Annotated in this window: 100 protein-coding genes, 1 tRNA gene and 1 pseudogene (1 of these 102 only partly in view); 42 read left to right on the top strand and 60 right to left on the bottom strand. The window is 70.9% G+C overall.

Going from position 1 to position 115,343, the window contains the following annotated elements; translation table 11 throughout:
* Window positions 1-552: the 5' end (the start) of a PucR family transcriptional regulator gene (locus OHA19_RS30110; RefSeq protein WP_405721341.1), read on the bottom strand. It extends 660 nt beyond the left edge of the window; the window shows 552 of its 1,212 coding nt (coding positions 1-552); its start codon is at window positions 550-552; its stop codon lies off the left edge, out of view.
* A 193-nt stretch (window positions 553-745) separates the two neighbouring features.
* Here OHA19_RS30110 and OHA19_RS30105 point away from each other — a divergent pair, with 193 nt between their 5' ends.
* Genes OHA19_RS30105 through OHA19_RS30095 form a run of 3 tightly spaced genes read left to right on the top strand, consistent with a single transcriptional unit; the run spans window position 746 to window position 4,777 of the window.
* Window positions 746-1,642 carry an SGNH/GDSL hydrolase family protein gene (locus OHA19_RS30105; protein WP_405711586.1) on the top strand — a complete coding sequence of 299 codons (897 nt, stop codon included), beginning with the start codon at window positions 746-748 and terminating at the stop codon, window positions 1,640-1,642.
* Window positions 1,643-1,648: 6 nt separating this feature from the next.
* Window positions 1,649-3,640 carry a hypothetical protein gene (locus OHA19_RS30100; RefSeq protein ID WP_405711587.1) on the top strand — a complete coding sequence of 664 codons (1,992 nt, stop codon included), beginning with the start codon at window positions 1,649-1,651 and terminating at the stop codon, window positions 3,638-3,640.
* A gap of 39 nt (window positions 3,641-3,679) precedes the next feature.
* Window positions 3,680-4,777, top strand: coding sequence for a tyrosine-protein phosphatase (locus tag OHA19_RS30095; RefSeq protein ID WP_405752260.1), 1,098 nt, complete (start codon window positions 3,680-3,682; stop codon window positions 4,775-4,777).
* 66 nt (window positions 4,778-4,843) lie between these two features.
* Here OHA19_RS30095 and OHA19_RS30090 read toward each other — a convergent pair whose 3' ends face one another.
* Complete coding sequence (locus OHA19_RS30090; protein ID WP_405711591.1) at window positions 4,844-5,962, bottom strand: ADP-ribosylglycohydrolase family protein; 1,119 nt, start codon at window positions 5,960-5,962, stop codon at window positions 4,844-4,846.
* A gap of 77 nt (window positions 5,963-6,039) precedes the next feature.
* Here OHA19_RS30090 and OHA19_RS30085 point away from each other — a divergent pair, with 77 nt between their 5' ends.
* A complete protein-coding gene (locus tag OHA19_RS30085) occupies window positions 6,040-6,318 on the top strand; it encodes a DUF6343 family protein (RefSeq protein WP_405711593.1) in 279 nt (92 codons plus the stop codon).
* A gap of 35 nt (window positions 6,319-6,353) precedes the next feature.
* On the opposite strand, the gene OHA19_RS30080 is transcribed toward OHA19_RS30085, so the two are convergent.
* The 3 genes from OHA19_RS30080 to OHA19_RS30070 all read right to left on the bottom strand — a co-directional run bounded on the left by OHA19_RS30080 (window position 6,354) and on the right by OHA19_RS30070 (window position 8,403).
* On the bottom strand, window positions 6,354-6,722 hold the full coding sequence (locus OHA19_RS30080) for a tetratricopeptide repeat protein (RefSeq protein WP_405721344.1): 369 nt from the start codon (window positions 6,720-6,722) through the stop codon (window positions 6,354-6,356).
* Between the two features lie 97 nt (window positions 6,723-6,819).
* On the bottom strand, window positions 6,820-7,425 hold the full coding sequence (coaE, locus tag OHA19_RS30075; RefSeq protein WP_405711594.1) for a dephospho-CoA kinase: 606 nt from the start codon (window positions 7,423-7,425) through the stop codon (window positions 6,820-6,822).
* A gap of 39 nt (window positions 7,426-7,464) precedes the next feature.
* Window positions 7,465-8,403, bottom strand: coding sequence for a PAC2 family protein (locus tag OHA19_RS30070; protein WP_405711596.1), 939 nt, complete (start codon window positions 8,401-8,403; stop codon window positions 7,465-7,467).
* 476 nt (window positions 8,404-8,879) lie between these two features.
* Between OHA19_RS30070 and OHA19_RS30065 the strand changes: the two genes are divergently transcribed.
* Window positions 8,880-9,842 carry a right-handed parallel beta-helix repeat-containing protein gene (locus OHA19_RS30065; RefSeq protein WP_405752257.1) on the top strand — a complete coding sequence of 321 codons (963 nt, stop codon included), beginning with the start codon at window positions 8,880-8,882 and terminating at the stop codon, window positions 9,840-9,842.
* A 98-nt stretch (window positions 9,843-9,940) separates the two neighbouring features.
* Here OHA19_RS30065 and rpsA read toward each other — a convergent pair whose 3' ends face one another.
* Window positions 9,941-11,452 (bottom strand): 30S ribosomal protein S1, encoded by a 1,512-nt coding sequence (gene rpsA, locus OHA19_RS30060; protein ID WP_072483117.1) that lies wholly within the window; start codon window positions 11,450-11,452, stop codon window positions 9,941-9,943.
* A gap of 399 nt (window positions 11,453-11,851) precedes the next feature.
* On the opposite strand from rpsA, the gene OHA19_RS30055 reads away from it, so the two are divergent.
* Complete coding sequence (locus tag OHA19_RS30055; protein WP_405711598.1) at window positions 11,852-12,676, top strand: class I SAM-dependent methyltransferase; 825 nt, start codon at window positions 11,852-11,854, stop codon at window positions 12,674-12,676.
* Window positions 12,677-12,731: 55 nt separating this feature from the next.
* Entirely contained in the window at window positions 12,732-15,239 is a 2,508-nt protein-coding gene (gene hrpB, locus OHA19_RS30050) for an ATP-dependent helicase HrpB (protein ID WP_405752254.1), read from the top strand.
* A gap of 175 nt (window positions 15,240-15,414) precedes the next feature.
* On the opposite strand, the gene OHA19_RS30045 is transcribed toward hrpB, so the two are convergent.
* The 3 genes from OHA19_RS30045 to OHA19_RS30035 form a co-directional block, all read right to left on the bottom strand.
* A complete protein-coding gene (locus tag OHA19_RS30045; RefSeq protein WP_405752251.1) occupies window positions 15,415-16,398 on the bottom strand; it encodes a DUF3068 domain-containing protein in 984 nt (327 codons plus the stop codon).
* Between the two features lie 55 nt (window positions 16,399-16,453).
* Window positions 16,454-16,591, bottom strand: coding sequence for an SPW_0924 family protein (locus tag OHA19_RS30040; protein ID WP_405711604.1), 138 nt, complete (start codon window positions 16,589-16,591; stop codon window positions 16,454-16,456).
* A gap of 143 nt (window positions 16,592-16,734) precedes the next feature.
* Window positions 16,735-18,480 carry a lytic murein transglycosylase gene (locus tag OHA19_RS30035; protein ID WP_405752248.1) on the bottom strand — a complete coding sequence of 582 codons (1,746 nt, stop codon included), beginning with the start codon at window positions 18,478-18,480 and terminating at the stop codon, window positions 16,735-16,737.
* Window positions 18,481-18,675: 195 nt separating this feature from the next.
* On the opposite strand from OHA19_RS30035, the gene OHA19_RS30030 reads away from it, so the two are divergent.
* Window positions 18,676-19,506 (top strand): DUF4184 family protein, encoded by an 831-nt coding sequence (locus OHA19_RS30030; RefSeq protein ID WP_405711608.1) that lies wholly within the window; start codon window positions 18,676-18,678, stop codon window positions 19,504-19,506.
* Window positions 19,507-19,590: 84 nt separating this feature from the next.
* Here OHA19_RS30030 and polA read toward each other — a convergent pair whose 3' ends face one another.
* Entirely contained in the window at window positions 19,591-22,302 is a 2,712-nt protein-coding gene (gene polA, locus OHA19_RS30025; protein ID WP_405711610.1) for a DNA polymerase I, read from the bottom strand.
* Between the two features lie 132 nt (window positions 22,303-22,434).
* Between polA and OHA19_RS30020 the strand changes: the two genes are divergently transcribed.
* The 7 genes from OHA19_RS30020 to OHA19_RS29990 all read left to right on the top strand — a co-directional run bounded on the left by OHA19_RS30020 (window position 22,435) and on the right by OHA19_RS29990 (window position 31,592).
* Window positions 22,435-24,711 (top strand): FdhF/YdeP family oxidoreductase, encoded by a 2,277-nt coding sequence (locus OHA19_RS30020; protein ID WP_405711612.1) that lies wholly within the window; start codon window positions 22,435-22,437, stop codon window positions 24,709-24,711.
* A 112-nt stretch (window positions 24,712-24,823) separates the two neighbouring features.
* Window positions 24,824-25,294: a PaaI family thioesterase gene (locus OHA19_RS30015; protein WP_405711614.1), complete on the top strand. Its 471-nt coding sequence runs from the start codon at window positions 24,824-24,826 to the stop codon at window positions 25,292-25,294.
* A 649-nt stretch (window positions 25,295-25,943) separates the two neighbouring features.
* The gene (locus OHA19_RS30010; protein WP_405721350.1) at window positions 25,944-27,161 is read left to right on the top strand and encodes a branched-chain amino acid ABC transporter substrate-binding protein; all 1,218 of its coding nucleotides are present in this window, start codon (window positions 25,944-25,946) and stop codon (window positions 27,159-27,161) included.
* A 99-nt stretch (window positions 27,162-27,260) separates the two neighbouring features.
* Window positions 27,261-28,190: a branched-chain amino acid ABC transporter permease gene (locus OHA19_RS30005; protein ID WP_124718262.1), complete on the top strand. Its 930-nt coding sequence runs from the start codon at window positions 27,261-27,263 to the stop codon at window positions 28,188-28,190.
* Between the two features lie 5 nt (window positions 28,191-28,195).
* The gene (locus OHA19_RS30000) at window positions 28,196-29,989 is read left to right on the top strand and encodes a branched-chain amino acid ABC transporter permease (RefSeq protein ID WP_405711617.1); all 1,794 of its coding nucleotides are present in this window, start codon (window positions 28,196-28,198) and stop codon (window positions 29,987-29,989) included.
* Window positions 29,986-30,879 carry an ABC transporter ATP-binding protein gene (locus OHA19_RS29995; protein ID WP_405711619.1) on the top strand — a complete coding sequence of 298 codons (894 nt, stop codon included), beginning with the start codon at window positions 29,986-29,988 and terminating at the stop codon, window positions 30,877-30,879. The genes OHA19_RS30000 and OHA19_RS29995 overlap by 4 nt, the downstream gene beginning before the upstream one ends.
* Entirely contained in the window at window positions 30,876-31,592 is a 717-nt protein-coding gene (locus OHA19_RS29990; protein WP_405711621.1) for an ABC transporter ATP-binding protein, read from the top strand. The genes OHA19_RS29995 and OHA19_RS29990 overlap by 4 nt, the downstream gene beginning before the upstream one ends.
* 73 nt (window positions 31,593-31,665) lie before the next feature.
* Here the strand turns inward: OHA19_RS29990 and OHA19_RS29985 are convergent, their stop codons facing one another.
* Window positions 31,666-32,316: an ANTAR domain-containing response regulator gene (locus OHA19_RS29985; RefSeq protein ID WP_266420680.1), complete on the bottom strand. Its 651-nt coding sequence runs from the start codon at window positions 32,314-32,316 to the stop codon at window positions 31,666-31,668.
* A 99-nt stretch (window positions 32,317-32,415) separates the two neighbouring features.
* Here OHA19_RS29985 and OHA19_RS29980 point away from each other — a divergent pair.
* Together OHA19_RS29980 and OHA19_RS29975 are read left to right on the top strand one after the other, a co-directional pair.
* Window positions 32,416-32,490: transfer RNA gene (locus tag OHA19_RS29980), tRNA-Leu, on the top strand.
* Between the two features lie 109 nt (window positions 32,491-32,599).
* Entirely contained in the window at window positions 32,600-33,358 is a 759-nt protein-coding gene (locus OHA19_RS29975) for a transcriptional regulator (protein ID WP_405711623.1), read from the top strand.
* 8 nt (window positions 33,359-33,366) lie between these two features.
* On the opposite strand, the gene pyk is transcribed toward OHA19_RS29975, so the two are convergent.
* Both pyk and OHA19_RS29965 read right to left on the bottom strand, forming a co-directional pair.
* Window positions 33,367-34,797, bottom strand: a complete 1,431-nt coding sequence (pyk, locus tag OHA19_RS29970) for a pyruvate kinase (RefSeq protein WP_405711625.1) — start codon at window positions 34,795-34,797, stop codon at window positions 33,367-33,369.
* Window positions 34,798-34,923: 126 nt separating this feature from the next.
* Window positions 34,924-35,643 (bottom strand): SIMPL domain-containing protein, encoded by a 720-nt coding sequence (locus tag OHA19_RS29965; RefSeq protein ID WP_405711627.1) that lies wholly within the window; start codon window positions 35,641-35,643, stop codon window positions 34,924-34,926.
* 181 nt (window positions 35,644-35,824) lie between these two features.
* Here OHA19_RS29965 and OHA19_RS29960 point away from each other — a divergent pair, with 181 nt between their 5' ends.
* Window positions 35,825-37,630, top strand: coding sequence for a bifunctional metallophosphatase/5'-nucleotidase (locus OHA19_RS29960; RefSeq protein ID WP_405711629.1), 1,806 nt, complete (start codon window positions 35,825-35,827; stop codon window positions 37,628-37,630).
* 70 nt (window positions 37,631-37,700) lie between these two features.
* Here the strand turns inward: OHA19_RS29960 and OHA19_RS29955 are convergent, their stop codons facing one another.
* The 4 genes from OHA19_RS29955 to OHA19_RS29940 form a co-directional block, all read right to left on the bottom strand.
* Complete coding sequence (locus tag OHA19_RS29955) at window positions 37,701-39,119, bottom strand: lysine N(6)-hydroxylase/L-ornithine N(5)-oxygenase family protein (protein ID WP_405711631.1); 1,419 nt, start codon at window positions 39,117-39,119, stop codon at window positions 37,701-37,703.
* A complete protein-coding gene (locus OHA19_RS29950) occupies window positions 39,116-40,531 on the bottom strand; it encodes a pyridoxal phosphate-dependent decarboxylase family protein (protein WP_405711633.1) in 1,416 nt (471 codons plus the stop codon). The genes OHA19_RS29955 and OHA19_RS29950 overlap by 4 nt, the downstream gene beginning before the upstream one ends.
* 313 nt (window positions 40,532-40,844) lie before the next feature.
* Window positions 40,845-43,349 carry an aminopeptidase N gene (pepN, locus tag OHA19_RS29945; protein ID WP_405711635.1) on the bottom strand — a complete coding sequence of 835 codons (2,505 nt, stop codon included), beginning with the start codon at window positions 43,347-43,349 and terminating at the stop codon, window positions 40,845-40,847.
* Window positions 43,350-43,433: 84 nt separating this feature from the next.
* Window positions 43,434-43,865, bottom strand: a complete 432-nt coding sequence (locus tag OHA19_RS29940; protein ID WP_405753327.1) for a hypothetical protein — start codon at window positions 43,863-43,865, stop codon at window positions 43,434-43,436.
* Between the two features lie 264 nt (window positions 43,866-44,129).
* Here OHA19_RS29940 and OHA19_RS29935 point away from each other — a divergent pair, with 264 nt between their 5' ends.
* Window positions 44,130-44,987, top strand: a complete 858-nt coding sequence (locus OHA19_RS29935) for a hypothetical protein (protein ID WP_405711637.1) — start codon at window positions 44,130-44,132, stop codon at window positions 44,985-44,987.
* Here the strand turns inward: OHA19_RS29935 and OHA19_RS29930 are convergent.
* Together OHA19_RS29930 and OHA19_RS29925 are read right to left on the bottom strand one after the other, a co-directional pair.
* Window positions 44,932-45,258, bottom strand: coding sequence for a chorismate mutase (locus tag OHA19_RS29930; protein ID WP_405711639.1), 327 nt, complete (start codon window positions 45,256-45,258; stop codon window positions 44,932-44,934). The two genes, OHA19_RS29935 and OHA19_RS29930, sit on opposite strands and share 56 nt — an antisense overlap.
* Window positions 45,259-45,269: 11 nt before the next feature.
* On the bottom strand, window positions 45,270-46,163 hold the full coding sequence (locus OHA19_RS29925; protein ID WP_405711641.1) for a helix-turn-helix domain-containing protein: 894 nt from the start codon (window positions 46,161-46,163) through the stop codon (window positions 45,270-45,272).
* A gap of 259 nt (window positions 46,164-46,422) precedes the next feature.
* Here OHA19_RS29925 and OHA19_RS29920 point away from each other — a divergent pair, with 259 nt between their 5' ends.
* Window positions 46,423-48,228: a glycoside hydrolase family 35 protein gene (locus tag OHA19_RS29920; protein WP_405711643.1), complete on the top strand. Its 1,806-nt coding sequence runs from the start codon at window positions 46,423-46,425 to the stop codon at window positions 48,226-48,228.
* A 25-nt stretch (window positions 48,229-48,253) separates the two neighbouring features.
* On the opposite strand, the gene OHA19_RS29915 is transcribed toward OHA19_RS29920, so the two are convergent.
* Complete coding sequence (locus tag OHA19_RS29915) at window positions 48,254-49,030, bottom strand: S1 family peptidase (protein ID WP_405711645.1); 777 nt, start codon at window positions 49,028-49,030, stop codon at window positions 48,254-48,256.
* Between the two features lie 247 nt (window positions 49,031-49,277).
* On the opposite strand from OHA19_RS29915, the gene OHA19_RS29910 reads away from it, so the two are divergent.
* Complete coding sequence (locus OHA19_RS29910; protein ID WP_405711647.1) at window positions 49,278-50,186, top strand: hypothetical protein; 909 nt, start codon at window positions 49,278-49,280, stop codon at window positions 50,184-50,186.
* Window positions 50,187-50,247: 61 nt separating this feature from the next.
* Here OHA19_RS29910 and OHA19_RS29905 read toward each other — a convergent pair whose 3' ends face one another.
* Both OHA19_RS29905 and OHA19_RS29900 read right to left on the bottom strand, forming a co-directional pair.
* The gene (locus OHA19_RS29905; RefSeq protein ID WP_405711649.1) at window positions 50,248-51,507 is read right to left on the bottom strand and encodes an NADH:flavin oxidoreductase; all 1,260 of its coding nucleotides are present in this window, start codon (window positions 51,505-51,507) and stop codon (window positions 50,248-50,250) included.
* Between the two features lie 261 nt (window positions 51,508-51,768).
* Window positions 51,769-52,680, bottom strand: coding sequence for an SDR family oxidoreductase (locus tag OHA19_RS29900; RefSeq protein ID WP_405711651.1), 912 nt, complete (start codon window positions 52,678-52,680; stop codon window positions 51,769-51,771).
* A 98-nt stretch (window positions 52,681-52,778) separates the two neighbouring features.
* On the opposite strand from OHA19_RS29900, the gene OHA19_RS29895 reads away from it, so the two are divergent.
* From OHA19_RS29895 to OHA19_RS29880, 4 genes are read left to right on the top strand one after another with little or no spacing between them, the layout of a single operon-like run.
* Entirely contained in the window at window positions 52,779-53,522 is a 744-nt protein-coding gene (locus OHA19_RS29895; RefSeq protein WP_405711653.1) for an enoyl-CoA hydratase family protein, read from the top strand.
* A 2-nt stretch (window positions 53,523-53,524) separates the two neighbouring features.
* Window positions 53,525-54,394 (top strand): CoA transferase subunit A, encoded by an 870-nt coding sequence (locus OHA19_RS29890; RefSeq protein ID WP_405711655.1) that lies wholly within the window; start codon window positions 53,525-53,527, stop codon window positions 54,392-54,394.
* Window positions 54,391-55,158, top strand: coding sequence for a CoA-transferase subunit beta (locus OHA19_RS29885; RefSeq protein ID WP_405711657.1), 768 nt, complete (start codon window positions 54,391-54,393; stop codon window positions 55,156-55,158). Before OHA19_RS29890 ends, OHA19_RS29885 begins: the two co-directional genes overlap by 4 nt.
* Window positions 55,158-56,219 carry an NAD(P)H-dependent flavin oxidoreductase gene (locus OHA19_RS29880; protein WP_405711659.1) on the top strand — a complete coding sequence of 354 codons (1,062 nt, stop codon included), beginning with the start codon at window positions 55,158-55,160 and terminating at the stop codon, window positions 56,217-56,219. Before OHA19_RS29885 ends, OHA19_RS29880 begins: the two co-directional genes overlap by 1 nt.
* A gap of 164 nt (window positions 56,220-56,383) precedes the next feature.
* Here OHA19_RS29880 and OHA19_RS29875 read toward each other — a convergent pair whose 3' ends face one another.
* From OHA19_RS29875 to OHA19_RS29855, 5 genes are all read right to left on the bottom strand, one after another.
* Window positions 56,384-58,051 (bottom strand): DEAD/DEAH box helicase, encoded by a 1,668-nt coding sequence (locus OHA19_RS29875; protein ID WP_405752244.1) that lies wholly within the window; start codon window positions 58,049-58,051, stop codon window positions 56,384-56,386.
* 196 nt (window positions 58,052-58,247) lie between these two features.
* Window positions 58,248-58,451: a cold-shock protein gene (locus tag OHA19_RS29870; protein ID WP_003969786.1), complete on the bottom strand. Its 204-nt coding sequence runs from the start codon at window positions 58,449-58,451 to the stop codon at window positions 58,248-58,250.
* A gap of 337 nt (window positions 58,452-58,788) precedes the next feature.
* Window positions 58,789-59,946 carry an acetyl-CoA C-acetyltransferase gene (locus OHA19_RS29865; protein ID WP_405711663.1) on the bottom strand — a complete coding sequence of 386 codons (1,158 nt, stop codon included), beginning with the start codon at window positions 59,944-59,946 and terminating at the stop codon, window positions 58,789-58,791.
* A 31-nt stretch (window positions 59,947-59,977) separates the two neighbouring features.
* Window positions 59,978-60,589 (bottom strand): TetR/AcrR family transcriptional regulator, encoded by a 612-nt coding sequence (locus OHA19_RS29860; protein WP_405711665.1) that lies wholly within the window; start codon window positions 60,587-60,589, stop codon window positions 59,978-59,980.
* 55 nt (window positions 60,590-60,644) lie between these two features.
* On the bottom strand, window positions 60,645-61,427 hold the full coding sequence (locus OHA19_RS29855) for an SDR family oxidoreductase (protein WP_405711667.1): 783 nt from the start codon (window positions 61,425-61,427) through the stop codon (window positions 60,645-60,647).
* Window positions 61,428-61,521: 94 nt separating this feature from the next.
* On the opposite strand from OHA19_RS29855, the gene OHA19_RS29850 reads away from it, so the two are divergent.
* From OHA19_RS29850 to OHA19_RS29840, 3 genes are read left to right on the top strand one after another with little or no spacing between them, the layout of a single operon-like run.
* Entirely contained in the window at window positions 61,522-62,397 is an 876-nt protein-coding gene (locus OHA19_RS29850) for an enoyl-CoA hydratase (protein WP_405711669.1), read from the top strand.
* The gene (locus tag OHA19_RS29845) at window positions 62,397-63,542 is read left to right on the top strand and encodes an acyl-CoA dehydrogenase family protein (protein WP_405711671.1); all 1,146 of its coding nucleotides are present in this window, start codon (window positions 62,397-62,399) and stop codon (window positions 63,540-63,542) included. The genes OHA19_RS29850 and OHA19_RS29845 overlap by 1 nt, the downstream gene beginning before the upstream one ends.
* Window positions 63,542-64,561, top strand: coding sequence for an acyl-CoA dehydrogenase family protein (locus tag OHA19_RS29840; protein ID WP_405711673.1), 1,020 nt, complete (start codon window positions 63,542-63,544; stop codon window positions 64,559-64,561). Before OHA19_RS29845 ends, OHA19_RS29840 begins: the two co-directional genes overlap by 1 nt.
* A 12-nt stretch (window positions 64,562-64,573) precedes the next feature.
* Here OHA19_RS29840 and OHA19_RS29835 read toward each other — a convergent pair whose 3' ends face one another.
* From OHA19_RS29835 to OHA19_RS29825, 3 genes are all read right to left on the bottom strand, one after another.
* Window positions 64,574-65,080, bottom strand: coding sequence for a pyridoxamine 5'-phosphate oxidase family protein (locus OHA19_RS29835; protein ID WP_405711674.1), 507 nt, complete (start codon window positions 65,078-65,080; stop codon window positions 64,574-64,576).
* 94 nt (window positions 65,081-65,174) lie between these two features.
* The gene (locus OHA19_RS29830) at window positions 65,175-65,747 is read right to left on the bottom strand and encodes a HutD family protein (protein WP_405711676.1); all 573 of its coding nucleotides are present in this window, start codon (window positions 65,745-65,747) and stop codon (window positions 65,175-65,177) included.
* Window positions 65,744-66,490 carry a vWA domain-containing protein gene (locus OHA19_RS29825; RefSeq protein ID WP_405711678.1) on the bottom strand — a complete coding sequence of 249 codons (747 nt, stop codon included), beginning with the start codon at window positions 66,488-66,490 and terminating at the stop codon, window positions 65,744-65,746. The genes OHA19_RS29830 and OHA19_RS29825 overlap by 4 nt, the downstream gene beginning before the upstream one ends.
* 149 nt (window positions 66,491-66,639) lie before the next feature.
* Between OHA19_RS29825 and OHA19_RS29820 the strand changes: the two genes are divergently transcribed.
* Entirely contained in the window at window positions 66,640-67,563 is a 924-nt protein-coding gene (locus OHA19_RS29820) for a rhomboid family intramembrane serine protease (protein WP_405752242.1), read from the top strand.
* Window positions 67,564-67,686: 123 nt separating this feature from the next.
* On the opposite strand, the gene OHA19_RS29815 is transcribed toward OHA19_RS29820, so the two are convergent.
* From OHA19_RS29815 to OHA19_RS29805, 3 genes are all read right to left on the bottom strand, one after another.
* Window positions 67,687-69,147, bottom strand: coding sequence for a glutamate synthase subunit beta (locus tag OHA19_RS29815; RefSeq protein ID WP_405711682.1), 1,461 nt, complete (start codon window positions 69,145-69,147; stop codon window positions 67,687-67,689).
* Entirely contained in the window at window positions 69,140-73,699 is a 4,560-nt protein-coding gene (gltB, locus tag OHA19_RS29810; RefSeq protein ID WP_405711684.1) for a glutamate synthase large subunit, read from the bottom strand. The genes OHA19_RS29815 and gltB overlap by 8 nt, the downstream gene beginning before the upstream one ends.
* Window positions 73,700-74,231: 532 nt before the next feature.
* Window positions 74,232-74,966: a VIT1/CCC1 transporter family protein gene (locus OHA19_RS29805; RefSeq protein WP_405711686.1), complete on the bottom strand. Its 735-nt coding sequence runs from the start codon at window positions 74,964-74,966 to the stop codon at window positions 74,232-74,234.
* A 262-nt stretch (window positions 74,967-75,228) separates the two neighbouring features.
* Here OHA19_RS29805 and OHA19_RS29800 point away from each other — a divergent pair.
* From OHA19_RS29800 to OHA19_RS29770, 7 genes and pseudogenes are all read left to right on the top strand, one after another.
* Window positions 75,229-76,404: pseudogene (locus OHA19_RS29800) on the top strand (ADP-ribosylglycohydrolase family protein); the annotation flags it as partial.
* A 234-nt stretch (window positions 76,405-76,638) separates the two neighbouring features.
* Window positions 76,639-77,853 (top strand): ADP-ribosylglycohydrolase family protein, encoded by a 1,215-nt coding sequence (locus OHA19_RS29795; protein ID WP_405753325.1) that lies wholly within the window; start codon window positions 76,639-76,641, stop codon window positions 77,851-77,853.
* Window positions 77,795-78,982, top strand: coding sequence for an ADP-ribosylglycohydrolase family protein (locus tag OHA19_RS29790; protein WP_405752239.1), 1,188 nt, complete (start codon window positions 77,795-77,797; stop codon window positions 78,980-78,982). Before OHA19_RS29795 ends, OHA19_RS29790 begins: the two co-directional genes overlap by 59 nt.
* Window positions 78,979-80,352 (top strand): ADP-ribosylglycohydrolase family protein, encoded by a 1,374-nt coding sequence (locus OHA19_RS29785; protein ID WP_405752237.1) that lies wholly within the window; start codon window positions 78,979-78,981, stop codon window positions 80,350-80,352. The genes OHA19_RS29790 and OHA19_RS29785 overlap by 4 nt, the downstream gene beginning before the upstream one ends.
* Window positions 80,349-81,233, top strand: coding sequence for a ribokinase (rbsK, locus tag OHA19_RS29780; RefSeq protein WP_405752234.1), 885 nt, complete (start codon window positions 80,349-80,351; stop codon window positions 81,231-81,233). Before OHA19_RS29785 ends, rbsK begins: the two co-directional genes overlap by 4 nt.
* On the top strand, window positions 81,230-82,429 hold the full coding sequence (locus OHA19_RS29775; RefSeq protein WP_405711693.1) for a CaiB/BaiF CoA transferase family protein: 1,200 nt from the start codon (window positions 81,230-81,232) through the stop codon (window positions 82,427-82,429). Before rbsK ends, OHA19_RS29775 begins: the two co-directional genes overlap by 4 nt.
* On the top strand, window positions 82,426-83,232 hold the full coding sequence (locus OHA19_RS29770; protein ID WP_405711695.1) for an HpcH/HpaI aldolase/citrate lyase family protein: 807 nt from the start codon (window positions 82,426-82,428) through the stop codon (window positions 83,230-83,232). Before OHA19_RS29775 ends, OHA19_RS29770 begins: the two co-directional genes overlap by 4 nt.
* A gap of 59 nt (window positions 83,233-83,291) precedes the next feature.
* Here the strand turns inward: OHA19_RS29770 and lgt are convergent, their stop codons facing one another.
* The 11 genes from lgt to hisI all read right to left on the bottom strand — a co-directional run bounded on the left by lgt (window position 83,292) and on the right by hisI (window position 92,245).
* Window positions 83,292-84,329: a prolipoprotein diacylglyceryl transferase gene (lgt, locus tag OHA19_RS29765; protein ID WP_405711697.1), complete on the bottom strand. Its 1,038-nt coding sequence runs from the start codon at window positions 84,327-84,329 to the stop codon at window positions 83,292-83,294.
* Between the two features lie 110 nt (window positions 84,330-84,439).
* Window positions 84,440-85,264 carry a DsbA family protein gene (locus OHA19_RS29760; RefSeq protein WP_405752232.1) on the bottom strand — a complete coding sequence of 275 codons (825 nt, stop codon included), beginning with the start codon at window positions 85,262-85,264 and terminating at the stop codon, window positions 84,440-84,442.
* Between the two features lie 74 nt (window positions 85,265-85,338).
* Window positions 85,339-86,151 (bottom strand): tryptophan synthase subunit alpha, encoded by an 813-nt coding sequence (gene trpA / locus OHA19_RS29755; protein ID WP_405711701.1) that lies wholly within the window; start codon window positions 86,149-86,151, stop codon window positions 85,339-85,341.
* The gene (gene trpB, locus OHA19_RS29750; RefSeq protein WP_405711703.1) at window positions 86,148-87,428 is read right to left on the bottom strand and encodes a tryptophan synthase subunit beta; all 1,281 of its coding nucleotides are present in this window, start codon (window positions 87,426-87,428) and stop codon (window positions 86,148-86,150) included. The genes trpA and trpB overlap by 4 nt, the downstream gene beginning before the upstream one ends.
* A 138-nt stretch (window positions 87,429-87,566) precedes the next feature.
* A complete protein-coding gene (gene trpM, locus OHA19_RS29745) occupies window positions 87,567-87,782 on the bottom strand; it encodes a tryptophan biosynthesis modulator TrpM (protein WP_405711705.1) in 216 nt (71 codons plus the stop codon).
* Between the two features lie 8 nt (window positions 87,783-87,790).
* Entirely contained in the window at window positions 87,791-88,600 is an 810-nt protein-coding gene (gene trpC / locus OHA19_RS29740; protein ID WP_405711707.1) for an indole-3-glycerol phosphate synthase TrpC, read from the bottom strand.
* 124 nt (window positions 88,601-88,724) lie between these two features.
* A complete protein-coding gene (locus OHA19_RS29735; protein ID WP_405711709.1) occupies window positions 88,725-89,225 on the bottom strand; it encodes a DUF2752 domain-containing protein in 501 nt (166 codons plus the stop codon).
* Between the two features lie 79 nt (window positions 89,226-89,304).
* Entirely contained in the window at window positions 89,305-89,553 is a 249-nt protein-coding gene (locus OHA19_RS29730) for an HGxxPAAW family protein (RefSeq protein ID WP_405711711.1), read from the bottom strand.
* A gap of 127 nt (window positions 89,554-89,680) precedes the next feature.
* Window positions 89,681-90,340, bottom strand: coding sequence for a TIGR02234 family membrane protein (locus tag OHA19_RS29725; protein ID WP_405752229.1), 660 nt, complete (start codon window positions 90,338-90,340; stop codon window positions 89,681-89,683).
* Between the two features lie 14 nt (window positions 90,341-90,354).
* Entirely contained in the window at window positions 90,355-91,848 is a 1,494-nt protein-coding gene (locus tag OHA19_RS29720) for an anthranilate synthase component I (RefSeq protein WP_405711715.1), read from the bottom strand.
* A gap of 13 nt (window positions 91,849-91,861) precedes the next feature.
* Window positions 91,862-92,245, bottom strand: coding sequence for a phosphoribosyl-AMP cyclohydrolase (gene hisI, locus OHA19_RS29715; RefSeq protein ID WP_405711717.1), 384 nt, complete (start codon window positions 92,243-92,245; stop codon window positions 91,862-91,864).
* Window positions 92,246-92,329: 84 nt separating this feature from the next.
* Here hisI and OHA19_RS29710 point away from each other — a divergent pair, with 84 nt between their 5' ends.
* Complete coding sequence (locus OHA19_RS29710) at window positions 92,330-92,962, top strand: TIGR03085 family metal-binding protein (protein ID WP_405711718.1); 633 nt, start codon at window positions 92,330-92,332, stop codon at window positions 92,960-92,962.
* 27 nt (window positions 92,963-92,989) lie between these two features.
* Here the strand turns inward: OHA19_RS29710 and OHA19_RS29705 are convergent, their stop codons facing one another.
* The 10 genes from OHA19_RS29705 to hisD all read right to left on the bottom strand — a co-directional run bounded on the left by OHA19_RS29705 (window position 92,990) and on the right by hisD (window position 100,742).
* Window positions 92,990-94,231: an MFS transporter gene (locus OHA19_RS29705; protein ID WP_405711720.1), complete on the bottom strand. Its 1,242-nt coding sequence runs from the start codon at window positions 94,229-94,231 to the stop codon at window positions 92,990-92,992.
* A gap of 25 nt (window positions 94,232-94,256) precedes the next feature.
* On the bottom strand, window positions 94,257-94,844 hold the full coding sequence (locus tag OHA19_RS29700; protein WP_405711722.1) for an ArsR/SmtB family transcription factor: 588 nt from the start codon (window positions 94,842-94,844) through the stop codon (window positions 94,257-94,259).
* A gap of 158 nt (window positions 94,845-95,002) precedes the next feature.
* Window positions 95,003-95,758, bottom strand: coding sequence for an imidazole glycerol phosphate synthase subunit HisF (gene hisF, locus OHA19_RS29695; RefSeq protein WP_405711724.1), 756 nt, complete (start codon window positions 95,756-95,758; stop codon window positions 95,003-95,005).
* Window positions 95,755-96,153: a RidA family protein gene (locus tag OHA19_RS29690; RefSeq protein ID WP_405752225.1), complete on the bottom strand. Its 399-nt coding sequence runs from the start codon at window positions 96,151-96,153 to the stop codon at window positions 95,755-95,757. The genes hisF and OHA19_RS29690 overlap by 4 nt, the downstream gene beginning before the upstream one ends.
* Window positions 96,150-96,875 carry a bifunctional 1-(5-phosphoribosyl)-5-((5-phosphoribosylamino)methylideneamino)imidazole-4-carboxamide isomerase/phosphoribosylanthranilate isomerase PriA gene (gene priA / locus OHA19_RS29685; protein WP_093543489.1) on the bottom strand — a complete coding sequence of 242 codons (726 nt, stop codon included), beginning with the start codon at window positions 96,873-96,875 and terminating at the stop codon, window positions 96,150-96,152. The genes OHA19_RS29690 and priA overlap by 4 nt, the downstream gene beginning before the upstream one ends.
* Entirely contained in the window at window positions 96,875-97,516 is a 642-nt protein-coding gene (gene hisH, locus OHA19_RS29680; protein WP_405711727.1) for an imidazole glycerol phosphate synthase subunit HisH, read from the bottom strand. The genes priA and hisH overlap by 1 nt, the downstream gene beginning before the upstream one ends.
* 10 nt (window positions 97,517-97,526) lie before the next feature.
* On the bottom strand, window positions 97,527-97,694 hold the full coding sequence (locus tag OHA19_RS29675) for a hypothetical protein (protein ID WP_164493121.1): 168 nt from the start codon (window positions 97,692-97,694) through the stop codon (window positions 97,527-97,529).
* A complete protein-coding gene (hisB, locus tag OHA19_RS29670) occupies window positions 97,691-98,293 on the bottom strand; it encodes an imidazoleglycerol-phosphate dehydratase HisB (RefSeq protein ID WP_405711729.1) in 603 nt (200 codons plus the stop codon). Before hisB ends, OHA19_RS29675 begins: the two co-directional genes overlap by 4 nt.
* Window positions 98,290-99,423 carry a histidinol-phosphate transaminase gene (locus OHA19_RS29665; RefSeq protein ID WP_405752223.1) on the bottom strand — a complete coding sequence of 378 codons (1,134 nt, stop codon included), beginning with the start codon at window positions 99,421-99,423 and terminating at the stop codon, window positions 98,290-98,292. Before OHA19_RS29665 ends, hisB begins: the two co-directional genes overlap by 4 nt.
* Window positions 99,420-100,742, bottom strand: a complete 1,323-nt coding sequence (gene hisD / locus OHA19_RS29660; protein WP_405711733.1) for a histidinol dehydrogenase — start codon at window positions 100,740-100,742, stop codon at window positions 99,420-99,422. The genes OHA19_RS29665 and hisD overlap by 4 nt, the downstream gene beginning before the upstream one ends.
* 138 nt (window positions 100,743-100,880) lie before the next feature.
* Here hisD and OHA19_RS29655 point away from each other — a divergent pair, with 138 nt between their 5' ends.
* From OHA19_RS29655 to ybaK, 4 genes are all read left to right on the top strand, one after another.
* A complete protein-coding gene (locus tag OHA19_RS29655; protein WP_405752220.1) occupies window positions 100,881-102,482 on the top strand; it encodes an oxidoreductase in 1,602 nt (533 codons plus the stop codon).
* A gap of 267 nt (window positions 102,483-102,749) precedes the next feature.
* Entirely contained in the window at window positions 102,750-103,787 is a 1,038-nt protein-coding gene (locus OHA19_RS29650) for a hypothetical protein (protein ID WP_405711737.1), read from the top strand.
* A gap of 5 nt (window positions 103,788-103,792) precedes the next feature.
* Window positions 103,793-104,536 (top strand): LON peptidase substrate-binding domain-containing protein, encoded by a 744-nt coding sequence (locus tag OHA19_RS29645; protein ID WP_405752217.1) that lies wholly within the window; start codon window positions 103,793-103,795, stop codon window positions 104,534-104,536.
* A 30-nt stretch (window positions 104,537-104,566) separates the two neighbouring features.
* On the top strand, window positions 104,567-105,070 hold the full coding sequence (gene ybaK / locus OHA19_RS29640; protein ID WP_405711741.1) for a Cys-tRNA(Pro) deacylase: 504 nt from the start codon (window positions 104,567-104,569) through the stop codon (window positions 105,068-105,070).
* 403 nt (window positions 105,071-105,473) lie between these two features.
* Here the strand turns inward: ybaK and OHA19_RS29635 are convergent, their stop codons facing one another.
* From OHA19_RS29635 to OHA19_RS29620, 4 genes are all read right to left on the bottom strand, one after another.
* Window positions 105,474-106,205, bottom strand: a complete 732-nt coding sequence (locus OHA19_RS29635) for an ABC transporter permease (protein WP_405711743.1) — start codon at window positions 106,203-106,205, stop codon at window positions 105,474-105,476.
* A gap of 34 nt (window positions 106,206-106,239) precedes the next feature.
* Window positions 106,240-107,100, bottom strand: a complete 861-nt coding sequence (locus tag OHA19_RS29630; protein WP_405711744.1) for an ABC transporter permease — start codon at window positions 107,098-107,100, stop codon at window positions 106,240-106,242.
* 103 nt (window positions 107,101-107,203) lie between these two features.
* Window positions 107,204-108,178 (bottom strand): ABC transporter ATP-binding protein, encoded by a 975-nt coding sequence (locus OHA19_RS29625; RefSeq protein ID WP_405721358.1) that lies wholly within the window; start codon window positions 108,176-108,178, stop codon window positions 107,204-107,206.
* A 154-nt stretch (window positions 108,179-108,332) separates the two neighbouring features.
* Window positions 108,333-109,616, bottom strand: coding sequence for an NYN domain-containing protein (locus OHA19_RS29620; protein WP_405711746.1), 1,284 nt, complete (start codon window positions 109,614-109,616; stop codon window positions 108,333-108,335).
* Between the two features lie 224 nt (window positions 109,617-109,840).
* On the opposite strand from OHA19_RS29620, the gene OHA19_RS29615 reads away from it, so the two are divergent.
* The gene (locus OHA19_RS29615) at window positions 109,841-110,020 is read left to right on the top strand and encodes a hypothetical protein (protein WP_405711749.1); all 180 of its coding nucleotides are present in this window, start codon (window positions 109,841-109,843) and stop codon (window positions 110,018-110,020) included.
* Window positions 110,021-110,113: 93 nt separating this feature from the next.
* Here OHA19_RS29615 and dnaE read toward each other — a convergent pair whose 3' ends face one another.
* Both dnaE and OHA19_RS29605 read right to left on the bottom strand, forming a co-directional pair.
* On the bottom strand, window positions 110,114-113,656 hold the full coding sequence (dnaE, locus tag OHA19_RS29610; RefSeq protein WP_405711751.1) for a DNA polymerase III subunit alpha: 3,543 nt from the start codon (window positions 113,654-113,656) through the stop codon (window positions 110,114-110,116).
* An 82-nt stretch (window positions 113,657-113,738) separates the two neighbouring features.
* Window positions 113,739-115,211, bottom strand: coding sequence for a recombinase family protein (locus OHA19_RS29605; protein ID WP_405752215.1), 1,473 nt, complete (start codon window positions 115,209-115,211; stop codon window positions 113,739-113,741).
* Window positions 115,212-115,343: the final 132 nt, after the last annotated feature.

Here is a 115,343-nt window from a genome sequence, read left to right as displayed (position 1 = left end):
GTAGCGGGCGGCCGGGCGCAGCCCGGTGCGATGGGTGAAGCGGTCCAGGGGTTCACCGGTCAGCAGCGCGGCCATCAGGGCGTGCCGGCCGCCGTGTTCCTGGCTGTCGAGGATCTGCCGGGCCTCCAGGTATGCGCTGCTGACGGCGGAGGTCAGCTGCTGCTGGAGGACCATGATGCGGTCCATGATCTCCAGAATGGTGGCGAGATCGCCGGGCAGCGCCCCCTTCGAGGCCTCCTGCCAGCACATCGCCGTGCCCACCTGATAGGCGGTCAGGATCGCGTCCAGCGGCACGCCCTCCTCCGCGCGCTGGGCCGCCGAGTCCCGCTGCTGGGCGAGTTCGGCGTCCGTGGCGGGGCGGCGGTGCTCGACGACGTCGGCGAAGAGCCGCAGATTGTGCTGGACGATATCGGCGATGTCGCCGGAGATCTCCTCGTGCGGCAGATCGGCGTAGACCGGCAGATCGGCCAGCAGCCGGGCGACGACACGGCCGGTCAGGGCCGGGACCCGGGCGCGCAGCTGCGCGGCCACCGGACGCCCGGCGATGGACAGCGGCCGGCCCTCCGGCCCGCCCGGGACACCCCGCTCCCCCGTGATCACGAGCGGACGATTGTCACGCGTCACAAGTTCCCCCGCAGAAGTCTGCGTTACCCACCAGTTAAACGACGGCAGTTGAGTCTGCATGATGACCGGCGTCACACGCCATGCCACGTTCCGCCCCCCACCGTCGGAGGATTCCGTGAACATGCCGCAGAACAAGGGCATCTGTCGCCCCGTCAGGAACATCATGGGCGCGCTCGCCCTGGCCGGTCTGGCCGTGGGGACCGGTGCGGTCCCGGCATCCGCCGCCGGTGCGGACGACGCCACGTCCTATGTCGCGCTCGGCGACTCCATGGCTTCGGGACCGCTCATCCCGGACATCACGGGGCCGCTGGCCTGTGGCCGTTCCACGCACAACTACCCGCACGAACTCGCCGATCGCCTCGGTGCCTCGCTGACCGACGTCACGTGCAGCGGCGCCGCCTCCAAGCACATGACCGAGAAGCAGTCGCTGTCGCTGCTCGACATCCCGATGGGTTCGGCGCCGCCCCAGTTCGACGCGCTGCGCCCCGACACCGACCTGGTGACGCTGACCATCGGCGGCAACGACGCCGGTCTGGTCGGCATCGCGCAGAAGTGCACCACCCTGGACCCGAACGCCACCCCGTGCAAGGAGAAGTACAACGAGGGCGGCGTGGACCAGGTGGGGCAGCGCATCGCTGAGTTCGCGCCGAAGCTGGGCGTCGTACTGGACTCGATCCATCAGCGTTCACCGCAGGCCCGGGTGGTCGTCACGGGGTACGGCCTGTACATCAAGCCCGGCGGCTGCTGGCCGCTGCAGCCGGTCCTCCCGGTGGACGCGGACTTCCTCCAGGGCAGTGTCGACCGGATGAACGCGGTGATCGCCGAGCAGAGCGCCGCGCACGGGGCCGAGTACATCGATCTGGCCGCGCCCAGCAAGGGCCACGACTCCTGCCAGGCACCGTCGGACAAGTGGGTCGAGGGCTACGTGCCGACCGCGGCCGCCGCCCCGCTGCACCCCAACCGGAACGGTGAGGCGAACTACGCCGCCATCATCGGCGCGCGCCTCCAGGGGAGCTGACCGGCGTTGCTCCATCGCCTGCTGCGCGGGCTGCTGGCGGCGGCGCTCGGCGCCGCCGCCCTGCTCGTCCCGGACACCCACCCGGCAGGGGCCGCCGGGCGGTCCGGGCCGGGCTGCGACCCGCTGGCGCCCGTCGAGTGCCTGCTGCCGTTCCCGAACGACTGGTACACCCGGCCCGACCCGGCCACCGACACCGGCCGCCGGGTGGCCTTCGGTACGGCCATGCTGCCGCGCGCCACGGCCGGCCGGCCCATCGACCCGACGGCCTGGAACCGGTCCGACGGCTTCTCCCCCGGCTCGACGCTGATCGCGCACGTCCCCGGCCTCGACCCGGCGGCGACCGGCGCGGCCCCGATCACCGACATCGGCCGCTCGCTGGCCCCGGACGCCCCCGTCGTGCTGCTGGACACCCGGACCGGCGAGCGGTGGCCGTACTGGGCGGAGCCGGACTCCAACGCCACCGACCCCACACGCCGGGCCCTGCTGATCCACCCCGCACGCAACTTCCGCGACGGTCACCACTACGCCGTCGCCCTGCGGAACCTCAAGGACGGGGTGGGACGGACCCTCCCCGCCGCCGAGCCGTTCGCCGCCGTCGCCGGGGGGCCGCTGCCCGCCGGGCATCCCCTGCGCGCCCGGCAGCGTCAGCTCCGCCCGGCCCTGAAGGCTCTGCGCGGGGCCGGGGTCCGGTCCGAAGGTCTGTATCTGGCCTGGGACTTCACCGTCGCGAGCGCCCGAAGTCTCACCGGTGACCTCTTCACCGTCCGCGACGACGCGTTCCGCCGGCTGGGCAGCCGCTCCCCCGCGTTCACCATCACCGAGGTCACCGACTTCACGGCCGAGCAGGACCCCCGGATCGCCCGGGAGGTGACCGGCCGGATCAGCGTGCCCAGCTATCTGAACCTGCCCGGCGGCCCGCCCGGCTCCGTACTGCACCGCGGCCGTGACGGCCTGCCGCGACGGCTCCCGTCGAACACCCAGACCGCCACGTTCCGCTGCGAGATTCCGCGTGCCGCCTTCCGCACCCCCTCGCACCCCGCCCTCTACGGGCACGGCCTCCTCGGCCGCCGCTCCGAGGTCGGCGCCGGCAATGTCAAGGCGATGGCGGCGGAGCACGATTTCACGTTCTGCGCGACGGACTGGATCGGGATGGCCGAGGAGGACATACCCGTGGTGCTCGGCGCGCTCGCCGACCCGAACCTCTTCCCCGCCGTCCCCGAACGCAGCGAACAGGGCATGCTGAACGCCCTCTTCCTCGCCCGTGCCCTGATCCACACCGACGGCCTGACCACCGACGCGGCCTTCCGCGACACGGACGGCCGCCCACTCGTCGACATCCGGCACGGCATCGGGTACGACGGGAACAGCCAGGGCGGAATCCTCGGCGGCGCGCTGGTGGCCGCCTCGCCCGACATCCGGCGCGGGGTCCTCGGCGTCACCGGCATGAACTACGGCCTGCTCCTCAACCGCAGCGCCGACTTCGCACCGTTCCAGCAGGTCCTGGACCTCTCCTACCCGGACAAGCTGCGCCAGCAGCTCGTCCTCCAGCTGTTCCAGATGGTGTGGGACCGCGGCGAGACGAACGCGTACGCGGGCCACCTCACCGACCGCCATCAGGTACTGATGCACATCGCGTACGGCGACCACCAGGTCGCGAACGCGGCGGCCGACGTGGAGGCGCGCACCATCGGCGCCCGGCTGATCACACCCGCGCTGGCGGAAGGCCGCAGCCCGGATACCGTCCCGTACTGGGGCATCGGGACCGTTACCCGCGATCAACTGCCCTACCGGGGCTCCGCGATGACGGTCTGGGACAGCGGCACGCCCAGCCCGCCGCTCACCAACACCCCGCCCGCCGGGCCGCAGTACGGGCACGACCCGCACTCGGACCCCCGCAACTCGTCGGCCGCGCGTCAGCAGAAGGCCACCTTCCTGACCACCGGCCGTGTCATCAATGTCTGCGGCACCACGCCGTGCACAGCCGTCCCCGCCTCCTGACACCCCCCACCCCCGACAGGGATGCAGACAAGGAGCACCATGCGCACGCACCGCATCACCCAGGCAGCCGTCGCGGCCGTCCTGCTCGCCGGTACGGTCCTCGTACCGCCCGCCCTCGCCGCCACGCCCGCCGGCGCACCCGCGGCGAGCGCCGAGGCCAGCACGCGGGCCGCCGCCGTGCCGTTCACCGCGGCCACCGCCCGGCGCACCGCGGACGGCGGCTACACGCTCTCCTGGTCCTCCGCCGCCGGATCGGTGACCGTCACCGCCGTTACCTCCCCCGACGCCACCACCGGCACCCCGGTGGGCACCGCCCCCGGCACCGGTTCGCTGACCGTCCCCGCCGCAGCCCTCGCCGAGGCGGGTCGCTGGTACTTCCGGCTGGTGCCGGACAGCGGCTCCCCGCTCGTCGTCGCCGACCGTTCGCTCGGGATCGAGTCCGCCCGCAACTTCCGGGACATCGGCGGGTACCGCACCACCGACGGCCGCTGGGTGCGCCCGGGTCTGGTCTACCGCTCCAACAAGATCAACAAGCTCACCGACGCCGAGCAGCAGCGCCTGCTCTCCCAGCGCCTCACCCTCGACGTGGACCTGCGCAACGCGATAGAGCGGCACGACGACCCGGACCGGCTGCCCGCCGGTGTGAAGTACCAGGTCGCCGATGTGGTGTCGCTCAGCCACGGCATCCGCTTCCACGACTCGGCCCTGATGACGCTGGCCGAGGCCATCGCGGCCGGGCTGTTCTCCGGCTCGTCCGACCTCGGCCAGTCCATCGGCTACCCGTTCATGGTCAACTTCGTCGGCGCCGACTACGCCTTCCGCGACCTGCTCACGGCTGTCGCCACGAACGACTCCGGCGCGACGGTCTTCCACTGCAGCTCGGGCAAGGACCGCACCGGCTGGAGCACCGCCGTCCTGCTCACCCTGCTCGGCGTCCCGCGCGAGACCGTCGAGGCGGACTTCCTCGCCAGCAACGACTACCTGGGCAACCCGAAGGCGGTCGAACTGAGCTGGCTGCGCGCGGCGTTCGACGAGGCGGACGACCTGTACGGCGACTTCGACACCTATGTACGCGAGGGTCTGAAGATCGACGACGCGATGGTGGCCGCGCTGCGCAACAAGCTGCTGACGGACTGACGCGCCGCCGGTCCCCGGTGTGCCGACGAGAGGTGTCCCAGCCGTCCAGCGGCGGACGGCCACCCGTCAGCACATCGGGTACCGTCCGTCCGGCCAGGCCACCGCGTGCTCGAACTCCAGGCACAGGTCGTCGGCCAGCTCGGTGATCACCGCGCGGCCCTCGGTCGACACCAGCCAGGACGGCGGAAGGTGTACGTCCCCGTGGCGTGCGCCGAGCAGATTGCCGCAGATCGCTCCCGTGGAGTCGCTGTCGCCCGAGTGGTTGACCGAGAGCAGCAGTGCCCCGGCCACCTGATCGGCGCCGGGCAGCACCAGAGCGCAGTACACCGCGATGGCGAGGGCCTCCTCGGCGACCCAGCCCGCGCCCAGCGTCTCCACCTTCTCGCCCGTCGGCGCGCCCTCCGCGGCCAGGTCGACGGCGGCCCGCAGCGCCTTCGTCGTCTCCTCGTTCCCCGGGTGGTGGCGCAGCAGCTCCATCGCCCTCAGCACGGCACCCGCCATCGAGTCGCCCTCCAGGAGATGCGCGACGATCGCGGCGAGGGCCCCGGCAGCGTACGCACCGGTCGGATGGCCGTGGGTGATCTGCGCGCACCAGTACGCGAGCCGGAAGCTCTCCCCGGCATCCTGGCCCACCAGCCCGAAGGGGGCGGACCGCATCACCGTGCCGCACCCCTTGGACCCGGTGTTGACGGGGCCGGGCTCACCGAGCCGGTGCGTCGGTTCCGGGACGTGGCCGGTGGCGAGCCCGGTCAGACAGGCGTTACCGGGCGCCCGGCGCGCGTAGAGCCAGGGCTGCTGCCGGAGCCAGCCGGTCCGTATCGGGCTGTCACCGCCCGCGACGGGCGGCGCGGGGTGGTTCTGGGTGTCCAGCCAGCGCAGGTAGGCGTTCCGCACCAGAGCGGTCTCGGCACCGCCGATCCCCTTCGACGCCGCCCGGGCGTGGGCCCTGATCAGCGCTTCGGCCGTGAACAGGGTCATCTGCGTATCGTCCGTGACCCGCCCGACGACCCCTTCCTCGTCCGGGAGGAGCCCGGGTACGCCGTGCTCACCGTGCGCGCGACGGATACCGGCCAGGGAGAGGAACTCCACCGGGTTTCCCAGCGCGTCCCCGATCGCCCCGCCCAGCAGACAGCCCCGGACCCTCGCCCTGCGGCCGGTACGGTCCTCCCACGATGTGCCGTTCACGCACGATCTCCTCAATCCGACGTCGACATGCCCCAAAACGCCGTCGCGGGTCCATCCTGGTAGGAGAGGCGATCGCCATGCGTACCGGCAATGAACCGACGACTGCCCGCAGTCCACTGCGGCTGCGGCTCTGGCTGAGTCTATGGGGGCTGGCCTGGGCCGTCTTCGGCCTGGCCGCCTTCACCCTGACCGGCCGGCCGGGCTGGGCCGCCGCCTGCGGCCTGCTGCTCCTGCTGGTCCTGGTGGATCTGACGGTGATCGTCCACCACATCCACCAGGGCCCGCACTACCAGCCCGGCCGCGACATCCCGCCGTACGAACCCGACCACGGCGGGCGCGGCAGGTACGGACACTGAACCGGGCCGGGGGTGCGCCCGCCCGGCTCCGGGCGTCAGTCCTGGACCGGGAAGCGGGCCGCCTTCAGATACTCCGGGTTCGGGTCGAGCGCGGCGGCCAGCCGGAAGTGGCGGGCCGCCCGGTCCGGGCGGTTGGAGCGCTCGAAGGTACGGGCCAGCGCGAAGTGCGCGAAGGCGTTGTCCGGTTCGCGCTCCAGGACGAGTTCGAATTCGAGCTCGGCGGGGCGCAGCTGGGCGGCGGCGAAGAACGCGCGGGCGCGCAGCAGCCGGGCCGCGGTGTTCTCCGGATGGGCCGCGATCACCGAATCCAGCAGTTTCACCGCGCCACGGGGGTCGCGCGCGGCCAGCAGTTGTTCGGCCGCGCGGAAGTCGATGACGTCGGTCTCCGGGGTCCTCTCGGGCACGGTCTCGTCCATCCCTTCGTCACCGAGTTCTCGACTCGTCATCGGGTCCTCAACGTCCGGGCGCGGTCCGGTATTCCGGATCCCGGCCGGTGCCGGGTCAGCCTGCCGCGGCAACCCGCCCGGTCAGCTCCGACCAGACCTTGCGGACCTGCGGCTCCAGGTTCTCCAGCGGTCCGTCGTTGTCGATGATCAGATCCGCCACGGCCCGTCGCTGCTCCCGGGTGGCCTGGGCGGCCATCCGGGAGCGGGCCTCGGCCTCGGTCATGCCGCGCAGCCGTACGAGCCGGTCGAGCTGGGTTCCGGGGCTCGCGTCCACGACGACGACCAGGTCGTAGAGCGGCGCCAGGCCGTTCTCGGTGAGGAGGGGAACGTCGTGGACGACGACCGAGTCGGGGCCCGCGGCCCGCTCCAGCTCGGCGGAACGGGCGCCGACCAGGGGGTGGACGATCGCGTTGAGGGTGGCGAGCCGGTCGGCGTCGGAGAAGACGATCGAGCCGAGCTTCGGCCGGTCCAGGGTGCCGTCGGCCGTGAGGATGCCGGAGCCGAACGCGTCGACGACGGCCGCGAGCCCGGGTGTCCCCGGCTCGACGACCTCGCGGGCGATCCGGTCCGCGTCGATCAGCACGGCTCCGTATCCGACGAGCAGCCGTGACACTTCACTCTTGCCGGCGCCGATCCCACCGGTCAGGCCCACTTTCAGCATGCCCGGCAGCCTAGTACGAGGGGTGGGCGGCGGGGGCGGTCAGGCGTCCCCCTCACGCTCCGCGAGGAACCGCTCGAATTCCAGGCCGATCTCGTCGGCGGACGGCAGATCCACCGGCTCGGCGACCAGGTTGCCCCGGGTCTCGGATCCGGCGACGGCGTCGTACTGGTGCTCAAGGCCCTCGACGAGCGACACGAGCTCCTCGTCGCCCTGGTCGATCTGCCGGTCGATCTCGGTCTGGGTGCGGTGGGCCTCCGTGCGCAGCGCATGCGCGACGCTCGGCAGGACCAGGCCGGTCGCGGCCGTGATCGCCTCCAGAGCGGTGAGCGCGGCGTCCGGGTACGCGGAGCGGGCGATGTAGTGCGGTACATGGGCGGCGACACCGAGCACGTCGTGTCCGGCCTCCATCAGCCGGTACTCCACCAGGGCCTCTGCGGAGCCGGGCACCTGCGCCTCGTCGAACGGGCTGCGGTGGCCGGGCATGAGGTCCGTGCGGTTGCCGTGCGGGGTGATGCCGACGGGGCGGGTGTGCGGGACGCCCATCGGGATCCCGTGGAAATTCACGGCGAGGCGGACGCCGAGGCGCTCGACGATCTCCTCGACGGCGGCGGCGAAGCGCTCCCACTCCACGTCGGGCTCGGGCCCGGACAGCAGCAGGAAGGGCGCTCCGGTAGCGTCCTGCACGACCCTGACGTCGAGCGTCGGGGTCTCGTAGGCGGCCCAGCGGTCACGCCGGAAGGTCAGCAGCGGACGCCGTGCGCGGTAGTCGACGAGACGGTCGTGGTCGAAGCTCGCCACGACCTGGTGCGGCAGCGTTTCGAGGAGGCCGTCCACGATCTGCTCGCCGGTCTCGCCCGCGTCGATGTATCCGTCGAAGTGGTAGAGCATGACCAGGCCGGCCGACTCCTGGGCGAGCGCCATGTCGACGACGGCCAGGCCCTTCGGCTCCCATTCGTACAAACTCTGCGGATCAGGCACGGTTACCGCTCCTCCTCGTGTTCCTCGAGAAGAACGTCCGGCAGGGCACATGCATTCCCGGACTTTGCCCTTTCACCCCCCTGTTCATGCGGGATCCGAGGCGAGAACCCGGGTGCGGCTCCCACGACGGACTCCCGCGGCAGGCGCCCGCTCTCCCCCGGGAACAAAGGCGTTGGCGTTCATGTCGGTGAACACCTCGGCGGGTAAGCCGAGTTCACGGCCGGCCCGAGAAGGCCGGATCCGCGCACGGCCGGTCAACGGGTCGTCAGTTTCCCGCGCACCACACAGGTGTTCCCCTGCCCACCCGGCCGACCGGCCGAACGCGCGACCTGCGGGGCCGTGCGACCGTGCGAAGCATTGGTCCAGACATTGACACCGCCGCACCCCGTCCCTACCGTCACTGGGCAGAGCGTTCAGAGACTCGCCCCACATTCATGTACGAGAACCTCGAACTCCTTCGACGGGAAGGCACCCCCATGCGCACCCGCACGCTCCTCCCGGCCCTGCTGGCCACCGCGCTCGCCACCGGCGGCCTCGCCCTCGCCTCCGCCACCACGGCGGATGCGGCAACGGTCGTCGACGTGAGCACCGCCGCCCAGCTCAAGTCCGCCCTCACCGCCGCGGCCCCCGGCGACACCATCCGGCTCGCCGACGGCACGTACACCGGCAACTTCAAGGCGACCGTCCCCGGAACCGCTTCCGCCCGGATCACCCTCACCGGCTCGGCCAGGGCGATCCTCACGGCCGGCGGGGGCTACGGACTGCACCTCAACGGCGCCTCCTACTGGACCGTCAAGGGCATCACCGTCACCGGCGGCCAGAAGGGCATCATGGCCGACACCGCCACCGGGGTCGTCATCGACTCGGTGACCGTGCACGACCTGGACATGGAGGGCGTCCACTTCCGCAAGTCCAGCAAGAACGGTGTCATCAAGAACTCGCGGATCTACGACACCGGGCACGATGGCCGCGGCATGGGCGAGGGCGTCTACGTCGGCACGGCCGGCGATCTCTCCGACCGGAGCGACGGGGTCCAGATCCTGGACAACACGATCGGCCCGGGGGTCGGCGGCGAGAACGTCGACATCAAGGAGGGCACCACCGGGGCGAGGATCATCGGCAACACCTTCGACGGCAGCGGGCTGACCGGCGCCAACTACGACGACTCCTGGGTCGATGTGAAGGGCGACGACGTACTGGTCGAGGGCAACAAGGGCTCCCGTACGACCAACAACGGCTACGAGACCCACACCCAGCAGAGCGGCTGGGGCTGCGGCACCGTCTTCCGCGACAACACCTCGGACCTGACCGGTTCCAAGGGCGACAAGCAGCTCGCGATCAACGTCACCAACTACGGCGCGAACTGCCCGACCACCGTCCGCAGCAGCAACACGGTGACCGGCGGCAAGGGGCTGACCAACATCGCCGTCACACCGTAACCGCGCCACGGAAACGAGTGAGGCCCGCTCCCCCGGGGGGAGCGGGCCTCACTTTTCAGCTACTGCGGTCGATCATCGACCGGAGGGGGTGCAGAGCGTCAGCTCTGGCCGCCCGCCAGCTTCTCGCGCAGGGCAGCCAGGGCCTCGTCCGACGCCAGGGCGCCGGAGTTGTCCGCGGACTCCGAGGAGTACGAGCCGCCACCGCTGCCGCCGGAGGCAGCCGGGGCGCCACCGGCCGGGGCGGCAGCGCCCTCGGCAGCAGCGGCCTCGTCGGCCTCGCGGGACTTGATGACCTGGGCCTGGTGCTGCTCGAAGCGCTGCTGCGCCTCGGCGTACTGCGTCTCCCACGCCTCGCGCTGGGTCTCGTAGCCCTCGAGCCAGTCGTTGGTCTCGGGGTCGAAGCCCTCGGGGTAGATGTAGTTGCCCTGGTCGTCGTAGGACGCGGCCATGCCGTACAGGGTCGGGTCGAACTCGACCGAGGCCGGGTCGGCACCGAAGGACTCGTTGGCCTGCTTCAGCGAGAGGCTGATGCGACGACGCTCGAGGTCGATGTCGATGACCTTGACGAAGATCTCGTCGTTGACCTGGACGACCTGCTCCGGGATCTCCACGTGGCGCTCGGCCAGCTCGGAGATGTGGACCAGGCCCTCGATGCCCTCGTCGACGCGCACGAACGCACCGAACGGAACGAGCTTGGTGACCTTACCGGGAACGACCTGCCCGATCTGGTGCGTACGGGCGAACTGCTGCCACGGGTCTTCCTGCGTCGCCTTGAGCGACAGGGAGACGCGCTCGCGGTCCATGTCGACGTCGAGAACCTCGACGGTGACTTCCTGGCCGACCTCGACAACCTCGGAGGGGTGGTCGATGTGCTTCCAGGACAGCTCGGAGACGTGCACGAGACCGTCGACGCCGCCGAGGTCCACGAACGCACCGAAGTTGACGATCGAGGAGACGACGCCGGAGCGGACCTGGCCCTTCTGCAGGGTCGTGAGGAACGTCTGGCGAACCTCGGACTGGGTCTGCTCCAGCCAGGCACGGCGGGACAGAACCACGTTGTTGCGGTTCTTGTCCAGCTCGATGATCTTGGCCTCGAGCTCCTTGCCCACGTAGGGCTGGAGGTCGCGGACACGACGCATCTCGACGAGGGAGGCCGGCAGGAAGCCACGGAGGCCGATGTCGAGGATGAGACCACCCTTGACGACCTCGATGACGGTACCGGTGACGATGCCGTCCTCTTCCTTGATCTTCTCGATCGTGCCCCAGGCACGCTCGTACTGAGCGCGCTTCTTGGACAGGATGAGGCGGCCTTCCTTGTCCTCCTTCTGGAGAACCAGGGCCTCGATCTCGTCGCCGACCTTGACGACCTCGTTCGGGTCGACGTCGTGCTTGATCGAAAGCTCGCGGGAGGGGATGACGCCTTCGGTCTTGTAACCGATGTCGAGCAGGACCTCGTCCCGGTCGACCTTCACGATGACGCCGTCGACGATGTCGCCGTCGTTGAAGTACTTGATCGTCTCGTCGATCGCGGCGAGGAAGGCTTCCTCGTTACCGATGTCGTTGACCGCTACCTGCGGGGTGGTGGCGGTGGTCTCGGTGCTGCTCGTCATGTGGGAAAGGGCTCCGGTACGGACAGTGAGTCGTAGGTACTGCTACGCCGGGAGCCCGTATCACCTCTGCAGAAGCCGGACAGCTCGGGAAGCACCGAACCCGCTGGGCGGGAGACGCCTCGTGAACCGAGGGGACATACAACAGATGCGAGCGCGGCCTGCTAGGTCTGAGGCGCGCAGGCTCGCGGCGCAACTTGTAGCATACGGGGGCAGCCGGGCACGGTCAATGCGCGAAGGCGCACACCGGGGGCGCAACGGCTCATATCCGGCACAACTCGTGTTCCCCGAGGCCAGATCGGCCCCGGGAGACATTCCATGGGCACGGGAGCCGTACCCACAGATGCCCCCAGGCATGTACCGCGTGCGGCGGGGTGAAGGCAAACTACAACGACGGACACGATGAGCCAAGAGATCTACCCGGCCGAACCCGAGGCGACGCGCCGCGACGCGTCGGAGGCCGAGAGCAGCCGGGCCAGTCGCGGCTGGTGGGACCGGAACGCCGACGAGTACCAGAGCGACCACGGCGCCTTCCTCGGCGACGACCGGTTCGTCTGGGGTCCGGAGGGGCTCGACGAGGCGGAGGCCGGTCTGCTGGGCCCCGCCGGATCGCTGCGCGGCCTGGACGTCCTGGAGATCGGCGCGGGCGCCGCGCAGTGTTCGCGCTGGCTCGCCGCGCAGGGCGCCCGCCCGGTGGCCCTGGACCTCTCGCACCGGCAGCTGCAGCACGCGCTGCGGATCGGCGGCAGCGGTGTGCCGGCGGTCCGGCTGGTGGAGGCGGACGCCGGGGTGCTGCCGTTCCGGGACTGCTCCTTCGACCTGGCGTGCTCCGCCTACGGCGCGGTGCCGTTCGTCGCCGACCCCGTGCAGGTGTTCCGCGAGGTGCACCGGGTGCTGCGTCCCGGGGGCCGCTGGGTCTTCTCGGTGACGCATCCGGTCCGCTGGGCGTTCCCGGACGAGCCTGGGCCGGAGGGCCTCTCGGTCGCGGCCTCCTACTTCGACCGCACTCCCTACGTGGAGCAGGACGAGCGGGGCGAGGCGGTGTACGTCGAACACCACCGGACGCTGGGCGACCGGGTTCGGGACGTGGTGGCCGGCGGGTTCCGGCTGGTCGACCTCGTCGAGCCGGAGTGGCCCGCCTGGAACCACCAGGAGTGGGGCGGCTGGTCCCCGCTGCGCGGAAACCTCATCCCGGGCACGGCGGTCTTCGTCTGCGAACGGGACTGATCCGGTACCAGGACCGGGGTACGGGAGCGGGGGCGCGTCGTACGAGACTGGGGGCGTGATCCGTACCGACGCCCTGGACCAGTTGCCCGTACGCACCGCTGTGCCCGCCCTGGAGCGGGCGCTCGACGACCGCGGCGTCGCGGTGCTGTGCGCGCCGCCCGGCACCGGCAAGACGACTCTGGTGCCGCTGGTCCTGGCCGGTCTGGCCGGCGGCGGTCCGGTGCGCAGGGTGGTGGTCGCGGAGCCGCGGCGGATCGCGGCGCGGGCGGCGGCGCGGCGGATGGCGTGGCTCGTCGGGGAGCGGGCCGGCGGCCGGGTGGGGTTCACGGTCCGCGGGGAACGGGTGGTGGGGCGCGACACGGTGGTGGAGGTGGTGACCACCGGTGTGCTGCTCCAGCGGCTCCAGCGCGACCAGGAGCTGGCCGGGATCGACACGGTGATCATCGACGAGTGCCACGAGCGGCATCTGGACGCGGACACGGTCGCCGCGTTCCTGCTCGACGTACGTCAGGCGATCCGGCCCGATCTGCGGCTGGTCGCCGCGTCCGCGACCACGGACGCACAGGGCTGGGCACGGCTGCTGGGCGAGGCCCCGGTGGTCGAGGCGGAGGGTGTCTCGCATCCGGTGGAGGTGGTCTGGGCGCCGCCGGCCGCTCCGGTGCGGCCGCCGCACGGGATGAGGGTCGATCCGGCGCTGCTGACGCATGTCGCCGCGACGGTGCGCCGGGCACTCACGGAGCGGGACGGCGACGTGCTGTGTTTCCTGCCGGGCGTCGGCGAGATCGGCCGGGTGGCGGGGCAGCTGGCCGGGGTGGCCGCCGAGGTGCTCCAGGTGCACGGGCGGGCTCCGGCGGCGGTGCAGGACGCGGTGCTGGCCGGGTCGTCCGGCGAGGGACGGCGGGTGGTGCTGGCGACCTCGGTGGCGGAGTCGTCCCTCACGGTGCCCGGTGTGCGGGTCGTGGTGGACTCGGGGCTGGCCAGGGAGCCGCGTACCGATCACGCGCGGGGGCTGAGCGCGCTGACGACGGTGCGGGCCTCGCAGGCGGCGGGAAGACAGCGGGCGGGCCGGGCCGGGCGGGAGGCGCCCGGGGCGGTGTACCGGTGCTGGGCGCAGGCGGAGGACGGACGGCTCGCCCGGTTCCCGTCCCCGGAGATCAAGGTCGCGGACCTGGCGGCGTTCGCGTTGCAGGCGGCATGCTGGGGCGATCCGGACGCCTCCGGGCTTGCGCTGCTCGACCCGCCGCCCGCGGGTGCGATGAGCGCGGCGCGCGAGGTGCTGACGGCGGTCGGCGCGGTGGACGCGGACGGGCGGGTGACCGACCGGGGTACGCGGATGTCACGGCTCGGCCTGCATCCGCGGCTGGCGCGGGCGCTGCTGGACGGTGCCGCCGAGGTGGGCGGACGGCGGGCGGCCGAGGTCGTGGCGCTGCTGAGCGAGGAACCGCCGAGGGAGTACGGGGACGACCTGGCGGCCGCGCTGCGCACCGCCCGGCGGGGCGGCGACGGGTACGCGGCGCGGTGGCGCCAGGAGGTGCGGCGGCTGTCCTCCTTCGTCGCGGACGCGGGCGGGGGGTCGGGGCCGGACGACGCGGCCGTGGGTCTGGTGGCCGCGCTGGCGTTCCCGGAGCGGGTGGCGCGGGCCCGGGGCGAGGGGGCGTTCCTGATGGCGTCGGGGACGGGTGCCCAGCTGCGGGACGGTTCGGGGCTGCGCAGCGCACCGTGGCTGGCGGTCGCGGTGGCCGACCGGCCGGCGCACTCGGCGTCCGCGCGGGTGCGGCTCGCGGCTGTGATCGACGAGGACACGGCGCGGGCGGCCGCCGGTCACCTGCGGTTCGCGGGCGAGGAGGTCCACTGGTCCGGCGGCGACGTGGTGGCCCGCCGGGTGGAGCGGCTGGGCGCCGTCGAGCTGTCAGTGCGCCCGCTGAAGCAGCCGGCACCCGGACCGGTGCGCGAGGCGCTGGTCGAGGGGCTGCGGCGCGAAGGGACGGCGCTGTTGCGCTGGACGCGGGAGAGCGAGCAGTTGCTGGAGCGGCTCGCGTTCTTGCACCGTGAGCTGGGTGAACCCTGGCCGGACGTGTCGCAGGACGCGCTGCTGGAACGTACCGGGCAGTGGCTGGAGCCCGAGCTGTCCCGGGCCCGGCGGCGCGCCGATCTGGCGCGGATCGACGCGGGGCAGGCGCTGCGGCGGCTGCTGCCGTGGGCGACCGGCGAGGCGGCCCGGCTGGACGAGCTTGCGCCGGAGCGGATCGAGGTGCCGAGCGGTTCCCGTATCAGGGTGGAGTACGGCGGGGCGCAGCCCGTGCTCGCGGTGAAGCTCCAGGAACTGTTCGGTCTGCGGGAGACCCCGCGGGTGGCCGGGGTGCCGGTCCTGGTCCACCTCCTCTCCCCGGCCGGCCGGCCCGCCGCCGTCACCGCCGATCTGGCGTCGTTCTGGCGGGACGGCTACCGGGCCGTACGTGCGGAGCTGCGCGGCCGCTATCCGAAGCATCCGTGGCCGGAGGACCCCACGACGGTGGAGGCGACCCGGTTCACGAAGAGGCCCGGCGGCAGGCAGCGCGGGTGAAGGAGCGGGGCTGGGGTGCGTGCATCGCAAGGCGGAGGATTGAGGCAACGCGATGGGGTCTCCCCTGCTCGAGCGAAGCCGAGAACTTGGGGAAGTCGGTGATCGACGACAACGCCGCGAGGCGCGTGCCCCCGCGACGCCGCGAAGCCTGCCGCCGGACCCTCCGGGGCGCGGCTCAAGCGGGAGCAGGGGCGGGGTCCGGTGTCGCGGCCGGGCGCCGGGAGCGGGCCTCCAGCCACAGGGCGAGGGCGAGCAGTCCGGCGCCGAGGACCAGGAAGCCCCAGGGCAGGTACGAGGTGAGGAGCAGGACCAGCAGGCGCTGGGACTTGACCAGGTCGACGATCGATTCGACGTAGTCCGGGCGCATCTTCACGTGCCCGGCGAACACGGTCATGGTGTCCTGCGGCATCCCCATCTTCCTGGCGTTGCGCAGCTCCTCCTTGTGGATCTCCTCGCCGTTGACCGGCGCTCCGGTGACCGGGTCCACCCAGAACATCCGCTTGGTGGTGTACCAGCGGGTCATGCCCGTCTTCGCGATCTGCTCCGGGCTGACGCCCTTGATCGGCATCTTCTTCGGCATCGGGACCTTGGTCCACGGGACGGTCTGCTCGAAGTAGTAGACGTCCATGCCGTGGAAGGTGCGGGTGCCCTTGTAGTGGATGGGCGAGCTGGTGCGGGCCTGGGCGTCGAAGTACTCGTAGTCGCGCTTCTCGGTGAGGAAGGGCCACTTGAACTCGATGCCCTCGCGCCTGACCGGGTCGCCGTCGACCATTTCGCCGGTGGCGTGGACGGGGGCCTGGCTGTGGGCGTCGAAGATGTAGCGCTCGGGGATCTCGGAGACCATCTTGCCGTCCGGGCCGACCACGAAGCTGAGGGCGTCCCAGACGACGACGTCGCGGCCGGCGCTGCGCTCGATCTTCTCGGACTCCTCGACGTTGCCCTTGAGGGTCTGCACGATGGTGACCTTGGGGACCGTCTTCACCTTCATGTTGTCGTTGTAGTCGAGGAGGGTGGCGGGCTTCGCCTCCAGCACCGTCTCCTGGTACTGGCTGGGCGGGATCTTCGCCAGCCTGGGGAAGGCGTACCAGCGCATCAGTGGCGACATGGCGGCGAAGAATACGGCGAACGCCAGGAGTACGAGGCTGGCTCGGCGGCGCATGTGGGTGCCTCCCTCGGCTTCGGTTGCTTCCGGTGGTCAGTGCCGGAGAGGGGCACTAGTTCTTGTGGCCCGGGACGGTGGTCAGCAGGGGTTTGGGCGAGGTCTCTCCGGGCGGGGCGCCTATCGCCGTGATGGTGAAGACGAGCGCGAGGGCTGCGGCCAGCCCGATGGCGGCGGCGACGAGAGCACGCATGCCGGTCCTCCCGGAGAGTACGGATCTGATGGGCCGTCAGGGTTGAGGCACCGTAGCAACGCGGGCGCGAGATGAGAACACGTAGAACAGCCCCTCTGCCGGGTGGTGGCAAAGGGGCTGTTGCGACGTACGCAGGAGCGGGGTCAGGCGGAGGGCGCTTCGGTCGCCTCGGGCGTCCTGGAGGGCTCAGGCGTCGCGGAGGCGTCGGGCGTCCCGGACGGATCGGGCGTCTCCGAGGCATCGGATGCCTCGACCTTCAACTCGACGACGACCGTGGCGCCGCCCTCGGTGGTGAGGCGCAGCTTGTAGGTCCCGGCGGTGCCGTCTGCGTAGATCCTGGGCAGCTTCAGGGCGCCGTCGGCGCCGGTCTTCAGCCCCGTGAGGGTACGGACCGTCTTGCCGTCGGCGTCCTTGAAATAGGGGCCCTTGTCGTTCTCGACCGGCTTCTCGTCGTCGGTGATCATGGTGGCGGTGACGGCGACACCCGCCGCGACCGCGCCCTTGTAGGTGGCCTTGACCTCGACGACGTCGGCGAACTCGGCGCCGGGCGCCGCGGTCAGCACCTTCTCGTCGGTCCTGGCGATCGCGTCGGCCCGGCGGGCGGTGACGGTCGCGCCGTAGGTGACGGGGGGCAGCGAGGTGCCGGTGGCGACGGCCCGCACCGTGAACTTCCCGGCCTTCTCGCCCGCCTTCAGCACCGGCGCGGTGACCTTTCCGTCGGCGCCGGTCAGCAGGGTGACCGCCTTCTTCCCGCCGTCGAAGGCGGCATCGGTGTCACCGGTGACGGTGAAGGTCACCGGCACCTTGGCGAGCGGGCCGCCGAGGCTGTTCTTGGCCCGGGCCTTGATCCGCTCGGCGAAGGCGTCGCCCGCGGTGGCCGCCAGCGTGCCCGTGCCTGCGTTCTCCACGGCCGCGAGGGTCTTGGACGGCGTGGGGGTGGGCGTCGGCTCGGGGGTCGGGGTCGATCCGCCGCCACCCGGCTTCGAGGGCCCGGGGCCCGGCTTCGGCTTCCCGGAGCCGGACGGTGAGGGCGACGGGCTCGGGCTGCCGGAGTCACGGTCCGTACCGCTGCCGAGGCCGGGCGGGACGGCACCGGTCCCGTCGGGAATCTCGTGGGTGCCGCGCTTGTAGTACTCGAACCACGAGCGGACGGTACGCAGATAGGCGTCCGAGTGGTTGTAGCTCAGCACCGCCCGGTCGAGGTCCGCGGCGAGCGAAAGATCGCGGGAGCCGGCGCAGAGGTAGCGTCCGGCGGCGAGCGCCGCGTCGTAGATGTTGTTGGGGTCCTTGCGACCGTCACCGTTGCCGTCCTGGCCCCAGCTCGCCCAGGTGGACGGGATGAACTGCATCGGGCCGACGGCGCGGTCGTGGGTCGAGTCCCCGTCGTACGCCCCGTTGTCGGTGTCCTTGATCATGGCGAAGCCCCGGCCGTCGAGGACCGGGCCGAGGATCGGCGCGAACGTGGTGCCGTTCGCGTCGACCCGGCCGCCGCGGGCCTGGCCGGACTCGACCTTGCCGATCGCGGCGAGCAGTTGCCACGGCAGCCGGCAGGCGGCGTCGCTGTCGGCGACGGTCCCCTCGGCCTTCTTGTACGCGGCCAGGATCGAAGCCGGGATGCCGGATTCCGCACTGCCGGTGACGGGCAGATTCGTGGACGTGCCAGGCTTGTCGGGGGTGTTCAGCGGGGGCAGGTCCGTGTAGTACGGCGAGTTGCCGGTGGCCGCGCTGTCGTCGGGCGGCGGTGTCGACCCGGTGGTCTGCGGGTCGTCGCTCCCGGTGACCAGCGTGGCGCCCGGGGCCCCCGAGGCGGAGAGCGCCGCCACGGCAACGGCGGCCACGGCGGTGGTGGTCGCCCCCTTGCGAAGCCGGCGACCGAATTGCGCTGCCATACCTCAGGCCCCTCCCCTTCGAGACAGTCCCCGCTCCCCAGCGACAGGACTCAGGCGACCCTACGGCAACTTGTGCCGCCGGGACACTGCGCACTGACCGGTTCTTACCTGTTTTTCACGTTCCCGACGGCAAGTTGTACGGCGGTGGCCGAACGGGGCACGGCAGGCCTCGGCGGCTCGCGCATACTTGCCGCCATGCCGTTCACACTGAGTCATGCCGCCGCCGTGCTGCCCGGAATGCGGCGGGACGGGACGGCGCGTGGGCCACTGTTCGCCTCGGCCCTCGTCGCGGGTTCGTTCGCCCCCGACATGACGTACTACGCGGACACCGCGATCCCCGGCGCCATGGAGTTCGGGCAGGTCACCCACTCGGTGTGGGGCGTGCTCACCGTCGATGTGCTGATCACCGCAGCCGTGGTGGCGTTGTGGCTGGTGCTGCGCGAACCGCTGGTGGCACTGCTGCCGCTGACCTGGCAGGGGCGTGTCCACGCGTTCGTACGGGGACGGCCCTCGGCCCGGGGTGTCCGGGAGGCCGCGGGGTTCGTGGTGTCGGCGATGATCGGGGCCGCCACCCATATCGTCTGGGACGCCTTCACCCATCACGACCGGTGGGGTGTGCGCCTGGTGCCGGTGCTCGACCTGAGCGTCGGCGCGTTCCCGGTGTTCCAGCTGGTGCAGTACGGCAGTTCGGCGGTGGCCCTGGCCGTGCTCACCTGGTTCGTGGCGTCGGGGCTGCACGGGACCGGAGCTCACCCGGCCCCGCCGTCGGTGCCGGTGCTGGACCGTCGGGGCCGGTGGGCGGCAGGGGCGCTGCTGAGCGTCTGCGTACTGCTCGGCGTCGTCCACCGGTGCGCGCGCTGGTACGCGTACTTCGGGCACATCGACACCCCGCTGGACATCATCCCGACCGCCTGCTTCGGCGCCGGGGCGGGCCTGGCGGTGGGCCTGGTGCTGTACGGGGCATGGATGCGGCTGCGGATGCGGCGACCGCGCCCCGCCGCACCCGTGTTCACCGGACGGTCCTAGGGCGGGCCGGGCCGGGCTCGGGGCATCGCTCGCCCCGGCCCGCCCGTTCTGCGCCCCGCCCGTCCGTCCGGCGCCCTCGCAGGGTCAGTGCGCCGCGGACTCCCAGTCCGTACCGACGCCCACCGAGACATCCAGCGGGGCGCGCAACTGCACGGCCGTGGACATCTCGTGGCGCACGATCTCCTCGACCTGCGTCCGCTCGCCCTCGGCGATCTCCAGCACGATTTCGTCATGGACCTGGAGCAGCATCCGCGACTTCAGCTTCGCCTCGGTCAGCGCCCGGTCGACCTGGAGCATGGCGACCTTGACGATGTCCGCGGCCGTGCCCTGGATCGGTGCGTTGAGTGCCATCCGCTCGGCCATCTCGCGGCGCTGGCGGTTGTCGCTGTTGAGGTCGGGGAGGTAACGGCGGCGGCCGAAGACCGTCTCCGTGTATCCCGTGGCCCTGGCCTCCTCCACCACCCGGTGCAGATAGTCACGCACTCCGCCGAACCGCTCGAAGTAGGTGTCCATCAGGCCCCGGGCCTCGCCCGCCTCGATGTTCAGCTGCTGGGAGAGGCCGAACGCGGAGAGCCCGTACGCCAGTCCGTAGCTCATGGCCTTGATCTTGCGGCGCATCTCCGGGTCGACGGCCGGCTTGTCGACGCCGAAGACCTGCGAGGCGACCGTGGTGTGCAGGTCCTCGCCGGAGGTGAACGCCTCGATCAGGCCGGCGTCCTCCGAGAGGTGGGCCATCACCCGCAGTTCGATCTGGCTGTAGTCGGCCGTCATCAGCGTCTCGAAACCCTCGCCGACGACGAAGCCGCGGCGGATGGCCCGGCCCTCGTCCGTACGGACCGGGATGTTCTGCAGGTTGGGGTCCGTGGACGAGAGCCGTCCCGTCGCCGCCACCGTCTGGTTGAACGTGGTGTGGATACGGCCGTCCGCCGCGATCGTCTTGATCAGGCCCTCGACCGTGACCCGCAGCTTGGCCTGCTCACGGTGGCGCAGCATGATCACCGGCAGCTCGTGCTCGGTCTGCGCGGCGAGCCAGGCCAGCGCGTCCGCGTCCGTGGTGTACCCGGTCTTCGTCTTCTTCGTCTTCGGCAGGCCCAGCTCACCGAAGAGGACCTCCTGGAGCTGCTTGGGCGAGCCGAGGTTGAACTCGCGGCCGACCGCGGCGTGCGCCTCCTTCACCGCCTGCTGCACCGCACCGGCGAACTGCTGCTCCATGCCTTCCAGATGGGCCCGGTCGGCGGCGATGCCGTGCCGCTCCAGACGGGCCAGCAGCACGGACGTCGGCAGCTCCATGTCGTGCAGCAGCCCGGCCGCACCGACCTCCGCCAGCCGCGTGGTGAACGCGTCGCCCAGGTCGAGGACCGCACGGGCCTGCGCCATCAGGGACTCCGCCTCGGCCTGGTCGTCCGCGCCGAAGGCGAGCTGCCCGTCGGACGCCGCGGCGGGAGCCAGCTCACGGCCCAGATACTCCACCGCCAGCGCGTCCAGCGCGAAGGAACGACGGCCGGGCTTGACCAGATAGGCGGCCAGCGCCGTGTCCATCGTGACGCCCTCGACCTGCCAGCCGTGCTCGGGGAAGACCCGCATCGCGCTCTTCGCGTTGTGCATGACCTTGGGCCGCTCCGCGTCCGCGATCCACGCGGCGAACGCCTGCTCGTCGCCCTCGTCGAGCGCGGCCGGGTCGAACCAGGCCGCCGCCCCGTCCGCCGCCGCCAGCGCGACCTCGGTGACCGCACCACTGCCCACCGCCCAGGTGTCGACCGTGGCCACGCCGAGCGGCTGCCCGCCGTGCTCGGCGAGCCACGGCGCGAGCTCACCCGCGCCCAGCACCGCACCGTCCAGCTCGACACCCGCGGCGGGCGCCGGGGCCTCGTCCTCGGCCGCGCCCGGGTCGACGGCCAGCAGCCGCTCCCGCAGGCTCGGGTTACGGATCTCCAGGACGTCCAGCACACCCGTCACCGCCGTGCGGTCGTACGGGGCGCGCTCCAGGTCCTGCGGGGTCTTCGGCAGCTCCACGTCACGGACCATCTCGGTCAGCCTGCGGTTCAGTCGCACCGCGTCCAGATGGTCCCGGAAATTCTGGCCGGCCTTGCCCTTGACCTCCTCGGCCCGCTCGACCAGCTCGGCGAACGAACCGAACTGATTGATCCACTTCGCGGCGGTCTTCTCACCCACCCCGGGGATGCCCGGGAGGTTGTCCGACGGGTCACCGCGCAGCGCCGCGAAGTCCGGGTACTGCTGCGGCGTGAGCCCGTACTTCTCCTCGACCTTCGCCGGGGTGAACCGCGTCAGCTCCGAGACGCCCTTCGTCGGGTACAGCACGGTGATGTTGTCCGTGATCAACTGGAACGAATCCCGGTCACCGGTGACGATCAGCACCTCGAAACCCGCCGCCTCGGCCTGCGTGGCCAGCGTGGCGATGACATCGTCCGCCTCGAAACCGTCGACCGCGAAACGGTCCGCACGCATCGCGTCCAGCAGCTCACCGATCAGCTCGACCTGCCCACGGAACTCGTCCGGCGTCTTCGAGCGGTTCGCCTTGTACTCCGGGAACTCCTGCGAGCGCCAGGTCTTGCGGGAGACATCGAACGCCACCGCGAAATGCGTCGGCGCCTCGTCACGCAGCGTGTTCGCGAGCATCGACGCGAAGCCGTACACCGCGTTCGTCGGCTGCCCCGACCCTGTCGTGAAATTCTCCGCAGGCAGCGCAAAGAACGCCCGGTACGCCAGGGAGTGCCCGTCCATCAGGAGCAGGCGCGGTCGGTTGTCTGCCGTCTTCTTCGATGCCGTCTCAGCCACGCCCCCGATCCTGCCACGGACCACTGACATTCCCGACCGGCCCGGCTCGGCACTCTCCCCGTCACTGCCACGTGTCAGCGCCGCGTGACAGGATCGGAAAAGGAACATCGGCAGCTCAAAGGGGAGCACGCAATGGCCACCAAGCCGCCCACAGGAGATCCGGTCCAGGACGCGCCGCGGGTCGAGCCGGCCCAGCACTCCGCCGCCGGGCTGCCCGCCGTCGCCCACAGCCTGCTCATCGCACAGCAGCAGATGGGCGTACGGCGCACCGCGCAGACCCTCCTCAAGGTCAACCAGAAGAACGGCTTCGACTGCCCCGGCTGCGCCTGGCCCGAGGGCGACGAACGGCACACGGCGGAATTCTGCGAGAACGGCGCCAAGGCCGTCGCCGAGGAAGCGACACTGCGCCGGGTCACCCCCGACTTCTTCGCCGCGCACCCGGTCGCCGACCTCGCCAGCCGCAGCGGCTACTGGCTGGGCCAGCAGGGCCGGATCACCCAGCCGATGTACCTTCCCGAAGGCGCCGAACGGTACGAGGCCGTCACCTGGGAGCGCGCCTTCGCCATCATCGCCGAGGAGCTGAGCGCACTCGGCTCCCCCGACGAGGCCCTCTTCTACACCTCGGGCCGCACCAGCAACGAGGCCGCGTTCCTGCTCCAGCTGTTCGCCCGGGAGTTCGGCACCAACAACCTCCCCGACTGCTCCAACATGTGCCACGAGTCCTCCGGCTCCGCACTGACGGAGACCATCGGCATCGGCAAGGGCAGCGTCTCCCTGGAGGACCTCCACCAGGCCGACCTGATCATCGTCGCGGGGCAGAACCCCGGCACGAACCACCCCCGGATGCTCTCCGCCCTGGAGAAGGCCAAAGCGGCCGGAGCAAAGATCATTTCGGTGAATCCGCTCCCCGAAGCCGGCCTGGAGCGGTTCAAGAACCCGCAGACCCCGCTCGGCATGATCAAGGGCGCCGCGCTCAACGACCTCTTCCTGCAGATCCGGATCGGCGGCGACCAGGCCCTCTTCCGGCTCCTGAACAAAATGATCCTGGAGACCGACGGCGCCGTCGACGACACCTTCGTACGGGAGCACACCCACGGCTACGACGAATTCGCCACCGCCGCCCGCGAGGCCGACTGGAACGAGACCCTCACCGCCACCGGCCTCGACCGCGAGACCATCGAAAAGGCCCTGGCCATGGTCCTCGCCTCCAAACGCACCATCGTCTGCTGGGCCATGGGCCTCACCCAGCACAAGCACTCCGTGCCGACCATCCGCGAAGTCGTCAACTTCCTGCTCCTGCGGGGCAACATCGGCCGCCCCGGCGCCGGGGTCTGCCCGGTCCGTGGCCACTCCAACGTGCAGGGCGACCGCACCATGGGCATCTTCGAACGCCCCGCCCCCGCCTTCCTCGACGCCCTCGACGCGGAATTCGGAATCACCTCACCCCGCCACCACGGCTACGACGTCGTCCGCTCCATCCAGGCCCTTCGCGACGGCGACGCCAAGGTCTTCTTCGCCATGGGCGGCAACTTCGTCGCAGCCACCCCCGACACGGACGTCACCGAGGCCGCCATGCGCCGCGCCCGCCTCACCGTCCACGTCTCCACCAAGGTCAACCGCTCGCACGCCGTGACCGGCACCCGCGCACTGATCCTCCCGACCCTGGGCCGCACCGACAAGGACATCCAGGCGAGCGGCAAGCAGTTCGTCACCGTCGAGGACTCCATGAGCATGGTCCACGCCTCACGCGGCAACCTCACCCCCGCGAGCCCCCACCTGCTCTCCGAACCCGCCATCGTCGCCCGCCTCGCGCGCGCCGTCCTCGGCCCCGGATCACGCACCCCCTGGGAAGAGTTCGAGCAGGACTACGCGACGATCCGCGACCGCATCTCCCGCGTCGTCCCCGGCTTCGAGGACTTCAACGCCCGCGTCGCACACCCCGGCGGCTTCACCCTCCCCCACGCCCCGCGCGACGAACGCCGCTTCCCCACCGCGACCGGCAGGGCCAACTTCACCGCCGCCCCCGTCGAGTACCCCGAACTCCCCGAAGGCAGACTGCTGTTGCAGACCCTGCGCTCCCACGACCAGTACAACACCACCATCTACGGCCTCGACGACCGCTACCGCGGCATCAAGGGCGGCCGCCGCGTCGTCCTGGTCAACCCCGACGACGCCCACACCCTCGGCCTGACCGACGGCGCGTACACCGACCTCGTCAGCGAATGGAAGGACGGCGTGGAACGCCGGGCCCCCGGCTTCCGCATCGTGCACTACCCGACTGCCCGGGGCTGCGCCGCCGCCTACTACCCGGAGACCAATGTGCTGGTCCCCCTCGGCTCCACCGCCGACACCAGCAACACCCCGGCCAGCAAATCGGTCGTCGTCCGCTTCGAGAACACCACCGCATGACCGGACCGCGTGACCGACCGCACAGTCCCTAAGCGTCCGCTCAGTCGTCTGATAAGAACGATGCGCACAGCAATGAAGCAGTGAACCATCGCAGACGATCGGAGCCGGACCCATGGGCGAGCACACCGCACCCAAGTTCCCCCAGGAGATCATCGACGAGTACGCCGCCCTCGGCGTCGACCTGCCCGCCCTCTTCTCCGCCGGCCACCTCGGCGAACGCATGGGCGTCACCATCGTCGAAGCCTCCGCGGACCGCGTCGTGGGCACCATGCCCGTCGAGGGCAACACCCAGCCCTACGGACTGCTGCACGGCGGCGCCTCCGCCGTACTCGCCGAGACCCTCGGCTCCGTCGGCTCCATGCTCCACGGCGGCGTCACCAAGCTCGCCGTCGGCGTCGACCTGAACTGCACCCACCACCGCGGCGTACGCAGCGGACTCGTCACGGGCGTCGCCACCCCCGTACACCGCGGCCGCTCCACCGCCACCTACGAGATCGTCATCACCGACGAACAGGACAAGCGGGTCTGCACCGCACGCCTCACCTGCCTGCTCCGCGACGCCCCCCGGACCGAAGCCGCCTGACGGGCCGGAACACACCGCACAGCACACCACGAACCCACTGCCCGGCCGGAACACAATCCGGCCGGGCAGCGCCATACCCGGCCACAACCACCCGCACACCAGCCACACTTGGCAAACGAAACCGCCAACTCCCTTGACCGAAACCAGTGTTGTGTGGCCAACTCGGCACCCCACACGCACCACACCGCGTCGATCACATCACCCCTGATGTGACACTGCGTAATCACCACCCGGTCCGCGGACACCCCCACGCGACCCCACGCACCCGGCCGCAAAGCCGCCGGGCTCCTCGCCATGCCCGCGCGCACCGCACCCCGCCCCACCTCGCACGACAGCAGCAAGATCACCTCAAGCCCCTTAGCAGAGCTGCGCGTTCTCACAATGCGGTCACTTCACCGTCCGGTAAAAAGCCGTACATGTCCGCACAGCCACCTCAAGCCTTCCTCAACGGCATAACAAGACAGTCACATCCTGCGGCGGACCCATCCCGGACCCCCACACCTGCGCCTAGAGTCACCGCCAGTCACCGCGCCGCCGGGCACGTCTGCAGCACGGCCCTGTACCACCCCAGTACGGCCCGGCGAACGTCACGGCACCTCAAGCAGAGGAGGCCGCGCCAGGGAAAGGACCTTTCGTGCGACACCGTTCTTTGCTCATACTCACCACCGTGCTCACGACCGGAGCACTCACCCTCACCGCCTGCGGGTCGCGCGACGACAGCAAGAAGAGCAGCGGCGACGGCGACACCCAGACCGTCGTCATCGGCGTCGACGCCCCGATCACCGGCGACCTGTCCGCCCTCGGCCTCGGCATCAAGAACTCCGCCGACCTCGCCGCCAAGACGGCCAACAAGGAAAAGACCGTCCCCGGCATCAAATTCGAGGTCAAGCCCCTCGACGACCAGGCACAGCCCTCCGTCGGCCAGCAGAACGCCCAGAAGTTCATCGACGACGAAACCGTCGTCGGCGTCGTCGGCCCCCTGAACTCCGGCGTCTCCCAGTCGATGCAGAAGCCGCTCAACGACGCCAACCTCACCCAGGTCTCCCCCGCCAACACCGGCACCGAGCTCACCCAGGGCGAGAACTGGAAGACCGGCGACAAGAAGCGCCCCTTCAAGACCTACTTCCGCACCGCCACCACGGACCAGATCCAGGGCGCCTTCGCAGCGAAGTACCTCTACAACAACGCGAAGATCAAGCAGGTCTACCTCATCGACGACCAGAAGCCCTACGGCGCCGGTCTCGCCGCCTCCTTCAAGAACACCTTCACCACCCTCGGCGGCAAGATCGCCGGATCCGACCACGTCAACCCCGACGACCGCGACTTCAACGCCGTCGTCACCAAGGTCAAGAAGTCCGGCGCCAAGGCCGTCTACTACGGCGGCGAATACCCCGCCGGCGCACCCCTGAGCCAGCAGCTCAAGGACAGCGTCCAGATCCCCCTCATGGGCGGCGACGGCATGTACAGCGCCGACTTCATCAAGCTCAACAAGAAGGCCCAGGGCGACATCGCCACCTCCGTCGGCAAGCCCGTCGAGGAACTCGACTCGGCCAAGAAGTTCATCGCCGACTACAAGACCGCCGGATACAAGGACGCCTACGAGGCCTACGGCGGCGGCACCTACGACGCCACCTGGTCGATCATCGAAGCCGTCAAGATCGCCGTCGCCGACAACGGCGGCAAGCTCCCCACCGGCGACGACGCCCGCACCAAGGTCCTCGCGGCCATGGCCAAGGTCAAGTTCGACGGCGTCACCGGCCCCGTCTCCTTCGACGAATACGGCGACACCACCAACACCATGATGACCGCCTACCAGGTCGACGGCGGCAAGTGGACCTCCAAGCTCAGCGAGGCCTACAAGCCGTAACAAGCTCCCGGGCCACACTGACCCACACCAGACCGCGCGGGAGCGCTACCAGCGCTCCCGCGCGGTGCCATATCCGAACCACTCCACGGAGGCCCTGCGGTGAACGAACTGCCGCAACAGCTGGCCAATGGACTCATCCTCGGCGCGATGTACGGTCTCATCGCGATCGGCTACACGATGGTCTACGGAATCATCCAGCTCATCAACTTCGCCCACGGCGAGATCTTCATGATCGGAGGCTTCGGAGCTCTCACCGTGTACCTCTGGATGCCGGCCGGTGTCTCCCTCCTCGCGATCATCCCTCTCATGATCATCGGCGGCGTCATATGCTCCGTCGCCGTCAGCACAGCCGCCGAACGCTTCGCATACCGGCCTCTGCGCACCGCCCCACGACTGGCCCCGCTGATCACCGCGATCGGACTCTCCCTCGCACTCCAGCAGGCCATCTGGAAGTGGTACCCCGACGCCAAGAAGGACCGCTCCTTCCCCCAGTTCAAGGGAGAAGCGATCGACATCTTCGGCGCCCACATCCAACGCGGTGACCTCTTCGTCCTCATCACCGCACCCATCTGCATGCTCGCCCTCGGACTCTTCGTCTCCAAGACCCGCTCCGGCCGCGGCATGCAAGCCACCAGCCAGGACCCCGACACCGCCAAGCTCATGGGCATCAACACCGACCGCATCATCGTCATGGCCTTCGCCATCGGTGCCGCGTTCGCCGCCGTCGCCGCCGTCGCCTACGGGCTCAAGAACGGCCAGATCGGCTTCAAAATGGGCTTCATCATGGGCCTCAAAGCCTTCACCGCAGCCGTACTCGGCGGCATCGGCAACATCTACGGCGCCATGCTCGGCGGCGTCGTACTCGGCATCGCCGAATCCCTCGCCACCGGCTACATGAGCAACGTCCCCGGCATGGACCTCTTCGGCGGCGGCGCCTGGAAGGACGTATGGGCCTTCGTCCTCCTCATCATCGTCCTGCTCCTCCGCCCCCAGGGCCTGCTCGGCGAACGCGTCGCAGATCGGGCGTGATACGGATGACCACCAACCACACCACCACCGCACCCGGCCCCGCCTTCCTGCCGATCCCCGCCGCCGCGGCCCGCATCGGCACCGCCACCGGCTCCGTCGTCGCCCTCGCCGGCACCTTCCTCGCCTGGACCTGGACCGACGAATTCCCCGGCGACCTCACCGTCACCGGCTACCCCGGCGGCCTCCAGATCCTCACCCTCATCGGCGCCGCACTCACCCTGCTCCTCACGCTGTCCGGGTACGGCGTCCGGGGCCTGGGCTGGCTCACCCCCGGCGGCACCAACAGCCCCGTCCGCCTCCTGGCCCTGGGCACCCTCGGCACCACCGGCTACACCCTCGGTGCCATCGCCTACGACCTCGGCGGCATCGTCAACCTGGAGCCCGGCGCCTGGGTCAGCGGCATCGGCGCGCTCATCGCCGCCGTCACCGCACTCGGCCTCCCCGGCGACCGGCCGCTCGACACAACCGGAACTACCGCCTGGCAGCGCTTCCGCAACAGCCTCGGCGCCCCCCAGGCCCCCCGCGCCAAAGCCCTCCCCTCCTGGGCCGAAATCCTCATCATCGTCGCCGCGTTCGGCATCGGCCTCTACGTCTTCGCCTACGGCATCGACACCGACTACACCGAACTCTTCATCGGCTTCCTCATCACCGTCGCCTTCGCCTTCACCGCACTCCACCGGGCCGGACTCGTCTCCCGCCTCACCGCACTGACCGCGAAGCACCGCAACATCACACTCGCCGCCGCCCTCGTCGCAGCCGTCTGCTTCCCCTTCACCCAGCAGAAAGAGGAATACGCGCTCATCGGCGCCAACATCCTCATCTTCGGCACCGTCGCACTCGGCCTCAACGTCGTCGTAGGCCTCGCCGGCCTCCTCGACCTCGGATACGTCGCCTTCCTCGGCGTCGGCGCCTACGCCGCCGCCCTGGTCTCCGGCTCCACCATGTCCGCCATCGGCGTCGAATTCCCCTTCTGGGCCGCCGTCCTCACCGGCGCCGGAGCCTCACTCGTCTTCGGCGTACTCATCGGCGCACCCACCCTGCGACTACGCGGCGACTACCTCGCCATCGTCACCCTCGGCTTCGGTGAAATCTTCCGCCTCACCGTGAACAACCTCAACGGCAACAGCGGACCCGACCTCACCAACGGCTCCCAGGGCATCCCCAGCATCCCCGACCTCAACTTCTTCGGATTCGACTTCGGACTCAAGCACAACATCCTCGGCTTCGACCTCGGCAGGTCCGCCAACTACTACCTGCTGATGCTCGTCTTCACCGCCGTCGTCGTACTCGTCTTCCGCCGCTCCGGAGAATCCCGCATCGGCCGCGCCTGGGTCGCCATCCGCGAAGACGAAACCGCAGCCACCGCCATGGGCATCAACGCCTTCCGGCTCAAACTGCTCGCCTTCGCCCTCGGCGCCACCCTCGCCGGACTCGCCGGAACCGTCCAGGCACACGTCAACTACACCGTGACACCCGAGCAGTACCAGTTCGCCGGCTCCGTACCCCCCAACTCCGCCTTCCTCCTCGCCGCCGTCATCCTCGGCGGCATGGGAACCCTCAGCGGACCCCTCGTCGGCGCCGCACTGCTCTACCTCATCCCGGCGAAACTCCAGTTCATGCAGGACTACCAGCTCTTCCTCTTCGGCATCGCACTCATCCTCCTGATGCGCCTGCGCCCCGAAGGACTGGTCGCCGACCGCCGCAAACAGCTCGAGTTCCACGAGAACGACCAGCCCGACGTACCCGAACCGCGACAGTCCGAAGAGACCGCCGCCGGCATCGCCAAGGCGGGGGCGTGACCACCATGACCACCACGAAGACCGCCACCACCGTCCTCGACGCCAACGGCGTCACCATGCGCTTCGGCGGCCTCACCGCCGTACGCAACGTCGACCTCACCGTCAACGCGGGCGAGATCGTCGGCCTCATCGGCCCCAACGGTGCCGGCAAGACCACCTTCTTCAACTGCCTCACCGGCCTCTACGTCCCCACCGAGGGCAAGGTCAGCTACAAGGGCACCGTCCTGCCGCCCAAGCCCCACCTCGTCACCCAGGCAGGCATCGCCCGCACCTTCCAGAACATCCGGCTCTTCGCCAACATGACCGTCCTGGAGAACGTCCTCGTCGGACGCCACACCAGGACCAAAGAAGGCCTCTGGTCCGCCCTCCTGCGCCTCCCCGGCTTCACCAAGGCCGAGAACGCCAGCCGCGAACGCGCCATGGAACTCCTGGAGTTCATCGGCCTCGCAGACAAGGCCGAGCACCTCGCGCGCAACCTCCCCTACGGAGACCAGCGCAAGCTGGAAATCGCCCGCGCGCTTGCCAGCGACCCCGGACTCCTCCTCCTCGACGAGCCCACCGCCGGCATGAACCCGCAGGAAACCCGCGTCACCGAAGAACTCATCTTCGCCATCCGCGACCAGGGCATCGCCGTCCTCGTCATCGAGCACGACATGCGGTTCATCTTCAACCTCTGCGACCGCGTCGCCTGCCTCGTCCAGGGCGAAAAGCTCGTCGAAGGCAGCCCGGCCGAAGTCCAGAGCGACGAACGCGTCGTCGCCGCCTACCTCGGCACCCCCTTCGAAGGTGCCCCCGGCGCCGAAGAAGCCGCCGAGGTCGAAGCCGCCGAAGCCGACGCCGACGCCGCGAAAACAGCCACCACCAGCACCGAGGAGGAGGACACCCGATGACCGCACTTCTGGAGGTCGAGGACCTCCGCGTCGCCTACGGCAAGATCGAAGCCGTCAAGGGCATCTCCTTCACCGTCGAAGCCGGCCAGGTCGTCACCCTCATCGGCACCAACGGCGCCGGCAAGACCACCACCCTGCGCACCCTCTCCGGCCTGCTCAAGCCCGCCGGCGGCCGCATCGTCTTCGACGGCAAACCACTCAACGACGTACCCGCCCACAAGGTCGTCGCCCTGGGCCTCGCCCACTCCCCCGAGGGACGCCACATCTTCCCCCGGCTCACCATCACCGAGAACCTCCAGCTCGGCGCCTACCTCCGCAACGACAAGGCAGGCATCGAGAAGGACATCCAGCGCGCCTACGACCTCTTCCCCATCCTCGGGGAACGCCGCAAGCAGGCCGCCGGAACCCTCTCGGGCGGCGAACAGCAGATGCTCGCCATGGGCAGGGCCCTCATGTGCCAGCCCAAACTCCTGATGCTCGACGAACCCTCCATGGGCCTCTCCCCGATCATGATGCAGAAGATCATGCAGACGATCGTCGAACTCAAGGCCCAGGGCACCACCATCCTGCTCGTCGAGCAGAACGCCCAAGCCGCACTCTCCCTCGCCGACCAGGGCCACGTCATGGAGGTCGGCAAGATCGTCCTCTCCGGCACCGGCCCGGACCTCCTCCACGACGAATCCGTCCGCAAGGCCTACCTCGGCGAGGACTGACACACACGAAAGAAGGCCCGCGCCCCGGACATCTTCATCCGGGACGCGGGCCTTCTCCGTACTCAAGAACGGACTACTCGGCCGCCTTCTTCTTCTCCTCGGCATCCTCGATCAACGCCTCGGCCAACTGCTGCATCGACAACCGCCGGTCCATCGACGTCTTCTGGATCCACCGGAACGCAGCCGGCTCGGAGAGCCCGTAATCCGTCTGCAGAATGCTCTTCGCCCGGTCCACCAGCTTCCGCGTCTCCAGCCGCTGCGCCAGGTCCGCGACCTCGGACTCCAGCGCCTTCAGCTCCGCGAACCGCGACACCGCCATCTCGATGGCCGGCACCACGTCGCTCTTGCTGAACGGCTTCACCAGATACGCCATCGCCCCGGCGTCCCGGGCCCGCTCGACGAGATCGCGCTGCGAGAACGCGGTGAGCATCAGGACCGGCGCGATGGACTCCTCGGCGATCTTCTCCGCGGCGGAGATCCCGTCCAGGACCGGCATCTTCACATCGAGGATCACCAGATCCGGCCGGTGCTCCCGCGCCAGCTCGACGGCCCGCTGCCCGTCCCCGGCCTCGCCGACGACCGCGTAGCCCTCTTCCTCCAGCATCTCTTTGAGGTCGAGACGGATGAGCGCCTCGTCCTCGGCGATGACGACGCGGGTCGTCAGCGGCGGAACGTGCGACTTGTCGTCGTCGGCGGCGGGCTGGGGCGACTCGGGCGTGGTCACGGGGCTCCTTGATCAAGGCAGGGGTACTGCTGCCAAGAGCCTACCCAGCTGCGGTAAGGTGGTCGGGCAGCGGGTTGAGGGAAACCTACGATTCAGCAAGCCCCGGTAGTCCAATTGGTTAGAGACAATGGATTCAAAACCCATACAGTGTCGGTTCGAGTCCGACTCGGGGTACTTTTCCTTCGATTCCAAGGCCGCCGAAGAACGGCAAGACTTCACGTGAACGTGTGAATGTCGGCTTGTTCCGCCTCTGGATTGCCTAGATCCGGACAGGCTCGGCCTGGTGTACGACCTTGATACGCGCAAGCGTGCTCTGGCCCTCGTCGCGCAGGGTTTCAGCCAGAACTCCGTGAGCAAGCAGACCGGCATCTCGCGTGCCGCCATCCGTTCGTGGCAGACACGAATAGACCCCCTCAGCCGTGCTGCGGACTGCCCGCGGTGCGGCGACATGCCGAGCGATCCTGAAGACCCCGCCGCGTACGCCTACTTACTGGGCCTCTATCTCGGCGACGGCTGTATCAGCGCCGGCAAAAGGGGCGTGTATTTCCTCCGTATTGCCTGCGCCGACAGCTGGCCGGGCCTCATCGATGCTTGCGCCGAAGCCATGCAGCTCGCGCGCCCCGGCAATAGGGTGTTCCGAGCTCAGCATCAGGGCTGCCAGAACGTGACGTGCTACAGCAAGCACTGGCCTTGCCTCTTCCCCCAGCACGGCCCCGGCAAGAAGCATGAGCGCACGATCTCTCTAGAGCCCTGGCAACAACAGATCGTGTGTACCCACCCTTGGGAGTTCATCCGCGGCCTGATCCACTCCGACGGATGCCGAGTCACCAACTGGACCACGAAGATCATCGGCGGCGAGCAAAAACGCTACGAGTACCCCCGGTACTTCTTCACCAACTTGTCAGCCGACATCCTGGCGCTCTTCACCGATGCCCTGGACCTCGTCGGCGTTCAGTGGAAGCAGGCCAACAAGCGGAACATCTCCGTCGCCCGACGGGCGTCCGTCGCTCTGATGGACGCCCACGTCGGGCCGAAGCACTGACGACCGGCCTACTTCGGGCTGTCGTCCTCGCCGATGTGGTGCACCCGCACCAGGTTCGTCGAGCCGGGGACGCCCGGCGGGGAGCCGGCCGTGATGACCACGACGTCGCCCTTCTCGCAGCGGCCGATCTTCAGCAGCTCCTCGTCGACCTGGGCGACCATCGCGTCCGTCGAGTCCACCTGCGGGCCGAGGAAGGCCTCGACGCCCCAGGTCAGGTTGAGCTGGGAGCGGGTGGCCGGGTCCGGGGTGAAGGCCAGGAGCGGGATGGGTGAGCGGTAGCGGGAGAGGCGCCTGACCGTGTCGCCGCTCTGGGTGAAGGCGACCAGGAACTTCGCGCCCAGGAAGTCGCCCATCTCGGCCGCCGCGCGGGCGACCGCGCCGCCCTGGGTGCGGGGCTTGTTGCGGTCGGTCAGGGGCGGGAGGCCCGTGAGGATGTCCTCCTCGGCGGCCTCGACGATGCGGGACATCGTGCGGACCGTCTCGACGGGGTACTTGCCCACGCTGGTCTCGCCGGAGAGCATCACCGCGTCCGTGCCGTCGATGACGGCGTTGGCGACGTCGGATGCCTCGGCGCGGGTGGGGCGGGAGTTGTCGATCATCGAGTCGAGCATCTGGGTGGCGACGATGACCGGCTTGGCGTTGCGCTTGGCGAGTTTGATCGCGCGCTTCTGGACGATCGGCACCTGTTCCAGCGGCATTTCGACGCCGAGGTCGCCGCGGGCGACCATGATGCCGTCGAAGGCGGCGACGATGCCGTCGATGTTCTCGACGGCCTGGGGCTTCTCCACCTTGGCGATGACGGGGAGGCGGCGGCCCTCCTCGTCCATGATGCGGTGGACGTCCTCGATGTCGCGTCCGCTGCGGACGAAGGAGAGGGCGATGATGTCGGCGCCGGTGCGGAGTGCCCAGCGGAGGTCCTCGATGTCCTTCTCGGAGAGTGCGGGGACGGAGACGGCGACGCCGGGGAGGTTGAGGCCCTTGTGGTCGGAGACCATGCCGCCTTCGATGACGGTGGTGTGGACGCGTGGGCCGTCGACTTCGGTGACTTCGAGGGTGACGCGGCCGTCGTCGACGAGGATGCGTTCGCCAAGGGTGACGTCGGCGGCGAGGCCGTCGTAGGTGGTGCCGCAGGTGTGGCGGTCGCCTTCGACGGGTTCGACGGTGATGGTGAAGCTGTCGCCGCGTTCAAGGAGTACGGGGCCTTCGAGGAAGCGTCCCAGGCGGATCTTCGGGCCTTGAAGGTCGGCGAGGATGCCGACGCTGCGTCCGGTCTCGTCGGAGGCCTTGCGTACGTGGCGGTACCGCTCTTCGTGTTCGGCGTAGGTGCCGTGGCTGAGGTTGAGGCGGGCGATGTCCATTCCCGCTTCGACCAATGCCTTGATCTGGTCGTATGTGTCGACGGCGGGGCCCAGGGTACAAACGATTTTTGCTCGGCGCATGGTTCGACCCTAGACCTTACCTACGGGTAGTTATTTAGGGTGTCGTGACTGCTCAACGGCCTTTGGATGAAGGGTTATTGACAAGTGTTGAATTGTGCGCCGGGGTGCTCGGATGAGCATTCCTTTTCACAGTTTCGGCGGTGACATGATGAAGCGGGCGTTGACCTGGGCGTAGACCGTCTGGCGTTGTGGTTCGAGGTCGAGGGCGGGGGCTGCTTCGGGTGCTGCTCCGCCGAAGGCGGCGGCTCTGCCGCGTGGGGCGGCGGGTGAGGGCAGGGCGGCCGGGGCTGCGTTCTCCGCGCCGAGGTCGGCGAGTTCGACGAGTGCGGTGAGGTGGGCGCCTAGGGCGTCGGCGTATTCGCGGGCGCGTTGGACGGCTTCGTGGACGGCTTGGCGGCGGGCGGTCGCGTGTGCGGGTGAGTCGGGGCGGAGTCCCCACCAGGGGCCGTTGACGCGGGTCATGTCGAGGTCGGCGATTTTGGTGGTGAATTCGCCCAGCGCGGTGAAGTCGTTGAGGACTGCGGTGATGTGTACGCGGCCGTGGTAGGCGTGGATTTGTTCGTTGCGGCCCTTCTGGGTGAGTTCGGGTGTGATGGAGAATGCGCCGCTTTCGAGTTTTTCCATGGCTTGTCCGTAGGAGCGTGCGAGTTCGAGTACGTGGTTGTTTCGGCGGGTGAGGTCTTCGAGGGCGTTGCGGCGGTCCTTGCCACGGGTGGTGACGGTGATGGTGAGGCGGGCGGTTTCGGGGTCGACCTGGAGGCGGGCTTCGCCGCGGACGGCGACGCGGGGGTGTTCGGGGGTGCCGTAGGACGGTGGGGTGGGGTGGGGCGTCGGGGTGTCGGTCATGGGTCCACTGTTGCATCCGGGTCGGACAGCGGCTGGTCATCAGATCGAAACCCGCAAGGGGTGTTGCGCGGTGTGGCTCCTGGGTCAGAATCTACGCGCGTTGTGCATGGCGGTCCTTGTTGTCGGGGCGTCGCGTCGTGCGAGTACCGAGTTGCGTGAGAACTGAGATGTGGGAGACGAAATGCCGCTGAACCGTAGGACGTTCCTGGGCACATCGGCGGCTGCCGGTGCGGGTGTGGCGATCGCGGGGGCATCTGCGGTGCCTGCTTCGGCGCATGGGCACGGGCATGGGCACGGGCGTCCGCCGAAGCGGTACTCGTTCACGGTGATGGGCACCACCGATCTGCACGGGAACGTCTTCAACTGGGACTACTTCACGGACAAGGAGTTCGACGACAAGGCGCACAATGATGTGGGTCTGGCGAAGATCTCGACGCTGGTGGATCAGGTGCGCCGGGAGAAGGGTCGTCGTAACACGTTGATGATCGATGCGGGTGACACGATCCAGGGCACCCAGTTGTCGTACTACTACGCGAAGATCGATCCGATCACGGCGAAGCGTGGTCCGGTGCATCCGATGGCTCAGGCGATGAACGCGATCGGGTATGACGCGGCGGCGCTCGGTAACCACGAGTTCAATTACGGTATTCCGGTGCTGCGGAAGTTCGAGGAGCAGTGTGATTTCCCGCTGCTGGGTGCGAACGCGTTGGATGCGAAGACGTTGCGGCCGGCGTTCGCTCCGTATGTCATCAAGCGGATGCGCACTCCGCACGGCCGGGATGTGAAGGTTGCGATCCTGGGGTTGACGAATCCGGGGATCGCTATCTGGGACAAGGCGAATGTGAGCGGGAAGATGGTGTTCCCGGGGCTGGAGGAGCAGGCGGCGAAGTTTGTGCCGCGGCTTCGTTCGATGGGTGCGGATGTGGTGATCGTTTCGGCGCATTCGGGTAACAGTGGTACGTCGTCGTACGGTGATCAGGTCCCGTATGTGGAGAATGCGGCGGGCCTGGTGGCCGAGCAGGTTCCGGGGATCGATGCGATTTTGGTCGGGCATGCGCATCTTGAGATTCCCGAGTATTTCGTGGAGAACAAGCAGACCGGCAAGAAGGTGGTGCTTTCGGAGCCGTTGAAGTGGGGGCAGCGGCTGACGCTGTTCGACTTCGATCTGGTGTGGGAGAAGGGCCGCTGGGTCGTGGAGCGGGCGGGTTCGCAGGTGCTGAACTCCAACACGGTGGCGGAGGACCCGAAGATCACGCGGTTGTTGGCGGATGAGCACAAGAAGGTTGTGGCGTACGTCAATCAGGTGATCGGTACGTCGACGGCGGCGATGACGACGGCGGAGGCGGCCTGGAAGGACGAGCCGATCATTGATCTGATCAATGTGGTCCAGACGGAGACGGTGAAGGCGGCGTTGGCGGGTGGCGCGTATGCGGCGCTTCCGGTGCTTTCGCAGGCGTCGTGTTTCTCGCGTACGGCGCAGATTCCGGCCGGTGATGTGACGATCAAGGATGCGGCGGGTCTGTATCCGTTCGAGAACACGCTTGAGGCGCGGTTGCTGACGGGTGCCCAGTTGAAGGATTATCTGGAGTTCTCGGCGCGGTATTACGTGCAGACTGCGGTGGGTGCGCCGGTGGATACTGCGAAGCTGACGAATGCGGACAGTACTCCGGATTACAACTATGACGCGGTTTCGGGTCTGACGTACGAGATCGATATTGCGAAGCCGAATGGTTCGCGGATCGTGAATCTTGCGTTCGAGGGGAAGCCGATCGATCCGGCGGCGGAGTTCGTGCTGGCGGTGAACAATTACCGGGCCAGTGGTGGCGGTAACTTCCCGCATGTGGCGGGTGCCAAGCAGTTGTGGGCCAATTCGGAGGAGATCCGTAACACGATCATCTCCTGGGTCCAGGCGAAGGGGTCGGTGGACGGCGCGCGGTTCGCTTCGGTGGACTGGCGGCTGACGCGTGAGGGTACGCCGGTGTTCTAGCGGGTTGTTGCGGGGGGCGGCCGTCTGCTCCTTCGGGAGGGGGCGGCCGCCTTCTGTGTGTGTGGGGGTGTCAGTTGTTCCGGGCGAGGGGGATGAGGTCGGGTCTCTGGGTGGGGACGCGTGAGTGGTGGGGGTTGAGGCCGAAGGTGGTGAAGGCGGTGCGTTCGGGGAGGGGGTAGGGGTTGGTGGCGGTGAGGTCGTTGAGGATGGTGGCGCTGCGCCAGGCGGCGAGTCCGAGGTCGGGGGCGCCGACGCCGTGGGTGTGTCGTTCGGCGTTCTGTACATAGACGTTGCCGGTGACGGTGGGGTCGAGGACGAGGCGGAACCGGTCGTCGATGCGGGGGCGTTCGGAGGCGTCGCGGCGCATGTAGGGGTCGAGGCCGGTGAGGATGCGGTCGAGGGAGCGTTCGCGGTAGCCGGTGGCGAGGACGACGGCGTCGGTGGTGAGGCGGGTGCGGGTGTTCTGCTGGGTGTGTTCGAGGTGGAGTTCGATGCGGGTGTTGGCGACGCGTCCTGCGGTGCGTACGGAGACGCCGGGGGTGAGGGTGGTGTCGGGCCAGCCGCCGTGGAGGGTGCGGCGGTAGAGCTCGTCGTGGATGGCGGCGATGGTGTCGGCGTCGATGCCCTTGTGGAGTTGCCATTGATGGGGGACGAGTTCGTCGCGTACGGCTTCGGGGAGGGCGTGGAAGTAGCGGCTGTAGTCGGGGGTGAAGTGTTCGAGGCCGAGTTTTGAGTACTCCATGGGTGCGAATGCCTGGGTTCGGGCGAGCCAGTGGAGGTTTTCGTGGCCCTGGGGGCGGGCGCGCAGGAGGTCGAGGAAGATTTCGGCGCCGGATTGTCCGGAGCCGATGACGGTGATGTGGGGTGCTTGGAGGAGTTCCTGGCGGTGGTGGAGGTAGTCGGCGGAGTGGATGACGGGGGCGTTCTCGGCTTCGGTGAGGGGTTTGAAGAAGTCGGGGATGTAGGGCTCTGTGCCGATGCCGAGGGCGATGTTGCGGGTGTGGGCGCGGCCGAGTGCTTCGGCTTCGCCTTCGTTGTCGAGTTGGGTGAAGTCGATTTCGAAGAGTTTGCGTTGGTTGTTCCAGCGGACGGCGTCGACCTGGTGGCTGAAGTGGAGGCCGGGGAGTTGGTCGGTGACCCAGCGGCAGTAGGCGTCGTATTCGGCGCGTTGGATGTGGAAGCGCTCGGCGAAGTAGAAGGGGAAGAGGCGGTCGCGGCTGCGTAGGTAGTTGAGGAAGGTCCAGGGACTGGCGGGGTCGGCGAGGGTGACGAGGTCGGCGAGGAAGGGGACTTGGAGGCTGGCTCCGTCGATGAGGAGGCCGGGGTGCCAGTGGAAGGCGGGGCGTTGTTCGTAGAAGGCGGCGTTGAGGGGGTGGGGGTGGGCGGGGACGCCGTGGGCGAGGGCGGCGAGGGAGAGGTTGAAGGGGCCGATGCCGATGCCGATGAGGTCGTGTGGCTGGTCGGTGTCGGGGGTGGGGAGGTCGGTCATCGGGGGGTGTTGCCTTCCGCGAGATCGTTGGTGAGTTGGTTGACGAGGTCGAGGAGTGTGCGCAGGTGTCGGGGGGTGGTGTGGGGGTTGAGGAGGGTGGCTTTGAGCCAGAGGCGGTTGTCGGTGTGGGCGCGGCCGAGTACGGCTTGGCCGCGGGTGAGGAGGGTGCGGCGGATGGTGGCGACGGTGTTGTCGTCGGCGTCGGTGGGGCGGAAGAGGACGGTGCTGATGGTGGGGCGGTCGTAGAGGTCGAGGTCGGGGGTTTGGGTGATGAGGTCGGCGAGGTGGTGGGCGGTGGTGAGGGTGCGGTCGATGAGGTCGGCGAGTCCGGTGCGGCCGAGTGCTTGGAGGGTGACGGCGATCTTGAGGGCGTCGGGGCGTCGGGTGGTGCGCAGGGAGCGGCCGAGGAGGTCGGGGAGGCCGGCTTCGGTGTCGTCGTCGGCGTTGAGGTAGGGGGCTTGGTGGTGGAGTGGGTCGAGGTGGTGGCGGTGGGGGACGGCGAGGATGCCGGCGGGTGCTGGTTGCCAGCCGAGTTTGTGCAGGTCGAGGGTGACGCTGTGGGCGCGGTCGAGGCCGTGGATCTTGTCCCGGTGGGTGGGGCTGAAGAGGAGGGGGCCGCCGTAGGCGGCGTCGATGTGCAGTTCGGCGCCGTGGGTGGTGCAGAGGTCGGCGATGTCGGTGAGTGGGTCGATTCGGCCGGTGTCGGTGGTGCCGGCGGTGGCGGTGACGAGGAGGGGGCGGTCGTGCCGGGTGAGGGCTTCGTGGAGTGCGGTGAGGTCCATGACGCCGGTGGGGGCGGGGATGACGATGGGGGCGGGGAGGCCGAGGAGCCAGGCGGCGCGGGTGATGCTGTGGTGGGCGTTGGCGGCGCAGATGGTTTGTACGGGGCCGTTGCGTTCGCGGGCGAGGAGGAGTGCGAGTTGGTTGGACTCGGTGCCGCCGGTGGTGATGAGGGCGTCGGGGGTGGGTTGGTGGGGGTAGATCTCGGCGGCGAGGGCGGCGGTGGTGTCGGCTTCGAGGGCGGAGGCGGCGGGGGCCTGGTCCCAGGAGTCCATGGAGGGGTTGAGGGCGGAGGCGGCGAGGTCGGCCGCGGTGGCGAGGGCGAGGGGCGGGGTGTGGAGGTGGGCGGTGCAGAGGGGGTCGGCGGGGTCTGCGGCGCCTTCGGTGAGGGCGGTGACGAGGGTGCGCAGGGCGTGGTGGGGGCCGGTGCCGTGGTCGGGGATGACGGGGTGGGTGGCGGTGCGCATGCGTGGGGTGACGGCGTCGGGGCCGCCGGCGGGGAGGGGGCCGTCGCGTCGGTGGGCTCCGTCGTGGAGTGCGGTGAGGACGGTGTCGATGAGGGGGCGCAGGGCGGTGGGGCCGGTGGTGGTTCCGGCGAGTGGCGGGGGTGAGGGTGGGGGTGGGGTAGGCATGGCGTGGGGGCCCTTCGGACGCGCGTGACCAGGCATGGGTTGACGTGTCAGCTTGTCCGGGTTTCGGGTGGCGTGGCCGGGGAGCCGGGGGATGTGAACTCGAAAGGGGGATGGGTGGCGGGGTGGGGGGTGGGGTGGGGTGTTCTGGTGGTATGGGTGTGGCGCCGGATACGGGTGTGCCCGGCGTCCTCCTGGGGTGGAGGCGCCGGGCACGGGTGGTGCGGCTGGTGCGGGGTGGTGCGGCTGGTGCGGGATGGACCTGCGGGTCAGCAGTCCCGCAGGCCGGTGAGTCCGCAGGTCGGTGGTCAGTGGGTCAGTGGGCGTTACGTACGTTGAGTGCGCGGCGCAGGTCGTCGATCTGGTCGGTGAGTTTGCGGTGCAGGGCGGGGATGAGGGCCTGGTCGTCGAGGGCCTGTTCGCCGAGGTGGAGGTTCTCGGCGTCGACGGCGTACGCCGGGAAGGCGTAGCGTCCCGCGGCGTCCGCGATGGCGGGGCCCCGGCGGGCGGCGAGTGCGGTCGCCTCGGGGTAGTAGCGGGTCACGTAGTCGCGTACGAGGTCGGCCTGTTCGGGATGCCAGAAGCCCTGGGCGACGGCGGTGAAGAGGTAGTTGGAGAGGCTGTCGTCGTTGAACATGGCGTGCCAGGCGGTGGCCTTGGCCTCGGGGGTGGGGAGGGCGGCGCGGCAGCGGGCGGCGCCTTCCTGTCCGGTGGCGCTGGGGTCCTGTTCGAGTTCGGCGGCGATGGTGGTTTCGTCGATGGCGCCGAGGACGGCGAGGCGGGTGAGGACGCGCCAGCGCAGTTCGGGGTCGAGTTCGGGTCCGCCGGGGACGGTGCCGTTGCTGAGCCAGTCGTGGATGGTGTCGGGCTGGGTCGCGGCGTCGATGAGGTGGCGTACGGCGATGAGGCGGAGGCCGGGGTTGTGGCCGTCCTCGGTGCGGCGGATGAGGTCGCGGCACAGGGCGGTGAGGATGGCGAGGGCTGCGGGGCGCTTCTCGGGGCTTGTGTAGCGGCCGGCGACGTGGGTGGCGGCGAAGGCGAGTACGCCTTCGGCGAGGGCCAGGTCGGTCTCGTGCGGCAGGTGGGTGCGGGCCGCTTCGAGGTAGGTGGCGGGGGCGAGTTCGCCGTCGCGGACCATGTCGCGGGCGGTGTTCCAGATGACGGCGCGGGTCAGTGCGTCGGGGATGCCGGAGAGACCGGCGACGACGGTTTCCCAGGACCGGGCGTCGAGGCGGACCTTGGCGTAGCTGAGGTCGCCGTCGTTGAGGACGAGGAGTGCGGGGCGGTTGCCGGGGCGTGCTTCGGATGTGCCGTTCAGGGGGACGTCGATCTCGAACCGGTCGCGCAGGACGAGCCGTTCGGTGCCGGTGATCGTGTCCGGGGCGTGGTCGTAGGCGCCGACGGCGATGCGGTGGGGGCGGGTGCCCTTGTGGTCGATGCCGAGGGTCCAGTTGCCGTCGGACTCCGCGATGCGGGGGGTGAGGGTGTCGACGCCGGTGGTGCGCAGCCAGGCGTCGGCCCAGGCGTGGACGTCGCGGTCGGTGGCCGATGCGAGGTTGTCGATGAAGTCGGCGAGGGTGGCGTTGGCGAACTTGTGGCGGGCGAAGTGGGTGTTGATGCCGGCCAGGAAGTCCTTCTCGCCGAGCCAGGCGACGAGTTGGCGCAGGGCGGAGGCGCCCTTGGCGTATGAGATGCCGTCGAAGTTGAGCATGGCGGACGCGGTGTCGGGGACGGCGGCCGGGTCGGGTGCGACGGGGTGGGTGGAGGGGCGCTGGTCGGCGTCGTAGCCCCAGCCCTTGCGGGCGACGCCGAAGTCGACCCAGGTGTCGGTGAAGCGGGTGGCTTCGGCGAGGGTCTGGTAGCCCATGTACTCGGCGAAGGACTCGTTGAGCCAGATGTCGTCCCACCAGGCGAGGGTGACGAGGTCGCCGAACCACATGTGGGCCATCTCGTGGGCGATGACCATGCCGCGGGTCTGGCGTTCGGTGTCGGTGACGGCGGAGCGGTAGATGAACTCGTCGCGGAAGGTGACGAGTCCGGGGTTCTCCATGGCGCCGGCGTTGAACTCGGGGACGAATGCCTGGTCGTAGGAGTCGAAGGGGTAGGGCTCGTCGAACTTCTCGTGGAAGCGGTCGAAGCAGGCCCGGGTGATGTCGAGGATCTCGTCGGCGTCCGTGTCGAGGTACGGGGCCAGGGAGCGGCGGCAGTGGATGCCGAAGGGCAGTCCGGCGTGTTCGGTGGTCACGGAGTGCCAGGGGCCGGCGGCGACGGCGACGAGGTAGGTGGAGATCAGTGGGGTGGCGGCCAGGGCCCAGTGGCCGTCGCCGCGGTGTTCGGCGACGGCGTTGCCGAGGACGGTCCAGCCTTCGGGGGCGGTGACGGTGAGTTCGAAGACGGACTTGAGGTCGGGCTGGTCGAACGCGGCGAAGACGCGCTGGACGTCTTCCATGAAGAGCTGGGTGTAGACGTACGTCTCGCCGTCGGTCGGGTCGGTGAAGCGGTGCATGCCTTCGCCGGTGCGGGAGTAGCGCATGGCGGCGTCGATGTGCAGTTCGTGGGTGCCGGCGGTGAGTGCGGTGAGGGGGAAGCGGTTCTCGACGAGGTCGGCGGGGTCCAGGGGCTGTCCGTCGAGGCTGATCGAGCGCAGGGTGGCCGGCTTGAGTTCGACGAATGTGTCTCCGGCTGCGGCTGCGGTGAACTGGATGACGGTGGTGGAGTCGAAGGTCTCCTCCCCCGCAGTCAGATCGAGGTCGATCGTGTACCGGTGTACGTCGAGGAACTGGGCTCGGGTCTGCGCTTCGTCGCGCGTCAGTACGGACATGTGTCCATGCTGCCGTACGCGGTGGGCGGAGCGCAGTCGGGTTCTCCCACGGCTGAGCGGCTGTCCGGCGGGGGGGGCTGGTGGTCATCCCTGGTCGCCTCGGAAGTTGTGGTATTCGTCGTTCATGAGGTCCCAGAAGGACCGGTACCGGACCGCTCCGGGCAGCCAGTGGGCGAAGTACCAGGCTTCCCATTCGCCGTCGGGGGTGACGACGCGCGGGTTGAGCAGGTAGACGTCCGATGCGTCGGGGGCGTGGCTGATCTTGAGCATGTCGTTCAGGTATTCGGTCCTGATGGTGCAGGGTTGTTGCTCGTCGCCGTAGGCGTAGTAGTCCTCGTCGGGTACGTCGTTTGGTTCCCCGCTGCCGGACCAGCCCTCGATCAGCTCCGGGTCGAGGTCCTTGGCCCAGCCGATCTCCGGGACGGGCAGGAGTCGCCGGATCGCGGTCGTCGTGTCGAGCCAGCCGTTGCTGGTCCGCAGGAACCCCCGGTAGCTCGGCGGGAGTACGGTGCCCAGGCGGGCTTCGAGCCCGGCGAGTTCCTCCGGTGTCGCGCCCGCCGATCCCAGCCAGCGTGCTGTACGCGCTGGAGGCGGGCGGGCACGACAACGTGACGGTGGCGCTCGTCCCCGTCCTGCCCGGCCGGCCGGGTGTGCCGGTGGTCGGGCCGTAGAGGAGTGTTGGCAGGGCCGTGCAACCGTACGGGCGGCTGTCGCGTCCCGCGTTGGGACGGGTGCTGAGCCCGGTGCCGGGCGGGAGTGTCGGAGCGGATGGGGCGGGCGGTGTCCGAAGCGGTGCGGGGTGCGGACGGGGTGTGGGGGGCGGACGGGGCGCAGCAGGCGGCCGGGCAGGGGGCCGGGGGCTCCGGTGGTGGGCGGCGGTGGGTTGTGGGGGTCGCGCCGTGGGGTGTGGCCGCGGGTGCGGTCGCCTGGTGTCTCGCGGGAAGCTGGCGGGCCGCGCACACGCAGAACTATCCCTGGAATGTGTGGATCCCGGTCGGTTACGGGGCGGTCAAGGGTGTGTTCCTGGGGCTGCTGGCGGGTTGGTGTGCCGTGGTGGTGCTCCGGTTCGTCCCGGTGGACCGGTGGCGGGCGGGTGGCGGGGCGGCGGCGCGGTTCGCGGGGCTCGTGTTCGCCGGGGGGCTGCTGGGCGGTCTGGTGCCCGGGACCCTGCGGGATTTCCTGGGTGAGCCGCAGCCGCGGACCCAGTACTACTTCGACGGGCCGAGGCCGGAATCGGAGTGGTACTGGCGGCCGTTGCTGTCCGAGTGGCTGACGTACACGGTGCTGCCGGCGCTCGGTTGTGCGGTGCTGCTGGCTGTGGGTGCTCTGGTTTCGGCCCGGTGCTCGCGCCGTGAGCGGTTCGGCTGGGTGGTGCCGGCCCTGGTGGGGGCGGGTCTGCTGTTCCTGCCCGACTGGGCGGCTTCCGGGGCGCCCGAGCCCGTGGGCAGCGGTGATCACGTCAACGAGTCGGCGGGGGCCGGGCTCGTGGTGCTGGCGACGGGGCTCGGGCTGCTGGTGAGTGCCTGGGTGGTGCGGTCGGGTCGCGGGTCGCGTCGGCCGGTGGGTCGTCCGTCCCCGGCGCTCACGCCTGCGCGTTCGTCGCCGACTCCTCCGCGATCCGCTCGTGGTGGCGGATGACCTCCGCCACGATGAAGTTCAGCAGCTTCTCGGCGAAGGCCGGATCCAGGTGCGCGCTCTCCGCCAGTTGCCGCAGCCGTTCGATCTGCCTGCTCTCGCGGGCCGGGTCGGCCGGGGGGAGCTGGTGGGCGGCCTTGAGGTGGCCGACCTGCTGGGTGCACTTGAAGCGCTCGGCGAGCATGTGGACAACAGCGGCGTCAATGTTGTCGATGCTCTCGCGCAGCCGGTTCAGTTCCGCGCTCACGGACTCGTCGATGTCCCTGGTGGTCATGGTCAGCGAGCTTAGACGGCCGGGCCCGGCGGGGTGATCGTCGGTGGGTGCTCCGGGTCCGGAATCCGGTCGCTCCAGCCGCCGGGTACGTTGCGGCCCTGCTGTTCGCGGAAGCGGACCGGGGCGGTGCCGACCCGGCGGGCGAAGAGGCGCGAGAAGTACGCCGGGTCGTCGTAGCCGACGCGTCGGGCGACGGCGGCGACCGGCAGGTCGGTGGCGGCGAGGAGCTCCTTGGCGCGGCCGAGCCGGATGCCGAGGAGGTAGTCCTTGGGGCTGCACCCGGCGCCCCGGCGTACCGCCGTGCGCAGTTCGGCGGGGGTCATGCCGTGCCGGGCCGCGTGCTCGGCGACGGACATTGGCTGGAAGGCGTCGCGGGCCAGGGCCTGGAGTACGGGGTCGCCGTCGGGGCTGACATCGGCGCGGGCCCGGCGCAGGGTGACGAGGAGTTCGTGGACGGCGGCGCCGGTCTCGACCTCCAGCAGGGGGTTGCCGCGCCGTGCCGCGCGGACGATCCGTCCGATCGCGGCGCGGGGGCCGGCCGTGTCGGCGAGGGGGACGAGCGGGCGGTCGGGCTCGATGTAGCCGAGTTCGGTGTAGGTGGCGGTGGCGGGGCCGGTGAAGTCGACGAAGCTCTCGTCCCAGCCGGTGCCCGGATCGGCGCCGTAGTGGTGCGGGGTGCCGGGGGTCAGCCAGATCAGGCTGGGGGCGGTGACGGGCACCCGGCGGCCGTCGGGTGCGGTGAACCAGCCGCTGCCGGAGTTGATGACGACGGCCACGTGGTGGTCCAGGGTGCGTGGGCCGACGGTCGGCAGTGCGCCGTGCTGGAGGCCCACGCCCAGGCAGACGAGGCCCAGCCGGTGGTGGAGCGGGGTGGGGGTGAAGAAACGCATCCAGGTGTGGTACATCGGCTTCCCTTCCTCCCCTTTTTCTTGCATCGATCCGATTTCTCGCATTGGTCCGAACCGTCGGTCGTCGCGTTCATCGCGCTGGTCCGAACAATTGTGTCCAAACAGCAGTGATCTTTGTCCATGGACCGGCCGGACGCCAGGGGGTGAAGCTGGTGGCAACATTCCTCCCGGGTTCGCCCGCTCCGTGGTGCGTGCTGTCGTACGGGCCCGGACCGTGCGGTTCCGGGGGCCGCACGCACAGGAGAGTACGAGCACGATGGCTGACTTCACCGTGGGGGACGACCACTTCCGGATCGACGGGAAGCCCGTACGGCTGCTGTCGGGGGCCCTGCACTACTTCCGGGTGCACGAGGCGCAGTGGGATCACCGGCTGTCGATGCTGCGCGCCATGGGGCTCAACTGTGTCGAGACGTATGTGCCGTGGAATCTCCATGAGCCGCGGCCCGGCCGGTTCCGGGACGTGGCGGCGCTCGGCCGGTTCCTGGACGCGGCGCAGCGGGCCGGGCTGTGGGCGATCGTCCGGCCGGGGCCGTACATCTGTGCCGAGTGGGAGAACGGTGGTCTGCCGGTCTGGGTGACGGGGCGGTTCGGCCGGCGGGTGCGGTCGCGTGACGAGGAGTATCTGGGTGCCGTGGAGCGGTGGTTCGATGTGCTGCTGCCGCAGGTGGTGCAGCGGCAGATCGGGCGCGGCGGTCCGGTGATCATGGTCCAGGCGGAGAACGAGTACGGGAGTTTCGGCTCCGATCAGGTCTATCTGCGGCGGGTGGCCGGGATGCTGCGTGAGCGTGGGGTGACGGTGCCGCTGTTCACGTCCGACGGGCCTGAGGACCACATGCTGACGGGCGGTTCGGTGCCGGGGCTGCTGGCCACGGCGAACTTCGGCTCGGGTGCGCGCGAGGCGTTCGAGGTGCTGCGCCGCCATCAGCCGAAGGGGCCGCTGATGTGCATGGAGTTCTGGTGCGGGTGGTTCGAGCACTGGGGTGCGGAGCCGATCGTGCGGAAGCCGGCCCAGGCCACCGAGGCGCTGCGGGAGATCCTGGAGTGCGGGGCGTCGGTGAACATCTACATGGCGCACGGGGGGACGAACTTCGCGGGGTGGGCGGGGGCGAACCGGTCCGGTCCGGTCCAGGACCAGGACTTCCTGCCGACGGTGACGTCGTACGACTACGACGCGCCGATCGACGAGTACGGCCGTCCCACGGAGAAGTTCCGGCTGTTCCGTGAGGTGCTCGCCGAGTACGCGGACGGGCCGCTTCCGGAGCTTCCGCCGGAGCCGGCCGGGCTGGCGGTTCCGGTGCGGGCCGGTCTGACGGAGTGGGCGCCGCTGGATGCCGTGCTGGAGGCGCTGGGCGACGAGGAGGCGGCGCCGTCCGGTGTTCCGCCGACCTTCGAGGAGCTGGGGGTCGACCGGGGTCTGGTGCGCTACCGGGTGGGTGTGCCGGGTCCGCGCCGGCCCTACGAGCTGAGTGTGACGGGGCTCCGGGACCGGGCCGTGGTGTATGTGGACGGGATCCGGGAGGGTGTGCTGACCGAGGAGAAATGCGCCCTGGACGAGCCGGTGGCCGGGCCCGCGGAGGTCGAGCTGTGGGTGGAGTCGCTGGGCCGGGTCAATTACGGGCCGCGGCTCGGTGAGCCCAAGGGGATCACGGGCGGGGTGCGGCACGAGCGGCAGTATCTGCACGGGGTGCGGGCGCGGGCGCTGCGGCTGGAGGCGTTCGAGGGGCCGGACGCGCTGGCCGGGGTGGCGTTCGGCAGTGCCGAGGGGGCCGGGCCCACCGGGCTGTTCCGGGGGACCTTCGAGGTCTCCGGGGTGGCCGGTACCGGGCATGCGGGGCTCGAACTGCCGGACTGGACGCGTGGGTTCGTCTGGGTCAATGGCTTCTGCCTGGGGCGCTACTGGTCGTTGGGTGCGCAGCGGACGCTGTACGTGCCGGGGCCGGTGCTGCGGGAGGGTGTCAACGAGGTGTGGGTGCTGGAGCTGGAGGGCGCGGGCGCGCCGTACGCGGAGCTGGGTCCGGGGGTGCCCGTCCGGACGGGCACCCCCGGGGATGTTCAGGTGTGACGTGCGGAACCGGCCGGGGTCGGGGTCAGAGCGTGGCCGCGGCGGACGCGATGTTGGCGGCGAACGTCGAGACCTCGCTGTACACGCCGGGGTAGCCGGGTTCGGCGCAGCCCTGGCCCCAGCTGACGATGCCCACCTGGATCCAGGCTCCGGCGTTGTCCTTGCGGAACATGGGGCCGCCGGAGTCGCCCTGGCAGGTGTCGACGCCGCCGGTGTCGATCAGTCCGGCGCAGATCTCGTCGCCGGGGATGAGGTCGCTGCCGTACGCGGCCTGGCACTCGGCGTCGGAGACGAACGGCACGGTGGCCTTGAGCAGGTAGCGCTGCTGGGCGCCGCCCTCGGTGGCCGCGCCCCAGCCGGCGATGTTGAAGTCGCCGTTGTTGTACGCGGTGGTGGTGGCGATCTTCAGGGTCGGCAGGTCGATGGGCTTGGCGAGCTTGATGAGCGCCCAGTCCTTGCCCGCGCCGTTGTAGCCGGGGGCCTGGAGGACCTTGGTGGACTTGACCTTGATCGCGCTGGTGGACTGCAGGTCGACGACGCCCGCGGTGGCGGTGATGGAGGTGTTGTTGCCCGATCCGTCCACGCAGTGTGCGGCGGTCAGGACGATGTCCTTGGCGTAGAGGGCGCCGCCGCAGCCCATCGACAGCCGGACCATGAACGGGAATTCGCCCTGGGCGGCGCGGGTTCCGCCGACGACCGGCTGGGGGGCGGCGGAGGCCCCGGCGGGCTGGAGGCTGACGGCCGCGAGGACGACGGCGGCTATGACGGAACATCTCTTCACGGCACGCAGAAGCTGCTTCAAGAGACTGCCTTCTTTCGTGGGGGGGGGTGCTTGTGGGGGGTACTTGTGGGGAGTGCCTGCGCCCGGGCCGGGTGCCGTCCGGTGGTGCGGCACAGCACCGCACTGCTGGTCATGCTCCCGACAAAGGCGTGATTCGGATTATCGGGAAATGATCACGGCGCCCACAAGGATCACTTTCCGGCCAAGATCACCTGCACCGCAGCGGCTACAGTGAAAGCCGGTCGGTCCTCGCGGACAGGGGTGGGACATGGCGGACGACGGCCGGAGCACCGGCAGTCCGGTGGTCCACGGCTTCCCGCACCTCGAAACGGTCCGGTCCGCGATCACCGCGCTGTACCGGCGGCTGTCGTACGACGGTGTCCGCGGCTACGCCACGAGCCTCGCCCCCGTCGACGCCGCCTTCTCCGACCAGGACGACCTGTATCTCGGCACCCAGCGGGTGGCACGGTCGGTGGTCCAGCACCTGCATCTGCCGGACGCCCGCATGATCGTCGCCTTCCGTGCGATGGAGCACGCCGCCGGGGTCGAACTGACGGCCGGACCCGAGTACTTCGTCGAACTCAACGACCGCTTCCGCACCCATCGCAGGGACATCGGCGCCGCACTCTCGCACGAGGTCACCCATGTGCTGCTGCACCGCCTCGGCCTGGAGTTCCCCGGTACGCGGGACAACGAGATCCTCACCGACACCGTGACCACGTACCTGGGCGCGGGGTGGCTGCTGCTCGACGCCTTCCGCGAGGACGGGGTGTCCAGCCAGAGGCTCGGCTACCTCACCCCGGAGGAGTTCGGATACGTGCTCGCCAAACGGGCGCTGGCCTTCGACGAGGACCCGTCGCCGTGGTTCACCAGCCCCCAGGCGTACACGGCGTACGAGAAGGGGCGCGCGCGGGCGCTCCAGGACGTCCGGCAGCCGCCCCTCGCGGCCGCCGGATGGGCGGGCCGCCGCCGCTACGCCAGGGACCGGCGGCACGCCCGGGACCGCCCGGACACGCCCCCGGCCCCCGATGCCCCGTACGCCTTCGGGAACGGGCCGCAGGGGCTCCGGGTCTCCTTCGCCTGCCCCGTCTGCCACCAGCGCGTCCGCGTTCCGGTGCGCGGGCGGGTGCGGGCCCGCTGCGGGCTGTGCCGTACGGTCCTGGACTGCGAGACCTGAACCGGGCGGGAGTGCGGCGCAGTCTCCCGCGACGGCGCACGGAGCAGGACCTTCGTCCGGGTCAGTCCGTTGTGCGGGGGGAGTCGTCGGCCGCTGTCCGCGAGCGGCGCGACGGACGGTCCGGCGGGGGTCCGGCGATGGGGCAATGGGTTCCGGTGTAGATCGTCGGCATGCACTTGTTGCAGTGGATGCACAGGGAGCGCACCTCCGGCTGCTCCCTCATGCGGTTCACCAGGTCCGGTTCGCGCAGCAGGGCGCGGGCCATGGCCACGTACTCGAAGCCCTCCGCCATGGCCTGCTCGACGGTCGCCCGGCCGGTGATGCCGCCGAGCAGGATCAGCGGGAGGCTCAGCGCGGCCCTGAACTGACGCGCCGAGGGCAGCAGGAACGCCTCTTCGTAGGGGTAGGAGCGCAGGAATCTGCCACCGGCCAGGCGTATGCCCAGACGTGCCGGGTGGGGGAAGGCCGCGGCGAACTCGGTGAGCGGCGCGTCGCCGCGGAACAGATACATCGGATTGAACAGAGAGCTCCCGGCGGTCAGTTCGAGGGCGTCGACCGTGCCGTCCTCCTGGAGCCGACGGGCGACCTGGAGGCTTTCGTCGAGCCAGAAACCTCCGGGCACCCCGTCGTCCATGTTGAGCTTGGCGGTGATCGCGACGGTGTCGCCGACCTCGTCGCGAACGGCGCGGGCGATGCCGAGGGCGACCTTGGCACGGTTGGCGAGGCTGCCCCCGTAGGCGTCGTCGCGGTGGTTGAGGCGGCGGCTGAGGAACGAACTGGCCAGGTAGTTGTGGCCGAAGTGCAGTTCGACCGCGTCGAATCCGGACTCGACGGCCAGCCGGGCGGCCGTGGCATGGGCGCGGACGACCCGGGCGATGTCCTCGGCGGTCGCCGCCCGTGTCATCCGCATGCCGAGCGGGCTGAGGAACCGTCCGGGGGCGAGTGCCGGAAGCCGGTTGGAACGCGCGTCGGCGACCGGGCCCGCGTGGCCGAGCTGGGCGCTGATCGCGGCCCCCTCGCGGTGCACGGCATCGGTGAGCCGGCGCAGCCCCGGCACCGCCTCGGGGCGCATCCAGATCTGACGGCGCTCGGTGCGGCCCTCGGGGGAGACGGCGCAGTACGCGACGGTGGTCATGGCCACGCCGCCGGCGGCGGGCCGGCGGTGGTACGCGATCAGCTCGTCGGTGACCAGGCTGTCGGGTGTCACGCCCTCGAAGGTGGCGGACCTGATGACGCGGTTGCGGAGGGTGAGGGGCCCCAGGCGGGCGGGCGCGAAGGGGTCCGGTGCGGTCGGTACGGGGGCGGGGGACTGTGAAGGCATGCCGGTCTCCGGTCTGTGCGACGACGGTGGGCGTGAACGACGGGGCCGGGCGGGGCCGACGGCAGGCTCCGGCAAGGCCAGGAGCACGAACACCCGCGGGGCGGACGACGACCCGGCGGCCGGGGACGCGAACACCCACGGACGGACGACGACCCGACAGTCCGGGACACGAACACCCGCGGGGCGAACGCAACCCGACAGCCGGGGACGCGACAGCACGTCGGCCGCAGCGGGGCCGGAACGCGATCGGCGGCGGCCGACCTACCGCGCCCCGTACACCGGCTGCGCCGGCTCCGCCTCCGCGAGCAGCTTCCGTACCGCCTCCCCCGCCTCCGCCGGCGCCCACCGTGCGCCCCGGTCCGCGGTGGGGCCGGGCCGCCAGCCCTCCATGACCGTGATCCGACCGGCCTCCGCCTCGAAGACCCGTCCGGTCACCCCGTCGCTCGCGGCCGAGCCGAGCCACACCACCAGCGGGGACACGTTCTCCGGGGCCATCGCGTCGAACTCCCCCTCCCCCGGGGCGGCCATCGTCTCGGCGAACGTCTGCTCGGTCATCCGTGTCCGGGCCGCCGGGGCGATCGCGTTGACCTGGACCCCGTACCGGGCCATCTCCTCCGCGGCGACCAGGGTCAGGCCGACGATCCCGGCCTTCGCGGCGGAGTAGTTGCCCTGGCCGACGCTGCCGAGCAGCCCGGCGCCGGAGCTGGTGTTGATCACCCGGGCGACCGGTGCGTGGCCCGCCTTCGCCTCGGCCCGCCAGTGCGCGGCCGCGTGCCGCAGTGGCAGGAAGTGGCCCTTGAGATGGACCCGCATCACGGCGTCCCAGTCGTCCTCGTCCAGGTTCACCAGCATCCGGTCGCGCAGGAACCCCGCGTTGTTGACCAGGGTGTCCAGCCGTCCGAAGCTCTCCAGCGCTGCCGCGACCAGCGAGGCGGCCCCTTCCGTCGTGGCGACGTCGCCCCCGTGGGCGACCGCCTCGCCGCCCGCCGCCACGATCTCGTCCACCACCTGCCGGGCCGGGCCGGCGGAGCCGCCGTCGCCGCCTGGGCCGACGCCCAGATCGTTGACGACCACCTTCGCGCCCTCGGCGGCGAAGGCGAGCGCATGGGCCCGGCCGAGCCCGCGCCCCGCACCCGTCACGACCACCACGCGGCCGTCGCACAGACCAGTCATCGCTCGTCTCCCTACTCGTCCCCTTATTGGCGATGCGGGGGCAGGCTGCTACCTTCCACACCTAACAAATGTTTGGTGGAAAGGTAGCTGATTCGCTCATGGGTGTCTCCACCACAAGTCCCGGCAAGGGCATCCGGCTCGTCACCGTCGACCACCCGCCCGTCAACGCGCTTCCTGTGCGGGGCTGGTACGACCTCGCCGACGCACTCCGCGAGGCGGGCCGTGACCCTGAGGTCCGCTGCATAGTGCTGGCCGCCGCCGGACGGGGATTCAACGCGGGCGTCGACATCAAGGAGATGCAGCGCGACACCGGGCACGAGGCCCTGATCGGCGCCAACCGGGGCTGTTACGAGGCGTTCGCCGCCGTCTACGAGTGCGAGGTCCCGGTCGTCGCCGCGGTCAACGGCTTCTGCCTCGGCGGCGGCATCGGCCTCGTGGGCAACGCGGACGCGATCGTGGCGAGCGACGACGCCACGTTCGGCCTTCCCGAGCTGGACCGGGGCGCGCTCGGCGCGGCGACCCATCTGGCCCGGCTGGTGCCCCAGCACCTGATGCGCGCGCTCTACTACACCTCGCGCACCGCGACCGCCGCCGAACTGCACGCCCACGGCTCGGTCTGGAAGGTCGTACCGCGCGACGAGCTCCTCGGTGCGGCACTGGAACTGGCGGGCGAGATAGCCCGCAAGGACGGGTATCTGATCCGGCTGGCCAAGGCCGCCATCAACGGCATCGACCCGGTGGACGTACGCCGCAGCTACCGCTTCGAGCAGGGCTTCACCTTCGAGGCCAACCTCAGCGGGGTGGCCGACCGCGTCCGCGAGACGTTCGGCAAGGAGGCATGACCATGACCGACAAGACGATGACGGCCGACGACGTGGTCTCCCGGCTCAGCAGCGGGATGACGATCGGGATCGGCGGCTGGGGCTCGCGCCGCAAACCCATGGCGCTGGTGCGGGCGCTGCTGCGCTCCGAGGTCACCGACCTCACCGTGATCTCGTACGGCGGCCCCGACGTGGGGCTGCTCGCCGCCGCCGGCCGGATCCGGAAGCTGGTCGCGGCCTTCGTCACGCTCGACTCGATCCCGCTCGAACCGCATTTCAGGGCGGCCCGCCAGCGCGGCGCGTTCGAACTGATGGAGATCGACGAGGCCATGTTCATGTGGGGGCTGCACGCCGCCGCGAACCGGCTGCCGTTCCTTCCGGTGCGCGCCGGCCTCGGCTCCGACGTGATGCGGGTCAACCCGGACCTGCGCACGGTGACTTCGCCGTACGAGGACGGCGAGGAGTTCGTCGCGATGCCCGCGCTGCGGATGGACGCCGCACTGGTCCACCTGAACCGCGCGGACCGGTTCGGCAACGGCCAGTACCTCGGTCCCGACCCGTACTTCGACGACCTGTTCTGCGAGGCCGCGGACGCCGCGTACATGTCCTGCGAGCGCCTCGTGGACACGGCCGAGCTGACCGGGGACGCCTCCCCGCAGACCCTCCTCGTCAAACGGCACTCCGTCACCGGCGTCGTCGAGACCCCGAACGGCGCGCACTTCACCTCCTGCGTGCCCGACCGTCCGCGCGACGAGGCGTTCCAGAAGGCGTACGCGACCGCCGCCGCCGACCCCGAGGCCTGGGCGGCCTTCAGCGAGCGCTTCCTGCCCGCCGGGGGCGACGAGAAGAGCTACCAGTCGGCCGTCCGGACCTGGCACGAGGAGCAGAAATGACCACGCAGAACGCGAACACGACCGCGAACCCGGCCGCGATCACCCGGGCCGAGTACTGCGTGATCGCCTGCGCCGACACCTGGCGCGACAACGGCGAGGTGCTCGCCAGCCCGATGGGCATCGTCCCGTCCGTCGGCGCCCGGCTCGCCAGGCGCACCTTCTCGCCCGATCTGCTGCTCACCGACGGCGAGGCGCTGCTCGTCGCCCCGGACGGCACGACGGAGGGCTGGCTGCCCTACCGCCAGCACCTCGCCATGGTCACCGGCGGCAGGCGCCACGTGATGATGGGGGCGAGCCAGATCGACCGGTTCGGCAACCAGAACATCTCCTGCATCGGCGACTGGGAACAGCCGGCCCGCCAGCTGCTCGGCGTGCGCGGCGCCCCGGTCAACACCCTGAACAACCCGGTCAGTTACTGGATCCCCAAGCACTCCCCCCGGGTCTTCGTCGAGCGCGTCGACATGATCTGCGGGGTCGGTTACGACAGTGCCGCCGCGGCCGGTCCGTCGGCCGGCCGCTACCACCGCATCCCGCGCGTGGTGAGCGATCTCGGCGTCTTCGACTTCGCGACCCCGGACCGCTCCATGCGCCTGGCCTCGCTGCACCCCGGCGTCACCGTCGGCCAGATCCGCGAGGCCACCGGTTTCGCGCTCACGATCGCGGACGACGTCCCGCACACCCGGGAGCCGACCGCCGGGGAACTGTCCCTGATCCGCGAGGTCATCGACCCGCAGGGCACCCGGAACCGGGAGGTCAGGGTCTGATGCGGACGGCGCTCACGGAGCTCGTCGGCGTCCGCCACCCCATCGTCCAGACCGGCATGGGCTGGGTCGCGGGCCCCCGTCTGGTCTCCGCCACGGCCCGCGCCGGCGCCCTCGGCATCCTGGCCTCCGCGACGATGACCACCGAGCAGCTGCGGGCGGCGGTGCGGGAGGTCAAGTCCCGTACGGACGAGCCGTTCGGCGTCAATCTGCGTGCCGACGCGGGCGACGCCCGCGAACGGGTGCGGATCGTCATCGACGAGGGCGTGAGGGTGGCGTCCTTCGCGCTGGCCCCCTCGAAGGAGCTCATCGCCGAACTGAAGGACGCCGGGGTGGTCGTGATCCCGTCGGTCGGTGCCAGGCGGCATGCCGAGAAGGTCGCGGCGTGGGGCGCGGACGCGGTGATCGTGCAGGGCGGCGAGGGCGGCGGGCACACCGGTGAGGTGGCGACCACGGTGCTGCTGCCCCAGGTGGCCGACGCGGTGGACATCCCGGTGATCGCGGCGGGCGGCTTCCGCGACGGCCGGGGCCTGGTCGCTGCGCTGGCCTACGGGGCGGCGGGCATCGCGATGGGCACCCGGTTCCTGCTGACGTCGGACTCGACGGTGCCGGACGCGGTGAAGGCCCGGTACCTGGCGGCGGGCGTCAAGGACATCACGGTCACCAGGGCGGTGGACGGGCTCCCGCACCGGATGCTGCGCACGGAGATGGTCGCGGCGCTGGAGAACGCGGGCCGGGTCCGGGCCTTCGCCCAGGCGGTGCGCCGGGCGTCGGGTTTCCGGCGGATCTCCGGGATGGGCTGGTCCCGGATGGTGCGCGACGGTCTCGCGATGAAGCACGGCAAGGACCTGTCGTGGAGCCAGGTCCTGCTGGCGGCCAACACACCGATGCTGCTGAAGGCGTCCATGGTCGACGGCCGGACGGACCTGGGGGTGATGGCCTCGGGCCAGGTGGCGGGCCTGATCGAGGATCTGCCCAGCTGCGCGGAGCTGGTGGACCGGGTGATGGCCGAGGCCCGCGAGGCGCTGGGCGCGGTGGTCCGCGCGGAGGGCGCGGACGTGTAGGCGGCGGGTGCGGACGCGGCGAGGTCCTGTCGTCCTGCCTCGAACTGCCGTCGTACTGCCTCGTACTGCCGTCGTCGCCCGGAGGGCGGCAGTACGACGACACGGCCGAGGGGCGCTCGGATCTCTCCGGGCGCCCCTCGCCGTCTGCCGGTGCCTGCGTACGGCTACGCGGCCCTGCGGGTGCGGCCCGCCGCGCCGCTGCGGCCGGCCCCGGAGTGCCCGGCACCCGCGCCGCGCGGCTCGCCGTTGCCACGGCCGCCGCCCGAGCCCGAGCCCGCGCTTCGCGCGGAGCCGCCCGAGCCCGTGGAGCGGGAAGCGCCGCCCGTACCGCGGGCCTCGCCGCCGCCCTGGCCGGCGCCACCGCGCCGGCCGCGGCCGCGGCTGCCCGAGCGGAAGCCGGTGCCGCCCGCCGAGGTCCCGCCCGAACGCGTGCGCTGCTTCGGCGGGGTCGGCTGCGGGGTCTCGATGACGATCGCGATGCCCGAAGGCTCACGGGCCCCGGTGATCCGGGTGAGCTCCTCGTCGCTGGACTTGATCCGGGTGGTCTTCGGGGCGATGCCCGCGTCGGCCATCAGCCGGGTCATGTCCCGCTTCTCCTCGGGCAGCACCAGGGTGACGACGCTGCCGGACTCCCCGGCGCGCGCCGTGCGCCCGCCGCGGTGGAGGTAGTCCTTGTGGTCGGTCGGCGGGTCCACGTTCACGACCAGGTCGAGGTCGTCGACGTGGATGCCGCGGGCCGCCACGTTCGTCGCCACGAGCGCGGTGACCTGGCCGTTCTTGAACTGGTCCAGGGTCCGGTTGCGCTGCGGCTGCGAGCGTCCGCCGTGCAGGGCGGCGGCCCGTACGCCGCTGGCGAGCAGCCGCTTGGCGAACCGGTCGGCGGCGCGCTTGGTGTCGACGAACATGATCACCCGGCCCTCGCGGGCGGCGATCTTCGTGGCGACGGCCTTCTTGTCGGTCTCGTCGATCACATGGAGCACGTGGTGCTCCATGGTGGTGACGGCGCCGGCGGACGGGTCGACCGAGTGCACGACGGGGTCGGTCAGGAACATCTTGACCAGCCGGTCGATGTTCTTGTCGAGCGTCGCGGAGAACAACATCCGCTGGCCGTCGGGCTCGACCTGCTTGAGCAGGGCGACGACCTGCGGCATGAAGCCCATGTCGGCCATCTGGTCGGCCTCGTCGAGGACGGTGATGGCGACCTGGTCGAGGCGGCAGTCGCCGCGCTCGATGAGGTCCTTCAGCCGTCCGGGCGTGGCGACGAGCACCTCGGCACCGCGGCGCAGCGTGCCGGACTGCTTGGTGATCGACATGCCGCCGACGACGGTGGCCAGGCGCAGGTTCACGGATGTCGCGTACGGCGTCAGCGCGTCGGTGACCTGCTGGGCGAGCTCTCGGGTCGGGACCAGGACGAGCGCCAGCGGGGCCTTCGGCTCGGCGCGCCGGCCGGCGGTGCGTGCCAGCAGGGCGAGGCCGAAGGCGAGGGTCTTGCCGGAGCCGGTGCGGCCGCGGCCGAGGATGTCCCGGCCGGCGAGCGAGTTCGGCAGGGTGGCGCCCTGGATCGGGAACGGATCGGTGACGCCCTGCGCGGCAAGGGTCTTCAGCAGGGCTGCGGGCATGTCCAGCTCAGCGAACGCCGCTACGGCGGGCAGTGCGGGGGTCATGGTTTCGGGCAGGGCGAATTCGCCCTGCGGCGGCGTGGCCCTGCGACGGGGCGACGCCTTGCCGGATCCCTTGCCGGAACCCTTAGCGGTTGCCTTTGCCGGGGCCGTGCCGCGCCCCCTCGACGGGCGGTTGCGGGCGGGTCGGTCCTGGCGTTCGGAGCGGGTCATACGGAATTGCCCTCCTGGGGGATTCCTGAGGAGTCCTGGGGATTCCTGAGAACTGCGTGGGACTGCTGGGGACTGCGGGTGGGCCGCCGGGGCGCCGTGGGCGGGCGCGCTTGCTCCGGCATGCCCCTGGGACAGCACAAACCGGGGCCCGCACCTTCACGGTGCGGGCCCCGGCTGCGAGGTACGCGTCCGGCGATTAGGCCGGGACGATGTTCTCCGCCTGCGGGCCCTTCTGGCCCTGCGTGACGTCGAAGGAGACCTTCTGGCCCTCCTGGAGCTCACGGAAGCCCGAGGTGGCGATGTTGGAGTAGTGGGCGAAGACGTCGGCGCCGCCGCCGTCCTGCTCGATGAAGCCGAAGCCCTTTTCCGAGTTGAACCACTTCACGGTTCCAGTAGCCATGTCATTCTCCTAAAAGAGGTGCAGTGCCGGAAATCCGCACTTTACGAATTTCAAGTCGCCGCATTGAGCCCCATCCGGAGAAAGCCGGAAAACAATAATGCGCCTGAGGAAGCATTCCCGTCAGGCGCACATAAAGTTCATGGGTACCAAAACTGCAACTCGGCAACCGTAGCACGTTCCGTCGGCCCGCGGTGGGAACACGCCGCGTGGCCGGTCGGCGGATTTCGGTCCCGGCCCTTGCGGCAACTGGCCGGGGAGGGGTTCGAAAGGCCGCCGGAATCCTTGTCGCGACCGGTGTCGGAGCGGCCCGGCGGCCTCGTTCGGGCGGGGTCCGCGCTCAGAGCCGTTCGATGATCGTCACGTTCGCCTGGCCGCCGCCCTCGCACATGGTCTGGAGCCCGTAGCGCCCCCCGGTGCGCTCCAGCTCGTGCAGCAGGGTCGTCATCAATTTCGCACCGGTTGCGCCGAGCGGGTGACCGAGGGCGATCCCGCCGCCGTTGACATTGACCCGGTCGGGGTCGGCCCCGGTCTCCTTCAGCCAGGCCAGGACGACGGGGGCGAATGCCTCGTTGATCTCGACCAGGTCCATGTCGTCGATGGTCATTCCGGCTTTCTTGAGCGCGTACGCGGTGGCCGGGATCGGTGCCGACAGCATGCGGATCGGGTCCTCGCCGCGCACCGAGAGGTGGTGAACGCGGGCGCGCGGGGTGAGGCCGTGCTCGGCCACGGCCCGCTCGGAGGCGATGAGCACGGCGGCGGCGCCGTCGGAGATCTGTGAGGAGCAGGCGGCGGTGATCGTGCCGCCGTCCAGGACCGGCTCCAGCCCCGCCATCTTCTCCAGGGTGGTGTCGCGGCGCGGTCCCTCGTCGGTGGTGACGCCCGCGAGGGCGACGGTCTCGCGGGCGAAGCGGCCCTCGTCGATGGCGCGGATCGCGCGCCGGTGGGAGCGGAGCGCGAACTCCTCCATGTCGGACCGGCTGATGTCCCACTTCTCGGCGATCAGCTGGGCGCCGTGGAACTGGTTGACCGGTGCGTCGCCGTACCGGGCGCGCCAGCCCTCGCTGCCCGCGTACGGGCCCTCGGTCAGCCCGAGGGGTTCGGCGGCCTGGCGGGAGGCGAAGGCGATGGGGATCTGCGTCATGGACTGGGTGCCCCCCGCGACGACCAGGTCCTGGGTGCCGGAGAGGACGCCCTGGGCGGCGAAGTGCAGGGCCTGCTGGGAGGAGCCGCACTGGCGGTCGACGGTCACGCCGGGGACCTCCTCGGGCAGTCCGGCCGCCAGCCAGCAGGTGCGGGCGATGTCGCCGGCCTGGGGTCCGACGGTGTCGAGGCAGCCGAAGACCACGTCCTCGACGGCCGCCGGGTCGATCCCGGTGCGTCCGACGAGGGCCTTGAGGACGTGGGCGCCGAGGTCGGCGGGGTGGACGGCGCCGAGGCCGCCCCCGCGCCGGCCGACCGGGGTGCGTACCGCTTCGACTATGTATGCCTCGGCCATGACTGCTGCTCCTTGGTGAGCGCGGGTGGGGTCAGGTGTCGAGGGCGATGCCGTCCAGGACCATCGAGAGGTACTGGCGGGCGATCTCCTCGGGGCTGTGCAGTCCGCCCGGCCGGTACCAGGACGCCGCGACCCAGACCGTGTCGCGGACGAAGCGGTAGGTGAGGCGGATGTCCAGGTCGGCGCGGAAGCTGTGGTCGGCGACGCCGCGTTCCAGCGTGCCGAGCCAGGCCTTCTCGAACTTCTGCTGGGAGTCGGCGAGGTACTGGAAGCGCGGCTGGGTGGCCAGGTGCCTGGCTTCCTTCTGGTAGATGGCGACCGCGGCACGGTGCCGGTCGATCTCCCGGAAGGACTCGGTGACGAGCGCCTCGATGGTCTGCCTGGGGGCCAGCTGGGCGGCGAGCACCGTGTCGTACCCCTCCCAGAGTTCGCTGAGGAAGGTCGAGAGGATCTCGTCGAGCATCGATTCCTTGGAATCGAAGTGGTAGTAGAGGCTGCCCGCGAGCATCCCGGCCGCGTCCGCGATCTTGCGGACGGTGGTGGCGTTGTATCCCTGGGCGGCGAAGACCTCGGCGGCGGTGGCGAGCAGTTCGCGGCGCCGCTCGGGCGAGGGGGTCACCTGGGGCTTCTTCTTGGTAGGCACCCGACCATTCTCCGCCCGCCCGGCGCTGCCGAGGGTGTCCCGGGCCGTCGCACGGTCAGGCCCGCTGACTGCTGACGGAGACGACCTCGCCGGTCAGGTAGGAGGAGTAGTCGCTGGCGAGGAAGACGATGACGTTGGCGACCTCCCACGGCTCGGCGTACCGGCCGAAGGCCTCCTTCGCGGTCAGTTCGTCGAGGAGTTCGGCGGAGGTGACCTTCACCAGGTGCGGGTGCATGGCGAGGCTGGGCGCGACGGCGTTGACCCGTACGCCGTACTCGGCGGCCTCGATCGCGGCGCACCGGGTCAGCGCCATGACGCCGGCCTTCGCGGCGGCGTAGTGGGCCTGGCCGCTCTGGGCGCGCCAGCCGACGACGGAGGCGTTGTTGACGACGATGCCCCTGCGGCCCGCCGCCTTGAGGGAGCGCAGGGCGGCCCGGGTGCAGCGGAAGGTGCCGTTCAGGGTGACGTCGAGGACCTTGGTCCACTGCTCGTCGGTCATCTCGGTGAGTTCGGCGGTGCCGCCGAGGCCGGCGTTGTTGACGACGATGTCGAGGCCGTCGTGGGTCCGTTCGGCGAGTTCGAAGAGGGCTTGGACCTGGGTCTCGTCGGTGACGTCGCAGGGCAGTGCGGCGACGCGGTCCGCGCCGAACTCCTCGGCGAACGCCTGCTCGGTCTCCTTCAGCCGGCGGGCGTGCGCGTCGCCGATGACGATGCGGGCGCCCTCCTCCAGGAATCTGCGGGCGGTGGCGCCGCCGATGCCGGCGCCCGCGGCCGCGGTGATCACGGCGGTGCGGCCGGCCAGCAGCCCGTGCCCGGATACGTACTGCGGTGCGCTCACGCCCGTACCTCCTCGGTCCCGGCCCTTCGGATCCTCGACGGTGCTCGTGCCCGTACGTTAACCTACCAAACACTTGTTAGGGAAGGATGAGCCGATGCCCTCTGCCCACGACCCCTCCGCCGCCGGCCACCGGGACGGCCCGGTGCTCTACGAGCGCCGGGGCCCGGTCGCGTACATCACGCTGAACCGCCCGCGCTACCGCAACGCCCAGAACTCGGCCATGACCTACGCCCTGGACGCCGCGTTCTATCGGGCCGCCGAGGACTCCGAGGTCAAGGTGGCCGTGCTGGCGGGGGCCGGGGAGCACTTCTCGGCGGGCCATGACATCGGCACGCCCGAGCGCGACGCGCATCTGCCCTTCGAGCGCAGGGCGGGCCTGTGGTGGGACCACTCCGACAAGACCGGCGCGGAGAGCCGCTTCGCCCGCGAGTCGGAGGTCTACCTGGGCATGTGCAGGCGGTGGCGCGAGCTGCCGAAGCCGGTCATCGCCTCCGTCCAGGGTGCCTGTGTGGCTGGCGGGCTGATGCTCGCCTGGATCTGCGACCTGATCGTGGCGAGCGAGGACGCCTTCTTCGCCGATCCGGTGGTGCGGATGGGCATCCCCGGCGTCGAGTACTTCGCCCACCCGTGGGTGATGCCGCCCCGGATCGCGAAGGAGTTCCTGTACACCGGCGACCGGATGAGCGCCCGCCGGGCGTACGAGGTCGGCATGGTGAACAAGGTGGTGGAGCGGAGCGGACTCGCCGGCCGCACCGATGAACTGGCGCTGCGGATCGCCGCGATGCCGCGGCTCGGACTGGCCCTCACCAAGCGTGCGGTCAACCAGGCCGAGGACCTCCAGGGGATGCACACCGGGATGGACTCCGTCTTCGGGCTGCACCACCTCGCCCACGCGCACAACGCGGAGACGGCGGCGGATCCGCTCGGCGGCATGGACATCGCCGCGATGAAGAAGAAGGCGGACGGCTGATGGATCTGTCGGGCACGGAGCAGGAGGCGGCGTTCCGGGCCGAGGCGCGCCGGTGGCTGCGGGCCAACGTACCCGCCGCTCCGCTGCCATCGCTGGAGACCGCCGAGGGCTTCGCCGAGCACCGGGAGTGGGAGGCGCGGCTGTACGCGGACCGCTGGTCGGTGGTCTCCTGGCCGGCCGAGTACGGCGGCCGGGGCGTCGACATCTTCCGGTGGCTGGTCTTCGAGGAGGAGTACTACGCGGCGGGCGGCCCCGGCCGGGTCTCGCAGAACGGCATCAACCTCCTCGCCCCGACGCTCTTCGACCACGCCACACAGGAGCAGCGGGCCCGGGTCCTGCCGTCGATGGCGAGCGGCGAGGTGATCTGGGCGCAGGCCTGGTCCGAGCCGGAGTCGGGCTCGGACCTGGCCTCGCTGCGTTCGCGGGCGGTGCGCACGGACGGTGGCTGGCTGCTGTCGGGGCAGAAGACCTGGTCGTCGCGGGCCGCCTTCGCGGACCGGGCGTTCGGCATCTTCCGCAGCGATCCCGGGGCGGCGAAGCCGCACCACGGGCTGACGTATCTGATGTTCGACCTGTCGGCGCCCGGGGTGTCGGTCCGGCCCGTCGGGCGGCTCGACGGCAAGCCGGCCTTCGCCGAACTGTTCCTGGACGAGGTGTTCGTACCGGACGAGGACGTCATCGGGGAGCCCGGCCAGGGCTGGCGTATCGCCATGTCGACAACGGGCAACGAGCGGGGGCTGACGCTCCGCTCCCCCGGCCGTTTCCTGGCCGCCGCCGACCGGCTGGCCATGCTGTGGCGCACCCATGGCGACCCCTCGGACACGGCGATGCGGGACCGGGTGGCGGACGCGGTGATCGGTGCGCGTGCGTATCAGCTCTTCACCGCCGCCAACGCGTCCCGCTTCGCCGCCGGGGAGACCATCGGCGCGGAGTCCAGCCTGAACAAGGTGTTCTGGTCCGAGTACGACATCGCGCTGCACGAGAGCGCACTCGATCTGCTGGGCCCGGACGCGGAACTCGCCGGTTCCGACTGGGCCGAGGGGTATGTCTTCTCCCTCGCGGGCCCCATCTACGCCGGCACGAACGAGATCCAGCGCGACATCATCGCCGAGCGGCTGCTCGGCCTGCCGAAGGGACGGCGCTGATGCGTTTCCTCCTGGACGACGAGCAGCGGGAGTTCGCCCGCTCGCTGGACGCGATGCTGACCGCCTCGGACACCCCTTCGGCGGTCCGGGCCTGGGCCGCCGGGGACCACGGACCCGGCATGGACCTGTGGGCGCGGCTGGCGGAAGCGGGCGTCTTCGCGCTCGCGGTGCCGGAGGCGTACGAGGGGGTCGGCCCGCTGCCGGTCGAACTCGCGGTCGCCTTCACCGAGCTGGGGCGTCATGCGGTGCCGGGGCCGGTGGTGGAGACGGTCGCGGCCGCGGTGCTGCTGACGGACGTGGGCGGCCCGGCGGCCAAGGAGTGGCTGCCAAGGCTGGCGTCGGGCGCGGCGTCGGCGACGCTCCACTCGGACGGGCACGGGCCGTACGCGCTGGACGCGGACGCCGTGGACGCGGTGTTCACGGTGACCGGTGACGAGCTGCGGCTCGCGCCGGGGCCGGGGGCGCTCAGTGTGTCGGCCGACCCGGCGCGCCGGCTGTGGCGCCCCCGGCCCGGCGGGGAACTGCTCGCCTCGGGGACCCGGGTGGCCGGGGCGGCGGCACGGGCGGCCGGGTGGGCGGCGTTCGCGACGGCCGCGCAGGCACTCGGTACGGGCGAGACGCTGCTGCGGACCACGGTCGCATACGTGAAGCAGCGCACCCAGTTCGGTACGGCCATCGGCTCCTTCCAGGCGGTGAAGCACCGGCTGGCGGACACCCTGATCGGGCTGGAGTTCGCCCGTCCGCTGCTGTACGGGGCGGCGCTCGCGCTCGCCGGGGACGCGCCGGACGCCGCCGCGCAGGTGGCGGCGGCCAAGGTGGCCGCGGGCGAGGCGGGGTACGCGGCGGCTCGGACCGCGCTGCAGCTGCACGGGGCGGTGGGCTACACGCAGGAGCTGGATCTGGCGCTGTGGCTGCGGAAGGCGCGGCCGCTGCGGGACGCGTGGGGGACACCGGGGGCGTGCCGGGCGCGGGTGCTCGCCGACGGGCCGGCCGCATCCGCCGCCCGGCGCCCCGGGTGACCCGGCAGGCTCTCAGGTGGTTTCGTTCGGCGAGGCGTCGTCGTTGCCCTTGCGCAAGGTGCGCAGCGGGTGGCCGGGGCGCCACACCCGGATGACCATGGTGTCGCCGCCCTCGATCCCGGTGAACACCACCTCGGTCGGCTCCACGCGGAAGAGGTGGAAGGGTTCCGGCGGCTTCGCCTCCTCGGTGAAGCGGGCCAGCACCGCGGGGTCGGTCGTCTCCACCGCACGGCCGGAGATCCGGACGTCGCCGTCGGCCATCTCGGCGTCCGGGCCGGGGTTGGCCTGCACCGCGAACCGCGGGTCGCGCAGCAGGTCCAGCGCCTTGCGCGAGCCCGGCATCATGCCGAGCCACACTTCGCCGAAGCGGAAGTCCACCTCCAGCCCGGTCACACGCGGCGATCCGTCCTTGCGCAAGGTGGCCAGGACGTGGTGCTTGTACAGCTGGAAGCGGTTCTGGACGGTTTCGGCGAAAGCCGGCTCCGCCGACCGGAAGTCTTCCCAGGAGCTCGATGTCATGCGTCCATGGAACCCCGGAAACCCGACATCTTCTGTCCTGATTTCCCGGCCCGCGCCGACTCGTCCGCCCTTCGGCCCATCCGGTTCGTCCGGCTCATCCTTCCGGTCCTTCCGACAGGGTGACCAGCAGCGCCCATCCGTGGGTCCGCAGCACCCCCGCGAAACCGTCCCGCGTCAACAACGCGTCGTAGCGGTCGAGTTCGAGATCCGAGCCGTCGAGCACCGCACCGTCCTCCAGTGCGACGGCGAGCACCGCCCCGCCCGGGGGCGCCGACAGCCGGACGGTGCCGCGCACCACCGCGACCGCCGCGCTCGTCCGCCCCCTGCGGCACATCACATTGAGGTTGACGACCGGGCCGCCGAGCAGGGTGCCGTCGGTCGCCAGGTCACCGGGGAAGTCGTGCGGCCAGTACGGCTCGTCGACGATGTGGTGCTCACCGTCCACCATGAGGTCCATGCCGGCGCCCTCGACCACGGTCAGGGTGCGGTCGACGCCGGGGAACGTGGAGAACGGCCCGTCCTCGGACACCTCTGCGAGGCTGACCCGCCAGTCGAAGGCGTCCAGCGGCGCGCTCTCGGGGTAGGCCGCGATCTCCCGGGTGACTCCCCCGCCGTTCCTCCAGGGGGTGGCCGTACGGTCGGCCGCCCGCAGTACCCGGGCCGTCACTTGACGATCCCCTGGGTCCTGGCCGCGGCCAGCCACTGCGGGAATTCGGCGACGAGCCGGTCGTACAGTTCGGCGTCCGGGACCTTGCGCGGGTCGGGTCCGGCGTGGAAGAAGCCCGCGTTGTCTATCGGGCGCTTGGCGGGCACGGCCAGTTCGTCGAGCTTACGCAGGAAGTCGAACTGATTGCTCCGCTTGTCCCCGAAGCCTATGAACTGCCAGAACAGGGGCAGTTTCGCCGCCTTGCAGAGGTAGCGCTCCGCCGCGTGCTTGCTGATCGGGCCGCCGTCGGTCTGGAAGACGACGAGGGCGGGCGCGGTGGAGCCGCTGTCGAGGTAGTGGTCGATGACGGCGTCCATGGCCAGGTGGTAGCTGGTCTTTCCCATGTGTCCGAGGCCGGCCACGATCGCGTCGACCCGGCCGCGGTGGTTGTCCAGGGCGATGTCGGTGACGGCGTCGACCTCCGTGGAGAACAGGACGAGGGGTACCCGGCCGTCGTCGTCCAGGTGGGCCGACAGTCCCAGCACCCGGTCGGCCAGGGCCTGGACGCTGCCGTCCTTGTAGTACTCCCGCATGGAGCCGGAGTAGTCGAGCACCAGATAGACCGCGGCACGCTCACCGCTCAGGCGGTGTTTCGTCAACGGGACCGAGGCGTTCTTGTAGAGGCTGACCAGTGCGGGCGCGCGCTCCTCGATCTCGCGGAGGCTGATGGCCGGACCTGTTGCGGCGGCGGGCGGGCCGGCCATGCGGAGTCTCCGATCCTCGACGTGTCTGACATGCCAGAACCCCGAGCGTAAGCCACCCAGGTATGCCCCGGCCGCGCGGTGTTCGCTATGTTGATCTGCCGCCGTCCCCACCGGCCGCTCGTGTCCGCTCACCCGTGAAGGAGCCTGCCGTGGAGGCCGCGGTCACCACCTGTTATCGCCATCCGTCCTACGAGACGTATGTGAGCTGTACCCGCTGCGAACGGTTCATCTGCCCCGACTGCATGCGTGAGGCCGCGGTCGGCCACCACTGCGTGGAGTGCGTGAAGGAGGGGCGGCGTTCGATCCGGCAGGCACGCACCGTGTTCGGCGGCACGGTGTCGAGGAGCGCGGTGCCGATCGTCACGTATGTGCTGATCGGGCTCAACATCGCGGCGTACCTGGGCGAGTTGATCCGTCCGGGGATCATCGACCGGTTCGCGATGCTCGGTGCGGGGCTGAACGGCCCGGACGGCGAGCAGTACATCTACGAGCCCGGGGACTACCCCGGCTTCGACGTGATCGGGGTGGTCGGCGGCGAGTGGTACCGGCTGCTGACCGGGGCCTTCCTGCATCTGCCGCCGGGCGGCTCGTCCCTCGGTTCGGTGCCGTTCGGGGTGCTGCACATCCTGTTCAACATGTACGCGCTGTGGAACCTGGGCCGGGTCGTGGAGGAGCAGCTGGGCCGGGCCCGTTACCTCGCGCTGTACCTGCTGTCCGCGCTGGGCGGTTCGGTCCTGGTCTGCCTGATCGCGCCGTTCACCGGCACGGTGGGCGCCTCGGGTGCGATCTTCGGGCTCGGCGCGGCGTTCTACGTCATCAACCGCCGGCTGGGCCGCGACATGCGGGCGGTGAACCGGTTCATGGCCGGATTCCTGCTCTGGATGCTGATCTCGGCCGGATTCGCCTCATGGCAGGGCCACTTGGGCGGGCTGCTGACGGGCGGCATCGTGACCGTGGCCTACGCCTACGCCCCGGCGAAGCGCCGTACGGCGGTCCAGGCCGCCGCGTGTGTGGTGCTGTTCGCCGTGCTGGTGCTGCTGGTGGTGCTCAAGACCTCCGCGCTGACGGGCTGAGCCGGGGCCGGTCCGACCGGCCCCGGACGCGCCACGGCGCCTGCCGAATCGTCCGGTCGGGGACGGGCAGGCGCCGCGTTCAGTTCCGCACGCCGTTGTGCGGGACGTCTGTGTGTGCCGTGATCAGACCATCAGTGAACGGTCCGTCGGGCGGATCGGGGCCGGCAGTGCGCTGGCTCCGGTCAGGAAGCGGTCCACCCCGCGGGCCGCGGAGCGGCCCTCGGCGATGGCCCACACGATCAGGGACTGGCCGCGGCCGGCGTCACCGGCGACGAAGACTCCGCCGACGTTGGTGGCGTAGTCCGCGTCGCGCGCAACATTGCCGCGCTCGTCGAGCTCCAGGCCGAACTGCTGGACCAGACCGTTGGCCTGGTCGGTGCCGGTGAAGCCCATGGCGAGGGTGACCAGCTGTGCGGGGATCCTCCGCTCGGTGCCGGGCTTCTGCTCGAGCTTGCCGTCCTTGAACTCCACCTCGACCAGGTGCAGGGCCTGGACGGTGCCGTCCTCATCGCCCTCGAAGTGGGTGGTGGAGACGGAGTAGACCCGCTCGCCGCCCTCCTCGTGCGCGGAGGTGACCTTGTAGAGCATCGGGAACGTCGGCCAGGGCTGGTTGGCGTTCCGGTCCTCGCCCGGCCTGGGCATGATCTCCAGCTGGGTGACGGAGAGCGCGCCCTGGCGGTGGGCGGTGCCGACGCAGTCTGCGCCGGTGTCGCCGCCGCCGATGACGACGACGTGCTTGCCCTCGGCGGTGATCGGGGAGACCGTCAGGTCGCCCTCCTGCACCTTGTTGGCCAGCGGCAGGTACTCCATGGCGAAGTGCACGCCGTTCAGCTCACGGCCCGGGACGGGCAGGTCGCGGGAGACGGTGGCACCGGCGGCGATGACGACCGCGTCGTACCGGCGGCGGAGCTTGGCGGCGTCGATGTCCCGGCCGATCTCCGTCTCGGTGCGGAACTTGGTGCCTTCCGCGCGCATCTGCTCGATGCGGCGGTTGATGTGCGACTTCTCCATCTTGAACTCGGGGATGCCGTACCGGAGAAGACCTCCGATGCGGTCCGCGCGCTCGTACACGGCGACCGTGTGACCGGCCCGGGTCAGCTGCTGGGCGGCGGCGAGACCGGCCGGGCCCGAGCCGATGACCGCGACGGTCTTGCCGGAGAGGCGCTCGGGCGGCTGCGGGGTGACGTCACCGTTGCCCCACGCCTTGTCGATGATGGAGACCTCGACGTTCTTGATGGTGACGGCCGGCTGGTTGATGCCGAGCACGCACGCCGACTCGCACGGGGCCGGGCAGAGCCGCCCGGTGAACTCCGGGAAGTTGTTCGTGGCGTGCAGGCGTTCGGACGCGGCCGACCAGTCCTCGCGGTAGGCGTAGTCGTTCCACTCGGGGATGAGGTTTCCGAGCGGGCAGCCGTTGTGGCAGAACGGGATGCCGCAGTCCATGCAGCGGCCGGCCTGCTTGCTGATGATCGGGAGCAGCGAGCCCGGAACGTAGACCTCGTTCCAGTCCTTGACGCGCTCGCCCACGGGGCGGGTCTCGGCGACCTCGCGCCCGGTGGTCAGGAAGCCCTTGGGGTCAGCCATTGGTCGCCGCCTCCATCATCTTCTCGGTGGTCTCCTGCTCGGAGAGACCGGCGAGCTCAGCGGCGTCCTTGGCGGCGAGCACTGCCTTGTAGGTGGACGGGATGATCTTGCTGAAGCGGGTCACCGCGGTGTCCCACTCGGCGAGCAGCCTCTCGGCGACCGTCGATCCGGTCTCCTCCTGGTGGCGGCGCACCACATCGTGCAGCCACTGCTTGTCGGCGTCGGAGGGGGCCTCGACGGCAGCGAGGTTGCCGGCGTTGACGTTGTCGCGGTTCAGGTCGATGACGTAGGCGACACCGCCCGACATGCCGGCCGCGAAGTTGCGTCCGGTCTCGCCGAGGACGACGGCGTGGCCGCCGGTCATGTACTCGCAGCCGTGGTCGCCCACGCCCTCCGAGACGACCGTGGCGCCGGAGTTGCGGACGCAGAACCGCTCACCGGTGCGGCCGCGCAGGAACAGCTCGCCGCCGGTGGCGCCGTAGGCGATGGTGTTGCCCGCGATGGTGGAGTACTCGGCGAGGTGGTCGGCGCCGCGGTCCGGGCGGACGACGACCCGGCCGCCGGAGAGACCCTTGCCGACGTAGTCGTTGGCGTCGCCCTCCAGTCGCAGCGTGACCCCGCTCGGTACGAACGCGCCGAAGGACTGGCCCGCGGAGCCGGTGAAGGTGATGTCGATGGTGTCCTGCGGCAGACCGGCGCCGCCGAACTTCTTCGTCACCTCGTGGCCGAGCATGGTGCCGACGGTCCGGTTGATGTTGCGGATCGCGATCTGGGCCCGGACCGGCTGGGCGGTCTCGGCGCTGTCCGCGTTCAGGGCGTCGGCGGCGAGCCTGATCAGCTCGTTGTCGAGCGCCTTGGCGAGACCGTGGTCCTGCTCGGTCCGCTGGTGGCGGACCGCGCCCTCGGGCAGCTCGGGGACGTGGAAGAGCGGCTTCAGGTCGAGGCCCTGCGCCTTCCAGTGCGTGATGGCACGGTCGGTGTCGAGCAGCTCGGCGTGGCCGACGGCCTCCTCGATCGTGCGGAAGCCGAGCTCGGCGAGGATCTCGCGGACTTCCTGGGCGATGAACTCGAAGAAGTTGACGACGTACTCGGCCTTGCCGGAGAACCGACTCCGCAGGACCGGGTTCTGGGTGGCGATGCCGACCGGGCAGGTGTCCAGGTGACAGACGCGCATCATGACGCAGCCGGAGACGACGAGCGGCGCGGTGGCGAAACCGAACTCCTCGGCGCCCAGCAGTGCGGCGATGACGACGTCACGGCCGGTCTTCAGCTGGCCGTCGGTCTGCACGACGATGCGGTCGCGCAGGCCGTTGAGCAGCAGCGTCTGCTGGGTCTCGGCGAGGCCGAGCTCCCAGGGGCCGCCCGCGTGCTTCAGGGAGGTGAGCGGGGAGGCGCCCGTTCCGCCGTCGTGGCCGGAGATCAGGACGACGTCCGCGTGTGCCTTGGAGACACCGGCGGCGACGGTGCCGACGCCGACCTCGGAGACCAGCTTCACGTGGATGCGGGCCGCCGGGTTGGCGTTCTTGAGGTCGTGGATCAGCTGGGCCAGATCCTCGATGGAGTAGATGTCGTGGTGCGGCGGCGGCGAGATCAGACCGACACCCGGGGTGGAGTGCCGGGTCCTGGCGACCCACGGGTAGACCTTGTGGCCGGGCAGCTGGCCGCCCTCGCCGGGCTTGGCGCCCTGCGCCATCTTGATCTGGATGTCGTCCGCGTTGACCAGGTACTCGCTGGTCACACCGAAGCGGCCGGAGGCGACCTGCTTGATGGACGAGCGGCGTGCCGGGTCGTAGAGCCGGTCGGCGTCCTCTCCGCCCTCACCGGTGTTGGACTTGCCGCCCAGCTGGTTCATGGCGATGGCGAGGGTCTCGTGCGCCTCGCGGGAGATCGAGCCGTACGACATGGCGCCGGTGGAGAAGCGCTTGACGATGTCGGAGACGGACTCGACCTCGTCGACGGAGATCGGCTCGCGGTCGCTCCGGAAGCCGAACAGACCACGGAGCGTCATCAGCCGCTCGGACTGCTCGTTCACCCGGTCGGTGTACTTCTTGAAGATGTCGTAGCGCTTGTTGCGGGTGGCGTGCTGGAGGCGGAAGACCGTCTCCGGGTCGAACAGGTGCGGCTCGCCCTCGCGGCGCCACTGGTACTCACCGCCGATCTCCAGCGCGCGGTGCGAGGCGGAGATGCCGGAGGCGGGGTAGCCCTTGGCGTGCCGGGCGGCGACCTCCTTGGCGATGACTTCGAGGCCGGCGCCGCCGATCTTGGTGGCGGTGCCGTTGAAGTACTTCGCGACGAAGCCCTCGTCCAGGCCGACGGCCTCGAAGACCTGGGCGCCCCGGTAGGAGGCGACCGTCGAGATGCCCATCTTGGACATGACCTTCAGGACACCCTTGCCGAGCGCGTAGATCAGGTTCCGGATGGCCTTCTCGGGCTCGATGCCCTCGATGAACGTACCGGCGCGGACCAGGTCCTCGACGGACTCCATCGCCAGGTACGGGTTGACCGCGGCGGCACCGTAGCCGATGAGCAGCGCGACGTGGTGGACCTCGCGGACGTCCCCGGCCTCGACCAGCAGCCCCACCTGGGTGCGCTGCTTGGTGCGGATGAGGTGGTGGTGGACGGCCGAGGTGAGCAGCAGCGACGGGATCGGGGCGTGCTCGGCGTCGGAGTGCCGGTCGGAGAGGACGACCAGACGGGCACCGTCCTCGATGGCGGCGTCGACCTCGGTGCAGATCTCCTCGATCCGCGCGGCCAGCGACTCGCCACCGCCGCCGACCCGGTAGAGACCGGAGAGCGTGGCGGCCTTCATGCCCGGCATGTCGCCGTCGGCATTGATGTGTATCAGCTTGGCCAGCTCGTCGTTGTCGATCACCGGGAACGGCAGCGTGACGCTGCGGCAGGACGCGGCGGTCGGCTCCAGCAGGTTGCCGGACGGGCCCAGCGTGGAGCGCAGCGAGGTGACGAGCTCCTCGCGGATGGCGTCCAGCGGCGGGTTGGTGACCTGCGCGAACAGCTGGGTGAAGTAGTCGAAGAGCAGCCGGGGGCGCTCGGAGAGCGCGGCGATCGGCGAGTCCGTGCCCATGGAGCCGAGCGGCTCGCCGGCGGTGCGGGCCATCGGCGCGAGGATGACGCGGAGCTCTTCCTCGGTGTAGCCGAAGGTCTGCTGGCGGCGGGTGACAGAGGCGTGCGTGTGCACGATGTGCTCCCGCTCGGGGAGGTCCTCCAGCTCGATCTCGCCGGTCTCCAGCCAGTCGCCGTACGGCTGCTCGGCGGCGAGGGCGGCCTTGATCTCGTCGTCCTCGATGATCCGGCCCTCGGCCGTGTCGACGAGGAACATCTTGCCGGGCTGGAGGCGGCCCTTGCGGACGACCTTCGCGGGGTCGATGTCCAGGACGCCGACCTCGGAGGAGAGCACGACGAGGCCGTCGTCGGTGACCCAGTAGCGGCCGGGGCGCAGACCGTTGCGGTCCAGGACCGCGCCGACCTGGGTGCCGTCGGTGAAGGTGACACAGGCCGGGCCGTCCCAGGGCTCCATCATCGTGGAGTGGTACTGGTAGAAGGCGCGCCGGGCCGGGTCCATGGAGTCGTGGTTCTCCCACGCCTCGGGAACCATCATCAGCACCGAGTGCGGCAGCGAGCGGCCACCGAGGTGGAGCAGCTCCAGGACCTCGTCGAAGGAGGCGGAGTCGGAGGCGTCGGGGGTGCAGACGGGGAAGATCCGGTCGAGCTGCGCCTCCCCGAAGAGACTCGACGCGAGCTGGGACTCGCGGGCCTTCATCCAGTTGCGGTTGCCCTTGACCGTGTTGATCTCGCCGTTGTGCGCGACGAAGCGGTACGGGTGGGCGAGCGGCCAGCTCGGGAAGGTGTTGGTGGAGAACCGGGAGTGGACCAGGGCGACCGCGGTGGCGAAGCGGCGGTCGGAGAGGTCCGGGAAGAACGGCTCCAGCTGCCCGGTGGTGAGCATGCCCTTGTAGACGATCGTGCGGGCGGAGAGCGAGGGGAAGTACACCCCGGCCTCCCGCTCGGCGCGCTTGCGCAGCACGAAGGCCTTGCGGTCGAGGGCGATGCCGGTGCTCTCACCGTCCGCGACGAAGAGCTGACGGAACTCGGGCATGGTGGCGCGGGCGCCGTTGCCGAGGATGCCGGGGGTGACGGGGACCTGACGCCAGCCGAGGACCTTGAGGCCCTCCTCCGCGGCGATCTTCTCCAGCTTGCGGACGGCCTCGGTGGAGTCGTCGGCGGGCAGGAAGGCGATTCCGACGGCGTAGGCGCCGGCCTCGGGGAGGTCGAAGGCGGCCTCTTCACGCAGGAAGGCGTCCGGCACCTGGAGGAGGATCCCGGCGCCGTCGCCGGAGTCGGGCTCGGACCCGGTGGCACCGCGGTGTTCGAGATTGCGCAGCACGGTCAGCGCCTGCTCGGCCAGCTCGTGGCTGGCCACACCGGTCAGAGTGGCCACGAACCCGACACCGCAGGCGTCGTGCTCGTTACGGGGGTCGTACATCCCCTGCTGGGCGGGGCGACCGTCCATGGGCGCCCAGGCGTCGAAGCGCATTGGCTCTCCCGTCGTCGTCGTGGCATGTGCAGTGCCGAGGGACGACGTTGGCCCTCTGCGAAATTTCGTGCAGGTTACATGATGGGGCGCTTCTCAAGAAGCGGATAGTTCGTTCCAACATACGGACACCGCCGGAGGCGATGGGGGTGGGTCGCAGTGGAAGATCGGCGCCCAGGGGGACCGCAGAGAGCAGGCGTCGTTGCCTGCGGTGTCTACGGGTCATGCCCGGCGGCAAAGGAAATGAAACCGCCCAGTAACGGCTACTTATGTGTAGCCCTGCATAGGGACTCACTTTAAGCCCGTGGTGGCCGCCCCGCCCAGAGGCGGTCACCAAGACGTACGTCACACGGGTGGCGGACACGCTACGGGCAGCCACTCCCACATGAGTGGCGAACACGTCACGGGCAGCCACTCCCACATGAGTGGCGAACACGTCACGGGCAGCCACTCCCACATGAGTGGCGAACACGTCACGGGCAGGCACCCCCACCTGCGGGTGTGCCTGCCCGTTCCATCGGCGTGCGGGGCGGGGTCAGCTCCCGACGGCCACACCGAACAGCGTGCCCAGTCCGTAGGTGATGGCGGCCGCGGCCCCACCCAGGGCCAGCTGGCGCAACCCGCTGTACAGCCAGCTGCGGGCCGTCACCCTGGCCACCACCGCGCCGCAGGCGAACAGCCCGACCAGCGCCAGCAGCACGGCCGGCCACATCGCGCTCGCACCGAGCAGATACGGCAGCACGGGCAGCAGGGCGCCCAGTGCGAACGCGCCGAACGACGACACCGCGGCGACGAGCGGCGAGGGCAGATCGCCCGGGTCGATGCCCAGCTCCTCGCGGGCGTGTATCTCCAGGGCCTGCTCCGGGTCGCGCGACAGCTGCCGTGCGACCTCGCGGGCGAGCGCGGGCTCGACGCCGCGGGACTCGTAGAGCTCGGCGAGCTCCCGCTCCTCGTCCTTGGGGTGCTTGCGCAACTCCCGTCGCTCGACGTCGAGCTCGGCCTCGACGAGCTCGCGCTGCGAGGCCACGGAGGTGTACTCGCCGGCCGCCATCGAGAACGCACCGGCGGCCAGGCCCGCCAGACCGGTGATCACGATCGTCTGCTGGGAGACGGAACCACCCGCGACGCCGGTCATCAGCGCGAGGTTGGAGACCAGCCCGTCCATGGCACCGAACACCGCCGGACGCAGCCAGCCGCCGTTCACATCACGGTGGGTGTGATTGTCGCGGTGCGCCTCGTGCAGTACGGCGTCGGTCTCGATGATGGACATGGCTCTCCCCTTCTCCGGCAGCGGGTTTCCCTCGCTCCGCCCCCGCTCAACACCATCGAAAGTACGCACGAAAAACGGCTCCCGCCAGCAAGGCAGGCCGTACTTACCACCCTCCTGACCAGGTAAGTACGGCCTGGCTCAGTACCTCTGACACGTCATCCGACTGGCCCTTTTGTTGTGATTGTCGGCCTCGGTCGGCGCTCCGCGTGGCACAGATCGAGAAGGACGAGAACTGGCTCGGTGCGAGCGGAGGGTCGACGCGATGGAGTTGATCGCAGGAAATCCGGCAGAGCCGCGAACCGGCGGCGCGGGAGCGGCGGTACCGGACGGCTCCGGTCAGGGCGGCTCGGGCCCGGACAGCTCGGGTCGGGGCGGCTCTGGTCAGGGCGGCTCGGGTCCGGGTGAGGGGCCTCGGGGGGACCTGGCCGACCGGGCCCGCGGCTCGCTGCTCGGTCTCGCGGTCGGGGACGCGCTGGGCGCACCGGCGGAGAACCTGCGGCCCTCGGAGATCCGTCGCCGCTGGGGCCGGATCGAGGGCTTCGTGAGCGACGACCCCGCGGGCACCGACGACACCGAGTACGCGATCTTCTCCGGGCTGCTGCTCGCCCGGCACGGTTCCGCGCTGACCGTCACTCATGTGGAGCGGGCCTGGCACCTGTGGATCGCCGATCTCGACGAGGGGCCGTTCCGCGGTGCCGGGTTCAGCGAACGGGGGACGCTGGAGAACCTGCGCCGGGGACTCGCCGCCCCGATCTCCGCCCAGCACCGGCACGCCTGGAGCGACGGCCTGGCGATGAGAGCGGCACCGTTCGGTGTCTTCGCGGCCGGCCGGCCGGACGAGGCGGCGCGGCTGGTCGCGGTGGACGGGCGGGTCAGCCACGACGGGGAGGGCATCTACGGCGGCCAGGCGGTGGCGGCCGGGGTGGCCGCCGCGATGACGGGGGCCGGGGTCACCTCGGTGATCGCCGCCGCACTGTCGGTCGTCCCCATGGACTCCTGGACGGCACGTTCGCTGCGGCGCGCGGTGGCGGCCGCGCAGCGCGGCTACCCCGACCGGCTCACCATGGAACGCGCGGTGCGCTCCGCGGTGGTGATCGGCGGATACCCGTGGACGGACCTGGCGCCCGAGGCGGTGGGCCTGGCCTTCGGGGCGTTCGCGGCGGCGCACGGCGACTTCCGTACGGCGGTGCTGACGGCCGTCAACATGGGCCGCGACGCGGACACCACGGCCGCGGTGGCGGGGGCCCTGGCCGGCGCCCTGAACGGGGAGTCCGCGATTCCACGGCGCTGGGGGAACGCGATCGGCCCGGTCCGGGGCAGCTGTCTGCCGACGATGCGGGGCCATCATGTCCTGGAGATCGCGGAGTTGCTCACTCCGGACGAGGCGGACGAGGTTCGCGGGACGAGTGGGGCGGGTGGGGCGGGTGGGGTAGACGAGGCAGGCAGGACAAGCGCGACAGGTGGGGCGTACGGAGCGGGCGTGGTGCGCAAGGCGGGCGAGGCGCGCTGCAACGGCAGCGGCGGCAGCAGCGGCGGCGGCGGCAGCAGCAGCGAGTGCCCGGTCCTGAACCGTGCACGTACGGACACCGACGAACCCCGGGAGGATCCGCGTACGACGGCCGACGCACCACCCCCGCACGACACTCCCCGCACCCCCGCCCCGGCCACCCGTCTGCGCACCCGTCCCATCGTCGGGCACCGGGCCCGGATCGAGGGGCTGTTGCTCGGGCTCGCCTCCGGGGACGCCGCCGGATGGCCCGCCGCCCGGCACCGGGCGGCCCGGATGCCCGAGTGGACCCGGCGGCTCACCCGGGAGCTCGACACGTTCGCCGAGCAGAACGCCACCACCACGCTGCCCGTCCCCATCGCGCTCAACCAGCCGCCCGAACCGCTGCGGCTGGGGCCCTCCGACGACGCCGAGTGGGCGGCGTTCGCCGCCGGGACCCTGCTCACGTCGGCAGCCGGTCCACTGCACGGGCTCTCCCCCGAACGCCGGATGCGGGCCGCCGTCGACGTCGCCTGGAACGCCCTGGCCGCCGAGGTCGCCGCGGCCGCCGCCCGTGCCCCCGAGGTCGAATCCGCGGTGCTCCCGCTGCGCGCCCGGATCTCGGTACGCGCCGGGCTCGGCAATCTCGCCGCCGGGCTGCGCCCGCCCGCCACCGGCCACGACAACCCGCACTACTTCGACGACGCGGCCTGCGTGAGGGCCTCCGTACTCGCCGTCGCCCACCCCGCGGACCCCGCGGCCGCCGCCGACCTCGCCGAGTTCGACGCGCGCTACACCCAGGACGGCGACGGGGTGCACGGGGCCCGCGCGATGGCGGCGGCCATCGCCGAGGCGCTGGGCGGGGCGGACGTGGACACCGCGGTGAACGCCGCGCTCGCCCAGCTCCCCGACGGCACCGAGATCGCCCGCAACGCCGTCCACGCCGTCCGGATCGCCCGCGACTTCGTCGGAGAGGCGGCGGGCGCCTTCGCCCTCGTCCCCGTGCTGGAGCATCAGATCGTCGACCACGTCTACAGCTACGGGATCGCCGCCGCCGAGACCGTCCCGGTCGCCCTCGCCCTGGCCACCGCCGCCCGCGGCCAGATCGCCCAGGCCGTTCCCGCCGCCGCCTGCCTGTCGCGGGTGGCCGACTCGGCGCCCGCCCTGGCAGGCGCGCTGACCGGTGCGCTCGGCGGAATCGGCGCCGTCCCGGACGGCTGGCGGGAGGCCTGCCGCACCCTCGCGGGCTGTGCGCTGCCCCGGCTCGCGGGGACCGATCTCATCGAACTCGCCGGGCTGCTGGCAGACACGGAACCGAAGCCCCCGGGTGGACAATTCGGACATGACATCCACGACGCCCCTGCGGCCCGAGGCCGGACCCACGACACTCACACTCGATGAACGGATCACGGGCGCACTCGTCGGCGCCGCCGTCGGCGACGCGCTCGGCGGTCCGGTGGAGGGCCGGTCCCCCGAGCAGATCGTGGCCCGCCACGGCGGGCGGATCGACGGCATCGTGGGCCCGTGGGACGGCGAGAACTGGCGCACCGCGCGCCCCATCGCCCCCTACCACAAGGGCGACGGGCACGTCACCGACGACACCTTGATGACCCATGCGCTGGTGCGGGTGTACGGCACCGTGCGCGACCATCTCGACGCCTACGCGGTCGCCGGTCATCTCGTGCCCGAGCTGATCTCGGGGCCCCGCTGGATCCCGGAGCTGGAGGCCGAGGCGCTGCCGCTCCAGCGGATCTTCCTCGCCGAGAAGTGGATCGTCGCCCGGCTGCACTACGGCCACGTCGATCCGCGCGAGGCGGGCAACGGCAACATCGTCAACTGCGGTGCGGCGATGTACATGGCCCCGGTCGGCCTGGTCAACGCCGCCCACCCGGAGGCCGCGTACGCCGAGGCGCTGGATGTCGCCGGCGCCCACCAGTCGAGCTACGGAAGGGAGGCGGCCGGGGTCTTCGCGGCAGCCGTCGCCGCCGCCTGCGCACCCGGCGCGACCCCCGCCACCGTCGTCGACACCTGCCTGTCGCTCGCCAAGGACGGCACCCGGTCGGCGATCGAGGCGGTGTGCGAAGTGGCCGCGGAACAGAGCGACTTCGAGTCGGCGCTGGTCCCCTTGCGCGCCGCGGTCACCCCCTTCGACACGGTCGGCCCCGACTACCGCGCCCCGTCCCTCGGCGCCCGCAGGCCGTCCCGGCTGCATGCCATCGAGGAGCTTCCGATCGCGCTCGGGATGCTGCTCGTCGCGGGTGGCGACTACCGGCACACGGTCCTCGGCTCGGTCAACTACGGCCGGGACTGCGACTCGATCGCCACGATGAGCGGCGCCCTCGCGGGGGCGCTCCACGGCGAACGGGCGATCCCCGCCGACTGGGTGCAAACGGTCGCCGGGGCCAGCCGCCTCGATCTGCACGCCCCCGCCCGGACCCTGGCGGACGTCGCCCGCGAGGTGTTCGTACGGGACACGGCCCGGCGCCGCGCGCACGAGTCGGCGTTCGCCTCGCTGGCAGGTACGCCATGACCGTACGGGTGACATGGGTGCAGCCCGAGGACCTCGTCGGGCACGAGCTGCGTCAGGCGGCCGAGGACGGGCGCGACGCGCGGGCCGTCGCACGCCGGTGGTACGAGGCGGGCGGCGCCCCCGCCCCGGAACGCGCGGGCGCCTCCACCCCGCCGGCGCCGGAGCTGCGCGCGCTCGCCGAGCGGCTGCTCGACGAACTCGCCCTGCTGGAGTCGCCGTTGGAGAAGGACGAGCCGACGGAGCAGGCCGCGATCCGGGCCGCGTGCCCCGACTGGCCGGCGCCCCGGCCGGACGCGCCGCCGGTGACCCGGCACCGGCTGCACGCCGCCTGGCTGGGCCGGGCGGCCGGCTGCCTGCTCGGCAAGCCCGTCGAGAAGCTGCCGCTGGACGGCATCCGCGCCCTGGCCCGCGCCACCGGCAACTGGCCGCTCACCACCTGGTTCACCGCCCGGAACCTGCCGGCCCCGCTGGCCGCCACCTACCCCTGGAACCGTCGCTCCGCAGCCAACTCGCTGGCCGAGAACATCGACGGCATGCCCGAGGACGACGACCTCAACTACCCCTTGCTCACCGTGCTGTTGCTCCAGCGGTACGGCCAGTCCTTCACCACCGGCGATCTGGCGAGGCTCTGGCTCGACGAGCTCCCGGCCGGCCGGACGTTCACCGCCGAGCGGGTCGCGTACCGCAATCTGCTGGACGGCGTCGAGCCCCCGCACACGGCCCGGTACCACAACCCGTTCCGGGAGTGGATCGGCGCGCAGATCCGGGCCGATGTGCACGGCTGGACCCATCCGGGCGACCCGGCGGCCGCTGCGGAGCAGGCCCATCGGGACGCCGTGCTCAGCCACACCGCCAACGGGGTGTACGGGGCGATGTTCACCGCCGCGGCGCTAGCCGAGGCGGCCGGCGGCGGGAGCGATGTGCACGGGTGTCTGGCCGCCGGGCTGCGCGTCGTGCCGCCGCGTTCGCGGTTCGCGCGGGCGGTGCGCTTCGGTGTGGCGGCGGCCCGCGACAATGCCGACTTCGACGCGGTGGCCGACCGGCTGCACGCCGAGTACGGCAGGTACCACTGGGTCCATGTGCTGCCCAACGCCGCGCTGCTCGCCGCCGCCCTCACCCATGCCGACGGCGACTTCTCGCTCTCCATCTGCCTGGCCGTGTCGGGCGGCTGGGACACCGACTCCAACGGCGCGACGGCCGGTTCGCTCGCCGGGCTGCTGGCCGGGTCCGCACAGCGGCTGCCCGACCGCTGGACCACCCCGCTGAAGAACCGGCTCGCCTCGTCCGTCCCCGGTTTCGACGCCATCGGCTTCGACGAACTCGCCGAACAGACCCACCGGCTCACTCACAAGGAGGCACTGTGCCCATGACCGGCATCGCGGTGCTAGGCAGCACCAACATGGACCTCGTCGCATACGTCGAACGGGCTCCGGGGCTCGGAGAGACCGTCACCGGACGGGAGTTCCGCACCGTCCCGGGCGGCAAGGGCGCCAACCAGGCCGTCGCCGCCGCCCGCGCCGGCGGCGAGGTGATGATGATCGGCGCGGTGGGCGACGACGCGTACGGCACCCTGCTCCGGTCCGGCCTGGAGCACGCGGGCGTCGACACCGATCTGCTGCACACCGCCGAGGGCCCCAGCGGCACCGCGCACATCGTCGTGGACGACACGGGGGCCAACTCCATCGTGGTGATCCCCGGCGCCAACGGCACCGTCACCGCCCTCGGCCCCGGCGAGATGGCCGCCATCGCCGGAGCCGATCTGCTGCTCCTCCAGCTGGAACTGCCGCTGTCCGCGGTGATCGAGGGCGCACGGGCGGCCCACGCCCAGGGCGTACGGACCATCCTCACCCCGTCCCCTGTGCAGCCCCTGCCCGCCGAACTCCTGGACTGTGTCGATCTGTTGATCCCCAATGAGCACGAGGCGGCCGCGCTGACCGGCTTCACCGACCCCCATGCGGCGGCGCGCCATCTGCTCAGCCAGGTCCCCGCGGTGATCGTCACGCTCGGTGCGAAGGGCTGCCTGTACGCGGCCCGGGGCGGCGAACCCGTCGTCTTCCCCGCCCCCGAGGTCACCGCCGTCGACACCACGGGGGCGGGCGACACCTTCGTCGGGACACTCGCCGTCGCGCTCGGCGAGCGGCGGCCCGTGCCCCAGGCGCTGGCCTGGGCGTCGTCGGCCGCCGCGCTCTGCGTACAGCGGCCGGGCGCCTCGACGTCCATGCCGTACCGCACCGAGATCGACGCCGCGTGAACGCGCCCGCGCAGGCCCCCCTGACCGGACTGCGGGTCGTCGACCTCGCCACGCTCTTCGCCGGTCCGCTCTCCGCCACCATGCTCGGCGACTTCGGCGCCGAGGTGATCAAGGTCGAGCATCCGCGCAGGCCCGACCCCTCGCGCGGGCACGGCCCCACGAAGGACGGCGTCGGCCTGTGGTGGAAGCTGCTCGGCCGCAACAAGCGCAATCTGACCCTCGACCTGTCCACCCCCGGCGGCCGTGACGTCCTGCTGCGGCTGGCCGCCGAGACCGATGTGATCATCGAGAACTTCCGGCCGGGGACGCTGGAGCGCTGGGGCCTGGGCTGGGCGGAGCTGCACGCGGTCAACCCGCGGCTGGTCCTGGTCAGGGTCACCGGGTTCGGACAGTTCGGCCCGTACGCGCACCGCCCCGGCTTCGGCACCCTGGCCGAGGCGATGAGCGGGTTCGCCGCGATCACCGGGGAGCCGGACGGGCCGCCCACGCTGCCGCCGTTCGGGCTCGCCGACTCGATCGCGGCGCTGGCCACCGCGTACGCCGTGATGGCGGCGCTCGCCGGGCGCGAGCGCACCGGCCAGGGGCAGATCGTCGACATGGCGATCATCGAGCCGATCCTGACCGTGCTCGGCCCGCAGCCCATCTGGTACGACCAGCTCGGTTACGTACAGCCGCGCACCGGCAACCGCTCCCGCAACAACGCCCCGCGCAACACCTACCGCACCTCGGACGGGCACTGGGTCGCGGTCTCCACCTCCGCGCAGTCGATCGCCGAGCGGGTGATGCGCCTGGTCGGCCGGGCGGAACTGATCGACGAGCCCTGGTTCGCCGCAGGCTCCACCCGCGCCGAGCACGCCGACGAGCTCGACGAGGCGGTCGGCAACTGGATCGCCCGGCACACCCGTCAGGAGGCGGTTTCGGCCTTCGAGAAGGCCGAGGCGGCCATCGCGCCGATCCACGACGTCCAGGACGTGATGGAGGACCCGCAGTACCGGGCCCTGGACTCCGTCACCGAGGTCGACGACCCGGAGCTGGGCACCCTGCGCATGCAGAACGTGCTGTTCCGGCTCTCCGCGACACCGGGAGCGATCCGCTGGGCGGGCCGGCCGCACGGCGCGGACACCGAGGAGATCCTCACCTCACTGGGTCTGTCGGGCCCGGAGATCTCGGCGCTGCGGGCGGAGCACGTCCTGTGACGGCGTCGGTCCCGCTCACCTGGCTCTACGTCCCCGGGGACCGGCCTGAGGTGGTGCGCAAGGCGCGGGATTCGGGCGCGGACGTGGTGATCGTGGATCTGGAGGACGCGGTCGCGCCGGACCGCAAGGAGTACGCGCTGTCGGCCACCGCCGAGCTGCTCTCCGAAGCGGCCGGGGACACGGCCGTGCCGGTCCACGTCCGGGTCCACACCGAGGCGGACGTGATCGCCCTGGCCGGGCTGCCGGGACTCGCCGAGCTCCGGCTGCCCAAGATCACGCATGCGGCCTCCGTCCATCACATCGCGGCCGTGGCTCCGGGGGTCGCACTCTGTCCGCTGCTGGAGTCGGCGCTCGGCATCGAGCACGCGTACTCGGTCGCCGCCTCCCATCCCCAGGTGCGGTCCATCGCCCTCGGCGAGGCGGACCTCCGGGCCGATCTGGGGGTACGGGACGACATCGGGCTCGACTGGTCGCGCAGCCGGGTGGTGCTCGCCGCCCGCGCGGCCGGGCTCGCCCCGCCCGCCCAGTCGGTATTCCCGGACGTCCGGGACCTGGACGGTCTGTGGGCGTCCTGCGCGCACGGCCGGGCGCTGGGTTTCCTGGGCCGGGCGGCGATCCATCCCCGCCAGCTGCCGGTCATCGATCGGGCGTTCCGGCCGACGCCGCGGGAGATCGAGGCGGCGGCGGAGATCGTGGCGGCGGCCGTGGCGGACGAGGGCGCGCAGGCCCTGCCGGACGGCCGGTTCGTCGACGCGGCGGTGGTGGCCTCGGCCCGCAGGACACTGGCGCTGGCCGGCGGCTGAGCACACGCGTGGGGCCCCGGACCGATCGGTCCGGGGCCCCACGCACGGGTTCACACGGCTCAGCCGTTCTTGGCCGCTTTCGCGGTGCCGTTCTTCTCCGGCGTCCTGTCCGCATCCTTGTCGGCGTCGGCATCGGCATCGTCCGCACGCCCGGCGCCGTCGTCCTTCGAGGACTCGGCGGTGTCGTCGTCCTTCGAGAACTTGGCACCGCCGTCGTTCTCCGAGGACTTGGCATCGCCTGCCCCGCCGTCCTTCGCGGCCTCGGCCTGGGCCGCTTCCTCCGCGGCGCCCGGCTCCACGATCTCCTCGCGCCCCGGCCGCACCTTCGCCGAGATCACGAAGTACACCACGGCCAGCACGAAGACGATCAGCGCGGTCCACACGTTCAGGCGCAGGCCCAGGATGTGGTGGGCCTCGTCGACCCGCATGTACTCGATCCAGGCCCGCCCCGCGCAGTACGCGGCGACGTACAGGGCGAACACCCGGCCGTGTCCGAGCTTGAAGCGGCGGTCCGCCCAGATCACCAGCAGGGCGGCACCGATGCACCACAGCGACTCGTAGAGGAACGTCGGGTGGTAGGTGCCGGCGACCCGGTTGGGGCCCTCGCTGATCTTCAGCGCCCACGGCACATCGGTCGCCTTGCCGTACAGCTCCTGGTTGAACCAGTTGCCCCAGCGGCCGCAGGCCTGGGCGAGAGCGAGACCGGGGGCGAGCGCGTCGGCCCAGGCGGGCAGCGGGATCCCGCGGCGGCGGCAGCCGATCCAGGCGCCGACGGCGCCGAGCGCGACCGCGCCCCAGATGCCGAGGCCACCCTGCCAGATCTTGAAGGCGTCGACCCAGTTCTCACCCTCGCTGAAGTACAGCTGGTAGTCGGTGATCACGTGGTAGAGCCGGCCGCCGACCAGGCCGAAGGGCACGGCCCAGACGGCGATGTCGGCAACGGTGCCGGATCTGCCTCCCCGGGCGACCCAGCGCTTGTTGCCGAACCAGACGGCGACGAAGACACCGATGATGATGCAGAACGCGTAGCCGCGGAGCGGGATCGGGCCGAGATTGATCACGCCGGTCGACGGGCTGGGAATATAGGCAAGGTCCATGGCAAGGTCGACGCTACCTTGCCGGGTGGGGCGTACGGCAACCCACCCGACAACTTCTGGGTAACGGGCAGGTCATCGATTCCCCTTGCCGGACCCCGCCCGGGGACCGGTCAGGAGCCCGACGGGGCGGGGGTGACCGGGGCCGGCTTCTTGCCCTTGTTGGCCGCGGCCACCCACTTCTTCAGGTTCGCCTCGGTGATCGGCTCGGTCCCCTTCTTCGGGAAGATCGATTCCCCGTTGAGCAGCGCGGTCGGTGTGCCCTGGAATCCGCCGTTCTGGAACGCCGTGTTGGATTTCTTGACCCAGCTGTCGTGCTTGCCGTCGTTCACACAGCTGCGGAAGTCGGGAGTGTCGAGTCCCGGGACCTTCCCCGAGAGCTCGATCAGCTTGTCGTTGTCGCCGAAGGCGTCGACGGTCTCCTGCGGCTGGTTGCGGTAGAGCACGTCGTGATAGGCGGAGAACTTGCCGGCGTCCTGTGCGCAGGCCGCCGCGTTGGCCGCCCGCAGCGAGCCGCTGCCGCCGAGATTGCCGTCGATGATCGTGGCGAGGTGGTACTCGACCTTGATCTGTCCGCTGCTCTCCAGCTGGTGGCTCGTGTCCCGGAAGGCGTTCTCGAACTGGGCGCAGACCGGGCAGCGGAAATCCTCCCAGACGGTGAGCGTGGACGGGGCGCCGTCCGCACCGACCTGGATGGCGAGGCTGTCCTTCCCGGTCGCCCCGGACGGCGCGACCGCGGGGCCCGCCTCGTTCTTGCCGCTCTTGCCGCCCGAATTCGCGGCGATCACGCCGACGACGGCGGCCAGCGCCAGCACGCCCACCACCGCACCGGTGACGATCAGCGTGCGCCTGCGGCGCTCGCTCGCCCGCTGGCGTTCGCGCTGCTGTACGAGCCGGTCTCGCGCGGCCCTTTTTCCCTGTTCGTTCTTCTCGCTCACACCCGCAGCAACGAACCGGGGAGGCACGCGCGTGCCTCCCCGGTCCAGGTCCACTCGTTCGGATTACACCCGATTCAGCGCTTTCGAACGCCTTCGGCGAGGTCGCCCGCCAGGGAGCGGACCGCGGCCAGGCCGGCCGCCTCGTCGGGGGCGTCCAGGATCGCCTTGACGAAGGCGGAGCCGACGATCACCCCGTCGGCGAAGCCCGCGACCTCGGCGGCCTGCTCGGCGTTGGAGACCCCCAGGCCGACGCAGACCGGCAGCTCCGTCGTGGCGCGGGTGCGCAGGACCAGGTCCTGGGCCTGCTCGCCGACCGAGGCCCGGGTGCCGGTGACGCCCATCAGCGAGGCCGCGTAGACGAAGCCGGAGCCGGCCGCGGTGATGGTGGCGAGGCGTTCGTCCTTGCTGCTCGGCGCGACGACGAAGACGGTCGCGAGACCGTGCTTGTCGGCGTGCTCGCGCCACAGCCCGGACTCCTGGACCGGCAGGTCGGGCAGGATGCACCCGGCGCCGCCCGCCTCGGCGAGCTCGGCGGTGAAGCGCTCGACGCCGTACCGGTCGATCGGGTTCCAGTACGTCATGACGAGGATCGGGACACCGGTCGCCTCATGGGCCTCGCGGACCGTGCGCATCACGTCGGCGATCTTCACCCCGCCGCGCAGGGCGATGTCGTCGGCGGTCTGGATGACCGGCCCGTCGAGCACCGGGTCGCTGTGCGGCAGCCCCACCTCGACGATGTCGGCACCGCCCGCCACGACCGCCTTCACGGCCTCGATCCCGCCGTCGACGGTCGGGAACCCGGCCGGGAGGTACGCGATGAGGGCGGCCCGGTTCTCCGCCTTCGCCTGTGCGAGGGCGGAACCCAACAGCTCCACGTTGCCGCTCACTTGGTGACCTCCTCTTCCCCGTCGGCCACATCGGCCTCGACGACGCCGTCGGCCCCGTCGTACAGCCCGAAATAGCGGGCTGCCGTGTCCATGTCCTTGTCGCCGCGGCCGGACAGGTTGACCACGATCAGCCCGTCCTTGCCGAGCTCCTTGCCGACCTCCAGGGCTCCGGCCAGCGCGTGGGCGCTCTCGATGGCCGGGATGATCCCCTCGGTGCGGGAGAGCAGACGCAGCGACTGCATGGCCGCGTCGTCGGTGACCGCGCGGTACTCGCCGCGGCCGATGTCCTTGAGGTACGAGTGCTCCGGGCCGATGCCCGGGTAGTCGAGACCGGCCGAGATGGAGTACGGCTCGGTGATCTGGCCCTCGTCGTCCTGGAGGACGTAGCTGCGCGAGCCGTGCAGGATGCCGGGCTCGCCCGCGGTCAGGGTCGCCGCGTGCTCGCCGGTCTCCACACCGTGTCCGGCGGGCTCGCAGCCGATCAGCCGGACGTGCGCGTCCGGGATGAAGGCGTGGAAGAGCCCGATGGCGTTGGAGCCGCCGCCGACGCAGGCGATGGCGGCGTCCGGCAGCCGGCCGGCGCGCTCCAGGATCTGGCGGCGGGCCTCGACGCCGATGACCCGGTGGAAGTCGCGGACCATGGCCGGGAAGGGGTGCGGTCCGGCGACGGTGCCGAAGAGGTAGTGCGTGCGGTCCACATTGGCGACCCAGTCGCGGAACGCCTCGTTGATGGCGTCCTTCAGGGTCCTGGAGCCGGACTTCACCGCGATGACCTCGGCGCCGAGCATCCGCATCCGCGCCACGTTCAGCGCCTGCCGCTCGGTGTCGATCTCGCCCATGTAGATGGTGCATTCGAGGCCGAAGAGCGCGCAGGCGGTCGCGGTGGCGACGCCGTGCTGGCCGGCGCCGGTCTCGGCGATGACCCGGGTCTTGCCCATGCGCTTGGTGAGCAGCGCCTGGCCCAGCACGTTGTTGATCTTGTGCGAGCCGGTGTGGTTGAGGTCCTCGCGCTTGAGGAAGATCCGGGCGCCGCCCGCGTGCTCCGCGAAGCGCGGGACCTCGGTCAGCGCGCTGGGCCGGCCGGTGTAGTTGACCATGAGCTCGTTGAGCTCGGCGGCGAAGGCCGGGTCGTGTTTGGCCTTGTCGTACTCGACGGCGACCTCGTCCACGGCGGCGACGAGCGCCTCCGGGATGAACTTGCCGCCGAACGCACCGAAATACCCCTCGGCGCTGGGGATCAGACCCTCCGGGTCCGGAATGAAGAAGTCAGATGACATCCGACGTGCTCCTCGACATCGCAATGGGTGGATTCACCGTATGCGCCGTGAGCGGAGCGCCACCGCGACCGGTGATCGGTCGGGGCGGTGCGGTCGTACGTACGACGGGAGTGGTGCGGGTACGTCGGCCGGGGCTCGCTACGGTGCGGTCCCCGTGCGCCATCGCATGCCGTTGACCTGGCCGGGCTCGTCGCCGATCACGTACCGCACCCGCCGGCCGTGCACCCGGCGCGCGGGGGCACGGCAGCCGCGGGGGCGGCAGCCGCGCGCCAGCGGCGCGTGCGGGACCCGGGCCGTGGCTCCGGTGGGGCGCAGGCCCCGCCGGCGACGCGACGCGAGACGTTCGGCGGACACGGGTCGGGTCAGCTCCGTCCGTGTCGCAGGGCCGGGTGGGCGCCGGCGGCCACGAGGTCGGCGACGGCGGCCCGCGGGTCGCGGCCGGTGACCAGCGACTCGCCCACGAGCACCGCGTCGGCGCCCGCGTTGGCGTAGGCGATGAGGTCGTGCGGGCCGCGGACGCCGGACTCGGCGACCTTGACGATGTGGTTCGGGATCTCGGGGGCGACGCGCTCGAAGGTGGAGCGGTCGACCTTGAGGTCCTTCAGGTTGCGCGCGTTGACACCGATGACCTTCGCCCCGGCGTCCACGGCACGCTCCGCCTCCTCCTCGTCGTGCACCTCGACCAGCGGCGTCAGGCCGATGGACTCGGCGCGCTCGATCAGGGAGACCAGGGCCTCCTGGTCGAGGGCGGCGACGATCAGCAGAGCGAGGTCGGCGCCGTAGGCGCGGGCCTCCCAGAGCTGGTACGAGGTGACGATGAAGTCCTTGCGCAGCACCGGGATGTCGACCTTGGCGCGGACGGCCTCCAGGTCGGCGAGCGAGCCGCCGAAGCGGCGCTCCTCGGTGAGGACCGAGATGACGGACGCGCCGCCCGCCTCGTAGTCCGCGGCGAGCGCGGCCGGGTCCGCGATCGCGGCCAGGGCCCCCTTGGAGGGGCTGGAACGCTTGACCTCGCAGATGACGGTGACACCCTCGCCGCGCAGGGCGGCGACTCCGTCCTTGGCTCCCGGAGCGCGCGCGGCGCGCTCCTTCAGCTCGTCGAGGCTGACACGCGCCTGCCGCTCCGCGAGGTCGGCGCGTACGCCGTCGATGATCTCGTCGAGCACACTCACGCGAGCGGCCCCCTTCCGGGACGGTGATGAGATGAACAGCAGAACAGGATCAGCCATATCAATGCTATCCGCAGGAGGGCTGTCGGCCCGAATCCGGTCGGTGAATGTCCCACTACCTGGGCATTCAAGGGGCCAGAACCGTACCGAACGGTAGGTTCCGCACCACCGAGAAGATCAGCAGTACGGCCCCGATCCCCCACCAGACGACCGGCTTCGCCGCGATGCTCATGGGCCTGCCCCGCCAGGCGCGGACCGCCCAGAGGGCCCAGAGGGCGGCGAAGGCCGCGTAGCCGACGACGGCGAGCGCGTTGGAGCCGAGAGCGGCGGCGATGTCGCCGTGTGCGACGGCGTGGGCGCTTCGCAGTCCTCCGCAGCCCGGGCAGTAGAGCCCGGTGAAGCGGAGCAGCGGGCAGAGCGGGTAGTGGCCGGGCTGGTTGGGGTCGACGGCACCGACGTAACCGAACGCCCCGACGACGACGGCCATCACGCCCGCCGGTGTGGCGAGGCGCCGGACGCGCGAGGCGGGCACGGGGGCCGGCGGGAAGACCGGCGGGGACGGGCGGCCGGGAGAGGGCCCGGAGGCCGGGGCCGGCACTGCGGCGGCGGGGGTAGGCGATGCGTCCACCCGGTGATTGTCCCCGTTGACGCGGAAAGGCGCAGCCCGGGCCGGGCTGCGCCTCGTGTGCGTACGGTGCCGCGTGGTGTCAGGAGACCTGGGCCTGTGCGGCGCGGGCCCGTGCCTGGGCCATCTCCGCGGACTCCTTCGGCATGCCGAGACCCGCGGCCTTCATCGCGAGGCCGACGACGCCGCCGAGCAGGACGACGGCGATTCCGGCCCAGAAGCCGACGACGTTGGCCGCGACCATGAAGACGCCTGCGACGCAGAAGCCGATGAAGGAGATGATGACACCGGTCCAGGCGGCCGGGGTGTGTCCGTGGCTGCTGCCCGCCATGAGTTGCTCCTTGTTGGTGATGCGCTGTTGGTATCGCTGTACGCAAAGCTGGTGGCGCTGTTGGTGCCGCTGTGCTGAAAGCTCGGCTTCATTGTCCCGTACGTACAGGTAGGACGTGAGTTGGGGGTCACGTCTCGCGCGTCGGGTCCTCGCCGCGGTCCAGGGCCTTCCAGAGGTCCTCGGGCCGGTCGGGGTCCGGGGCGGTGCGGGCGGCCTTGCGGGGGCGGGGCGTGCCGTCCCGTTCGTACCGTCCCGACATGGTGGGCCAGAGCTTCCCGTAGCGCAGGGCGAGCAGCCCGGCGAGCAGGATCAGCAGGCCGCCGGCCGCGGTGACGTACGGCCACGCGGTGTGGGTGAGCGCGTCGATGGTCGCCGAGGCGTCGCCGGTGGACTGGGCGGCCTTCTCGTCGAGCGCCGCGCTGTCGGTGGCGCCGAGGCAGGCGCTCAGTCCTGCGCCGAGGCCGCTGAGGGCGAGGAGCCCGGCGACGAGCAGCCGGCCGGCGCCGCGGACCGCGAAGACGGCGACGAGGGCGGCCAGGCCGACGATGGCGAGGGCCGCCGGAAGGCCGGTGACGTCCTGGCCGTCGGCGGTCAGGGGCAGCGCGCCGCCGCCGACGGACGCCTCGCCCTCGGCCCAGGTCTGACCGGAAGCGAGCAGGACGACGGTGGCGCCCACCGCCCCGAGGAACAGGCCGGCGGCCAGGCTGCGGCGGCTTCCCGAGCCGCCGGACGCGGTGGCGGCTCGGGCACGGGGCTGGGGTACGGGGACAGCGCTCACGTACTCCACTATCCCCTACCGCCTCAGGCGCCGTGGAGCCGGTTGGCGGTATGCACCGCGCGGAGCACCGCCGCGGCCTTGTTGCGGCATTCGGTGTCCTCGGCGACCGGGTCGGAGTCGGCGACGACCCCGGCTCCGGCCTGGACGTACGCCGTGCCGTCGCGGAGCAGGGCGGTGCGGATGGCGATGGCGGTGTCGGAGTCCCCGGCGAAGTCGAGATAGCCGACGCAGCCTCCGTACAGTCCGCGACGGGTCGGTTCGAGCTCCTCGATGATCTGCATCGCGCGGGGCTTCGGGGCGCCGGAGAGGGTGCCGGCGGGGAAACAGGCGGTGAGGACGTCGAAGGCGGTGCGGCCCTCGGCGACGCGGCCGGTGACGGTGGAGACGATGTGCATCACGTGCGAGTACCGCTCGATCGACATGAAGTCGACGACCTCGACGGTGCCGGGTACGCAGACCCGCCCCAGGTCGTTGCGGCCGAGGTCGACCAGCATCAGGTGCTCGGCGCGTTCCTTCGGGTCGGCGAGGAGCTCGTCGGCGAGCGCCTGGTCCTCCTGCGGGGTGGCGCCGCGGTGCCTGGTGCCGGCGATCGGGTGGACCATCGCGCGTCCGTCCTCGACCTTGACCAGGGCCTCCGGGCTGGAGCCGGCGACGTCGAAGCCGTCGAACCGGAAGAGGTACATGTACGGCGACGGGTTGGTGGCGCGCAGCACCCGGTACACGTCCAACGCGCTTGCCGTGCACGGGGTCTCGAAGCGCTGGGAGGGGACGACCTGGAAGGCTTCGCCGGCCCTGATGCGTTCCTTCACGTCCTCGACGGCGTCCTGGTACGCCTCGCCGCCCCACCGTGCGGTGTACGGGGGCAGCTCGGACGGCGGGAGGGCGGCGGGGACGTTCTCGACCGGGCGGGAGAGGTCCCGTTCCATGGCGTCGAGGCGCGCGACGGCGTCCGCGTACGCCTCGTCGACGCCGGTCGTCAGGTCGTTGTGGTTGATCGCGTTGGCGATCAGCAGGACGCTGCCGTCCCAGTGGTCGAGCACCGCCAGGTCGGAGGTGAGCAGCATGGTCAGTTCGGGGAGGTGCAGGTCGTCCTCGGCGCTGTCGCCGATCTTCTCCAGGCGGCGCACGATGTCGTAGCCGAGATAGCCGACCATGCCGCCGGTGAACGGGGGCAGTGCGTCGTCGACGACCAGGTCGTGCGGGGTGTGCAGGGTCTCGATGGTGGCGCGCAGGGCCTCCAGCGGGTCGCCGTCGAGGGGGACGCCGACGGGCGGGACGCCCAGCCAGTGGGCCTGTCCGTCACGTGCGGTGAGGGTGGCGGCGCTGCGTACCCCGATGAAGGAGTAGCGCGACCAGGTGCGGCCGTTCTCCGCGGATTCCAGGAGGAAGGTGCCGGTGCGCTCGCCCGCGAGTTTGCGGTAGAGCCCGACCGGGGTGTCGCCGTCCGCGAGGAGCCTGCGGCTGACGGGGATGACGCGCCGGTCGACGGCAAGTTTGCGGAAGGTGTCGAGATCCATGGCGGCTGGCCCTTTACTGCGCGAGCGGGAGGACGTCGGCGTCGAAGCAGGTGCGGTCGCCGGTGTGGCAGGCGGCACCCGTCTGGTCGACCCGGACGAGGACGGTGTCGGCGTCACAGTCGAGGGCGACGGACTTGACCTGCTGGATGTGGCCCGAGGTGTCGCCCTTGACCCAGTACTCCTGACGGCTGCGGGACCAGTAGGTGCAGCGGCCGGTGGTGAGGGTGCGGTGCAGGGCCTCGTCGTCCATCCAGCCGAGCATCAGCACCTCGCCGGTGTCGTACTGCTGGGCGATGGCCGGGACGAGTCCGTCGGCACCCCGCTTGAGCCGGGCAGCGATGGCCGGGTCGAGATTGCTGGGCGGCGGCGGGGTGCTGGGCGTGGGCGCGCTGGTCATGCGCCCATTGTGCCGTGGCCGCGAGGGCGTTCCGGTGCGGCGTCCACTGGGCGGACCGGGTGCGACGGTCGTACGCTGGCGAGCATGTCGACCCATGCGAAGCGTGAACGACTTCTGCTCGCCGACCTGTTGGAGGCGGCGGGACCGGAGGCCCCGACCCTGTGCCACGGCTGGACGACCCGGGACCTGGCCGCCCATGTGGTGGTCCGGGAGCGCCGGCCGGACGCCGCGGGCGGGATCCTGCTGGGCGCGTTGAAGAACCGGCTCGAACGGGTGCAGGCCGAGTTCGCCGCGAAGCCGTACGAGGAGCTGATCCAGTTGATCCGTACGGGGCCGCCGAGGTTCTCCCCGTACGCCGTGAAGCAGGTCGACGAGGCCGCCAACACCGTCGAGTTCTACGTCCACACGGAGGACGTCCGCCGGGCCCAGCCGGACTGGTCGCGGCGGGAGCTGGACCCTGTCTTCGCCGATCTGTTGTGGGCGCGCGCCGAGAAGACGGCCCGGCTGCTGGGCCGCAGGTCCCCGGTGGGGCTGGTGCTGCGCCGCCCGGACGGCCAGACGGCGGTGGCGCACAAGGGCACCCCGGTGGTGACGGTGACCGGCGAGCCGGGCGAGCTGCTGCTCTTCGTGTTCGGGCGGCAGGACGCGGCGACGGTGGGCCTGGAGGGCGACAAGGAGGCGGTGGACCGGCTGCACACGGCGGAGCTGGGGATGTAGGCCCGCCCCGATGGCACGGGGGCGGGCTCAGGCCGGGAGTTCCGCGCGGCGCAGCCCGGCGATGGCCAGCCCCGTCACCGCCCCGCAGGCGCACACCGCGGCGCTGGCGACGAAGACCGGGCCGGTCCCCCAGATCGCGACGGCGGCTCCCGTGACCGGGTAGCTGAGCGGGGCGATCGCGTGGGTGAAGAGCGTCGAGACCGAGGTGACCCGGCCGAGGTAGGCGGGTTCGGTGACGGTCTGGATCAGGGCGCCGCACAGGGCGCCGCCGAGTCCGGCGAAGAGGCCGACGCAGACGGCCGCGACGGCGGCGAGGGCCACCGACGGGACGTGGGCCATGGCCCCGATGGCGACCGAGCCGACCAGGACCGTCAGGCACATCACCAGCCCGGCGCGCGGCACCCGGCCGCGCACGGCGAGCAGCAGGGCCGACACACCGGCCCCGATCCCGAACGCGGCGATGATCCAGCCCATGCCGGAGGCGCCCCAGCCGCGTTCCCGGGCGAGCAGCACCAGGCCGAGGTTGAGTGGGCCGGCGAAGCCCAGCTCGCTGACGGCGACGACGAGCATCAGCGGTCCGAGCAGCGAGTGGCGGCGGATGTGGCGCAGCCCGTCGACCAGGTCGTGCCAGGCGGTGCCGGAGCGTTCGGCGCTCTCCTCGGGCAGCGGACGGATCCGCAGGGACAGGAGCAGCGGCAGCGACATGGCGAAGAGCACCCCGGCCGCGGCGAAGGCGAGCGTCGGCCCGCCGAGCGCCACCGCGACGCCGCCGATCGGGGCGCCGACCACACTGGCGGTACGGATGGCCAGTCCGCGCAGTCCCTGGACCCGGGCCAGCTCTCCGGCTGCGGTGATCCGGGGCGGCAGTGCGCCGACGGCGGGCAGGAAGAGGGCGTCGACCACGCCGAAGACGAGCGCGACGGCGATCAGCAGCCACAGCGTCGGCGAGGTGAGCAGCAGCGCGCCGGCCAGGCCGAGGACGACCAGGCAGCGGACGGCGTCGCTGCCGATGACGACGCGGCGCGGTCCGATCCGGTCGGCGAGCACTCCCCCGCCGAGCATCAGGACGGCTCGGGGTATGGAGCCGGCGGCGAGGACGAGGCCGGTCTGGGTGGGGTCCCCGGTACGGGCGGCGGCCCAGGCGAGCGCCATGTAGTAGATGCTGTCGCCGATCATGGACGCGGTGTAGGCGCCGAGCCAGCGCAGGACGTTGGCGTCGCGGTGGGCGGGGCGTTCGGGAGCTTTCGCGGCCGTGACGGTGACGGTCATGAGGGGGTCCTCTCGGGGCGTCGGCTCAGGTGCGGAACGGGAATGTGTACAGGTGCACGGCGACGTTCTCGCGGCCTTCCGTCTCCCCGGCCACGTCGCGGGCGCGGCCGAGCTCCTCGTACCGGTCGATCAGCTCGTGCATCTCGCGGCCGAGCGCGGAGAGCTCCTCGGCGGTGAGCCGGGCCAGGTACTCGGAGCTGGAGGCGGCGCTGCGCCACTTTGGTGACCAGCTCTGGGCCGAGTCGAGGTAGCGGCGGAACAGCTCGATGTGCTGGTCGAAGGAGAGCCGGCCGACGGCGGCGCGCGTGGCCACCATCTCGGGGGCGTCGTCGAAGTCCTCGTCATGGAAGGTCACCCCCTTGGAGGCGGGCTGCCACCACCGCTCGCGACCATCTCTGCCCTGCTGCTCAGCCTCCTCGATCAGGCCATGGTCGGCGAGCTTGCGCAGGTGGTAGCTGACGAGCGAGACCGCCTCGTCGACCTGCTCGGCGAGCTGGGAAGCGGTGGCCTCGCGGGAGATGTAGAGGGCCCGGTACAGCTTCATCCGCAGGGGGTGTCCGAACGCCTTCAGCGTCTCCAGGTCCGAGACGCGGCGCATTTTTTTGCTTGCCATGTCCACGAACCTAGACGGGAAAGAAAAATTGCGCAATCTTTATTGCGAAAGAGAAGTTGTGGATTTTCGTGGCACGGGCACGCCGGGAACGGCACCGGAAAAGCCGATCGCCGGACGGGACACGAGGCCCGTCCGGCGATCGATGGGGTACTGCGGAGTCAGCGGACCGGGTGTCCGGCCTCCCTGAGCGCGTCCTTGACCTCGGAGATCCGCAGATCGCCGAAGTGGAAGACGGAGGCGGCGAGCACCGCGTCGGCGCCCGCCTCGATGGCGGGCGCGAAGTCGGCGAGCCGGCCGGCGCCGCCCGAGGCGATGACCGGGACGGTCACGTGCCGGCGCACCGCCGCGATCATCTCGGTGTCGTAGCCGTCCTTGGTGCCGTCCGCGTCCATCGAGTTGAGCAGGATCTCGCCCGCGCCCAGCTCGGCGGCCCGGTGCGCCCATTCGACGGCGTCGATGCCGGTGCCCCTGCGGCCGCCGTGCGTGGTGACCTCGAAGGTGCCGGCGGGGGTGCGCCGGGCGTCCACGGAGAGCACCAGGACCTGGCGGCCGAAGCGCTCGGCGATCTCCCGGACGAGGTCGGGGCGGGCGATGGCGGCGGTGTTGACGCCGACCTTGTCCGCGCCGGCCCGCAGCAGCTTGTCGACGTCGTCGGCGGTGCGGACGCCGCCGCCGACCGTGAGCGGGATGAAGACCTGCTCGGCGGTGCGGCGCACCACGTCGTAGGTGGTCTCCCGGTCGCCGCTGGAGGCGGTGATGTCCAGGAAGGTCAGCTCGTCGGCGCCCTCGGCGTCGTACAGCTTCGCCATCTCGACGGGGTCACCCGCGTCGCGCAGGTTCTGGAAGTTGACGCCCTTGACGACCCGGCCGTTGTCGACGTCCAGGCAGGGGATGACGCGTACCGCGAGGCTCATCGCGCACCTGCCCGGTAGGCCTCGACCTCGACCTCGACGACCAGGCTCGGGTCCACGAAACCGGACACGATGATCATCGAGGCGGCGGGGCGGACGTCGTCGAAGAGCTCCTTGTGGGCGCGGCCGACCTCGTCCACGTCCCGGGCGTGCGTGATGTACATCCGGGTGCGTACGACGTCCTCGTGGCCCAGGCCGAACTGCTTCAGCGCGTCGAAGGCGATCCTGAAGGAGGTGACGGCCTGCTCGTACGGGCCGCCCGCGGAGATCTGCCCGTTCTCCACCGCGGTGCAGCCGGCCACCAGGACGAGCCCGTTCGGCAGCTGCACCGCACGGGAGTAACCGAACTTCTCCTCCCACGGGCCGCCGGAGGAGACACGGTTGACGGAGTCGCTCATCCGGAGACCGCCTGCAGTGCTTCTTCGAGGGTGAACGCCTTCGCGTACAGCGCCTTGCCGACGATCGCGCCCTCGACGCCGTCCGGTACGAGCGAGGCGATGGCCCGCAGGTCGTCCAGCGAGGAGACGCCGCCGGAAGCGACGACGGGCTTGTCGGTGGCGGCGCAGACGTTCTTCAGGAGTTCCAGGTTGGGGCCCTGGAGCGTGCCGTCCTTGGCGATGTCGGTGACGACGTAGCGGGCGCAGCCCTCGGAGTCGAGGCGGGCGAGCGTCTCGTAGAGGTCGCCGCCGTCGCGGGTCCAGCCGCGGCCGCGCAGCGTGGTGCCGCGGACGTCGAGGCCGACGGCGATCTGGTCGCCGTGCTCGGCGATGACCTTGGCGACCCACTCGGGGGTCTCCAGGGCGGCGGTGCCGAGGTTGACCCGGCGGCAGCCGGTGGCGAGGGCGGCGGCGAGCGAGGCGTCGTCGCGGATGCCGCCGGAGAGCTCGACCTTGATGTCCATGGCGCCGGCCACCTCGGCGATCAGCGCCCGGTTGTCCCCGGTGCCGAAGGCGGCGTCCAGGTCGACGAGGTGCAGCCACTCGGCGCCGGCGCGCTGCCAGGCGAGGGCGGCCTCCAGCGGGGAACCGTAGGAGGTCTCGGAGCCGGACTCGCCGTGGACGAGGCGGACGGCCTGGCCGTCACGGACGTCGACGGCGGGGAGCAGTTCAAGCTTCGGCATTACAGCGTCTCGATCCAGTTGGTCAGCAGCTGGGCGCCGGCATCGCCGGACTTCTCGGGGTGGAACTGGGTGGCCCACAGTGCGCCGTTCTCCACGGCGGCGACGAACGGCTCGCCGTGGGTGGCCCAGGTGACCCGGGGGGCGCGGATCTTGGGGTTGGTGACTTCCAGGTTCCAGTCGTGCACGGCGTAGGAGTGCACGAAGTAGAACCGGGCCTCGGGGTCGAGACCGGCGAAGAGCTGGGAGTCCTCGGGGGCCCGCACGGTGTTCCAGCCCATGTGCGGGACGACCGGGGCCTTCAGCGGGGCGACGGTGCCGGGCCATTCGTCCAGGCCCTCCGACTCCACACCGTGCTCGATGCCGCGCTCGAAGAGGACCTGCATACCGACGCAGATGCCCATGACGGGGCGGCCGCCGGAGAGCCTGCGGCCGATGATCCATTCGCCGCGGGCCTTCTTCAGCCCCTCCATGCAGGCGGAGAACGCGCCGACGCCGGGCACCAGCAGCCCGTCGGCGTTCATCGCCTTCTCGAAGTCGCGGGTGATCTCGACGTCCGCGCCGACGTGGGCCAGGGCCCGCTCGGCGGAACGGACGTTGCCGAAGCCGTAGTCGAAGACGACGACCTTCTTGTTGTCGCTCACAGCTCGTTCCTCAGTCCCAGAGTCCCTGGATCCGCAGAATGCCTGCCACCAGGCACATCACGGAGGCGAGCGAGAGCAGGACGATGACCCCCTTGGGCATGCCCTGCTTCGCGAAGGAGTAGACACCGCCGGCCAGGAAGAGGCCGACGACGATCAGGATGGTGTTGAGGCCGGTCACAGCGCGCCCTTCGTGGAAGGGAGGATCCCGGCGGCGCGCGGGTCGTGCTCGCTGGCGTAGCGCAGGGCGCGGGCGAGCGCCTTGAACTGGCATTCGACGATGTGGTGGGCGTTGCGCCCGTACGGCACGTGGACGTGCAGGGCGATCTGCGCCTGCGCGACGAAGGACTCCAGGATGTGCCGGGTCATCGTCGTGTCGTACTCGCCGATCATCGGCGCCATGTTCTCCGGCTCGGTGTGCACCAGGTAGGGGCGGCCGGACAGGTCGACGGTGACCTGGGCGAGCGACTCGTCCAGCGGGACGGTGCAGTTGCCGAAGCGGTAGATGCCGACCTTGTCGCCGAGCGCCTGCTTGAACGCGGCACCGAGGGCGAGGGCGGTGTCCTCGATGGTGTGGTGCGAGTCGATGTGCAGATCGCCGTCGGTCTTGACCGTGAGGTCGAAGAGCCCGTGCCTGCCGAGCTGGTCGAGCATGTGGTCGTAGAAACCGACCCCGGTCGACACATCGACCTTGCCGGTGCCGTCGAGGTCCATCTCGACCAGTACCGAGGTTTCCTTGGTGGTGCGTTCGACTCTTCCAACGCGGGCCGCGCGAGTCATGCGTCGTGCTCCTTCTTGAGTTCGCGTACCGCATCGAGGAACGCGTCGTTCTCTGCCGGGGTGCCCGCGGAGACCCGCAGCCATCCCGGTACGCCGTTGTCCCGGACCAGGACGCCCCGGTCGAGGATCCGCCGCCAGGCGGTGTGGCTGTCGGCGAAGCGGCCGAACTGGACGAAGTTGGCGTCCGAGTCGGTGACGTCGTAGCCGAGGGCGCGCAGCTCGGTGACGATCCGGTCGCGCTCGTTCTTGAGCTGCGCGACGTATCCGAGCAGCGTATCGGTGTGCTCCAGGGCGGCGAGCGCGGTGGCCTGGGTGACGGAGGACAGGTGGTACGGAAGCCGCACCAGCTGGACCGCGTCGACCACGGCCGGGTCGGCGGCGAGATAGCCCAGGCGCAGCCCGGCGGCGCCGAACGCCTTCGACATGGTGCGCGAGAGGACCATGTTCGGCCGGCCCTCGATCAGCGGGAGCAGCGAGGCGTGGTGGCTGAACTCGCCGTACGCCTCGTCGACCACGACCATCGACGGCTTGGCGACCTGGGCCGCCTCGTACAGCGCGAGGACGGTGTCCGCGTCGACAGCGGTGCCGGTGGGATTGTTGGGCGAGGTGATGAAGACGACGTCGGGGCGGTGCTCGGCGATGACCTTCCGGGCCGCGTCGACGTCGATGGTGAAGTCCTCGTTGCGCGGTCCGGAGATCCAGCCGGTGCCGGTGCCGCGCGCGATGAGGGCGTGCATGGAGTACGAGGGCTCGAAGCCGATCGCGGTGCGGCCGGGGCCGCCGAAGGTCTGGAGCAGCTGCTGGAGCACCTCGTTGGAGCCGTTGGCCGCCCAGACGTTGGCGAGGGAGACCTCGTGCCCGGCGGTGCGGGTGAGGTAGCGGGCCAGTTCGGTGCGGAGCTCGACGGCGTCCCGGTCGGGGTAGCGGTTGAGGTCGCGGGCGGCCTCGCGGACGCGCTCGGCGATCCGGTCGACGAGCGCCTCGGGCAGCGGGTACGGGTTCTCGTTGGTGTTGAGCCGCACCGGTACGTCGAGCTGCGGCGCCCCGTAGGGGGACTTGCCGCGCAGTTCGTCCCGGATCGGGAGATCGTCGATGCGGGTGGTCTTGCGAGGGGTGTCGCTGTTCGTCACTGCTGCGGGACCTTCCAGCCGAACCTGGCCTTGAGCGCGGCGCCGTGGGCGGGGAGGTCCTCCGCCTCGGCGAGGGTCACGACGTGGTGGGTGACCTCGGCGAGCGCGTCGCGCGTGTAGTCGACGATGTGGATGCCGCGCAGGAAGGACTGCACGGAGAGGCCCGAGGAGTGGCAGGCGCAGCCGCCGGTGGGCAGGACGTGGTTGGAGCCGGCGCAGTAGTCGCCGAGCGAGACCGGGGCCCAGGGGCCGACGAAGATCGCGCCGGCGTTGCGGACCCGGTCGGCGAGGGCGGCGGCGTCGGCGGTCTGGATCTCCAGGTGCTCGGCGGCGTACGCGTCGACGACCGTGAGGCCGTCCTCCAGGTCGTCGACCAGGACGATCGCGGACTGGCGGCCGGCCAGCGCGGGCTCGATCCGGTCAGTGACGTGCTTGGTCGCGGCGATCTGCGGCTTCAGCTCGGCCTCGGTGGCCGCGGCCAGCTCCTCGGAGTCGGTGACCAGGACGGCGGCGGCCATCGGGTCGTGCTCGGCCTGGCTGATCAGGTCGGCGGCGACGTGCACCGGGTCGGCGGTGGAGTCGGCGAGGATCGCGATCTCGGTGGGGCCCGCCTCCGCGTCGATGCCGACGCGGCCCTTGAGGAGGCGCTTGGCGGCGGCGACGTAGATGTTGCCGGGGCCGGTGACGAGGTTCACCGGAGGACATTCGGCCGTTCCGTACGCGAACATCGCGACGGCCTGGGCGCCGCCGGCCGCGTACACCTCGTCGACGCCGAGCAGGGCGCAGGCGGCGAGGATCGTGGGGTGCGGCAGGCCCTCGAAGTCCTTCTGCGGCGGGGAGGCGACGGCGATGCCTTCGACGCCCGCCTCCTGGGCCGGTACGACGTTCATGACCACGGACGACGGGTAGACGGAGCGTCCGCCCGGGACGTACAGCCCGACGCGCTCGACCGGCACCCACTTCTCGGTGACGGTGCCGCCGGGGACGACCTGGGTGGTGTGCGTGGTGCGGCGCTGTTCGCGGTGGACGAGGCGGGCGCGGCGGATCGACTCCTCCAGGGCGGCCCGCACGGCCGGGGCGAGCTGCTCGACGGCCGCGGCGATCGCCGCGGCCGGGACCCGGGTGGAGTCGAGCCGTACGCCGTCGAATTTCTCCCCCCACTCGATCACTGCCGCGGAGCCACGATGGCGTACGTCCTCGCAGATGGGCCGCACCGTCTCCAGGGCGGCTTCCACGTCGAACTCGGCACGGGGCAGCAGGTCGCGCAGGGCTCCACCCTCGGGGAGGGCATCGCCGCGCAGATCGATTCGAGAGATCACACCGCAATTCTCGCAGACCGGCTCCGGCGTCCGGTCGCCCGTATCACTGGCTGATACATGTCCCGGACGTCATTGCTGACCAATAGCGTTCACGTCGTCACCCAGAGGGAAGAACAGCTCCGAGCGGAAGGGGCACCCGTGACCGAACCGCACGACGGCGATTTTCCGGACGGTCTGAGCGCGGCCGAGCTGGGCATGTGGCAGGCCTTCCGGAACGGCAGCACCTACGATCTGCGCGCCCGCGATCCCGCGCACGACGATCCGTTCGCGCCGCGCGTCTGGGGACCGGAGCGCAGTGTGGACGGGCGTGTCGTCGCCCGGCTGCTGCTCTCGGGGCCGCCACCGCGGCCCGGCCGGGTCGCGGCGCTGAAGCTCCGGGGCGTGCGGATCACCGGGACGCTCGACCTCGCGGGCGGGCGCGTCGCACCGTACGTCGAGATGACCGGCTGCCGCTTCGAGAACGAGGTGGTGCTGCCGGAGTGCCATTTCACGACGTTGCGGATCGTCGGCTGCGCGATGCCGAGGCTGGAGGCGGCCCGGCTGCGCACCGAGGGCGATCTGCATCTGCCGCGCTGCCGGATCCCGCGCGGGATCCGGCTCACCGACGCCCAGATCGGCACCGATCTGCTGATCAACCAGATCGAGATCGGCCCGGACCGGGGCGGGCGGGCGCTGGCCGGGGACGGGCTGGCGGTCGCCCAGGACCTTCAGGCGGAGCTGATCGAGGCGCGCGGCGAGCTGAGTCTGCGCGGGGCGAGGGTCGGCGGTTCGCTCTCCCTGCGCGGCAGCCGGCTGCGCGGCAGGGAGGGGCGGCGCGCGCTGAACGCCCCTCAGCTGAGCGTGGAGCGGACGCTGTACATGAGCGAGGCGTGGGTGAGCGTCGAGACCGGGATCCAGGGCACCACTCCCCCGTACGGCATCGTCATGGCGTCGACCCCGGCGAACGGCACCCGTTCGCAGTTCTTCGAGTGCCGCGGCGGGGTGCGCCTGGACGACGGGCGGTTCGGTGACGCGGTCGATCTGCACAAGGCGCGGTTCGTGCTGGCCCGGCACGAGGAGCTGTCGCTGCGCCGGATCGTCACCCCGGAGCTGCGGTTCAACGCGGAACGGCCGGAGGAGGGCCGGGTCGTGCTGAACGGCGCGAAGGTCGTCACGCTGATCGACGTGTCGACCAGCTGGCCGGGGCCAGGCGGGCTGGCGATGGGCGGTTTCGTGTACGAGAACCTCGTCCCGTACGGGCACTTCCCGCTCTCCCGGCGCCTGGAGTGGGTGGCGGCGGCGACCCCGGAGTACGTCCCGGAGCCGTACGAGCGCCTCGCGACGGTGCTGCGCAACTGCGGGGAGGACGCGGACGCCCGAGAGGTGCTGCTGGCCAAGCAGCGGCGGCGGCGCGAGACGCTGCCGCTCGCCGCGAAGCTCTGGGGCTACCTCCAGGACTGGACGGTGGCGTACGGCTACCGGCCGGGGCGGGCCGCGCTGTGGATGGCGTTGCTGTGGGCGGCGGGGGCGATGGCCTTCGCCCAGCACGTCCCGGCGGCGATCAAGCAGGACGAGCATCCGCAGTGGAACCCGGCGCTGTACGCGCTGGATCTGCTGATCCCGGTGATCAATCTGGGCCAGGACGGCTACTGGCGGATGGAGGACGGCTGGCAGTGGGTGGCGGCCGTGCTCGTGCTGCTCGGCTGGATACTGGCCACGACCGTGGCGGCGGGCGCCTCACGGCTGCTGCGGCGGGGTTGACCGGATCCGGCCACGGCGGACCGGACGACGGACGCCCGGCCGCTCGCGTCCCGTTCTGCCGAGCGGCCGGTCCGGCGCCCGCAGGCCGTGGTCGAACGGCCGCCCGAGCCGCGTCCGAAGTACCGCACACCATCGGCCGGACCGGCGGGAACAAGCCAGAACTCGAACTTTCCTTTACTTTCTCTTGACCTCATCCGATACAACCCATTCACTCGGCACCAAAGCTTCACAGCGAGCCTCTGGCGCCGCTCCGACCAGGGCTTTTCAATGGTCTGCACCATGCCAATCCTTCGTGCTCTGCTCCGCGCCGCGCGCGCGATCCGGCGCCCCTCACAGGGACCCGCCGGACTGCCCGCGGACGACGAGGTGCTGCTCGACGCCCCGGACGAGCGGCTCTCCCCGGCACTCGTCGCCGCCGCCTTCGGGGAGTACGGACCGGCCGCGAAACTCCTCGCCACCACCCGGGACGGCGCCGAGTGGGAGAACCGCGACCGCTACCTCGGCCGGCTCGTCACCTTCGCCCGCAACCGCGACGGCTGGCTGACCGACTGGCTCGCCGCCGCCCCGCACGACCCGGACGCGCTGCTCGTCAAGGCCGAGCTGGCGGTCCGCCGGGCCTGGGAGTCGCCCGCCCGCGCCGAGCAGCTGCGCGAGGTGGGGCCGCTGATCTCGGCGGCGGCCGAGTGCGATCCGCGCGACCCGGTGCCCTGGCGCCTCGCGCTCGACCACGCCCGCGGCACCCACGCCGCGCACACCACGTTCGAGGCGCTGTGGGAGCAGGCGATACAGCGCTCCTCGCACCACTACGGCTGCCATGTCGCGGCGCTGCGGTACCTCTCCGCGGCCTGGTACGGCTCGCACCGCGAGTGCTTCGACTTCGCCGAGCGGGCCGCCGAGGACTCGCTGCCCGGCTCGCTGGTGCAGGCGCTGCCGCTGCGGGCCGCCTTCGCCCTGCTGATCGAGGGGTCCGGCGCCCGGACCACCTCGGTACAGGAGGAACGGATCGACGCGGCGGCCGATCTGGCCATCGCGCTGTCCGCCGCGTTCGAGCCGGGCGACCCGTGGTCCGCCGAGGTCCGCAATCTGCTGGCGTTCGTGCTGGTCAGCCGGGGGCGCTGGGAAGAGGCCCTGGAACAGTTCCGGCGGATCGGACCCCATGCGGCGTCGTTCCCGTGGTCGTCGGTCTCCGACGATCCGCTCGGCCGGTTCCTGGCGGCGCGGGACGACACGCGGCTCCGGGCGGCCTGCGCGGCACCGTTCCCGGGACGGGCCGACCGGGGCCGGCCCGGCGGCCATTACGCTTGACCGTTGTGACCACCGCTCGCCTGCCTCTGTTCCCGCTGAACGCGGTGCTGTTCCCCGGCCTCGTGCTGCCGCTGAACGTCTTCGAGGAGCGTTATCGCGCCATGATGCGCGAGCTCCTGAAGACCGACGAGGACGAACCCCGCCGGTTCGCCGTGGTCGCGATCCGCGACGGCCGCGAGACCGCCCCGACGGGCGCCGGAATGCCGGACGCGGTGAACGTCTCCGCCGAACGCGGCCCCACGGACGGCTTCGGCCCCGACCCGGTCCAGACCTTCCACCGGGTCGGCTGCATCGCCGACGCGGCGAAGATCCGGGAACGGCCGGACGGCAGCTTCGAGGTACTGGCCACCGGCACCACCCGGGTCAAGCTGCTCTCCGTGGAAGCGAGCGGCCCCTTCCTGACGGCCGAACTCGAAGAGCTGGACGAGGAGACCGGCGAGGAGGCGGGGGCGCTCGCCGAAGGTGTACTGCGGGCCTTCCGCAGCTACCAGAAGCGGCTGGCCGGGGCGAGCGAACGGTCCCTGACCACCGGCGCGGACCTGCCCGACGACCCCTCCGTCGTCTCGTACCTGGTCGCGGCGGCGGCCGTACTGGACGTCCCGACCAGGCAACGGCTGCTCCAGGCGCCCGACACCGCGACCCGGCTGCGCGAGGAACTGACTCTGCTGCGCGCCGAGACCGCGGTCATCCGTCATCTGCCGTCGCTGCCCGCGGTGGATCTGACCCGCGCCCCGACCCACCCCAACTGATCCGACCACCGATCGACCGAGGACCGTCCCGTGGCGAAGAAGCCCAAGAAGCAGCAACAGTCCGGCGGCACCCCGGCCACGGTGGCCCTGACCGCGGCCGGCACGGTGTTCACCGTCCACGCCTACGACCACGACCCGGCCTCGGCCTCCTACGGCGAGGAGGCGGCCGAGGCGCTGGGCGTCTCCCCCGACCGGGTCTTCAAGACCCTGGTCGCGGACGTCGACGGCACACTGACCGTCGCGGTGGTCCCGGTGGCCGGCTCGCTGGACCTCAAGGCCCTGGCCGCCGCGGTGGGCGGCAAGCGGGCCACGATGGCCGACCCGTCGGCCGCCGAACGCACCACCGGCTACGTGCGGGGCGGCATCTCCCCGCTGGGCCAGCGGAAGCGGCTGCGCACGGTGCTGGACGCGTCGGCGCAATCCCACGGAACGATCTGCGTCTCGGCGGGCCGTCGGGGCCTGGAGGTCGAACTCTCCCCGACGGATCTGGCATCGCTGACGGGGGCGGTGTTCGCGCAGATCGGCCGGGGCTAGGGCCACTCGTTTGGATCATGCCGGGCTCGCGTGCCCCAGTCCCTGATCCGGCCTGCTCCAAACGAAAGACCCTAGCCGAGCACGTCCCAGCGCGCCCGGACGCGGTCCGGGTCCGGCCCGCCCGCACACCTCTCGCCCCCACACACGTCCCGGCCCACCCGCGCTTCTGCCCCGCCACGCGCCTTCAGCCCGCCCGCGCGCCTTTCACAGCCCGCCCACGCGTCCTTTCAGCCCTCCCCGCGCACCTCCGGACCCGCCCGGCACCTTTCAACCCGTCCGGCGATTGAGGACCGGGGTCCGAGGCGGAGCCCCGGTTACGGGAAGGGGCGGGTAGGGGAACAAGCCTCGCGCAGCGGCCACCCCACCCAAGCCACCCGCACCCGCACCCGCACCCGCACCCGCCCTACGACTTCGCAGGCGGCACGTCCGAACCCGAACCCGCAGGCGCCCCGGATCCGGGCGCCCCCGGCGCCCCCGGAAACACCCCCCACCCCGGCTCCGGATCCCGCGGCCCGAACATCGCGGTCAGCCCGAGATGCACCGCCATCGCCCCCAGCGGCCACGCCAGCAGCGTCCCCTTCGCCCGCAGCTGGAGCGGTGCGTCGAAGACCACGCCCTTGCCGACCGCCCGCGCGTGCGCGACCACGTCCTGGGTAGGCCCGAGCCACACCCCCAGCCGCCAGGCCAGCAGAGAACCGAGCAGTCCGCCCAGCGCGAGCCCCACCACCAGGGCGATCCCGCCGCGCCGCTGGAACCAGAAGACCAGCGCCGCGGAGACCGCCCCGAAGGCGAGGCCCAGCAGCACGAACGTGCCGTCGGCGCCGATCGCCTCCTCACCCTCGCTGTCGTTCAGGAAGACGGCGGTGCTGTCGGAGATCAGCGGAACCCTCGGCGCCAGCCACAGCCAGAGGAGCCCGAGCGCGACGCCCGAGACGGTCACCAGAGCGGCGACGATCGCGGCCCGCCGCAGATCCGGCCGGAGATCCTTCTCCTCATCCGGCTCCAGCAGGGTCCCGAGGTGGTGCGCACCAGGCCCACCGGGTCCTGCCGGTCCTCCCGGACCACCCCAGTTCGGCGGGGTCTGCCAGGGATCGTTGGACGAGGGCTGGTGAGGCGGCGTCAGAGGTGCGGTCACCGTGCCATCGTGCCAGGCGCCCCCGCGCCGCGCCTCACCGGACCGCTGCCCTGCGGTACGCCCAGGTCGCCGCGGCCAGCGAGAGAACGCCGACCACGGCACAGACGGCGAGGTCCAGCGCGACGACCGTCCAGTCCGGGTGGGCGTCGAAGGACCGCGCGAGCGCCTCGACACCGTAGGTCGAGGGCAGCAGATCACGCGCCCAGCCGACCGGCGTCGGCAGCCGGTCGGCGGGGAGCACACCGAGCAGCAGCGCCGCCGACATGCCGAGCTGGCCGAGCAGCGTGGCCAGCTCCTGCCGGGGTGCGAGCAGCCCCAGCGCCGCCCCCAGCCCGGAGAGCGCCGCCCCGGAGAGCGGGATGACGGCGACGAGCACCCACAGATGCGTCAGCGGCAGCCCGAACATCACGCTGCCGGCCACCGCCGTGACGATCGTTCCGGGCACGGTGAAGGAGGCGTACGCCCCGGCCGCACCGAGCACCACCGCGGCGGGCGGCACCGGCAGGGTCGCGTAGTGGTCGAGCCCTCCGCCGGCCCGCAGCTGCCCGAAGTACTGGGCGAGGAGATTGAGCGCCACGAAGGCCACGACGAGGACACTGGAGCCGGCGACGACGGCCCGCGCCTCGGAGCCGCCGTCGACCACCCCGCGCATCAGCACCATGATCCCGACCGACTGGAAGGTCGCGACGAAGAGCAGCGGGATACGGGCGACCCTGGCCCTGGACAGCTGGGCGCGGTAGACCGCCGCGAGCGAGGGGAACAGCCGGGCCCGCGGGGCGAGCGGCGCGGGCGCCGCCCCCTCCTGGCCGGAGCCGTCGCCGGGGGGACCGGCGGAGCCGTCCTCCGCGGTCCGGACGGGTCCGGTCACCGCGTGCGGGGGAACGATGCTCGTCACCTGGCGCTGCTCCTGTTCGCTCCCTGCCCGGCCGCGCACCCGCACCCGGTCGTCCCGCCGGCCCCGGCCAACCCATTCGCCCCGGCCGCCCCGTCGGCCCCGGTCATGACTTCACCAGCCCCTTGGCCGCGTCCCCGCCGAGCGCGAGGTAGACGTCCTCCAGGCTGGGCGTCGCCAGCGTGAAGTCGTCGAGTGCGGCGAAGGCCGCGCCGCCGGTCACCGCGGCGACCGCCGCCCGCGCCTCGTCGGGACCGAGCCGCAGCACCCAGCGCCGCCCGGACTCCTGGGCCGAGCCGTGCAGCGCGGCCACCTCGGGTACGTCCAGGGGCGCCCGTTCGCGCCACACCAGCTCGACCCGGACCTCGCCCGCGACCCGTTCCTTGAGCCCGGCCGGTGTGTCACAGGCGATGACCTTGCCGCGTTCGATCACGGCGACCCGGTCGAGGACCGTTTCGGCCTCGATGACGTTGTGGGTGACGAGCAGCACCGTCGTGCCGCGCTCGGCCCGGCGCCGGTCCACGGCGGCCCAGACGGCGCGCCGGGCGACGGGGTCCATGCCGGTCGTCGGCTCGTCCAGCAGCAGCACCGGCCGCTCGCCGACCAGCGCGGCGGCGAAGCACGCGAGCCGCCGCTGTCCGCCGGAGAGCTTCTTCAGGGGGCGTCCCGCGATCTCGGTGAGACCGAGTTCGGCGAGTACCGCGTCGCGTTCGGCGCGGGCGTCCGCCGCGGCGAGGCCGCGCAGCCGTCCGGTGGTCTCGGCGGCGAGCGACACGGTCAGCTCGTCGAGGGCGGTGGACTCCTGCCCGAGGTAGCCGATCAGCCGGGAGGCGCGCTCCGGGTGGCGTACGAGGTCGTGGCCCAGCACGGTGACGCTGCCGGAGTCGGGGCGCATCAGCCCGGTGAGCTGCCGTACCAGGGTGGATTTGCCGGCGCCGTTGGGGCCGAGGAGTCCGAAGATCTCGCCGCGCCGCACGTCCAGGCTGATCCCGTCGGTGGCGCGCACCTCGGGTGTGGCGGGGGTACCACGGCGGCCGCGGGCTGCGGGATAGGTCTTGACCAGATCACGCACCGCGCACACGGTCCCGGTCGCCGGCTGCGCCTGTGCTGTGCCCGTACTCACGAGGTACGAGGGTACGGGGTCGGATGCCCCGGATTGCGCCCGGGGCCACGCCGGCCGGGCCCCGGAGGGGCGATCGGTGGCCGGGGCGCCCGCCCGTGGACCCGCTCCGCCGTCAGCCGGCGGACGGGCTCGTCCGCTCCGCCGCGGGGGTGTGCTCGGCAGCGGCCCGTACGTCGATCTCCCGCCAGAATCCCGCCCGGATCGCGTAGCGGTCGTGCTCGTCGATCTGGTCGTCCTTGTGGGCGAGCAGGCCGAACCGGGCGGCATAACGCAGCAGCTCGCCGTCGATGCGGTGCGGGATGCGGGGATACATGGCCGAAAGCTTCTGCAGATGGACGGTCTCCGGGAGTCGCTCCATCCAGCGACGGGCGAAGACCTGGCCCACCTCGAAAGGGTCACCGCCGACGGTGGTGATGTCCTCCTCGCGGTCCGCCCAGCGCTGCTCGGCGCTGGTGAGCTGGGCCAGTGTCGGCAGCGAGGCGGTCTCGGGGGGCTCGCCCAGCGGTCCGCCGCGCTCCGCCCAGCTCTTGTCGGAGGACCAGCGCAGGGTCGCGCCCGCGGGCGACGGCTGCGGGAGGTGCCGGTCGGGCTGGGCGCCGGGTCCGCGCAGGCTGCCCGCCAGGTCCTTGGGGGTAGGGACGCCCCTGCCGCCGTGCACGGGGCGGTCGGTGGCGGCGCTCTCCTCCGGCGGTGCCGCGGCGCCGTTGGCGGCGGCCGCAGCCCGGGCCTCCGAGGCGCGCTCGGCGGAGGCGGCGAGGGCGGCCTCCGGGAGCGGCGCGGAGAGGATCGCGGCGATCTCCGGGCGGGGGGCGGGGGGCGGGGCGCAGACGCCACCGGTCTCCTTGGCCCGTACCGCCTGGGTGATCCAGGCCCGGTCGAGCACCCTTCGTTCGTCGGCCTCGGCGACCAGGTCCTCGGACTGGTTGTAGTCGCCGTCGGCGGCCTGGACGGCCCACAGATGGACGGCGACGCCGTGTTCCTTGGCGGACATCAGGCCGGGCAGCAGATCGCCGTCACCGGTCACCAGCACCACGTCGGAGCAGGCCCGGTTCCTGGCCAGTTCGGTGAGCTCGGCGTGCATCGCGGCGTCGACGCCCTTCTGTGCCCAGCGCCCGTCGCTGCGGGTGAGAGCGCCGAGCCGGACGGTGACCCTGGGCATCACGCGCAGCCTGCGGTGCTCCGGCTGCGGCACCCGGTCGGGGGCACCGTCGAACCAGTAGATCCGCAGCAGCGGCTGCTCCGTATCGGCCTCGGCCCGCTCGCGCAGGCCCCGGATGAGGGCCGCGTGGTCGACCGTGATGCGGGAACGGGCGGGCTCTCCGGCCAGCAGGCTCGCGGCTGCGCCCAGCAAGTAGCCTGCGTCCACCAGAACGACGCAACGGTCCACGCGATCCACCCTCTTCCAGAAGTTCGGGTGCGGTCTTTGCCAAGGGTTTCCTTCGAGTCTGCCCGACCGCGCAGGGGTTGACGGCCGGAACTCGATCATCGGCGTGGCGGATCCGGAAAACGGCGCGTCCCGCACCCTCACTACACACGGTAATGATCCAAAATGCACGGCTTGCCACGCTATGTGAATCTGAACGCGGTCCTGGCCCCGAGAGTCCCCATAGGAGGAACACCATGGCCAAGAACAAGAACCGCAAGCAGGGCAGCCAGCAGAACCGCGCGTCCGGTCCGGAGCGCGGTTCGGAAGAGGCGAGGACGACCGCGTACGAGTCGCAGATACAGCCTCAGTCGCAGGCCCAGGGCAGCCCTGCTGATGTTGCCCGTAAGCACCAGCGGCGCTTCGGCCACAACTGACCGGGGCTTCTCCGGTCCGGCCGAGGGCCGGATGACCGGGAGGGGCGCTCCCGCTTTCGCGGGGCGCCCCTCCCGTACGTCTGCTCCCGTGTCTCAGCCTGCAAGGCAGGACGGGCCGAGCAGCACCTTCAGGTCACCGAAGAGCGCCGGGTCGGGCTTGACCCGGTGCCGGTCGAGCCGGAGCACCGTGGTCTTGCGGGGGCCCTGGAGCTTGATCCGTACCTCGGTGTCGCCCCGGTGGCTGCTGAGGACCTCGCCGAGGCGGCTGACCATCGGCGGGGTGATCTTGACGGTGGGGATGGTCAGGACCACGGGGGCGTTGGTGCCGGCGTTGGAGATGTCGGGGACCTGCATCTCCATGGCGACCAGCCGGGGCACGTCCTCCCGCTTGTCGAGGCGTCCCTTGACGAAGACGACGGTGTCCTCGACGAGCTGGGTGGAGACCAGCTGGTAGGTGGCCGGGAAGAACATGCACTCGATGGAACCGGCCAGGTCCTCGACGGTGGCGATGGCCCAGGCGTTGCCCTGCTTGGTCATCTTGCGCTGGAGGCCGGAGATGATGCCGCCGACGGTGACGATGGCGCCGTCGGAGTGCTCGCCGCCGGTGAGCTGGGAGATCGAGGAGTCGGCCTTGTCGGACAGCACGTGCTCCAGGCCGAAGAGCGGGTGGTCGGAGACGTACAGCCCGAGCATCTCGCGCTCCTGGGCCAGCAGGTAGGACTTCTCCCACTCGATGTCGGAGAACTCCACGTCGAGCCCGAAGCCCGGCTCGTCGCTCTCCTCCTCGCCCATGCCGCCGAAGAGGTCGAACTGCCCCTCGGCCTCCTTGCGCTTGACCTGCACCACGTTGTCGATCATCGGCTCGTGGTGCGCGACCAGGCCCTTGCGGGTGTGGCCCATCTCGTCGAAGGCGCCGGCCTTGATCAGCGATTCGACGGTGCGCTTGTTGCAGACGACCGCCTCGACCTTGTCCAGGAAGTCGGGGAAGGTGCTGTACTTCCCCTTCGCCTTGCGGCACCGGATGATCGAGTCGACGACGTTCTGGCCGACGTTGCGCACGGCGGTGAGGCCGAAGAGGATCACGTCGTCGCCCTGGGCGGCGAAGTTCGACAGGGACTCGTTCACATTGGGCGGCAGCACCTTGATGCCCATGCGGCGGCACTCGTTGAGGTAGACGGCCGACTTGTCCTTGTCGTCCTTGACCGAGGTCAGCAGCGCCGCCATGTACTCGGCGGGGTAGTTCGCCTTGAGGTACGCGGTCCAGTAGGTGACCAGGCCGTACGCGGAGGAGTGCGCCTTGTTGAACGCGTATCCGGCGAACGGGACCAGCACGTCCCACAGGGCCTTGATCGCGGCGTCGGAGAAGCCCTTCTCCTTGGCGCCCGCCTCGAAGAGGACGAAGTTCTTCGCCAGCTCCTCGGGCTTCTTCTTGCCCATCACGCGGCGCAGGATGTCGGCCTCGCCGAGCGAGTAGCCGGCGACGATCTGGGCGGCCTTCTGCACCTGCTCCTGGTACACGATGAGGCCGTAGGTGAGGCCGAGGACCTCCTTGAGGGGCTCCTCCAGCTCCGGGTGGATCGGGGTGATCTCCTGGCGGCCGTTCTTGCGCTCGGCGTAGTTCGTGTGCGAGTTCATGCCCATCGGGCCCGGCCGGTACAGGGCCGAGACGGCGGAAATGTCCTCGAAGTTGTCGGGCTGCATCTGGCGCAGCAGGGAGCGCATCGGACCGCCGTCGAACTGGAACACGCCGAGCGTGTCACCGCGGCAGAGCATCTCGTACGTCTTGGGGTCGTCCAGCGGGAGGCCGAGCAGGTCCAGCTTGACGCCCTTGTTGGACTCCACCATCTTCACGGCGTCGTCCATGATGGTGAGGTTTCGCAGGCCGAGGAAGTCCATCTTCAGCAGGCCGAGCGACTCGCACTGCGGGTAGTCCCACTGCGTGATGGTGACGCCGTCGGTGTGCCGCACCCAGATCGGCGCGTGGTCGACGATCGGCTCGCTGGACATGATGACGCCGGCGGCGTGCACGCCCATCTGCCGGACCAGCCCCTCGACGCCCTTGGCGGTGTCGATGACCTTCTTGACGTCCGGCTCGTTCTCGTACATCCCCCGGATCTCGCCCGCCTCGCTGTAGCGCGGGTGCTTGGGGTCGGTGATGCCGTTGAGGTCGATGCCCTTGCCGAGGACGTCGGCGGGCATGGCCTTGGTGAGCCGGTCACCCATCGCGTACGGGTAGCCGAGGACCCGGGCGGAGTCCTTGATGGCGTTCTTCGCCTTGATCTTTCCGTACGTGCCGATCATGGCGACCTTGTCGGCGCCGTACTTCTCCGTCACGTACCTGATCACTTCGACGCGCCGACGCTCGTCGAAGTCGATGTCGACGTCGGGCATGGAGACGCGCTCGGGGTTGAGGAACCGCTCGAAGATCAGCCCGTGCTCGATCGGGTCGAGGTCGGTGATGCCCATCGCGTACGCCACGATCGAACCGGCGGCGGAGCCTCGGCCGGGGCCGACCGCGATGCCGTTGTTCTTCGCCCACATGATGAAGTCGGCGACGACCAGGAAGTACCCCGGGAACCCCATCTGGATGATGATGTCCATCTCGTACTCGACCTGCTTCTGCCGGTCCTCGGGGACACCTCCCGGGAAGCGCCGGTTCATGCCGACGCGGACCTCTTCCTGGAACCAGGTGATCTCCGTGTAGCCGTCCGGGATGTCGAACTTCGGCATCAGGTCGCGCTTCTCGAACATGCCGGTGGTGTCGATCTGCTGCGCGACCAGCAGGGTGTTGGCGCAGCCCTCCTGCCAGGCGTCGGAGGAGTCGACGGCGTACATCTCGTCGGTCGTCTTGAGGTAGTAGCCGGTGCCGTCGAAGCGGAAGCGGTCCGGGTCGGAGAGGTTCTTGCCGGTCTGGATGCAGAGCAGGGCGTCGTGCGCGGTGGCCTCGTGCGCGTAGGTGTAGTGCGAGTCGTTGGTCACCAGCGGCGGGATGTTCAGCTTCTTGCCGATTTCGAGGAGCCCGTCACGGACCCGGCGCTCGATCTCGATGCCGTGGTCCATCAGCTCCAGGAAGTACTTGCCCTCGCCGAAGATGTCCTTGTAGTCGGAGGCGGCCTGGACCGCCTCGTCGAACTGGCCGAGCCGCAGCCGGGTCTGCACCTCGCCCGAGGGGCAGCCGGTGGACGCGATCAGGCCCTCGGACCACTGGGCGATGGTCTCCTTGTCCATGCGCGGCCACTTCTGCAGCCAGCCCTCGGCGTACGCGTCCGAGGACAGCTTGAAGAGGTTGTGCAGGCCCTTCGCGTTGGACGCCCAGATCGTCTTGTGGGTGTAACCACCCGAACCCGAGACGTCGTCGCGCTTCTGGTGCGGCTGGCCCCACTGGATCTTGCGCTTGTGCTTGCGCGACTCGGGGGCGACGTACGCCTCGATGCCGATGATCGGCGTCACGCCCGCCTTCTGCGCCGAGTGGAAGAAGTCGTAGGCGCCGTGCAGGTTGCCGTGGTCGGTCATCGCGATGTGCGACATGCCCATTTCATTGCAGGCAGCGAACATGTCCTTGAGCCGCGCGGCACCGTCCAGCAGCGAGTACTGGGTGTGGACGTGAAGGTGCGTAAAGGGCGGCTTCGACGACACGGTTTGTGGCCTCCGGGCGAGCAGGGCGGGTGAGGGGGACAGCGTGGAAGTCTACGTCGCGACACCGATACTCCGCGGCCTGTCACTCCGACCGCGCACCGTCGAAAACAATGAGGTTGCCGAGATCACAGACGCAGCGGTCAGCGGCCTCCACCCTCGCACGTGGGCGTGGCGGCGAGCTGACCACGGCACGAACCTGGCAGCCGACCAGGTAACTTCCACGCTCCTCGGGACACCACACGTTCCAGGCGTCCCACATCGACTGTGCGGCCGCGCGCATTTCCCACCCACCGGGTTTGTGAGGCTGTCGCTCGCAAGTTTCGAGTCGGGTCGATGCCAGCCGGTACTCGTTGCGGAAGACCTCCACTGCTTCAGGGGTGCTGAATACCCCGGCCCGACGGTCGTCCAGCAGCTCGGCCACGTAGGTACGCAGACGCCTGATCTCGTCGCTGAGATCGACCTCCGCGCGGTAGGTGTGCTCCACAACAGGGGCGTTCCGCAGCCGTTCCCGCAGCTCCGCGACGAACCACCCCTCCAGGAGGTCGCCCTTGATGCTCACACTCCGATGCGGTTCCGTCAGTGGCCCGAGACATCTGAACGTCTCGGCCCCCGAGGACTGCGACCGTTTCATGTTCCGCCCGCAAACCCCGCAGATAACGACACCGTGAAGCCAGTGCGAAGGACGGTTCGGCCGTCGTGGCCTGTACCCGTCCTCAATGATCTGCGCGATCCGCGCGAACTCCTCCTGCGTCAGCATGGGTGGCCAGAACTTCACAGGACCCGCGTTGTCACAGATCACCTTGCCGGTCCGATGCTCGATCTTGTGTCCCAAGAGCGTCTGTGACGTCATAACAATCTTGATGGACTTGTGGGTCCAGGCCGACGGTGCAGGGTCGGGCCTTGTGGAGTTATGGACTCGTGGTGCGGGGACTCCCCGGGCTTGGAGGTCTGCGGCGATGCGCGTCGGGGCTTCCCCGGCAATGATGCGTTCGGCCAGTTCGCGAACAATGGGCTCCGCTCGGTCATCACGTATGAGGATCTTGCCCCTGCCTTCCGTGTTCGGCGTCGGCCGAAGGCCATACGGCACCCGTCCGCCGGCCCAGCGTCCGGTCTTCCTCAGATGGTTCTGCGATGAGACCGTCCTCTCCCGCCCCAGTTCCCGTTCGAACTGGGCAAATGAGGCCAGCACATTCGCGGCGAACCGCCCGTGCGGAGTCGACATGTCCCACCCGTCCTCGATGGCCACGAGGCGAACACCAGCCGTATCGCACGCCTCGATCACTGATGAGAAATGGATCAACGATCGAGCGATGCGGTCCGCCCGCCAAGTCAGCAACACGTCGTAGTGAGACAGGTTCTCGCACAGTTCGCGAAGTGCGGGGCGCTCCCCCGGCGGCTCCCCGCCCGAGACGTTGCTGTCCTGGAACACCCGCAGGACGGTCCAGCCCTGCCGTTCCGCATAGCCCCGGCATGACGCCTCCTGCCTGGCCAGGGAGGTACTCGATTCCGTGGTTCGCGACAGCCTGACGTAGATCACCGCACGCAGGACGTTCATGGATCCCTTCCGGTCGCTCCAATGCACCTATCTACAACTATTGCGAAGGTCGGACCATCCGAGGTGGAATCACCCACACGTCACCCGAATCAGTGACTGTGGCCGCACTTTCCGGGTCCGGGCACTGATGCG

Origin of the sequence: Streptomyces sp. NBC_00012 (assembly GCF_045040875.1) — a bacterium.
Taxonomy (GTDB): domain Bacteria; phylum Actinomycetota; class Actinomycetes; order Streptomycetales; family Streptomycetaceae; genus Streptomyces.
Note: the sequence above shows the minus strand (reverse complement) of the source record. Positions and strands in the feature narration are given on the sequence as shown.

Coding starts and splice junctions, on each gene's coding strand:
- OHA19_RS29845 (WP_405711671.1), top strand. CDS start 62,397: ATGGATCTGTCGGGCACGGAGCAGGAGGCGGCGTTCCGGGCCGAGGCG.
- OHA19_RS30105 (WP_405711586.1), top strand. CDS start 746: ATGCCGCAGAACAAGGGCATCTGTCGCCCCGTCAGGAACATCATGGGC.
- OHA19_RS30065 (WP_405752257.1), top strand. CDS start 8,880: ATGCGCACCCGCACGCTCCTCCCGGCCCTGCTGGCCACCGCGCTCGCC.
- OHA19_RS29720 (WP_405711715.1), bottom strand. CDS start 91,848: ATGGATCTCGACACCTTCCGCAAACTTGCCGTCGACCGGCGCGTCATC.
- OHA19_RS29805 (WP_405711686.1), bottom strand. CDS start 74,966: ATGTCCATCATCGAGACCGACGCCGTACTGCACGAGGCGCACCGCGAC.
- OHA19_RS29930 (WP_405711639.1), bottom strand. CDS start 45,258: ATGACCACCAGGGACATCGACGAGTCCGTGAGCGCGGAACTGAACCGG.
- OHA19_RS29955 (WP_405711631.1), bottom strand. CDS start 39,119: ATGACCGACCTCCCCACCCCCGACACCGACCAGCCACACGACCTCATC.
- trpB (WP_405711703.1), bottom strand. CDS start 87,428: ATGTCATCTGACTTCTTCATTCCGGACCCGGAGGGTCTGATCCCCAGC.
- priA (WP_093543489.1), bottom strand. CDS start 96,875: ATGCCGAAGCTTGAACTGCTCCCCGCCGTCGACGTCCGTGACGGCCAG.
- OHA19_RS29900 (WP_405711651.1), bottom strand. CDS start 52,680: ATGACTGGTCTGTGCGACGGCCGCGTGGTGGTCGTGACGGGTGCGGGG.
- OHA19_RS29785 (WP_405752237.1), top strand. CDS start 78,979: ATGACCGTACGGGTGACATGGGTGCAGCCCGAGGACCTCGTCGGGCAC.
- OHA19_RS29925 (WP_405711641.1), bottom strand. CDS start 46,163: ATGTACCACACCTGGATGCGTTTCTTCACCCCCACCCCGCTCCACCAC.
- OHA19_RS29895 (WP_405711653.1), top strand. CDS start 52,779: ATGGGTGTCTCCACCACAAGTCCCGGCAAGGGCATCCGGCTCGTCACC.
- OHA19_RS29950 (WP_405711633.1), bottom strand. CDS start 40,531: ATGCCTACCCCACCCCCACCCTCACCCCCGCCACTCGCCGGAACCACC.
- OHA19_RS29905 (WP_405711649.1), bottom strand. CDS start 51,507: ATGCCTTCACAGTCCCCCGCCCCCGTACCGACCGCACCGGACCCCTTC.
- OHA19_RS29835 (WP_405711674.1), bottom strand. CDS start 65,080: ATGACATCGAGCTCCTGGGAAGACTTCCGGTCGGCGGAGCCGGCTTTC.
- OHA19_RS29790 (WP_405752239.1), top strand. CDS start 77,795: ATGACATCCACGACGCCCCTGCGGCCCGAGGCCGGACCCACGACACTC.
- OHA19_RS29730 (WP_405711711.1), bottom strand. CDS start 89,553: ATGGCGGGCAGCAGCCACGGACACACCCCGGCCGCCTGGACCGGTGTC.
- hisB (WP_405711729.1), bottom strand. CDS start 98,293: ATGACTCGCGCGGCCCGCGTTGGAAGAGTCGAACGCACCACCAAGGAA.
- OHA19_RS29965 (WP_405711627.1), bottom strand. CDS start 35,643: ATGACCGACACCCCGACGCCCCACCCCACCCCACCGTCCTACGGCACC.
- OHA19_RS29870 (WP_003969786.1), bottom strand. CDS start 58,451: ATGGCTACTGGAACCGTGAAGTGGTTCAACTCGGAAAAGGGCTTCGGC.
- pyk (WP_405711625.1), bottom strand. CDS start 34,797: ATGCGCCGAGCAAAAATCGTTTGTACCCTGGGCCCCGCCGTCGACACA.
- OHA19_RS29705 (WP_405711720.1), bottom strand. CDS start 94,231: ATGACCGTCACCGTCACGGCCGCGAAAGCTCCCGAACGCCCCGCCCAC.
- hisI (WP_405711717.1), bottom strand. CDS start 92,245: ATGACCAGCGCGCCCACGCCCAGCACCCCGCCGCCGCCCAGCAATCTC.
- OHA19_RS30040 (WP_405711604.1), bottom strand. CDS start 16,591: ATGCGTGCTCTCGTCGCCGCCGCCATCGGGCTGGCCGCAGCCCTCGCG.
- OHA19_RS30035 (WP_405752248.1), bottom strand. CDS start 18,480: ATGGCAGCGCAATTCGGTCGCCGGCTTCGCAAGGGGGCGACCACCACC.
- OHA19_RS29710 (WP_405711718.1), top strand. CDS start 92,330: ATGTCGACCCATGCGAAGCGTGAACGACTTCTGCTCGCCGACCTGTTG.
- OHA19_RS29890 (WP_405711655.1), top strand. CDS start 53,525: ATGACCGACAAGACGATGACGGCCGACGACGTGGTCTCCCGGCTCAGC.
- hisF (WP_405711724.1), bottom strand. CDS start 95,758: ATGAGCCTCGCGGTACGCGTCATCCCCTGCCTGGACGTCGACAACGGC.
- OHA19_RS30030 (WP_405711608.1), top strand. CDS start 18,676: ATGCCGTTCACACTGAGTCATGCCGCCGCCGTGCTGCCCGGAATGCGG.
- OHA19_RS29605 (WP_405752215.1), bottom strand. CDS start 115,211: ATGAACGTCCTGCGTGCGGTGATCTACGTCAGGCTGTCGCGAACCACG.
- OHA19_RS30000 (WP_405711617.1), top strand. CDS start 28,196: ATGACCACCAACCACACCACCACCGCACCCGGCCCCGCCTTCCTGCCG.
- OHA19_RS29990 (WP_405711621.1), top strand. CDS start 30,876: ATGACCGCACTTCTGGAGGTCGAGGACCTCCGCGTCGCCTACGGCAAG.
- OHA19_RS30020 (WP_405711612.1), top strand. CDS start 22,435: ATGGCCACCAAGCCGCCCACAGGAGATCCGGTCCAGGACGCGCCGCGG.
- OHA19_RS29885 (WP_405711657.1), top strand. CDS start 54,391: ATGACCACGCAGAACGCGAACACGACCGCGAACCCGGCCGCGATCACC.
- OHA19_RS29615 (WP_405711749.1), top strand. CDS start 109,841: ATGGCCAAGAACAAGAACCGCAAGCAGGGCAGCCAGCAGAACCGCGCG.
- OHA19_RS30055 (WP_405711598.1), top strand. CDS start 11,852: ATGAGCCAAGAGATCTACCCGGCCGAACCCGAGGCGACGCGCCGCGAC.
- rpsA (WP_072483117.1), bottom strand. CDS start 11,452: ATGACGAGCAGCACCGAGACCACCGCCACCACCCCGCAGGTAGCGGTC.
- lgt (WP_405711697.1), bottom strand. CDS start 84,329: ATGGACCTTGCCTATATTCCCAGCCCGTCGACCGGCGTGATCAATCTC.
- OHA19_RS30085 (WP_405711593.1), top strand. CDS start 6,040: ATGCGTACCGGCAATGAACCGACGACTGCCCGCAGTCCACTGCGGCTG.
- OHA19_RS29700 (WP_405711722.1), bottom strand. CDS start 94,844: ATGGCAAGCAAAAAAATGCGCCGCGTCTCGGACCTGGAGACGCTGAAG.
- coaE (WP_405711594.1), bottom strand. CDS start 7,425: ATGCTGAAAGTGGGCCTGACCGGTGGGATCGGCGCCGGCAAGAGTGAA.
- OHA19_RS29850 (WP_405711669.1), top strand. CDS start 61,522: ATGCCCTCTGCCCACGACCCCTCCGCCGCCGGCCACCGGGACGGCCCG.
- gltB (WP_405711684.1), bottom strand. CDS start 73,699: ATGCGCTTCGACGCCTGGGCGCCCATGGACGGTCGCCCCGCCCAGCAG.
- OHA19_RS29815 (WP_405711682.1), bottom strand. CDS start 69,147: ATGGCTGACCCCAAGGGCTTCCTGACCACCGGGCGCGAGGTCGCCGAG.
- OHA19_RS29825 (WP_405711678.1), bottom strand. CDS start 66,490: ATGGCCGGCCCGCCCGCCGCCGCAACAGGTCCGGCCATCAGCCTCCGC.
- rbsK (WP_405752234.1), top strand. CDS start 80,349: ATGACCGGCATCGCGGTGCTAGGCAGCACCAACATGGACCTCGTCGCA.
- OHA19_RS29910 (WP_405711647.1), top strand. CDS start 49,278: ATGGCGGACGACGGCCGGAGCACCGGCAGTCCGGTGGTCCACGGCTTC.
- OHA19_RS29920 (WP_405711643.1), top strand. CDS start 46,423: ATGGCTGACTTCACCGTGGGGGACGACCACTTCCGGATCGACGGGAAG.
- OHA19_RS29880 (WP_405711659.1), top strand. CDS start 55,158: ATGCGGACGGCGCTCACGGAGCTCGTCGGCGTCCGCCACCCCATCGTC.
- OHA19_RS29960 (WP_405711629.1), top strand. CDS start 35,825: ATGCCGCTGAACCGTAGGACGTTCCTGGGCACATCGGCGGCTGCCGGT.
- OHA19_RS29840 (WP_405711673.1), top strand. CDS start 63,542: ATGCGTTTCCTCCTGGACGACGAGCAGCGGGAGTTCGCCCGCTCGCTG.
- OHA19_RS29650 (WP_405711737.1), top strand. CDS start 102,750: ATGGTCTGCACCATGCCAATCCTTCGTGCTCTGCTCCGCGCCGCGCGC.
- OHA19_RS29690 (WP_405752225.1), bottom strand. CDS start 96,153: ATGAGCGACTCCGTCAACCGTGTCTCCTCCGGCGGCCCGTGGGAGGAG.
- OHA19_RS30045 (WP_405752251.1), bottom strand. CDS start 16,398: ATGCGCCGCCGAGCCAGCCTCGTACTCCTGGCGTTCGCCGTATTCTTC.
- OHA19_RS29875 (WP_405752244.1), bottom strand. CDS start 58,051: ATGACCCGCTCCGAACGCCAGGACCGACCCGCCCGCAACCGCCCGTCG.
- OHA19_RS29865 (WP_405711663.1), bottom strand. CDS start 59,946: ATGGCCGAGGCATACATAGTCGAAGCGGTACGCACCCCGGTCGGCCGG.
- pepN (WP_405711635.1), bottom strand. CDS start 43,349: ATGTCCGTACTGACGCGCGACGAAGCGCAGACCCGAGCCCAGTTCCTC.
- OHA19_RS30095 (WP_405752260.1), top strand. CDS start 3,680: ATGCGCACGCACCGCATCACCCAGGCAGCCGTCGCGGCCGTCCTGCTC.
- OHA19_RS30015 (WP_405711614.1), top strand. CDS start 24,824: ATGGGCGAGCACACCGCACCCAAGTTCCCCCAGGAGATCATCGACGAG.